Origin of the sequence: Achromobacter pestifer (genome assembly GCF_902859625.1) — a bacterium.
Classification (GTDB): domain Bacteria; phylum Pseudomonadota; class Gammaproteobacteria; order Burkholderiales; family Burkholderiaceae_B; genus Achromobacter; species Achromobacter pestifer.
In genome coordinates this window covers 1-113,096 of sequence record NZ_CADIJX010000004.1, presented here as the reverse complement: position 1 = coordinate 113,096, position 113,096 = coordinate 1, and the positions used below count along the sequence as shown (strand labels likewise).

General features: G+C 64.6%; 109 protein-coding genes, 1 tRNA gene and 1 riboswitch (1 of these 111 running past the window's edge). Of the genes, 73 read left to right on the top strand and 37 right to left on the bottom strand.

Features of this window, described 5'->3' with window-relative positions; genetic code table 11:
- Positions 1–877, bottom strand: partial view of a LysR substrate-binding domain-containing protein gene (locus HV753_RS16365; protein WP_175175567.1) — the 5' portion only. It extends 56 nt beyond the left edge of the window; the window shows 877 of its 933 coding nt (coding positions 1–877); it begins with the start codon at positions 875–877; its stop codon lies beyond the left edge, outside the window.
- 200 nt (positions 878–1,077) lie between these two features.
- On the opposite strand from HV753_RS16365, the gene HV753_RS16360 reads away from it, so the two are divergent.
- Complete coding sequence (locus HV753_RS16360) at positions 1,078–1,707, top strand: 2-hydroxychromene-2-carboxylate isomerase (protein WP_175175566.1); 630 nt, start codon at positions 1,078–1,080, stop codon at positions 1,705–1,707.
- A 50-nt stretch (positions 1,708–1,757) separates the two neighbouring features.
- The gene (locus HV753_RS16355; RefSeq protein WP_175175565.1) at positions 1,758–1,928 is read left to right on the top strand and encodes a hypothetical protein; all 171 of its coding nucleotides are present in this window, start codon (positions 1,758–1,760) and stop codon (positions 1,926–1,928) included.
- Here the strand turns inward: HV753_RS16355 and HV753_RS16350 are convergent.
- Both HV753_RS16350 and adh read right to left on the bottom strand, forming a co-directional pair.
- Positions 1,915–2,292, bottom strand: a complete 378-nt coding sequence (locus HV753_RS16350; RefSeq protein ID WP_175175564.1) for a DUF779 domain-containing protein — start codon at positions 2,290–2,292, stop codon at positions 1,915–1,917. The genes HV753_RS16355 and HV753_RS16350 overlap by 14 nt on opposite strands.
- A 65-nt stretch (positions 2,293–2,357) precedes the next feature.
- Positions 2,358–3,887 (bottom strand): aldehyde dehydrogenase, encoded by a 1,530-nt coding sequence (gene adh / locus HV753_RS16345; protein ID WP_175175563.1) that lies wholly within the window; start codon positions 3,885–3,887, stop codon positions 2,358–2,360.
- A gap of 207 nt (positions 3,888–4,094) precedes the next feature.
- On the opposite strand from adh, the gene HV753_RS16340 reads away from it, so the two are divergent.
- Entirely contained in the window at positions 4,095–5,984 is a 1,890-nt protein-coding gene (locus tag HV753_RS16340; RefSeq protein ID WP_175175562.1) for a sigma-54-dependent Fis family transcriptional regulator, read from the top strand.
- Between the two features lie 28 nt (positions 5,985–6,012).
- Here HV753_RS16340 and trpC read toward each other — a convergent pair whose 3' ends face one another.
- The 6 genes from trpC to rpe form a co-directional block, all read right to left on the bottom strand.
- Positions 6,013–6,801, bottom strand: coding sequence for an indole-3-glycerol phosphate synthase TrpC (gene trpC, locus HV753_RS16335; RefSeq protein ID WP_175175561.1), 789 nt, complete (start codon positions 6,799–6,801; stop codon positions 6,013–6,015).
- Positions 6,798–7,829, bottom strand: coding sequence for an anthranilate phosphoribosyltransferase (gene trpD / locus HV753_RS16330; protein ID WP_175175560.1), 1,032 nt, complete (start codon positions 7,827–7,829; stop codon positions 6,798–6,800). The genes trpC and trpD overlap by 4 nt, the downstream gene beginning before the upstream one ends.
- 12 nt (positions 7,830–7,841) lie before the next feature.
- On the bottom strand, positions 7,842–8,408 hold the full coding sequence (locus tag HV753_RS16325; RefSeq protein WP_175175559.1) for an aminodeoxychorismate/anthranilate synthase component II: 567 nt from the start codon (positions 8,406–8,408) through the stop codon (positions 7,842–7,844).
- 44 nt (positions 8,409–8,452) lie between these two features.
- Positions 8,453–9,973: an anthranilate synthase component I gene (gene trpE / locus HV753_RS16320; RefSeq protein WP_175175558.1), complete on the bottom strand. Its 1,521-nt coding sequence runs from the start codon at positions 9,971–9,973 to the stop codon at positions 8,453–8,455.
- Between the two features lie 273 nt (positions 9,974–10,246).
- A complete protein-coding gene (locus HV753_RS16315) occupies positions 10,247–10,954 on the bottom strand; it encodes a phosphoglycolate phosphatase (RefSeq protein ID WP_175175557.1) in 708 nt (235 codons plus the stop codon).
- 16 nt (positions 10,955–10,970) lie between these two features.
- Positions 10,971–11,699, bottom strand: coding sequence for a ribulose-phosphate 3-epimerase (rpe, locus tag HV753_RS16310; protein ID WP_175175556.1), 729 nt, complete (start codon positions 11,697–11,699; stop codon positions 10,971–10,973).
- A gap of 126 nt (positions 11,700–11,825) precedes the next feature.
- Between rpe and apaG the strand changes: the two genes are divergently transcribed.
- The 5 genes from apaG to HV753_RS16285 all read left to right on the top strand — a co-directional run bounded on the left by apaG (position 11,826) and on the right by HV753_RS16285 (position 16,665).
- Positions 11,826–12,200: a Co2+/Mg2+ efflux protein ApaG gene (gene apaG, locus HV753_RS16305; protein ID WP_175175555.1), complete on the top strand. Its 375-nt coding sequence runs from the start codon at positions 11,826–11,828 to the stop codon at positions 12,198–12,200.
- Between the two features lie 34 nt (positions 12,201–12,234).
- Complete coding sequence (mltA, locus tag HV753_RS16300) at positions 12,235–13,539, top strand: murein transglycosylase A (protein WP_175175554.1); 1,305 nt, start codon at positions 12,235–12,237, stop codon at positions 13,537–13,539.
- A complete protein-coding gene (locus HV753_RS16295; RefSeq protein WP_175175553.1) occupies positions 13,536–14,705 on the top strand; it encodes a UbiH/UbiF family hydroxylase in 1,170 nt (389 codons plus the stop codon). Before mltA ends, HV753_RS16295 begins: the two co-directional genes overlap by 4 nt.
- 137 nt (positions 14,706–14,842) lie before the next feature.
- Entirely contained in the window at positions 14,843–15,643 is an 801-nt protein-coding gene (locus HV753_RS16290; RefSeq protein WP_175175552.1) for a DsbC family protein, read from the top strand.
- Between the two features lie 65 nt (positions 15,644–15,708).
- Complete coding sequence (locus HV753_RS16285) at positions 15,709–16,665, top strand: D-2-hydroxyacid dehydrogenase family protein (RefSeq protein ID WP_175175551.1); 957 nt, start codon at positions 15,709–15,711, stop codon at positions 16,663–16,665.
- 375 nt (positions 16,666–17,040) lie between these two features.
- Here the strand turns inward: HV753_RS16285 and ttcA are convergent, their stop codons facing one another.
- A complete protein-coding gene (gene ttcA / locus HV753_RS16280; RefSeq protein WP_175175550.1) occupies positions 17,041–18,009 on the bottom strand; it encodes a tRNA 2-thiocytidine(32) synthetase TtcA in 969 nt (322 codons plus the stop codon).
- A 2-nt stretch (positions 18,010–18,011) separates the two neighbouring features.
- Positions 18,012–18,371, bottom strand: a complete 360-nt coding sequence (gene folB, locus HV753_RS16275) for a dihydroneopterin aldolase (protein ID WP_175175549.1) — start codon at positions 18,369–18,371, stop codon at positions 18,012–18,014.
- 124 nt (positions 18,372–18,495) lie between these two features.
- On the opposite strand from folB, the gene HV753_RS16270 reads away from it, so the two are divergent.
- The 3 genes from HV753_RS16270 (at position 18,496) to HV753_RS16260 (ending at position 20,517) form a co-directional block, all read left to right on the top strand.
- Positions 18,496–19,398 (top strand): NAD(P)/FAD-dependent oxidoreductase, encoded by a 903-nt coding sequence (locus HV753_RS16270; RefSeq protein WP_175175548.1) that lies wholly within the window; start codon positions 18,496–18,498, stop codon positions 19,396–19,398.
- Between the two features lie 235 nt (positions 19,399–19,633).
- Positions 19,634–20,020 (top strand): hypothetical protein, encoded by a 387-nt coding sequence (locus HV753_RS16265; RefSeq protein ID WP_175175547.1) that lies wholly within the window; start codon positions 19,634–19,636, stop codon positions 20,018–20,020.
- Complete coding sequence (locus tag HV753_RS16260) at positions 20,017–20,517, top strand: helix-turn-helix transcriptional regulator (protein WP_175175546.1); 501 nt, start codon at positions 20,017–20,019, stop codon at positions 20,515–20,517. The genes HV753_RS16265 and HV753_RS16260 overlap by 4 nt, the downstream gene beginning before the upstream one ends.
- Positions 20,518–20,532: 15 nt before the next feature.
- Here the strand turns inward: HV753_RS16260 and pcaD are convergent, their stop codons facing one another.
- Complete coding sequence (gene pcaD / locus HV753_RS16255; RefSeq protein WP_175175545.1) at positions 20,533–21,330, bottom strand: 3-oxoadipate enol-lactonase; 798 nt, start codon at positions 21,328–21,330, stop codon at positions 20,533–20,535.
- Between the two features lie 99 nt (positions 21,331–21,429).
- Between pcaD and HV753_RS16250 the strand changes: the two genes are divergently transcribed.
- From HV753_RS16250 to HV753_RS16170, 17 genes are all read left to right on the top strand, one after another.
- Entirely contained in the window at positions 21,430–22,332 is a 903-nt protein-coding gene (locus HV753_RS16250; protein WP_175175544.1) for a LysR family transcriptional regulator, read from the top strand.
- 90 nt (positions 22,333–22,422) lie between these two features.
- Complete coding sequence (locus HV753_RS16245; protein ID WP_175175543.1) at positions 22,423–24,648, top strand: TonB-dependent siderophore receptor; 2,226 nt, start codon at positions 22,423–22,425, stop codon at positions 24,646–24,648.
- A gap of 20 nt (positions 24,649–24,668) precedes the next feature.
- On the top strand, positions 24,669–25,220 hold the full coding sequence (locus tag HV753_RS16240; RefSeq protein WP_175175542.1) for a hypothetical protein: 552 nt from the start codon (positions 24,669–24,671) through the stop codon (positions 25,218–25,220).
- 360 nt (positions 25,221–25,580) lie between these two features.
- On the top strand, positions 25,581–26,774 hold the full coding sequence (urtA, locus tag HV753_RS16235) for an urea ABC transporter substrate-binding protein (protein WP_175175541.1): 1,194 nt from the start codon (positions 25,581–25,583) through the stop codon (positions 26,772–26,774).
- A 37-nt stretch (positions 26,775–26,811) separates the two neighbouring features.
- Positions 26,812–27,714, top strand: a complete 903-nt coding sequence (gene urtB / locus HV753_RS16230; protein WP_217481479.1) for an urea ABC transporter permease subunit UrtB — start codon at positions 26,812–26,814, stop codon at positions 27,712–27,714.
- Between the two features lie 4 nt (positions 27,715–27,718).
- The gene (gene urtC / locus HV753_RS16225; RefSeq protein WP_175175540.1) at positions 27,719–28,765 is read left to right on the top strand and encodes an urea ABC transporter permease subunit UrtC; all 1,047 of its coding nucleotides are present in this window, start codon (positions 27,719–27,721) and stop codon (positions 28,763–28,765) included.
- Positions 28,766–28,809: 44 nt separating this feature from the next.
- Positions 28,810–29,565, top strand: coding sequence for an urea ABC transporter ATP-binding protein UrtD (gene urtD / locus HV753_RS16220; protein WP_175176180.1), 756 nt, complete (start codon positions 28,810–28,812; stop codon positions 29,563–29,565).
- A 13-nt stretch (positions 29,566–29,578) separates the two neighbouring features.
- Positions 29,579–30,268, top strand: coding sequence for an urea ABC transporter ATP-binding subunit UrtE (gene urtE / locus HV753_RS16215; protein WP_175175539.1), 690 nt, complete (start codon positions 29,579–29,581; stop codon positions 30,266–30,268).
- A gap of 25 nt (positions 30,269–30,293) precedes the next feature.
- Complete coding sequence (locus tag HV753_RS16210) at positions 30,294–31,331, top strand: aliphatic amidase (RefSeq protein ID WP_175175538.1); 1,038 nt, start codon at positions 30,294–30,296, stop codon at positions 31,329–31,331.
- Between the two features lie 56 nt (positions 31,332–31,387).
- A complete protein-coding gene (locus tag HV753_RS16205) occupies positions 31,388–32,227 on the top strand; it encodes a CbbQ/NirQ/NorQ/GpvN family protein (RefSeq protein ID WP_175175537.1) in 840 nt (279 codons plus the stop codon).
- Positions 32,224–33,873: a nitric oxide reductase activation protein NorD gene (locus HV753_RS16200; RefSeq protein WP_175175536.1), complete on the top strand. Its 1,650-nt coding sequence runs from the start codon at positions 32,224–32,226 to the stop codon at positions 33,871–33,873. The genes HV753_RS16205 and HV753_RS16200 overlap by 4 nt, the downstream gene beginning before the upstream one ends.
- 95 nt (positions 33,874–33,968) lie before the next feature.
- Positions 33,969–35,123: a transporter substrate-binding domain-containing protein gene (locus HV753_RS16195; protein ID WP_175175535.1), complete on the top strand. Its 1,155-nt coding sequence runs from the start codon at positions 33,969–33,971 to the stop codon at positions 35,121–35,123.
- Positions 35,124–35,125: 2 nt separating this feature from the next.
- Positions 35,126–35,752: an ANTAR domain-containing response regulator gene (locus HV753_RS16190; protein ID WP_175175534.1), complete on the top strand. Its 627-nt coding sequence runs from the start codon at positions 35,126–35,128 to the stop codon at positions 35,750–35,752.
- 140 nt (positions 35,753–35,892) lie between these two features.
- Positions 35,893–36,861 (top strand): Bug family tripartite tricarboxylate transporter substrate binding protein, encoded by a 969-nt coding sequence (locus tag HV753_RS16185; protein ID WP_175175533.1) that lies wholly within the window; start codon positions 35,893–35,895, stop codon positions 36,859–36,861.
- A complete protein-coding gene (locus tag HV753_RS16180; protein ID WP_175175532.1) occupies positions 36,862–37,527 on the top strand; it encodes a 3-oxoacid CoA-transferase subunit A in 666 nt (221 codons plus the stop codon).
- A 1-nt stretch (position 37,528) separates the two neighbouring features.
- Positions 37,529–38,227 (top strand): 3-oxoacid CoA-transferase subunit B, encoded by a 699-nt coding sequence (locus HV753_RS16175; RefSeq protein ID WP_175175531.1) that lies wholly within the window; start codon positions 37,529–37,531, stop codon positions 38,225–38,227.
- A gap of 36 nt (positions 38,228–38,263) precedes the next feature.
- A complete protein-coding gene (locus HV753_RS16170) occupies positions 38,264–39,223 on the top strand; it encodes a Bug family tripartite tricarboxylate transporter substrate binding protein (RefSeq protein WP_175175530.1) in 960 nt (319 codons plus the stop codon).
- 48 nt (positions 39,224–39,271) lie between these two features.
- On the opposite strand, the gene HV753_RS16165 is transcribed toward HV753_RS16170, so the two are convergent.
- Positions 39,272–41,047, bottom strand: a complete 1,776-nt coding sequence (locus tag HV753_RS16165; protein ID WP_175175529.1) for a M61 family metallopeptidase — start codon at positions 41,045–41,047, stop codon at positions 39,272–39,274.
- A 28-nt stretch (positions 41,048–41,075) separates the two neighbouring features.
- On the opposite strand from HV753_RS16165, the gene HV753_RS16160 reads away from it, so the two are divergent.
- The 16 genes from HV753_RS16160 to HV753_RS16085 all read left to right on the top strand — a co-directional run bounded on the left by HV753_RS16160 (position 41,076) and on the right by HV753_RS16085 (position 59,369).
- On the top strand, positions 41,076–41,852 hold the full coding sequence (locus tag HV753_RS16160) for an enoyl-CoA hydratase (RefSeq protein WP_175175528.1): 777 nt from the start codon (positions 41,076–41,078) through the stop codon (positions 41,850–41,852).
- Between the two features lie 253 nt (positions 41,853–42,105).
- Complete coding sequence (locus HV753_RS16155) at positions 42,106–43,659, top strand: DUF1254 domain-containing protein (RefSeq protein WP_175175527.1); 1,554 nt, start codon at positions 42,106–42,108, stop codon at positions 43,657–43,659.
- Between the two features lie 576 nt (positions 43,660–44,235).
- Positions 44,236–44,649 (top strand): ATP synthase subunit I, encoded by a 414-nt coding sequence (locus HV753_RS16150; RefSeq protein ID WP_425485906.1) that lies wholly within the window; start codon positions 44,236–44,238, stop codon positions 44,647–44,649.
- An 86-nt stretch (positions 44,650–44,735) separates the two neighbouring features.
- A complete protein-coding gene (atpB, locus tag HV753_RS16145; protein ID WP_175175525.1) occupies positions 44,736–45,617 on the top strand; it encodes a F0F1 ATP synthase subunit A in 882 nt (293 codons plus the stop codon).
- Between the two features lie 118 nt (positions 45,618–45,735).
- The gene (gene atpE / locus HV753_RS16140) at positions 45,736–45,978 is read left to right on the top strand and encodes a F0F1 ATP synthase subunit C (protein ID WP_003815363.1); all 243 of its coding nucleotides are present in this window, start codon (positions 45,736–45,738) and stop codon (positions 45,976–45,978) included.
- 144 nt (positions 45,979–46,122) lie between these two features.
- Positions 46,123–46,593, top strand: coding sequence for a F0F1 ATP synthase subunit B (locus HV753_RS16135; RefSeq protein WP_175175524.1), 471 nt, complete (start codon positions 46,123–46,125; stop codon positions 46,591–46,593).
- Positions 46,594–46,605: 12 nt separating this feature from the next.
- Positions 46,606–47,145: a F0F1 ATP synthase subunit delta gene (locus HV753_RS16130; RefSeq protein WP_175175523.1), complete on the top strand. Its 540-nt coding sequence runs from the start codon at positions 46,606–46,608 to the stop codon at positions 47,143–47,145.
- Positions 47,146–47,173: 28 nt separating this feature from the next.
- Complete coding sequence (gene atpA, locus HV753_RS16125; protein ID WP_175175522.1) at positions 47,174–48,715, top strand: F0F1 ATP synthase subunit alpha; 1,542 nt, start codon at positions 47,174–47,176, stop codon at positions 48,713–48,715.
- A 98-nt stretch (positions 48,716–48,813) separates the two neighbouring features.
- Positions 48,814–49,719, top strand: coding sequence for a F0F1 ATP synthase subunit gamma (gene atpG / locus HV753_RS16120; protein ID WP_175175521.1), 906 nt, complete (start codon positions 48,814–48,816; stop codon positions 49,717–49,719).
- A gap of 42 nt (positions 49,720–49,761) precedes the next feature.
- Positions 49,762–51,165, top strand: coding sequence for a F0F1 ATP synthase subunit beta (atpD, locus tag HV753_RS16115; RefSeq protein WP_175175520.1), 1,404 nt, complete (start codon positions 49,762–49,764; stop codon positions 51,163–51,165).
- 9 nt (positions 51,166–51,174) lie between these two features.
- Positions 51,175–51,600, top strand: coding sequence for a F0F1 ATP synthase subunit epsilon (locus tag HV753_RS16110; protein ID WP_175175519.1), 426 nt, complete (start codon positions 51,175–51,177; stop codon positions 51,598–51,600).
- A 221-nt stretch (positions 51,601–51,821) separates the two neighbouring features.
- Complete coding sequence (locus tag HV753_RS16105) at positions 51,822–52,622, top strand: helix-turn-helix domain-containing protein (protein ID WP_246288296.1); 801 nt, start codon at positions 51,822–51,824, stop codon at positions 52,620–52,622.
- A gap of 192 nt (positions 52,623–52,814) precedes the next feature.
- A complete protein-coding gene (hemE, locus tag HV753_RS16100; protein WP_175175518.1) occupies positions 52,815–53,888 on the top strand; it encodes a uroporphyrinogen decarboxylase in 1,074 nt (357 codons plus the stop codon).
- A 274-nt stretch (positions 53,889–54,162) separates the two neighbouring features.
- Entirely contained in the window at positions 54,163–56,253 is a 2,091-nt protein-coding gene (locus HV753_RS16095; protein WP_175175517.1) for a primosomal protein N', read from the top strand.
- A 206-nt stretch (positions 56,254–56,459) separates the two neighbouring features.
- The gene (locus tag HV753_RS16090; protein WP_175176178.1) at positions 56,460–58,523 is read left to right on the top strand and encodes a UvrD-helicase domain-containing protein; all 2,064 of its coding nucleotides are present in this window, start codon (positions 56,460–56,462) and stop codon (positions 58,521–58,523) included.
- 18 nt (positions 58,524–58,541) lie between these two features.
- A complete protein-coding gene (locus tag HV753_RS16085) occupies positions 58,542–59,369 on the top strand; it encodes an AraC family transcriptional regulator (RefSeq protein ID WP_175175516.1) in 828 nt (275 codons plus the stop codon).
- A gap of 28 nt (positions 59,370–59,397) precedes the next feature.
- Here the strand turns inward: HV753_RS16085 and HV753_RS16080 are convergent, their stop codons facing one another.
- Positions 59,398–60,459: a threonine aldolase family protein gene (locus HV753_RS16080; RefSeq protein ID WP_175175515.1), complete on the bottom strand. Its 1,062-nt coding sequence runs from the start codon at positions 60,457–60,459 to the stop codon at positions 59,398–59,400.
- A 118-nt stretch (positions 60,460–60,577) separates the two neighbouring features.
- On the opposite strand from HV753_RS16080, the gene HV753_RS16075 reads away from it, so the two are divergent.
- Both HV753_RS16075 and HV753_RS16070 read left to right on the top strand, forming a co-directional pair.
- Entirely contained in the window at positions 60,578–61,432 is an 855-nt protein-coding gene (locus tag HV753_RS16075; protein WP_175175514.1) for a class II glutamine amidotransferase, read from the top strand.
- Positions 61,433–61,581: 149 nt separating this feature from the next.
- On the top strand, positions 61,582–62,202 hold the full coding sequence (locus HV753_RS16070; protein ID WP_175175513.1) for a hypothetical protein: 621 nt from the start codon (positions 61,582–61,584) through the stop codon (positions 62,200–62,202).
- 81 nt (positions 62,203–62,283) lie between these two features.
- Here the strand turns inward: HV753_RS16070 and dapD are convergent, their stop codons facing one another.
- From dapD to HV753_RS16025, 9 genes are all read right to left on the bottom strand, one after another.
- On the bottom strand, positions 62,284–63,273 hold the full coding sequence (gene dapD, locus HV753_RS16065; protein WP_175175512.1) for a 2,3,4,5-tetrahydropyridine-2,6-dicarboxylate N-succinyltransferase: 990 nt from the start codon (positions 63,271–63,273) through the stop codon (positions 62,284–62,286).
- Positions 63,274–64,029: 756 nt separating this feature from the next.
- Entirely contained in the window at positions 64,030–65,160 is a 1,131-nt protein-coding gene (locus tag HV753_RS16060; RefSeq protein WP_175175511.1) for a M20 family metallopeptidase, read from the bottom strand.
- 41 nt (positions 65,161–65,201) lie between these two features.
- Entirely contained in the window at positions 65,202–66,107 is a 906-nt protein-coding gene (locus tag HV753_RS16055) for an alpha/beta hydrolase family protein (RefSeq protein WP_175175510.1), read from the bottom strand.
- A complete protein-coding gene (locus HV753_RS16050) occupies positions 66,107–67,117 on the bottom strand; it encodes an ABC transporter ATP-binding protein (RefSeq protein ID WP_175175509.1) in 1,011 nt (336 codons plus the stop codon). Before HV753_RS16050 ends, HV753_RS16055 begins: the two co-directional genes overlap by 1 nt.
- Positions 67,114–68,097, bottom strand: a complete 984-nt coding sequence (locus HV753_RS16045; RefSeq protein ID WP_175175508.1) for an ABC transporter ATP-binding protein — start codon at positions 68,095–68,097, stop codon at positions 67,114–67,116. Before HV753_RS16045 ends, HV753_RS16050 begins: the two co-directional genes overlap by 4 nt.
- Entirely contained in the window at positions 68,094–69,014 is a 921-nt protein-coding gene (locus tag HV753_RS16040; RefSeq protein WP_175175507.1) for an ABC transporter permease, read from the bottom strand. The genes HV753_RS16045 and HV753_RS16040 overlap by 4 nt, the downstream gene beginning before the upstream one ends.
- A 6-nt stretch (positions 69,015–69,020) precedes the next feature.
- Positions 69,021–69,998 (bottom strand): ABC transporter permease, encoded by a 978-nt coding sequence (locus HV753_RS16035; RefSeq protein WP_006227256.1) that lies wholly within the window; start codon positions 69,996–69,998, stop codon positions 69,021–69,023.
- Positions 69,999–70,043: 45 nt separating this feature from the next.
- Positions 70,044–71,681 carry an ABC transporter substrate-binding protein gene (locus tag HV753_RS16030; RefSeq protein WP_175175506.1) on the bottom strand — a complete coding sequence of 546 codons (1,638 nt, stop codon included), beginning with the start codon at positions 71,679–71,681 and terminating at the stop codon, positions 70,044–70,046.
- 88 nt (positions 71,682–71,769) lie between these two features.
- Positions 71,770–72,741, bottom strand: coding sequence for a M14 family metallopeptidase (locus HV753_RS16025; protein ID WP_175175505.1), 972 nt, complete (start codon positions 72,739–72,741; stop codon positions 71,770–71,772).
- Between the two features lie 298 nt (positions 72,742–73,039).
- Here HV753_RS16025 and HV753_RS16020 point away from each other — a divergent pair, with 298 nt between their 5' ends.
- Positions 73,040–73,954, top strand: coding sequence for a LysR family transcriptional regulator (locus tag HV753_RS16020; RefSeq protein WP_175175504.1), 915 nt, complete (start codon positions 73,040–73,042; stop codon positions 73,952–73,954).
- 67 nt (positions 73,955–74,021) lie between these two features.
- On the opposite strand, the gene HV753_RS16015 is transcribed toward HV753_RS16020, so the two are convergent.
- The 3 genes from HV753_RS16015 to HV753_RS16005 form a co-directional block, all read right to left on the bottom strand.
- The gene (locus tag HV753_RS16015; protein ID WP_175175503.1) at positions 74,022–75,635 is read right to left on the bottom strand and encodes an ABC transporter substrate-binding protein; all 1,614 of its coding nucleotides are present in this window, start codon (positions 75,633–75,635) and stop codon (positions 74,022–74,024) included.
- Positions 75,636–76,040: 405 nt separating this feature from the next.
- A complete protein-coding gene (locus HV753_RS16010) occupies positions 76,041–76,274 on the bottom strand; it encodes a hypothetical protein (RefSeq protein WP_175175502.1) in 234 nt (77 codons plus the stop codon).
- 176 nt (positions 76,275–76,450) lie between these two features.
- Positions 76,451–77,311, bottom strand: a complete 861-nt coding sequence (locus HV753_RS16005) for an NAD(P)H-hydrate dehydratase (RefSeq protein WP_175175501.1) — start codon at positions 77,309–77,311, stop codon at positions 76,451–76,453.
- Positions 77,312–77,425: 114 nt separating this feature from the next.
- Here HV753_RS16005 and HV753_RS16000 point away from each other — a divergent pair, with 114 nt between their 5' ends.
- The gene (locus HV753_RS16000) at positions 77,426–78,259 is read left to right on the top strand and encodes an enoyl-CoA hydratase/isomerase family protein (protein WP_175175500.1); all 834 of its coding nucleotides are present in this window, start codon (positions 77,426–77,428) and stop codon (positions 78,257–78,259) included.
- Between the two features lie 373 nt (positions 78,260–78,632).
- On the opposite strand, the gene HV753_RS15995 is transcribed toward HV753_RS16000, so the two are convergent.
- Entirely contained in the window at positions 78,633–79,370 is a 738-nt protein-coding gene (locus HV753_RS15995) for an enoyl-CoA hydratase-related protein (RefSeq protein WP_175175499.1), read from the bottom strand.
- Positions 79,367–80,338, bottom strand: a complete 972-nt coding sequence (locus HV753_RS15990; RefSeq protein WP_175175498.1) for an NAD(P)H-dependent flavin oxidoreductase — start codon at positions 80,336–80,338, stop codon at positions 79,367–79,369. The genes HV753_RS15995 and HV753_RS15990 overlap by 4 nt, the downstream gene beginning before the upstream one ends.
- Before the next feature lie 205 nt (positions 80,339–80,543).
- Here HV753_RS15990 and HV753_RS15985 point away from each other — a divergent pair, with 205 nt between their 5' ends.
- The 4 genes from HV753_RS15985 to HV753_RS15970 all read left to right on the top strand — a co-directional run bounded on the left by HV753_RS15985 (position 80,544) and on the right by HV753_RS15970 (position 85,423).
- Positions 80,544–81,167, top strand: a complete 624-nt coding sequence (locus tag HV753_RS15985; protein ID WP_175175497.1) for a TetR/AcrR family transcriptional regulator — start codon at positions 80,544–80,546, stop codon at positions 81,165–81,167.
- A gap of 61 nt (positions 81,168–81,228) precedes the next feature.
- The gene (locus tag HV753_RS15980) at positions 81,229–82,377 is read left to right on the top strand and encodes an acyl-CoA dehydrogenase family protein (RefSeq protein ID WP_175175496.1); all 1,149 of its coding nucleotides are present in this window, start codon (positions 81,229–81,231) and stop codon (positions 82,375–82,377) included.
- Positions 82,378–82,569: 192 nt separating this feature from the next.
- Positions 82,570–83,799 (top strand): CaiB/BaiF CoA transferase family protein, encoded by a 1,230-nt coding sequence (locus HV753_RS15975; protein ID WP_175175495.1) that lies wholly within the window; start codon positions 82,570–82,572, stop codon positions 83,797–83,799.
- Between the two features lie 100 nt (positions 83,800–83,899).
- Entirely contained in the window at positions 83,900–85,423 is a 1,524-nt protein-coding gene (locus tag HV753_RS15970; protein WP_175175494.1) for a 3-hydroxyacyl-CoA dehydrogenase, read from the top strand.
- Positions 85,424–85,552: 129 nt separating this feature from the next.
- On the opposite strand, the gene HV753_RS15965 is transcribed toward HV753_RS15970, so the two are convergent.
- A complete protein-coding gene (locus tag HV753_RS15965; protein WP_175175493.1) occupies positions 85,553–86,491 on the bottom strand; it encodes a c-type cytochrome in 939 nt (312 codons plus the stop codon).
- A gap of 231 nt (positions 86,492–86,722) precedes the next feature.
- Between HV753_RS15965 and HV753_RS15960 the strand changes: the two genes are divergently transcribed.
- Positions 86,723–86,797, top strand: a tRNA-Arg gene (locus tag HV753_RS15960).
- A gap of 52 nt (positions 86,798–86,849) precedes the next feature.
- Here the strand turns inward: HV753_RS15960 and HV753_RS15955 are convergent.
- A complete protein-coding gene (locus HV753_RS15955; protein ID WP_175175492.1) occupies positions 86,850–87,758 on the bottom strand; it encodes a LysR substrate-binding domain-containing protein in 909 nt (302 codons plus the stop codon).
- Between the two features lie 145 nt (positions 87,759–87,903).
- On the opposite strand from HV753_RS15955, the gene HV753_RS15950 reads away from it, so the two are divergent.
- Together HV753_RS15950 and HV753_RS15945 are read left to right on the top strand one after the other, a co-directional pair.
- Positions 87,904–88,890 carry a Bug family tripartite tricarboxylate transporter substrate binding protein gene (locus HV753_RS15950; RefSeq protein WP_175175491.1) on the top strand — a complete coding sequence of 329 codons (987 nt, stop codon included), beginning with the start codon at positions 87,904–87,906 and terminating at the stop codon, positions 88,888–88,890.
- 27 nt (positions 88,891–88,917) lie between these two features.
- Entirely contained in the window at positions 88,918–90,354 is a 1,437-nt protein-coding gene (locus tag HV753_RS15945) for an amidase family protein (protein ID WP_175175490.1), read from the top strand.
- On the opposite strand, the gene HV753_RS15940 is transcribed toward HV753_RS15945, so the two are convergent.
- Together HV753_RS15940 and HV753_RS15935 are read right to left on the bottom strand one after the other, a co-directional pair.
- Complete coding sequence (locus HV753_RS15940; RefSeq protein ID WP_175175489.1) at positions 90,326–90,925, bottom strand: hypothetical protein; 600 nt, start codon at positions 90,923–90,925, stop codon at positions 90,326–90,328. The genes HV753_RS15945 and HV753_RS15940 overlap by 29 nt on opposite strands.
- Before the next feature lie 119 nt (positions 90,926–91,044).
- Complete coding sequence (locus tag HV753_RS15935) at positions 91,045–91,290, bottom strand: hypothetical protein (protein ID WP_006217094.1); 246 nt, start codon at positions 91,288–91,290, stop codon at positions 91,045–91,047.
- Positions 91,291–91,488: 198 nt separating this feature from the next.
- Between HV753_RS15935 and HV753_RS15930 the strand changes: the two genes are divergently transcribed.
- The 12 genes from HV753_RS15930 (at position 91,489) to HV753_RS15875 (ending at position 103,053) form a co-directional block, all read left to right on the top strand.
- Complete coding sequence (locus tag HV753_RS15930) at positions 91,489–92,613, top strand: cupin domain-containing protein (RefSeq protein WP_175175488.1); 1,125 nt, start codon at positions 91,489–91,491, stop codon at positions 92,611–92,613.
- A gap of 91 nt (positions 92,614–92,704) precedes the next feature.
- Positions 92,705–93,616 carry a fumarylacetoacetate hydrolase family protein gene (locus HV753_RS15925; protein ID WP_175175487.1) on the top strand — a complete coding sequence of 304 codons (912 nt, stop codon included), beginning with the start codon at positions 92,705–92,707 and terminating at the stop codon, positions 93,614–93,616.
- Between the two features lie 46 nt (positions 93,617–93,662).
- Positions 93,663–94,847: an ABC transporter substrate-binding protein gene (locus HV753_RS15920; RefSeq protein ID WP_175175486.1), complete on the top strand. Its 1,185-nt coding sequence runs from the start codon at positions 93,663–93,665 to the stop codon at positions 94,845–94,847.
- Positions 94,844–95,758, top strand: coding sequence for a branched-chain amino acid ABC transporter permease (locus tag HV753_RS15915; RefSeq protein WP_175175485.1), 915 nt, complete (start codon positions 94,844–94,846; stop codon positions 95,756–95,758). The genes HV753_RS15920 and HV753_RS15915 overlap by 4 nt, the downstream gene beginning before the upstream one ends.
- Positions 95,755–96,741 carry a branched-chain amino acid ABC transporter permease gene (locus HV753_RS15910; protein WP_175175484.1) on the top strand — a complete coding sequence of 329 codons (987 nt, stop codon included), beginning with the start codon at positions 95,755–95,757 and terminating at the stop codon, positions 96,739–96,741. The genes HV753_RS15915 and HV753_RS15910 overlap by 4 nt, the downstream gene beginning before the upstream one ends.
- Positions 96,731–97,501, top strand: a complete 771-nt coding sequence (locus tag HV753_RS15905; RefSeq protein WP_175175483.1) for an ABC transporter ATP-binding protein — start codon at positions 96,731–96,733, stop codon at positions 97,499–97,501. The genes HV753_RS15910 and HV753_RS15905 overlap by 11 nt, the downstream gene beginning before the upstream one ends.
- Positions 97,488–98,180 carry an ABC transporter ATP-binding protein gene (locus tag HV753_RS15900; protein WP_175175482.1) on the top strand — a complete coding sequence of 231 codons (693 nt, stop codon included), beginning with the start codon at positions 97,488–97,490 and terminating at the stop codon, positions 98,178–98,180. Before HV753_RS15905 ends, HV753_RS15900 begins: the two co-directional genes overlap by 14 nt.
- A gap of 110 nt (positions 98,181–98,290) precedes the next feature.
- Positions 98,291–99,052, top strand: coding sequence for a GntR family transcriptional regulator (locus HV753_RS15895; protein WP_175176177.1), 762 nt, complete (start codon positions 98,291–98,293; stop codon positions 99,050–99,052).
- A complete protein-coding gene (locus tag HV753_RS15890; protein WP_175175481.1) occupies positions 99,045–99,929 on the top strand; it encodes an alpha/beta hydrolase in 885 nt (294 codons plus the stop codon). Before HV753_RS15895 ends, HV753_RS15890 begins: the two co-directional genes overlap by 8 nt.
- A gap of 46 nt (positions 99,930–99,975) precedes the next feature.
- Positions 99,976–100,890: a LysR family transcriptional regulator gene (locus HV753_RS15885; RefSeq protein WP_175175480.1), complete on the top strand. Its 915-nt coding sequence runs from the start codon at positions 99,976–99,978 to the stop codon at positions 100,888–100,890.
- A gap of 148 nt (positions 100,891–101,038) precedes the next feature.
- Complete coding sequence (locus tag HV753_RS15880; protein ID WP_175175479.1) at positions 101,039–102,031, top strand: Bug family tripartite tricarboxylate transporter substrate binding protein; 993 nt, start codon at positions 101,039–101,041, stop codon at positions 102,029–102,031.
- Between the two features lie 77 nt (positions 102,032–102,108).
- Positions 102,109–103,053, top strand: coding sequence for a M14 family metallopeptidase (locus HV753_RS15875; RefSeq protein ID WP_175175478.1), 945 nt, complete (start codon positions 102,109–102,111; stop codon positions 103,051–103,053).
- Positions 103,054–103,066: 13 nt separating this feature from the next.
- Here HV753_RS15875 and HV753_RS15870 read toward each other — a convergent pair whose 3' ends face one another.
- The 3 genes from HV753_RS15870 to HV753_RS15860 all read right to left on the bottom strand — a co-directional run bounded on the left by HV753_RS15870 (position 103,067) and on the right by HV753_RS15860 (position 106,179).
- Positions 103,067–103,585, bottom strand: a complete 519-nt coding sequence (locus tag HV753_RS15870) for a lipocalin family protein (protein WP_175175477.1) — start codon at positions 103,583–103,585, stop codon at positions 103,067–103,069.
- 81 nt (positions 103,586–103,666) lie between these two features.
- Positions 103,667–105,238 (bottom strand): glutamate--cysteine ligase, encoded by a 1,572-nt coding sequence (gene gshA / locus HV753_RS15865; protein ID WP_175175476.1) that lies wholly within the window; start codon positions 105,236–105,238, stop codon positions 103,667–103,669.
- Positions 105,239–105,270: 32 nt separating this feature from the next.
- The gene (locus tag HV753_RS15860) at positions 105,271–106,179 is read right to left on the bottom strand and encodes an alpha/beta hydrolase (protein ID WP_246288295.1); all 909 of its coding nucleotides are present in this window, start codon (positions 106,177–106,179) and stop codon (positions 105,271–105,273) included.
- A 45-nt stretch (positions 106,180–106,224) separates the two neighbouring features.
- On the opposite strand from HV753_RS15860, the gene HV753_RS15855 reads away from it, so the two are divergent.
- A complete protein-coding gene (locus HV753_RS15855; RefSeq protein ID WP_175175475.1) occupies positions 106,225–106,782 on the top strand; it encodes a hypothetical protein in 558 nt (185 codons plus the stop codon).
- Here the strand turns inward: HV753_RS15855 and HV753_RS31320 are convergent.
- A complete protein-coding gene (locus tag HV753_RS31320) occupies positions 106,772–106,981 on the bottom strand; it encodes a LuxR C-terminal-related transcriptional regulator (RefSeq protein WP_175176176.1) in 210 nt (69 codons plus the stop codon). The two genes, HV753_RS15855 and HV753_RS31320, sit on opposite strands and share 11 nt — an antisense overlap.
- Before the next feature lie 250 nt (positions 106,982–107,231).
- On the opposite strand from HV753_RS31320, the gene HV753_RS15845 reads away from it, so the two are divergent.
- Positions 107,232–108,131: an AEC family transporter gene (locus tag HV753_RS15845; protein WP_175175474.1), complete on the top strand. Its 900-nt coding sequence runs from the start codon at positions 107,232–107,234 to the stop codon at positions 108,129–108,131.
- Between the two features lie 21 nt (positions 108,132–108,152).
- Here HV753_RS15845 and HV753_RS15840 read toward each other — a convergent pair whose 3' ends face one another.
- On the bottom strand, positions 108,153–109,160 hold the full coding sequence (locus tag HV753_RS15840) for an Ldh family oxidoreductase (RefSeq protein ID WP_175175473.1): 1,008 nt from the start codon (positions 109,158–109,160) through the stop codon (positions 108,153–108,155).
- Between the two features lie 123 nt (positions 109,161–109,283).
- Positions 109,284–109,365, top strand: a riboswitch (SAM riboswitch).
- Between HV753_RS15840 and metX the strand changes: the two genes are divergently transcribed.
- The 4 genes from metX to HV753_RS15820 all read left to right on the top strand — a co-directional run bounded on the left by metX (position 109,355) and on the right by HV753_RS15820 (position 113,027).
- Positions 109,355–110,617, top strand: coding sequence for a homoserine O-succinyltransferase MetX (gene metX / locus HV753_RS15835; protein WP_175175472.1), 1,263 nt, complete (start codon positions 109,355–109,357; stop codon positions 110,615–110,617). It overlaps the preceding riboswitch by 11 nt.
- Entirely contained in the window at positions 110,614–111,228 is a 615-nt protein-coding gene (metW, locus tag HV753_RS15830; protein ID WP_175175471.1) for a methionine biosynthesis protein MetW, read from the top strand. Before metX ends, metW begins: the two co-directional genes overlap by 4 nt.
- Before the next feature lie 109 nt (positions 111,229–111,337).
- Positions 111,338–112,591: a muropeptide transporter gene (locus HV753_RS15825; RefSeq protein ID WP_425485905.1), complete on the top strand. Its 1,254-nt coding sequence runs from the start codon at positions 111,338–111,340 to the stop codon at positions 112,589–112,591.
- A 295-nt stretch (positions 112,592–112,886) separates the two neighbouring features.
- Entirely contained in the window at positions 112,887–113,027 is a 141-nt protein-coding gene (locus HV753_RS15820) for a hypothetical protein (RefSeq protein ID WP_175175469.1), read from the top strand.
- The last annotated feature ends 69 nt before the right edge of the window (positions 113,028–113,096 follow it).

The window sequence follows — 113,096 nt, the reverse complement described above, 5'->3', positions numbered from 1 at the left end:
TGAGCCATTGCGCCACCACGTCGGCGTCTGGCGTGCTGCGGCGCGCGTTGCGTACCAGCCAGTAGGCGTGTTCGGTCGCGTGGGCGGCCTGCCCGCCCACCGCTTGCAGCCGGCCGTCTGCCAGCATGGGCGCGATCAGCGCCAGTCGCCCCAGCGCGATGCCGTGGCCCGCCAGGGCGGCAAGCACGATCTGGTCGTACTGGTTGAAGCGCAGCGTGCCTTTCGCGCGCGTCCGACCCAGCCCGCGTGCGTTCAACCAGTCAGACCATTGCAACCAGGGCCGGGTCGGGTCATCGAATTCCAGCAGCACGTGGCGTTGCAGCTCGCGAGCATCCAGTTCGCGCGCCTGGAGCGAGGGATGCGCCACCGGCACGACGGATTCCCCGAACAGCCATGCCGCGCCGTCCGGCACCATGTCGCGCAAACTGTAACGGATGGCGATGTCCACGCTTTCGCGGTCGATATCGATCAGCCGGTTGTCGGCGGCCACGCGCACGTCGATATGCGGATGCGCCGCCTGGAACTCCCCCAGCCTCGGCAGCAGCCACAGCGAAGCCACGCCGATGGTGGTGGTCACGGTGACTGGCGTGCGCCGTTCGGGCGCGCGCAGCTGTTCCGTCAAGTCGCCCAGCTGGCTGAGCCATACGTCGGCCATGCGGAACAGTTGCGCGCCCTCGGAGGTGAACGACACGCTACGGAATCCGCGCACCAGCAGCGGCACGCCCAAATGGGCCTCCAGGGCGCGGATCTGGCGGCTGACGGCCGATTGCGTCACATGCAGATCCTGCGCCGCAAGGGTGATGCTCATGCGGCGGCCCACGGCGACAAAGCCTCTTACGAGATCAAGTGGGGGAAGTTTGGCCAGAGGATATGGCATTCGTGAAACTCATGCGTATCGGACGGAAATGTCGCTTGAGCCATAGTACGCCGACAGCGTTCAATAGCAGGCATGCGATGGGCTCCCATGGCGCGGCCACTGGAGCCTGGCTATGCTGCCCAAGCACGCTTCGGGCGTCTGAATCGCGTGCGCGGATCGCGCTACTTTCCTAGTCTTGCTGGCCACCCGGAGTGCTTGTGATGACCACGTCTTTGTCTGATTCACCCCGCATGCAGATGTGGTTTGATTTCGCCAGCCCATACAGCTATCTGGCCATCGAGCGCATTGACGTCCTGGCGCGGACGGCCGGCGTGCAGGTTGACCTGAACCCCTTCCTGCTGGGCCCGATCTTCCAGGCGCAGGGATGGAACGACACGCCGTTCCGGCTGTTTCCGGGCAAAGGCGCGTACATGATGCGCGATATCGCCCGCCTGGCCGATAAATACGGGCTGGTCTATAACCGGCCGCGCCTGTTCCCGCGCCTGAGCGTGCTGCCTGCCCGCATTGCGCTGCTGGGGCAGGATGAACCGTGGGGCCGTGATTTCTGCCTGGCCGTTTTCCGCGCCAATTTTCAACATGACCTGGACATCCAGGCCGAGGACGTTGTGCATGACCTGTTGACGGGGCTGTCGCTGGATGCGGACGCCCTGATCGCCCAAGGCAAGGCCGAAGCGGCCAAGGAAGCGCTGCGTCGGCAGGTTGACCGCGCGCGTGATCTGGGCGTGTTCGGCGCACCCACGTTTTTCGTGGGCGGCGAAATGTTCTGGGGCAATGACCGCCTGGAGGATGCCCTGGAATGGGCACGCCGCCCCGTGCCCGCCAGCGCCTGAGGCGGGCGGTTCAAGCCAGGCCACACGTTTTATCGTCAACGCGATCAGCCATGAAAAACGCAAGCAGTGCCTATCGCGGTGCGCCCATGCCGGGCGGCCGTTCGTTCACGCAATTCCGCGCCGCCCGCATCCGGCGCGTCTCGTTCCAGTGGAAGCAGACGGGCCAGCCACAGGCCGATCCCGGCCCGGGCAAGGGCGGCGGGCCGTTCAGCCCTTCGTGACCGGAGCCACCTGCGCCCATTCGTCGTCCGAATACAGCCGGGAGCGCAGCAGGAAGCGCTTGCCTTCCGCGCTGTCCAGCGAGAACGCGCCGCCCCGGCCGGGCACGGCATCGATGATCAGTTGCGTGTGCTCCCAGTAGGCGAACTGGTCCTCGCCCATGTAGAAGGGGCAGCCCTCCAGGTCGCCTAGAAACACGTCCGATCCGCCCACCATGAACTCGCCCAGCGCATAGCACATGGGAGAGCTCCCGTCGCAGCATCCGCCTGACTGGTGGAACATCAGCGGGCCATGCTTGGTCCGCAAGAGATCGATCAACTGGCGTGCCTCGTCGGTCGCGACCACGCGCGGCGTGTGCTCTGCCATGGTGTCATTCCTATCCGGAGCGCCAGACCTTGCGGCCTGGCGCACCCCGGGGCACAGGTTGGGAATCAGAAGAAGCCCAGCTTCTTCGGCGAGTAGCTCACCAGCAGGTTCTTCGTTTGCTGATAGTGGTTAAGCATCATCTTGTGGTTCTCACGTCCGATGCCCGACTGCTTGTAGCCGCCGAACGCCGCGTGGGCGGGATAGGCGTGATAGCAGTTGGTCCACACCCGGCCGGCCTTGATGGCGCGGCCCATCCGATAGCACGTGTTCGCATCGCGCGACCACACGCCCGCGCCCAGGCCGTAGAGCGTGTCGTTGGCCAACGCCAGCGCGTCGTCGGTGTCCTTGAACGTCGTCACGGCGACGACCGGCCCGAAGATCTCTTCCTGGAACACACGCATCTTGTTGTGGCCCTTGAAGACCGTGGGCTGCACGTAATAGCCGCCTTCCAGCGCGCCTGGCATCTGCGCGCGCGAACCGCCGGCCAGCACGTCGGCGCCTTCCTGCTTGCCGATGTCCAGATAGGACAGGATCTTCTCCAGCTGTTCGGTGGACGCCTGCGCGCCCAGCATCGTGTCGCCGTCCAGCGGATTGCCCTGCTTGATCTCGGCAACGCGCTTCAACGCGCGCTCCATGAACTTGTCGTAGAGCGATTCCTGGATCAGCGCGCGGCTGGGGCACGTGCACACTTCGCCCTGGTTCAGCGCGAACATGACGAAGCCCTCAACGGCCTTGTCCAGGAAGTCGTCGTCCTGCGAGGCCACGTCGGCGAAGAAGATATTGGGCGATTTGCCGCCCAATTCCAGCGTGACGGGGATGATGTTCTGCGACGCATACTGCATGATCAGGCGGCCGGTGGTGGTTTCACCAGTGAAGGCGATCTTGGCGATGCGCTTGCTGGAGGCCAGCGGCTTGCCCGCTTCCAGACCAAAGCCCGTGACCACGTTCAGCACGCCCGGGGGCAGGATGTCGGCGATCAGTTCCGCCAGCAGCAGGATGCCCAGCGGTGTTTGTTCAGCGGGCTTGAGCACGACGCAATTGCCGGCGGCAAGCGCGGGCGCCAGCTTCCACGCGGCCATCAGGATGGGGAAGTTCCAAGGAATGATCTGGCCCACCACGCCCAGGGGTTCATTGAAGTGATAGGCCACCGTGTCGTTGTCGATTTCGGACAGGCCGCCTTCCTGGCTGCGGATGCACGACGCGAAGTAGCGGAAGTGATCGATCGCCAGCGGGATGTCGGCGGCGCGGGCTTCGCGAATGGGCTTGCCGTTGTCCCAGGTTTCGGCCGTGGCCAGGCGCTCCAGGTTGGCTTCCATCACGTCCGCGATCTGCATCAACATGCGGGCGCGGTCGGCCGCCGGGGTCGCACCCCATTTCGGCGCGGCGCGATGCGCGGCGTCCAAGGCCAGATCGATGTCGCGCTCCTTCGAGCGCGCATTGCGGGTCAGGATCTGGCCGGTCACCGGGGTCACGTTGTCAAAGTACTCGCCGTCAGCCGGTTTCTGCCATTTGCCATCAATGAAATTGTCGTACTGCGTTTTCAGATCCAGACGGGTGCCGTACGAGTCCGGGGTGATGCGGGTAGCGATGTCCATGCTTGTCTCCGATATTGTTGGATAGCGGCAGTCGGCTGCCTATCCCTGATCAAGCAAGGAACGTGCCAGGGTGGGGCTTCCCCGCTGGACAGCCCGGGCCACGCATGCGACAGTAGATTTTCAAGCGTGAAGGGGCAGTTCTATCGTTGCTTTTTGCGACACTGTCGCGGAACAGGTGTCGCAGAACGCCTGTCCTAGGAGGCATGCATGGCCACTCATTCCCGTCAGCACGCGCTGACGCAAGCGCGCCTGCTGTTCAACCAGCAGGGCGCCGTGCCGGGCGGCATCGTCGCCGAGCCCATCCTGCGGTCTTGGCGGCGCTGCGCCGACCTGGGTTTCGACATGCGGGGTGTGCGCCGCGCCGAGCTCATGACGCAGGGCGAACTGCGCGAAGTCCAGCAGCGCAACGAGGCATTGCGCCGCTTGTCCGAACCCGCCATGTCCTATCTACGCAGCCATGCAGGCGGCAGCGGCAATTTGGTGATTCTGTCCGACGCGCAAGGCCTGGTGCTGGATAGCGGCGGCGACACCGGTTTTGCCAGCCGCGCATCGCGCGTGGCGCTGATGCCCGGTGCTCCCTGGGACGAGGCCGCGGCCGGCACCAACGCCATCGGCACCGCGCTGGTGGAAGGCCGGCCCATCGCCGTGCATGGCGCGGAACATTATTTTGAACCCAATCGCATCCTGACCTGCGCGGCCGTGCCCATCACCGATAGCGAGGGCCGCACGCTGGGCGTGCTGGACTTGTCCAGCCAGGCGCGCGATGTCCGGCCAGATGTGTTGGAACTGGTGCGCGCCGCCGTGGACCTGATCGAACATCGCATGTTTGAACAAGCGTACGAGCACGACGCCGTGCTGCGCTTGCACGACGACCGATCGGGCCTGGGCGCACCCGGCGAAGGCCTGCTGGCCTTCCAGGGTGATCTGCTGATCGGCGCGAACCGCCGTGCGTTGCAGGCGCTGGGGGTGGCCGCGACCGCCTTGGGTGTCTACCGATACGCCGATCTGTTCGATGGTGACTTGGACCGCTGTCCGGATGCCGCGGGGCGGGTGCAAGCCCGCAGCGGCGTGAGTTATCACGCCCGGTTGCGTCTGCCGCGCTCGCGTCCGCCGCAACCGGTGGCGCCAGCTTTGCCGCCGGTTCACGCCGCGCGCCCCGCCACCCCCAGCTTCGACGCCGCGACCTTGGGCGCGCTGGCGCGCGCCGTGCATTTGGCGGACGCGGGCGTGTCCATTCTGCTGCAAGGCGAAACGGGCGTGGGCAAGGAAGTGTTCGCGCGGCAACTGCATGCGCGCAGCAAGCGGGCATCGGGGCCCTTCGTGGCGGTGAATTGCGCGGCGCTGCCTGAAAGCCTGATCGAATCCGAGTTGTTCGGCTATGAAGACGGCGCCTTCACTGGCGCGCGCCGGCAAGGCAGCAAAGGCCTGTTGCGCCAGGCGCACGGGGGCGTCCTGTTTCTGGACGAGATCGGCGATATGCCGCTGATGTTGCAATCGCGGCTGCTGCGCGTCTTGCAGACACGTGAAGTGTCGCCGCTGGGCGCGGCACGGCCGGTGTCGGTGGACTTCGCGCTGGTGTGCGCCACGCACCGCGCGTTGGCGCATGAAGGCCCGGACGCGCCGGTGCGTCCCGACCTGTATTTCCGCATCGCCGAATACACCGTCACGCTGGAACCGCTGCGCATGCGCGCGGATCGTCTGGAACTGTTGCAGGCGCTCTGGGCGGCACAAGGCCCGGGGGTGGTGCTGCCACCCCAGATCGAAGCGCGGCTTGCGGCGTATCCGTGGCCAGGGAACTACCGGCAACTGACCGCCGTGTTGCGCACCTTGCATGTGCTGGCTGGGCCGTCGGGCGTGGTCGACGAAGACATGCTGCCCGCGGAACTGTCACCGCCGGCAGAGGCGCACGCTAGCGCAGCCGGCGTGCGGCCCACGGAGGGCAGCGCGGGGGATCTGCAATCGATGGCGGATGCCGCGATTCGCGATGCACTGGCGGCGCACGGCGGCAATGTCAGTCGCGCGGCGCGGGCCCTGGGCGTGCACCGCAGCACCGTTTACCGCCGCGCCGCGACCTTGGGTCTGCCCCGTTCGCGCTAGCGGCGCGAACGGTAGGCAACCGTGGTGCTTAACCGACCAGCCGTGCCAATTCGGCGCCGGGGTCTTTGGCGCGCATGAAGGCTTCGCCCACCAGGAAGGCATTGACCTTGTGGTCGCGCATCAGCTTGACGTCTTCCGGCTTGAGAATGCCGCTTTCGGTCACGACGCGCTTGCCGGCGGGGATGTTGGGCAGCAGATCCAGCGTATTTTGCAGGCTGGTCTCGAAGGTGCGCAGGTTGCGGTTGTTGATGCCCAAGAGCGGCGTCTTCATGGTCAAGGCCACGTCCAGCTCGCGGGCATCATGCACTTCCACCAGCACGTCCATGCCCAGTTCCATCGCCAGCGTTTCGTAGTCGCGCAATTGCGACGGCGAGAGCGCAGCCACGATCAGCAGCACGCAGTCCGCGCCCATCGCGCGGGCGGCGATGATCTGATAGGGATCGATCACGAAATCCTTGCGCAGCACCGGCAGCGAGCAGGCCGCGCGTGCTTGGCGCAGGTGGTCGTGCGAGCCCTGGAAGAACTGCACGTCGGTCAGCACGGACAGGCAGGCCGCGCCGTGCACGGCATAGGTCGAGGCGATCTCGGCGGGGGCGAAGGTCTCGCGCAGCACGCCCTTGGAGGGTGAGGCTTTCTTGATTTCAGCAATGACGCCGGCCTTGCCCTGCGAGATCTTGTCTTCAATGGCTTGGGCGAAGCCACGCACGTCTTGCCGCGCCTGCGCTTCGCGCAGGACTTCGGCTTCGCTGCGCATCTGGCGAGCGGCGGCGATTTCCTCAACCTTGACGGCGAGGATCTTCGCAAGAATATCGTTCATTTCTGGAATTTCCGGGTATATGCGCAGAATTCTTCCAGCTTGGCTCGCGCCGCGCCGGTGGCAATCAGTTCAAATGCTAGCGCTAAGGCTTCGGGAATGGAATCGGCTTTATTGCCGGCATAGATGGCAAGCCCCGCATTCAAGGCGACGATGTCGCGGGCGGCGCCCTCGACATTGTCCAGCGCCTCGATGACAAGTTCGCGCGACTGCTCGCGATTGGACACCTTGATGGACCGGTTGGACATCATGGATAGCCCGTAGTCCTCGGGGTGGATTTCATATTCCCGTATTTGACCATCTTTCAGCTCGCCGACGAGCGTGGCGCCGCCCAGCGAGGCTTCGTCCATGCCGTCCTTGCCATGCACGACCAGCACATGGCGCGATCCCAGGCGCTCCAGCACGCGCACCTGAATGCCGACCAGGTCCGGGTGGAAGACGCCCATCAGCTGGTTGGCGGCACCCGCCGGGTTGGTCAGCGGGCCGAGGATGTTGAAAATGGTGCGCACGGCCAGTTCCTTGCGCACGGCGGCCACGTTCTTCATGGCGCCGTGGTGGGCCGGCGCGAACATGAAGCCGATGCCGGTGGCCTGGATGCACTCGGCCACGTCTTCGGGCGTCAGGACGAGGTTGGCGCCCAGGGCTTCCAGCACGTCGGCGCTGCCGCTGGAGGACGAGGCGCTGCGGTTGCCGTGCTTGGCGATGGGCACGCCGGCTGCCGCCGCCACGAACATGGCGGTGGTCGAAATGTTGAAGGTGTGGCTGCCGTCGCCGCCCGTGCCGCACATGTCCAGCAGGTCCTGCGGATTGGGGGTGACGACGGGGGTGGCGAATTCGCGCATGACCTGCGCTGCGGCGGTGATCTCGCCGATGGTCTCTTTCTTGACGCGCAGGCCCATCAGCAGCGCGCTGGCGATCTGCGGCGACATCTCGCCGCGCATCAGCATGCGCATCAGATGCAGCATTTCGTCGTGGAAAATTTCGCGGTGTTCAATGCAGCGCGTCAGCGCTTCGGTAGGGGAAATCGTCACGATGCGTCCTTCTTAGGCGAGGTTCAGGAAATTGCGCAGCAGGGCGTGGCCGTGTTCGCTGAGCACGGATTCGGGGTGGAACTGTACTCCGTACAGCGGCAGGGTCTTGTGACGGACCCCCATGATGTCGCCGTCCGGGGCGGTTGCCGTCACGGCCAGGCAGTCGGGCAGCGTGGCGGGGTCGATGGTCAGCGAGTTGTAACGGATCACGGTGTACGGGGTGGGCAGGCCGGTGAAGATATCGGTGCCTGTGTGCGAGATCCGCACCGTCTTGCCGTGCATGATCTGCTGCGCGCGGACGATGTCCCCGCCATAGGCCGCGCCAATGGCCTGATGGCCCAGGCACACGCCCAGAATAGGCTTCTTGCCGGCGAAGGCCTGGATCGCGGCTACCGAAATGCCGGCTTCGGCGGGCGAGCAGGGTCCGGGAGACACGCAAATGCGGTCGGGGTTCAGGGTGGTGATCTCTTCCAGCGTGATCTGGTCATTGCGCGCCACGCGCACGTCTTCGCCCAATTCACCGAAGTATTGGACCAGGTTGTAGGTAAAAGAGTCGTAGTTATCGATCATCAACAGCATTTTTTTCTCCGTGCGGGCGGTATTCGGTTCGGGCGGGGCCGGGATCAGATGGGTTCGTCCAGGCCGTGCTGCACCTGTTCGGCGGCGCGCAGCACCGCGCGGGCCTTGGCTTCCGTTTCGGCCCATTCGGCTTCGGGGTTGGAATCGGCCACGATGCCGGCGGCGGCCTGCACATACAGGGTGCCGTCCTTGATGACGCCGGTACGGATGGCAATGGCCACGTCCATTTCACCGCCATAGGACAGATAACCGGCCGCGCCGCCGTAGATACCGCGGCGCACGGGTTCCAGTTCGTCGATGATCTTCATGGCCTCGACCTTGGGGGCGCCCGTCAGCGTGCCCGCCGGGAAGGACGCGCGCAACACGTCCATGCTGCTCATGCCGGGGTTCAGGTTGCCGGTGACGTTGGACACCAGGTGCATCACGTGTGAATAGCGTTCGATGACCATGGTGTCGCTGACCTTCACCGAGCCCACTTCGGCCACGCGGCCCACGTCGTTGCGCGCCAGGTCGATCAGCATCACGTGTTCGGCCACTTCCTTCGGGTCTGCCTTCAGTTCGGCCGCCAGCGCCGCGTCTTCCTCGGGCGTGGCGCCGCGCTTGCGGGTGCCGGCCAGCGGGCGGATGGTGATCTGCGACTTGGGCACGCCGTTGTCCACCACGCGCTCCTGGCGCACCAGGATCTCGGGGGACGCGCCCACGACCTGGAAGTCACCGAAGTTCCAGAAGTACATGTAGGGGGAGGGGTTCAGGGACCGCAGGGCGCGGTAGAGGGAAAGCGGGGAGTCACGGAAGGGCTTGGCGATGACCTGGCCCACCTGCACTTGCATCAGGTCGCCGGCGGCGATGTGTTCCTTGGCGCGGTGCACCGCCGCCAGATAATCTTCTTTCTTGAAGTCGCGCCGTTCCTCGGTCTGCATGCTGGCGTGGCTGTACGGGATTTCCACCGGACGTCGCAGGCGGGCGCGCAGGTCATGCAGGCGCTGGTGCGCGCGGCTATAGGATTCCGGCTGGCTGGGGTCGGCGTAGACCATCAGGTAGATGCGGCCGGCCAGGTTGTCCACAATGACCAATTCGTCCACGTGCATCAGCATCAGGTCAGGCGTGCCGCCTTCCATGCCTGCCGGGAACGGCTTGACGGCGGGCCCCAGGCAGGGCTCGATGTGACGCACCGTGTCGTAACCGAAGTACCCGGCCAGGCCGCCGCAGAAGCGCGGCATGCCCGGGCGCAGGGCGACCTTGAAGCGGCTTTGGTATTGCTCGATGAAGGCCAGCGGGTCGCCTTCATGGGTTTCCACGACCCGGCCGTCGTGCAGCACTTCCGTCAGCGTGCCGCTGGCGCGGATCACGGTGCGGGCCGGCAGGCCGATGAAGGAATAGCGGCCAAAGCGCTCGCCGCCCACCACGGATTCCATCAGGCAGGTCATGCGGCCGGCCTGCGGGCCGGCATGGGCCAGCTTCAGATAAATGCCCAGCGGCGTGTCCAGATCGGCGTAGGTCTCGGCGACCAGCGGGATGCGGTTGTAGCCTTGTGCCGCAAGGGCCTTGAATTCGATTTCGGTCATGTCGGGGTCTCGTCAGCGATTTTCTGTTTGCTTTCAGACCGGGCGCACAACAAAAAAGCCCGGTCCAGGTAACTGGTTCCGGGCTTGGCTCTGTGTTTACACAGCTACGGCACTAGGCGACATATGCGTCCAGGGCCGGGAGGGATCATCGCCACCCGGAAGACAAACGCCACCAGCGCCACGAGGCGCCGAGCATTTGGTTCTGGAGGGAAGCGTTCATTGATCCGGGTTTGATTCTTGAGCGAACTGTTTGTGTTGCTTGTCCAAGGCCGTTCAGGAGGCGGTTTTTGCGGCGTTCTGGTTTTGGTTCCAGAGCGCAACCCACTGGGCGGCGTTAACAAGCGTGTCCACTATACCATCGACATCCAGCTCGCGCACGTCACGTCCTTCGTTGTAACCATAAGGCACAACCAGGACCTGCGTGCCGGCCGTGCGGCCCGCCTGCGCATCATTGATCGAGTCGCCGATGGTCACGGCTTCGGTCACGGCCACGCCCAGCAGCTCGCAGGCGTGCAGCACCTGATCCGGGTCGGGTTTGCGGCGCGCGCAGGTATCGCCGCAGACCACAGCGTCGAAAAACCCCGCCAAGCCGGTGCGCTGCAAGAGCGGCAGCGTGAATTCGGTGGGCTTGTTGGTCACGACGGCCAGCTTCAGGCCCTGATCGCGCATGAGCTTCAGCCCTTCGATGACGCCGGGATAGACCTGGGCGCGTTCGCCATTGACCAGATGGTAGTGGCGATAGAAGGCCTCGCGGGCACGGTCGAATTCAGCGGCCGACGGGTCGGCCGCGTCCAGGCTGCCCGCCAGGCTGCGGCGCACCAGGTTGTCCACGCCCTTGCCGACAAAGGTGGCGACCACATCTTCGCGCAGCGCGGTCATGCCGAGCTCCACGCGCATGGCGTTGGCCGCGAAGGCCAGGTCAGGGATGGAATCCAGCAGGGTGCCGTCAAGGTCCAGCAGCGCAGCGCGAAAAGCGGTCATGTCGGTTTCCTGATCCTTAGATGGCGGTGGTTTCGCCGATGGCGATCTGTTCGCGCATGGCGGTGATGATGCCGGCATAGTCGGGCTTGCCGAAAATGGCGGAACCGGCCACGAAGGTGTCGGCGCCGGCCCGGCGGATCTCGGCGATGTTGTCGATTTTGACGCCGCCGTCCACTTGCAGCACGATTTCCTGGCCGCCGGCCTGCATCCAGGCGTCGATCCTGGCGCGTGCTTCGCGCAGCTTGGTCAGCGTGCCGGGAATGAAGCTCTGGCCCCCGAAGCCCGGGTTCACCGACATGATCAGGACCAGGTCGATCTTGTCCATCACGTAGTCCATGTAGGACAGCGGGGTGGCGGGGTTGAATACCAGGCCGGCCTTACAGCCGTTCTCGCGGATCAAGGACAGCGTGCGGTCCACGTGGCGGCTGGCGTCCGGGTGGAAGCTGATGTAGTTGGCGCCGGCTTGCGCGAACATCGGCACCAGGGCGTCCACCGGTTCAACCATCAGGTGCACGTCAATCGGCACTTCAACGTGGGGGCGAATCGCCGCGCACACCATCGGGCCGATGGTCAGATTGGGGACGTAGTGGTTGTCCATCACGTCCACGTGGATCCAGTCGGCGCCGGCGGCGACAACGTTGCGGACTTCCTCGCCCAGGCGGGCGAAGTCAGCCGACAGGATGCTGGGGGTGATGCGAGTGGAGGCCGTGGAGGTAGACATGATGTTCGGGGTTGGGAAGGGCATAATGTGCCATTATTGCAGTTTGAGGCGCCGTATCGGGAATAACCCTGTCTTGCGGGTCCGAGAACTGCGTCTTTCAAGCGCCCGGCGCCGTTCCGGCCCGCGCGCGCAGCCACACAGGGAAGGACTGTGAAACCTTACGACCTGAGCGTCTCTGTCTCTCCGCGCTTCGTGCCAGAACAGTCCGATCCGGGCGAACAGCAATTCGTGTTTGCCTACACCGTCCGCATCACCAATACCGGCGAACACCCTGTACAGGTGATCAGCCGCCACTGGGTCATCACCGACGGCAACCAGCGCGTGCAGGAAGTGCGCGGGCTGGGCATCGTGGGCCAGCAGCCTCTGCTGGCACCCGGCGAGACCTTTGAATACACCAGCGGCTGTCCCTTGCCCACCCCGGTGGGCACGATGCGCGGCACCTACCACTGCGTCGGCGAAAACGGAATTCCGTTTGAAGTGTCGATCTCCGAATTTGTCCTGGCCATGCCGCGCACCTTGCACTGAATGGCCTGGCCGTTGCCTGTTTTATCCTCTGCTCATGAAGCGCATTCTTAGCTTGTCCGTGCTGTCAGTCCTGCTGGCGGCATGTTCCACGCCCTCGGAAGTCCCCCCTGAGTCCGGCGGACCCGGCACCCCCGGCACGCGCGTCCCCGCAGCGGCCGATGGCCCCTTGGTGGTGCCATCGCTGTCGGCCCTGCCGGACACGCCGCCGCGCACCTTGGCGGGCAAGTTCAAGCCCGGTAACTGGTCCGAAATGCCGGGGTGGTCTTCGGATGACCTGACGCAGTTCTGGCCGCTGTTCCTGCGCAATTGCCGTGGACTGATGCGGCCGACCAGCGGCAATCTGGCTGCGCCCGCGCGCGCCACGCCCCGTGCCTGGCAGCCAGTCTGCGCCGCCGCCGTCGACCCGTCCCGGGCGCCGGCCGCTGGCGACGGTGAGGGCGTGCGCCGCTTCTTGCAGACGTATCTGCAACCGTGGCGCCTGAACGCGGCCGACGGCAAGCCGGCCACCAACACCGTCACCGGTTATTACGAACCCCTGGTGCGTGGATCGCGCCGCCAGGGTGGCAACTACCAATGGCCGCTGTACGCCGTGCCCGCCGACCTGCTGACGATCGACCTGGGGTCGATCTATCCCGATCTGGCCGGCAAACGGGTGCGCGGCAAGCTGGAAGGCAAGCGCGTGGTGCCTTACGACACCCGCGCCGCCATTGAATCGTCCGGCCGCCGCCCTCCGGTGGTGGTGTGGGTGGACGACCCAGTGGACAACTTCTTCCTGCAAGTGCAGGGCTCGGGCCGCGTGCAGCTGACCGACGGCCCGGACACGGGCAAGACCATCCGCGTGGCGTACGCTGACCATAACGGCCAGCCCTACATGTCCATTGGCCGCTGGTTGATTGACCGTGGCGAACTGACCGCCGACCAGGCGTCCATGCAGAACATCCGGGCCTGGGCGCAGCGCAATCCGAAGCGCGTGCAGGAAATGCTGAACGCCAATCCCGCAGTTGTCTTCTTCCGCGAAGAGCCGGTCATCGACCCTGAGCAAGGCCCGAAGGGCGCCTACGCGATCCCGCTGGCGCCCAAGCGCTCGGTGGCCGTGGATGCCACGTTCGTGCCGCTGGGCACGCCGGTGTATCTGGCCACCACGTTCCCGGCATCCGACCGGCCGCTGCAACGGCTGGTGTTTGCCCAGGACACGGGCACCGCCATCCGGGGCGCCGCGCGCGCCGACTTCTATTGGGGTTATGGCGAAGAGGCCGGCCAGCAGGCGGGCCGCATGAAACAGCGGGGCCAGATGTGGGTGCTGTGGCCCAAGCAAGCGGGGGAGCCCTCGGCAAGATGAGCCATCAAATCGTCGTTTGCGGGGCCGGCATCGTCGGCCTGTCCACCGCCCTGGCGCTGGCCCGGCGCGGTCAGCGTGTTGCCGTCCTGGCGCCGCGCACGTCCGTGCCCGCCGCCGATCCCAACCGCTATCACCCGCGCGTCTATGCCATTTCGCCCGCCAGCCAGCGTTTTCTGGCCGAGCTAGGGGTCTGGGATGCCATGCCCGCGTCCCGTTTGATGCCGGTCGAGGCCATGGAGATTCATGGCGACGCCGATGGGCAGGTCAACCTGAACGCCTGGCAGGCGGCGTTGCCGCAACTTGCCTGGATCGTGGAATCCGGCGAAATCGAGCGCGTGCTGATCCAGGCCGTGCGCATGTTCGGCCTTCCCTGGCTGGAAGACCGCTGCACGGGCTACCGGGATGGCGCGATCGACACCGAAAGCGGCGCGCGCATCCAGGCGGAATTGTTCGTGGGCGCTGACGGTGCGGCCTCGCCGCTGCGTACGGCGGCCGGCATGAAACACGACGCCGTCTCCTATGAGGACACGGGTCTTGTCGTGCACCTGGATGCCGAGCACGCACATCACGGAACGGCGATCCAGTGGTTCCGCGACGACGGCGTTCTGGCGCTTCTGCCCTTGCCCGATACCGCGGACGGCCCCCAGGTTTCAATGGTCTGGTCCATGCGCACCGAACCGGCGCAGGCACTGCTGGCGCTATCGCCCGATGCCCAGGCGGCACGGCTGGAAAGCCTGCTGGCCGAAGCGTCGGAAGGCCGTTTGGGTCGGCTGAAGGTCCGCAGCAAGCTGCACGGCTTTCCGCTGACGCTGGAACGCGCCCAGATGGTGGCGCCCGGCATAGCGCTGGCAGGAGACGCCGCGCACCGCCTGCATCCGCTGGCGGGACAAGGGCTGAATCTGGGCCTGGGTGACGTTGAAGCGCTGGCCCGCACGGTGGCCGGCCGCGAATCCTACCGAACGGCGGGCGACATTCGCGTGTTGCACCGCTACCAGCGTGCGCGCGCTGAACCGGTGCTGGCCATGCGGCTTGCCACCGACGGCCTGCACAAGCTGTTTGCTTCCCGCGCCACGCCATTGGTGTGGCTGCGCAACGCGGGGATGCACTGGGTCGACAAGGCGCCGCTGATCAAGCGCCGCCTGATCGCCGGGGCATCGGCCAACTGAGGCGGGGCCGAGCAATCCCCTTGGAACCTTGAGATTGCGTGCGTGTCTGACAAACACGCACGCCGTTCCCAGACCCATCCCCCCGTCCGGATGGGTTACGCTTTCTCCCAAAGAACACGATAAGTACAGGAGTACGAATGACATTCCGCATCTCCGCCACCCTGGCGGCTTGTTTCCTGGCCGGTGGCTTGGGCTTGTCCGCCACGGCGCTGGCACAGGCGCCCGCCAAGGGCGACAAGGCCGTTTCCACGCAATCCGTGGGACAGCCTGGCAAGGGTGAGAAAAGCGTGTCCACCACGGAGATAGACCCGGTTGCGGACGCCGTGAAGGAACGTTTCCAGCAGCGCTTCACCGGCATGGACGTCACAACCGTGCGCCGCACGCCGTATGGCCTGTTCGAGGTGCAACTGGGCATGGACCTGATCTATACGGACGAAAAAGTCACGTGGGTCATGGAAGGACCGTTGATCGACGCCGTGACGCGCCGCGACGTGACCCGCGAGTCGCAGGAAAAGCTCAGCGCCGTCTCGTTCGACCAGCTTCCGCTGGACCTGGCCATCAAGCAGGTCAAGGGCGACGGCTCGCGCAAGGTCGCGATCTTTGAAGACCCCAACTGCGGCTATTGCAAGCAGTTGCGCAAGACCATGGAAGACCTGGATAACGTCACCGTCTACACGTTCATGTACCCGATCCTGTCGCCCGACTCCAAGGTGAAGGTGCGCGACGTCTGGTGCGCCAAGGACAAGGGCAAGGCTTGGGATGACTGGATGGTGCGCGGCAAGAAGCCCGAGACCGCCAACTGCGACGTGCCCGAAGACAAACTGCTGGCCCTGGGCCACAAGTTGATGGTGCGCGGCACGCCCACGCTGTTCTTCGCCGACGGCTCGCGCGTCAGCGGCGCCATCCCGCTGGACCAACTCAAAGCAAGCTTGAACTGACCGGCGCCATGCGCGCCGGCCGGGTGGCTGGCGCAACAGGCGCCATGCCCACCCGGAGACAACACTTGAAAATCGCAATTCTCGACGATTACCACGACGTAGCCCAGCGCTATGCGGACTGGACCTCGCTGGGCGGTGACGCCGAGGTGCAGATCTTCAATAATTTCATTCCCGACGAGCAGGTCGAGCCCACGCTGGAACCCTTCGACGTGATCGTGGCGATGCGTGAACGCACCCCGTTTCCCGCCGAACGCATCCGCGCGCTGCCCAAGCTGCGCCTGCTTGTCACCACCGGCATGCGCAACAACGCCATCGACATGGCGGCCTGCTCCGCGCAGGGCATCGTCGTGTGCGGCGCACCCGGCAGCGTTGACGCCAACACCGCCACCGCCGAATTGGCCTGGGCGCACATCCTGGGGTTGTTCAAGCACTTGCCCGCCGAAGACGCGGCCATGCGCCGTGGCATGTGGCAAACCGCCATGCCCGAGCCGCTGGCCGGCAAGCGGCTGGGCGTGCTGGGCCTGGGCAAGCTGGGCGCCGCGGTGGCCAAGGTAGGCCTGGCGTTCGGCATGGACGTGGTGGCCTGGAGCCCCAACCTGACGGACGAACGCGCCGAGGCCGCTGGCGTCAAGCGCGTGGACAAGCACGAGCTCTTCGCGACGTCCGACGTCGTCAGCCTGCATCTGATCCTGTCCGACCGCAGTCGCCACGTGGTGGACGCCGCCGCGCTGGCCGCGATGAAGCCCACCGCCTATCTGGTGAATACGTCGCGCGCTGGCCTGGTGGACCAGGACGCGCTGATGGACGCGCTGGTGAAGTTCCGCATCGCGGGCGCCGGCCTGGACGTATACCCCGAAGAGCCACTGTCGCCCACCGATACCGTGCGCGACCTGGACAACGTGATCCTGACCCCGCATCTGGGCTATGTCAGCCGCGAGAACTTTGAGGCGTTCTACCAGAACGCGCTAGAAGCCGTGAAGGCGTTCCAGGCAGGCAAACCGATCCGGGTACTGAACGCCTGAGACAGCAGACGCAGCAACCTTCGGCAAGATCGTAGGATGGGTGTAGCGCGAGAGATTGGGGATAAGAACGCCAACGCCCATCGCGCGCAACCCATCAAGCAACGGCAATGCTGTGGCTGAAATCGCCAAGAATTGCGGCGCTGCTTGATGGGTCGTGGTGTGGCTGAACCGATGAAGAATTGAGACGCTGCTTGATGGGTTTTTGTGTGGCTGAAACCCTCAAGAATTGCGGCGCTGCTTGATGGGTTTTGGTGTGGCTGACACCCCCAAGAATTGTGACGCTGCTTGATGGGTTGCGCGCGCTTGAGATCGAGTTTTTGTCTTCAATCTCTCGCGCTACACCCATCCTACGGCGCACGAAGCGTTATCTCGTGTTCACCCTGCCCGGGTGAACACCACTTTCTTTTCCACGATGGCGCCGGGTTCCAGCACGGCTGGCGTGTCGCCACAGGCGTCGTCGCCGTCTTCGTCCGGGTCCACCGCATCGAATGCCGTGTCGCCGTTGGCGTCCGGCACGCCCGTGGGTTTCAGGCCCACGAAGTCGAACAGGTCGCGGTCCATCAGGTGTGACGGCACCACGCGCGACAGGGCGTTGAACACGTTCCACGAACGGCCTGGGTGCTGCTTGTCCCAATCCTTGATCATCCGGCCCACTTCCTTGCGCTTCAGGTTTTCCTGAGAGCCGCAAAGGTTGCACGGAATGATGGGGAACTGTTTCAGCTCGGCGTAGGCGATCAGGTCCGTCTCAGCCACATAGGCCAGCGGGCGGATCACGGTGTGGCGGCCGTCGTCGGACACCAGCTTGGGCGGCATGCCCTTGGCCTTGCCGCCGTAGAACAGGTTCAGGAAGAACGTGGCCAGGATGTCGTCGCGGTGGTGGCCCAACGCGATCTTGGTGGCGCCCAGTTCAGAGGCAACGCGGTACAGGATGCCCCGGCGCAGGCGAGAGCAAAGCGAGCACATCGTCTTGCCTTCTTCCAGCACGCGCGTGACGATGGAATACGTATCCTGCGTCTCGATGTGGAAGGGCACGCCCAGTTCTTTCAGATACTGGGGCAGGATGTGGTCGGGAAAGTCCGGTTGCTTCTGGTCCAGGTTGACGGCGATCAGCTCGAACTTGAACGGCGCGCGCTTTTGCAGCTGGAGCAGGATGTCCAGCATGGCATACGAGTCCTTGCCGCCAGACAGACAGACCATCACGCGGTCGCCTTCACCGATCATGTTGTAGTCGGACAGGGCGCGCGTGGTTTCGCGGGCCAGGCGCTTGGTCAGCTTGTTGCCTTCGTGGCGGGCTTTTTCTTCCGCTTCGGTACGAAAGCGGATAGGGGGAGCAATATCGTTCATGGTCAGCGGTTGATCTGGATTTCCACGCCCACCGCCGCACAGTCGGAAAAGGCCATGGGCTTGCTGATGCGCAGGCGCAACGAGCGGATTTCCTGGAAGTCGGCCAAAAGGCGCGCGGCGACTTGTTCGGACAGGGTTTCGATCAGGTTCACATGTGCCTGCGTGCATTCTTCAACAATGGCCTCGCGCAGCCGGCGATAGTCCAGCACGCTGTGGATATCGTGGTCGTCCACCGAACGCTGGATATCCACGTCGAATTCGGCATCGACGTGCAGGGGCTGGGTGGCGCGGCGCTCGTGCTCGAGGATGCCGATGCGGGCGTCGAGCGCAAGCCCGGAAAGGATGATGCGGCGTGTGGGCATGATGAAAACCTGGGTGGGATAGCCGGAATTGTAAGGCGACAGCGGGTCGGGGGCGGTGCGCTGGCTACAATTCAGCCATGTCAGGGCGTCGCGGACGACGCCGGTGCAGTCAATAAGGGGTGAAATGCAACAGATGCACGATGCGGTCATTGTAGGCGGCGGCCCGGCCGGCGCTTCCTGCGCCCTGTGGCTGGCCCGGCTCGGCCTGTCCCCGGTATTGGTCGAGGCCAGTGCCCGGCTGGGAGGCCTGGGCAATGACAATCCGTTCGCCGATGATTGGATCGCCGTGCTGCCCGGGGTGACGGGGCAGCAGGTGGCGGCCAATATCGAGACCAGCGTGCGCGCGGCTGGCGTCCCGTTGCGCCTGGAAACCCGTGTGACGGGCGTGCTGCCTTGCAAGGGCGGCATTCAGGCCACCCTGACCGGCCTGGACGGCGGCCAGACCCAGGTGCGTGGCCGCACCCTGGTGATTGCTTCGGGCGTGCGCGCCAAAGGCTTGCCGGATCATCCTCCGTCGGCGCAGTGGCCCGGCGTGCTGATTGGCCCGGGATCCCCCATCGTCGCGCAGGATTACTCCGGCCTGTCGGTCGCGGTGCTGGGCGGCGGGGACAATGCGTTCGAGAATTACGTCTATGTGCGCAACCGGGGCGCTCGCGCCGTGCATCTGTACGCCCGCAGCGTCCGCGCCCAACAACAATGGGTGACGCGCGCGGGCCGCGAAGGCGTGCGCATCGGCCCTTATGTGGTGGACCCCGCGCGGCGCAGCGTGGATGGCCAGCAGTACGACCTGATCCTGGTCTTCTATGGCTGGGAGCCGCAAGCTGCTTTCGCCGATGGCTTGCAGCTGGCGCGCGACGAACGTGGCTATATCCGCACGGATTTCGCGACCGCCGAAACCAGCGTGCCCGACATTTACGCCGTGGGCGAGGTGGCGCATCGCATGCATCCCTGCGTCGTCACGTCGATGGCGGACGGGGTGGTGGCGGCCAAGGCGATCCAGCGGCGGTGGGAGCGGGCAGGGGAGTAGGTCGCACGGAGGCCCGCGTCGCAGACGGTCATCGCCTCGACGGGAAAGATGCGGACGGGGCGGATGCGGTCTGGACAGATGCGATCGGGACTGATGCGATCGCGGCAGATGCGATCGCGGCAGATGCGATCGCGGCAGATGCGGTCGCGGCAGAGGCGATCGGGATAGCGCGATCGGGACAGATGCGGCCATTTGGGTAATAATAATTATTCTCAAATAAAGCCCCGTTACGTCCATGCCCTCCCTGCGTGCCGCCGCCGAACACCACCGCATTGACGCGGCTTTGAATCTGCCCGGCGGCTGCGCCGTCCGCGCCGGCGCGTTCCGCCGCAATGCGACGCAATGGCGCGACGAACCCCTGCATCGCGGCCTGAAGGTCATCTTGCTGGATGGCCATGTGCATAGCCGGATCGAAGACCGCAGCCCGCTGCGTTTGCGCGGACCTACGCTGCTGTTGGCATGGAATACCGGACACGCTCAGGGGGCCGATGCCTTCCAGGCCGGCGTGGACCAGCAATACGCCATGGTCAGCCTGCCCGACACCGCGCTGTGGTCCGACCTGGGCGTGGAGCCCGACTTCTTCCAACGATTGATGCCTGACCAACCTGCGGGGGTCCGGTGATCTGGCACGGTGTGGCCGGGCGCGACGCGCGCCGCATCGCGGACCAGGTGCGGGTCTGCGCCTACGACGGTGCGGCCCGCCATCTCTATCTGGCGGCCAAGGGGCTGGAGCTGGCGGCGGTGGCGCTGGCACAAGCGACGCAAAGCGCCACCGGCAATGCCATCTCTCCCACTGTCCAACACGCCGCCCGCGAACTGGACGCGGCGCATGAAGCGCGTCGCCGCCTGCTGGCCGATCTGCGTCAGCCGCCCTCGGCAGGGGAATTGGCGCGCGACCTTGGCCTGCACACGCGCAAGCTGGATCAGGCATTCAAGCGTGCGTTCGGCCTGAGCATGGCGCGCTGCGTGCAAGAGGCGCGATTGACGCATGGCCGCGAATTGATCCTGAACGGCGGCCTGAGCGTCTCCGAGGCCGCCTGGCATGTCGGTTACGCGCCCGCGCATTTCTCGGTGGCGTTTCGCCGCCGCTTCAACGCCAGTCCCAGCGCATTGCGTTGATGCGGCGCGGCCGCGTCATCGCGGCAGCAGGAACCCCAGCACCGCGTCCATGAATTCGTCGGGCCGCTCGATGTTCGACAGGTGTACCGCCGCCAGTTCCACCAACCGGGCGTTCGGCACCGTGGCCGCGATGGCTGCGCCGTGGCTGGCGGCCGTCACGGTGTCGTCCCGGCCGGTGATCACCAGCGTCGGCCGATCGATCAAGGCGATGGTGCGTCGCAAGTCCATGTCCCGCACCGCCGCGAACGCGCCGGCCAGGCCGTGCTTGTCGGTGTTCATCAACATGCTGCGGAACGTGTCGATGACGGGGCCGCCCGCTTGCAGCATGGGGGCGGGGAACCAGTTTCCCAGGAACGTGTTGGCGGTATCCGTCATGTCAGGCGCTTGCAGGGTGACGGCGATGCGTTCGTCCCATTGCGGCGCGGGGCCCAGGTAGGCCGAGGTATTGGCCAGGATCAGGCGGTCGATGTGCTCGGGCGCATGCACCCCCAACCATTGCGCGATGAAGCCGCCCAGCGACAGCCCCAGGACATGCGCGCGTTGAATGTCCAGGCCGTCCATCAGTTCGACGACATCGCGGCCAAGCCGGTCCAGCGAATAGGCGCCCGCCGGCACGCCGGATGCGCCGTGGCCGCGCGTGTCATAGCGCAGCACGCGGAAGTGCCGGGACAGGGCCGGGATCTGGCTGTCCCACATATGCAGCGTGGTGCCGATGGAGTTGGACAGGATCAGCGTGGGCAAGCTGGCGTCGCCGTCCAGACGGTAGGCGATGCGGACGCCATCGCCAGTGGTGAAGAAAGAAAGGGTTTGCATGAAGGATCTGCCTTGTCGGATGGGATGAGGCAAAGCGTAGTTGCGCCGCAATCCGGAAGAAATTACAAAGTCTGCACAGTCATTGTCAGGAAAACAGACATGAGCGACTTCACCCTGCACGACCTGCAATGCTTCGATGCCGTGGCGCGGGCTGGCGGCTTTCAGGCGGCGGCCACGGCGCTGCATCGTTCGCATCCCGCCGTGTTCGCGGCCGTGGCCAAACTGGAACGCCAGCTGGATCTGGTCTTGCTGGACCGCAGCGGCTACCGCGTGCGGTTGACCCCGGCGGGGGAATCCTTCCGCCAGCGCGCGCAAGGCTTGCTGCGCGAACTGGAAGGCTTGCGCACGCACGCCGCGCAATTGGCGATGGGCGAAGAAAGCGACCTGCGCGTGGTGATCGGAGACCTCTGCCCGCGGCCCTGGATGCTGACCGTGCTGAGCCGCTTTTTCGCGCAATGTCCCGGTACCCGGCTGCACCTGCACTTTGAAGCCGTTGGCGGGCCGGCGGAACGGTTGCTGGATGGCGAGGCGGACCTGATCTTGCACCGCGTGGACAAGCGCGATCCGCGCATCGAATGGCTGGATCTGGCCAAGGTGCCCTTCGTTCCCGTGGCGGCGCCGGGATTCCTGCCGGCCTCGCGCGGCCGCGCGATCAGCCTGCGGCAACTGCGCGATGCCACGCAATGCGTCATGCGTGACACGGCACGCCATACCCCGCCGCGCGACTACTTCATGGTGGACGGCGCCCCGCAATGTACGGTGCCCGATCAGGTCATGAAGAAGGACGTCATCCTGCAAGGCATGGGGTGGGGCCACCTTCCGCGTTTCTTGATCGAGGACGAACTGCGCGACGGCCGGCTGGTGTCGATCGCCAGCCGCCATCTGCCCGGCAGTATCGAGGAACTGGTCGCCGCGCGGCGCAGCGACCGCCCGCAAGGCCCCGTCGCCAACCGCCTTTGGCAGGCACTGCAAGAGGCGGCCGCCGAAATACGAAAGCCTTAGTCCAGAAATCGAAAGCCTTTTCGATTGCCCGCGACTCCTCAGTTGAAGATGATTATCAGTCTTATTTGAAGATGATCACCGGAGGGAATTGTGGGTATCAAGACAGGCGGGGGCCGGCCGGCTCGGCGGGGTGGGGCGCGGGCGGGCGGCGCGGTCTGGCTGGGGCGTAGTGCCATGATGTTCGGCCTGGCAGCGGCCGCCGGGGCCCAGACCGCGCCGGACACCACCACGCTGGCGCCGGTGACGGTGCGGGGCGAGGAGGCGGGCGTCACGGAAGGCAGTCAGTCCTACACCGCGCCCAGCGTCACCATCGGCGGCAAGCTGCCGTTGTCCTTGCGTGAGATTCCGCAATCCGTGTCGGTCATCACGCGCCAGCGCATTGAAGACCAGAACATGACGTCGCTGGAAGATGCCATGGCGCAGACCCCCGGCATCACCATCGACCTGGCGGCCACGGCGGCCATTCCGCAGTTCTATTCACGCGGCTTCCAGATCGAATATTTCCAGTACGACGGCGTGCCCATGCAGACGGGCGGCGCATCGTGGGCGCAGCCCGACCTGTTCATGTTCGACCACGTGGAGCTGCTGCGCGGCGCGGCCGGCCTGTTCAACGGCGCAGGCCAGCCGGGCGGCGTGATCAACCTGGTCCGCAAGCGTCCGACACGTGAATTCCAGTTCTCGGGATCAGCCAGCGCCGGTTCCTGGGACAACTATCGTGGCGAAGCGGACTTGTCGTCGCCGTTGAACGCATCGGGTTCGGTGCGGGGCCGCGTTGCCGCTGCCTATGAAGACCGCAAGTATTTCTACGACGTCGCCAATTCGCAGAAGCAGGCCTACTACGGCATCCTGGAAGCTGACCTGACGCCGGATACGTTGCTGACGCTGGGCGGCAGCTATCAGCAGCGCGATTGGCTGCCGTTCATGATGCAGATGCCACGCTATAAGGACGGCGGCGATCTGGGGCTGACGCGCGGCACGTATCTGGGCGCGGACTGGAACCGCTGGGATTTCGAGAACACGCAGATCTTCGCTGAACTGGCGCACAAGTTCTCGTCGGACTGGACGGTCAAGCTGAACGTCAACCAGGCCGAAGAGACCAGCAAGCTGAAGTACGCCTATGTGCGTGGCGCGGTGGATCGCGCAACCGGGCAGGGGCCGCGCTTATACGGCGGCGGCAACCAGTACCGCAACCGGCAACTGGGCATCGACCTGATGGTGACCGGCGCGTTCGATGCGCTGGGCCGGCGCCACGAACTCGTCTTCGGGGGCAACTGGTACGACCGTAGCGCGCGGTCCTACAACGCCTATTCGCTTCCGGGCTTTCCGCCGCGGCCGGTCGACGTCTTCCACTACGACGTCAACGACTATCCCGAGCCAGCCGATCCGCAGTGGGGCAGCCAGAGCGACATCAAGACGCGCCAGTCCGGCGTCTACGCGATGGCGCGTCTGAAAGTGGCGGACCCGCTGACCTTGGTGCTGGGCACGCGCATGAGCTGGTGGCGCACGCAGAGCGAGAACCTGATGAGCGGCGTGACGGATCCGGCCGTCACCGAGCATGGCCGGATGACGCCTTATGCCGGCCTGGTCTACGACATCGACGACCATTGGACCGCCTACGCCAGCTACGCTGACATCTTTCGCGTGCAAAGCGATCTGCGCACTGCGGATGGCGGGTCGCTACCGCCGGTGGTCGGATCCAACTACGAGGCCGGCGTGAAGAGCGAATGGCTGGAAGGCCGCCTGAACACCTCGTTTGCCCTGTTCCGCATCACCGAACGCAATCGCGCGCAAAGCGATCCCAACTATCCGGAAGTGGGCGATTGCTGCTACCAGTCCAGCGGACAGGTGCGCAGCCAGGGCTTCGAGGCGGAAGTCTCCGGCCGGCTGGCGCCCGGTTGGGAAGTGTCAGGCGGCTACACGTTCAACACCACGCGCTACCTGAAGGACGCCGACAACGAAGGCGCCCCGTTCCGTACCTTCACGCCCAAGCACATCTTCCAATTGTGGACGACCTATCAACTGCCCAGTCAGTGGAACCGTTGGAGCGTGGGCGGCGGCGTGAACGTGAAGAGCGGCGTCTATACCGAAAGCGCCGTGCAGGGACCGGTCAGCGGCAGTTCGGTGCGCGTGTCGCAGGGCGGCTACGCCATCTGGAACGCGCGGATCGGCTATCGCGTGAGTGACCACGTGTCGCTGGGACTGAATGTGAACAACCTGTTCGACAAGGTCTATTACCAGCGGCTGGGCAATGCCGACATGGGCAATGCCTATGGCGAACCGCGCAGCGTCATGTTGAACATGCGCGTCAAGTACTGATCCAACCAGGAGAAAAAACGATGAAGATTTCCTTGCAACAGGCGCTACGCGCCGCCGCCTTGGGGACATGGCTGTGCACGGCTCAGTTCGCGCATGCCGCGACGCCCGCGCCCGGCGCTCAGGCGGCCGAGCCCGCTATCGCATCCGCGGCATTATCCGCGGGTGAATATCGTTGGACGATCGACGATGGCAATGGCGAACCGCCCTACACCTTGCGGTTGTATGTGCAGCCGTTGCCCTCGGGTGATTACATGCTGACCGGCAGCCTGCTGCTGGACGATGCCGAACTGGGCGCGCAGGGCTCGGCGCGCGAGCGCGAGGGCAAGCTGGTGCTGGACCTGACGGCCAGCGGCGGCGTGCTGCAAGCGCCGATGGAGGACAGCAAGCGCCGCCTGTATCCGAAAGGCAAAGCGCCCGAGCGCGTGGACTCGGCGGGCTTCGCGACGATGCGTGCGTTGCTGGACCCCGCCACGCTGGGCGGCGTCATGCAGCGCTACCAGACCAACGTCATGACGGGGCACCACGTGCAGGGTCCGATGTATGCGAATAGCGTGATCCGCCGCCTGCCGTGATTGGCGCGCGAATTGGCATTCGATAGGGGAAAATACGCATGGCATAGCGCTTCGCGCTTCTTCAGAATGCATTCCAGACGCAAGATCGTCATCCAATTTTCGCCGACTGCCAGTGTTGCCAGTCAGGCGTAGGGCAAAAAGGCCCGAGCCGGAATTTCCGGCTCGGGCCTTTTTGTTTTCCGTTTGTAAATCGTCTTCTTTTGAATGGCGCATCGGTGCGCCATGGGCGGAGCTTTGCCCAAAGAAACGAGCGCGCAACGGGCGGACGGCTTTCGTCGTGATGTGGCTGCCCAAGGCGGTTGTCCAATCCCGGACAGCCAGGCCGCAGGCTTGCCTTCTGAAACACACAGGAGCGCATCGATGAGCGAATACAACCGCCGCCGCTTTCTGCAGCACAGCGGCTCCATGGTTCTGTTGAGCGCCGCATCGGGGATGGCAGCATTGCCCCGGCAGGTGTTTGCGCAAGATACCGTGAAGCTGGGTTTGCTGCATTCCTTGTCAGGCACCATCGCGATCGCCGAGGCGTCGCTGGTCGACGCCGAGAAACTGGCGATAGAAGAGATCAACGCCGCAGGCGGCGTCATGGGAAAGATGATCGAGCCGGTGGTCGAAGATGGCGCGAGCGAGAACGCCGTGTTCGCCGAAAAAGCCCGCAAGCTATTGGATCGCGACAAGGTCGCTGCCATCGTGGGTTGCTACACCTCGGCGTCGCGCAAGGCGCTGCTGCCGGTGTTGGCGCGCAGCAAGGGCCTGCTGTACTACCCCACGTACTACGAAGGGCAGGAACAGGACGCCCGCGTGTTCTATCCGTCGCAGGAAGCCACCCAGTCGGTGATCGCCGCCGTCGAGTGGATGGCGCGCGAGAAAGGCAAGACGTTTTTCTTGGTCGGCTCCGACTATATCTATCCGCGCACCTGCAACAAGATCGCCAAGCCGGCCATCGCGCGCATGGATGCAAAGGTGGTGGGCGAAGAATATGCGCCGCTGGGGCACACGGAGTTCTCTTCCATCATCAACAAGATCAAGGCCGCCAAGCCCGAGTGCATCTACAGCACGGTGGTGGGCGGTTCCAACGTGGCGTTCTACAAGCAACTGCGCGCGGCCGGCCTGGATGGCACGCGGGTCGTGCTGCTGTCAACGGTGGTGTCCGAGAACGAAATTGAAGGGATAGGCAAGGACAATGCGGCGGGCTATTACGCCTGCATGGGGTATTTCCAGAGCCTGAAGAATCCGGCCAACGAGAAATTCGTCAAAGCGTTCAAAGCGAAGTACGGACAGGACCGCGTCATCGGAGACCCGATGGAGGTGGCCTACAACAGCGTCTACCTGTGGAAGCTGGGCGTGGAGAAGGCCGGGTCGTTTGATCCCGACAAGGTCATCGCGGCATCAGGGGGCCTGACCTTGCAGGCGCCGGAGGGCACCGTGCGCGTGCATGACAAGAATCACCACGTCTGGAAGAAGGTGCGCGTGGGCCGGGCCCGGCCGGATGGGCAATTCGACGTCGTATGGGAATCGGCCGATCTGGTCGAGCCCAACCCCTTCCCGAAGCTCTAACGGACGCAGGCCGGCCGCCGGCGCATGGAACGTGATCATGAATATCGACATCGCGGCAATGCAGGTTTTCAACGGGATCAGCCTGTTCAGCATTCTCTTGCTGATGGCGATCGGTCTGGCCGTCGTGTTCGGTCTGATGGGCGTCATCAACATGGCGCATGGCGAGTTGATGGCCATGGGCGCCTACACGACCTACCTGGTGTCGGTGATGTTCCAGCGCTGGGCGCCCGGGTGGATGGATGTCTATCTGTTCGCAGCCATTCCCCTGGCGTTCCTGGCGACGTTCGCGTTCGGCTATTTGCTTGAGCGCGGCTTCATACGCTGGTTTTACAACCGTCCTCTGGATACCTTGTTGGCCACTTGGGGGCTCAGCCTGATCCTGCAACAGACCTACCGTTCCGTGTTCGGCGCGCAAGAGGTCAGCGTGCCGCTGGCCTCGTGGCTGAGCGGTGCGTGGGAGCCCACGCCCGATCTGCAATTCCCATTGAACCGGATCTTCATCCTGGGCCTGACCTTGCTGGTGGCGGCGGGCGTCTATCTGCTGCTTTACCGCAGCGCCTGGGGCTTGCGGGTGCGGGCCGTTACCCAGAATCGGGCGATGGCGGGCGCCGTCGGCATCAACACCAAGCGGATCGACGCGCTGACGTTCGCGCTGGGATCGGGCCTGGCGGGCATTGCCGGCTGCGTGTTCACCATGATCGGCTCCACCAATCCGGGCACGGGCCAGTTGTATATCGTCGATTCGTTCATCGTCGTGGTCTTTGGCGGGGTGCAGAGCCTGTTGGGCACGGCCTTCTCGGGCCTGGCCATCGCGCAGTCGCAGACCACGCTGGAATACCTGATGAGCGGCTCGATGGCGAAGGTCACCATCCTGGTGCTGGTGATCGTGGTTCTGTACTTCCGCCCGAACGGGCTGTTCGCCACCAAGACGCGGGGATGACGCGATGAAAACACTGCACCGCAAGACAGAGGAGATCGCGATCCTGCTGGTCGCGCTGCTGATCCTGGTTGTGCTGCCGCTGACGCTGGATCCGTTCCGGCTCAACCTGGTCGGGAAATACATGGCGTTCGCCTTCGTGGCGATCGGCATCGTGTTGACCTGGGGCTACAGCGGCGTGCTGAGCCTGGGGCAAGGGATATTCTTTGGGCTGGGTGGCTACATGATGGCCATGTTCCTGAAGCTTGAAGCCTCCGCGCCGGAGCTGCCGGATTTCATGGTTTGGAGCAGCGTGGACAGCTTGCCGGTGTGGTGGCAACCGTTTCACTCCCTGACGTTGACGCTGCTGCTCATCGTGGCGCTGCCGGGCGCTGCCGCTTATTTATTCTCCTTGGCCATCTTCCGAAAGCGGGTCAGCGGGGTGTACTTCGCGATCGTGACGCTGGCCCTGGCGATGACGCTGACGGTATTGATCATCGGCCAGCAAGGCGATACCGGCGGCGCCAATGGCATCACGGATTTCCGTACCTTGCTGGGCTGGGACATCGTGAGCGACGACAGCAAGCTCGTGCTCTATCTGGTGCAGGCCGTGGCGTTGACGGCCGCGATGCTGGCCGCGCTGCTGGTCGTGCGAAGCCGGCTGGGCAAGATCCTGATCGCCATCCGCGACCGCGAGGATCGCGTGCGCTTCTCGGGCTATGACACCGCGCATGTGAAAGCCTGCGTGTTCTGCGTGGCCGCCGTCCTGTCTTCCATTGGCGGCGCCTTCTTCACGTTGCAGGTTGGCCTGATTTCCCCGGGCGCGATCGGCGTGGTGGCGTCCATCGAGATGGTGATCTACGCGGCGGTAGGGGGCCGGCTGTCGATACCGGGCGCGGTCGTGGGCGCCTTGTTGATCGGATTCCTCAAATCCTATCTATCCGAGACCTTCCCCGAAGTGTGGCTCTATTTTCTGGGCGCTATTTTCATCGTGGTGGTCGTTGCGATGCCCAACGGCCTGGCCGGCGTGTTCGGCCAGATCCAGGCGCGTCGCTCGGCCGGGAGCGCGCGATGAGCGCCGCACTGGATATGCAGGAATCCGCCAGCATGGACCTAAGCATGAGCGACGACAGCCCGGGCGCCGGCGCCATCCTCACGGTCGAGGACCTGACCGTGTCGTTCGACGGGTTTCGCGCGGTGGACGGGCTGAGCCTGTCCGTGGCGCAGGACGAGCTGCGCGTCATCATCGGCCCGAACGGCGCGGGCAAGACCACCTTGCTGGACATCATCTGCGGCAAGACGCGGCCGTCTTCGGGCCGGGTGATGTTCCAGGGCCGGGACCTGGTGCGGATGCCTGAGTTCGACATTGTGCGGGCCGGCGTCGGACGCAAGTTCCAGACCCCATCTGTCTACGAGGACCTGACGGTGCTGGAGAACTTCGAGATATCGCTGCCGAATGCGCACGGTGTGATCCGGTCCCTGCGCTTTCGGCGCTCGAGCGACATCCGCGCGCGCATCGAATCCATGGCCGTCCAGGTATTCCTGGGGGACAGGCTGGAGGAGAAGGCGGGCCGTCTGAGCCATGGACAGAAGCAGTGGCTGGAGATCGGCATGCTTCTGATGCAGGACCCACGACTGTTGCTGCTGGACGAGCCCGTCGCCGGCATGAGCCCGCGCGAGCGTGAGCAGACGGCTGAACTCCTGGCGCGCATCGCGCCCGGGAAATCGGTGGTGGTCATCGAGCACGACATGGATTTCGTCAAGCGAATCGCCCATAAGGTCACGGTGCTGCACCAGGGGCGCGTGCTCAGTGAAGGCACGGCGGCCGAAGTGCAGGCGGACCCGCGCGTGGTTGACGTGTATCTGGGCCATTGACAAGGAGGCCAACGTGTTCCGGATCGACAAATTGAATGTGAGTTACGGCGAATCCCACGTGATCCGAGACGTGTGCTTCGAGGTGGCGCCGAAAGAGTCGGTGGCCATCATGGGACGCAACGGCATGGGCAAGACCACCTTGCTCAAAGCGCTGATTGGCATGCTGCCCACCGGGTCCGGCAGCATCCGGCTGGACGGCGCGGACCTGACGGGTCTGGCGAGCTATCAACGTGTGCGCAACGGGCTGGCGTTCGTGCCACAGGGGCGGATGATCTTCCCGTACCTGACCGTCGAGCAAAACATCATGACCGGCGCCGAGCGCAATGGGCTCAAGGCCGTGCCGGAATATCTGTACCGGTTTTTCCCGGTGCTGCGCGAAATGCGCCGGCGCAAGGGCGGCAACCTTTCGGGCGGTCAGCAGCAGCAGTTGGCGATCGCTCGCGCGCTGATCTCCGATCCGCGCGTGCTGATCCTGGACGAGCCAACCGAAGGCATCCAGCCGTCCATCATCAAGGACATCGCGCGGGCGCTGAACGCACTGCGAGAAGAGCGCGGCTTCGCCATCGTCGTGTCAGAGCAGATGCTGGGCTTTGCGCTGGACCTGGCTGACCGCTTTCTGGTGATCGACCGGGGCCGCATTGTGCATGAAGACTGCCGTTCCAATCTGGACCAGGACAAAGTCCGATCTTTCCTGACGGTATGACCGTTAACCAACGAGGAGCATTGCCATGAGACACGGAGACATCTCCAGCAGCAACGATTGCGTGGGCGTGGCCGTCGTGAACTACAAGATGCCGCGGCTGCACACCAAGGCAGAGGTGATGGAGAACGCCCGCAAGATCGCGGAAATGGTGGTCGGCATGAAGCGCGGCCTGCCGGGCATGGACCTGGTGATCTTTCCCGAGTATTCGACGCACGGCATCATGTACGACGCCAAGGAAATGTACGACACCGCCTCAGCCATCCCCGGCGAGGAAACCGCGGTGTTCGCCGAGGCCTGCCGCCGTGCCAATGTGTGGGGCGTGTTTTCGTTGACGGGGGAGCGGCATGAAGAACATCCGAACAAGGCGCCCTACAACACGCTGATTCTGATGAACAACCAGGGCGAGATCGTGCAGAAGTACCGCAAGATCATGCCCTGGGTGCCCATCGAAGGGTGGTACCCCGGCGATTGCACGTATGTGTCGGATGGCCCCAAGGGCATGAAGATCAGCCTGATCATCTGCGACGACGGCAACTACCCAGAGATTTGGCGCGACTGCGCGATGCGCGGGGCCGAGCTGATCATCCGTTGCCAGGGCTACATGTATCCGGCCAAGGATCAACAGGTGATGGTCTCCAAGGCCATGGCCTGGATGAACAACGTCTATGTGGCGGTGGCCAATGCGGCGGGGTTCGACGGCGTGTATTCCTATTTTGGCCACTCCGCCATCATTGGCTTCGATGGCCGCACGCTTGGCGAATGCGGCGAGGAAAGCATGGGCATTCAGTACGCGGAACTATCGACCAGCCTGATCCGCGACGCGCGCAAGAACATGCAGTCGCAGAATCATCTCTTCAAGCTGGTGCATCGTGGCTACACCGGAAAAATAAATTCCGGCGAGGACGCGAACGGCGTCGCGGCATGCCCGTACAACTTCTACGCGAACTGGATCAACGACCCAGAGGGCACGCGCAAGATGGTCGAGTCCTTCACTCGATCCACCGTGGGCACGCCGGAATGCCCGATGGACGGCATTCCCAATGAGCCGCCGCAGCATCGCTAGCCGTCGTACGTCCCGTTCCGTTATTTCCGCCATCTCCCGCAGACCGGCCGCGCTTCATGGCGGCCGGTCCTTTCCATAGGATACGAACCGTGCCGTCTGCCCTCGACACCTACCGGATTGCGCAAGAACCGTTCTACCGCCCGACGGGCCAGGAAACCGCGCTGTACGAGCATGCCTACGCGCATCGGCTGCCGCTGATTCTGAAAGGCCCCACGGGTTGCGGCAAGACGCGGTTCGTGGAATACATGGCCTGGAAGCTCGGCCGCCCCTTGGTCACGCTGGCGTGCAATGAAGACATGACGGCCTCCGATCTGGTGGGCCGCTACCTGCTGGACGCAGACGGCACCGCCTGGCACGATGGTCCACTGACACTCGCCGTGCGTCATGGCGGCATCTGCTATTTGGATGAGATCGTCGAGGCCCGCCAGGACACGACGGTGGTCATCCACCCGCTGACCGACGCGCGCCGCATCCTGCCGCTGGACAAGAAGGGCGAGGTGTTGCAGGCGCATCCGGATTTCCAGCTGGTGGTGTCCTACAACCCGGGCTACCAGAGCAGCGCCAAGGACCTCAAGCCTTCGACACGGCAGCGCTTCGTCGCCCTGGAATTCGACTATCCCGAGGCGGAGCTTGAAGCGGGGATCGTGGCGCACGAGGCGGGCATCGATTTCGCGCTGGCCCAACGGCTCGTACGCATCGCGCATAGTTCCCGTGAGCTCAAGCGCCATGGGTTGGACGAAGGGGCATCGACGCGCATGCTGATCTACGCCGGCATCCTCATCCGCGATGGCGTCAGCCCGGCGGAGAGCTGCGAAATGACCATGACGCGCGCGCTGACCGATGACCCGGACATGGCGGCGGCCTTGCGGGCGCTGATCGACGCGAACCTTGAATGACCATGCGCGCCATCCTGCCCGTGCAGCCGGGCCTGTCGTGGTTGCTGTGCGGACTGTCGGGCCGAGGGATCTCGGTGGAGCCGCTGCTTGAACCGGCGGCGGACGCGCCCGCGCCGCGCCCGGTGTTGACGGCGACGCACTTGTTGATGCCCGATGGCCTGGCAGCGGCGCCGGGCCCGGAGTTGCCGGCGCTGCTCTGCGCCGCGGCGGCGCACGCGGCCGCGCACCTGCGCTATTCGCCGGCCGCGCAACCGGTGCTTAGCCTGAAGCCCATGGGCGTGGCCGTGGTGTCGGCCATCGAGGACGCGCGGGTGGAGCGCCTGCTGGCGGCTGCCCACCCCGGCGTGCGCCGCTGGTTCCGGCCGTTCGTGCCGCCGCCGCCCGATCCGTCCGACCTTGGGTTCACGGCGTTGATCCAACGCATGAGCCGCCTGCTGATGGATCCCGATCTACGCGACGATAACCACTGGGTGAACAAGGCCCGGACGCTGTTCGAGGCGCAGGCCGTGGACCTGTCGGACACGGCGGCGTTTCGTCGGCTGGCGTCGACGCTTGCGAACGATCTGGGTCAGATGCGAGTGCGCTTCAATCCCCATCAGTACGCGGTGCCGGTCCCGTACCGGGACGACAACGCCTATCTATGGGACTACGGCGAACCGATGGAACCGCCCGAGGCGCTTGCGCTGGGCAGCCAGGGCACGGCCCTCGAACCGCGCGAGGCCGCGCCGGGCGCGGAGGGCAGCCCGCCGGAAGCGGCGGCCGACACGGAGTTGGGACGCTACTGCTATCCCGAATGGGACTACAAGCTGGAGCGCAGCCGGCCGGACTGGTGCACCGTGATCGAGACGCAACCGGGCTGGTCGGGCGCAGGGGAGACCGGCGGCCCCCAGCCGCGGCTGGCCTTGTCGCGGTCGCACCGGCTGAACCGCGCGCGGCGGTTGAGGCGCCAGTGGGAAGGTGATGACATCGACCTGAACGCGGCGATTGAAGTGCTGATCGACCGCAGGCTGCGCCTGGCGCCGGACCCGCGTTTCTTCATGCGGCCAGGCCGCCAGGATTGCACAGGCGGCACATTGGTGCTGCTGGACTTGTCGGCGTCCGCCAACGACAGCACGGCCCAGGCCGGGACCACCGTGCTGGACGTGGAGAAGCGGGCCGCCACGCTGTTGGCGCGCGGGGTGCTGCAAGCCGGCGACCGGATCGCGGTGCATGGCTTCTGTTCCGACACGCGGGCCCAGGTGCGCTACTACCGCCTGCTGGATTTCGACGAACCGTTGACGCCTGTCGCGTTGGGCCGGATCGGCGCCGCGCAGGCTCGCTACTCCACGCGCCTGGGCGCGGCGCTGCGCCACGCTGGCGCGTTGGCGTTGCGCGCCCCGGTCGAGCGAAGAGCCATCATCGTCGTCACCGATGGCGAGCCTTCGGACGTGGACGTGCATGACCCGCGCTACCTGGTGGACGACGTGCGCCAGGCGGTGCTGGCGTTGCGCCACTTGGGCTTGCGTGTGCATTGTGTGGCGTTGGATGTTCGCGCGGAGCCGCGGCTAAGGGAGATGTTCGGCTTTCGCGGTTACCAGATCGTAACGAGTCCCGCCGCGCTGGCGTCCGCGCTGGCCCGTGGCTATGCCCGCGCAAGCGCGGGCTGACCCCCAGGAATCCACGTGTTGACGCCGCTTGGCGCTACGCTGAAACTGATGACCTCGACAAAGGACTGACCTCCGCGCCAGCGGGTGTCCCGACCATGGCAAACAAAGATCCTATCCGTGTGGGCGTGTTGTTCTCGGAAACGGGGGCAACCTCCACCATCGGTCGCTCGCAATTGCAGGGCACGCTGCTGGCCATTGACGAGATCAACGAGGCGGGCGGCGTCGACGGCCGCGAAATCGTTCCCGTGCGTTACGACCCCAGGTCCGACCCGGCCACCTATAGCGTACTGGCGGAAAAGCTGATCACGCAGGACCGCGTCAACGTCATTTTCGGTTGCTACATGTCCAGCAGCCGCAAGGCGGTGCTGCCTATTGTCGAGAAATGGAACCGCCTGCTGTTCTACCCGACGCTGTACGAAGGTTTCGAGTTTTCCAACAACATCATCTATACCGGGGCCGCGCCAAACCAGAACAGCGTGCAGCTTGCGGAATTCATGACGGCCAATTTTGGCGCGCGCGTTTATCTGATCGGCTCGGACTATATCTACCCGTATGAATCCAACCGCATCATGGGCGAACTGGTGTTGCAGCGCCAGGACAGCGCCAAGCTGGGCGAACGCTATCTGCCGCTGACCGCGACGGAGCGCGACTACCGCGAGATTCTGGACGACATTCGGAACAAGCGCCCGGACTTCATTTTTTCCACCGTGGTGGGTAACTCCACGGCGTGCCTGTACCGTGCCTACGCGGATGCGGGCTTTGATCCCAAGGTCATGCCCATCGCCAGCCTGACGACCTCAGAAGCCGAGATTTCGCAGATGGAGCCCGAGGTGGCGGCGGGGCACTTCACTTCCGCACCGTATTTTCAATCCATCGATTCCGCCATCAACCGGCGCTGCCTGGAGCGGCTGCGCCGGCGATTCGGCCATGATTGCGTGCCCAACCTTTGCTGGGAGGCGGCGTACTTCCAGATGCATATCTTCGCCAACGCCTTCCGCGACACGGGCACCGACGAGATCGCCGAGATCCTGCCGCATGTGCTGCAAAGTGAATTCCAGGCGCCGCAGGGGCGCGTTCGCATCGATCCCACCAACCACCATACCTGCCTGTATCCACGGGTCGGCAGGGTCAATGGCAAGGGGCAGTTCACGATTGTGCGCGAGGCGACGCGGCCAGTGCATCCCGATCCGTATCTTGTCACGCATTCGCTGGGCGATTGGACGGCGACGCTGAGCGCGCTGGAGAGCTGACGGTGGAGCCGGCAAGCCGCCTGCGCGTCGTGCGCGCGACGCCCTCGCTTCTGAAAGACCTGCGCACGCTGCGCATCGCGGTCTACCATCCCGACGACGTGGACGGCAGGCAGCTGACGCAGCAGTTGCAGCGCATCGGTTGCCAGGTGCAGACTTTCTGGCCACCCGCACCCACGCTGCCGGACGGGCTGGACGTGGTCTTCCTGGCGGTCAGGCCGGATGTGATCGACCTGGGCTTTGAGTGGGCCAAGAGCGAGGATGCGCCCATGGTGATCGCCATCGTCACCTACGAGAACCCAACGATCGTCGAAGCCGTGCTGCGCATTGGCGCCAAGGCGGTGTTGCCGTCTCCGGTACGCTCGTTCGGGCTGCTCTCCACCCTGGTCGTGGCGCGGCAGGTCTATGACGACATCAAGTCGCACGAGCGCCGCCTGCGTAAATTGGAAGGCAAGCTGCTGGGCGCGCGCCGCATCGCGGAGGCCAAGAGCATTCTCATGCGCACACGCAACGTCACCGAAGGGCAGGCTTACGATCTGATCCGGGAACAGGCGATGAACAAGCGCGTCACCACCGAGGAAATCGCCGGCGCCATCGTCAACGCCAACGAAATCCTGTCGCTCGGAAAATGATGCGCCGCGTGGAATGCTGCGGCGCAAACTTAAGCGCAGGCGAACCCGCTCCTCCATATTCCCGAATAGGCATTTGCGGCCGCGGCGCACACACTGCCCCCTCAAACTGATCCGCTCGACGATCAGGTAGGGAGACAAGCATGTTGCACCCGCAGCGCTGGCTGACCGCTGGTGCGTTGGCGTTCTCCATGGCGAACGCCGCGCACGCAGCCTGGCCTGAACGGCCCATCACCCTCATCATCCCGGCATCGCCCGGCGGCACCACCGACATCGCCGCGCGGTTGATCGCGGACAAGTTGGGCGCCAAGCTGGGGCAGCAGGTCATCGTGGAGAACCGCGCGGGCGCGGCCGGCATCATCGGGGCGCAGACCCTGGCGCGCGCCAAGCCCGACGGCTACACCTTGCTGATGGGCAACATCGGCCCCAACGCGATCAACTACGCGCTGTACAAGACGCTGCCCTACAAGCCTGCCGACTTCGCGCCGGTGACGTTGGTGATCTCGGTGCCCAACGTGCTGGTCGTGAACGAGGCGTCGTCCGTCCGTTCGGTGGCCGATCTGCTGGCCCAGGCCAGGCAGGACCCGGCCAAGGTGTCCTTCGGCAGTTCTGGCGCGGGCCAATCGCCGCATCTGTCGGCCGAACTCTTCAAGCAGCGTGCCGGCATCCCCGGCACGCACGTGCCCTACAAGGGGGCCGGGCCCGCCGTCGCCGCGCTGTTGGGTCAGCAGTTCACCTTCATGATCGACAACCTGCCCAGTTCGATGCCGTACATCCAGTCCGGCAAGTTGCGCGCGCTGGCCGTCACCAGTGATCGTCGGCTGGCCGAGCTGCCAGACGTGCCGACCATGGCCGAGGCCGGCGTGAAGGACATGGTGGTGACCGCCTGGTTTGGCCTGGTCGCGCCTGCGGGCACGCCGGAAGAGGTGGTGGGCAAGATCTACGGCGCCACGCGCGACGTCGTGCGCAGTCCTGAAATCAGTGACCGCTTCAAAGCCATGGGCGGGCAGGCCGGCGGCAACACGCCAGCCGAGTTCACGGCGTTCATCGACCAGGAGCGCGCCCGTTGGAAACAGATCGTGGATACGGCCGGACTGGCACAGGAGCAATAAGTGATCGACAAGATACAAGCATCCATGGCCGAGGCCGTGGCGGTCATCCCGGATGGGGCGTCCGTGCTGGTGGGCGGCTTTGGCGAGGCGGGCGTGCCCTACGAATTGCTGCAATGCCTGGCGGAGTCGGGCCGTCGCGACCTGACCATCATTTCCAACAATGCCGGCACGTTTGAGCGTGGCATCGCCGCGTTGCTGATCCGCAAGCAGGTCCGCAAGATCATCTGTTCGCATCCGCGCCCGCCTAATTCCGATGCCTTCGCCCGTGCGTTTCGTGCCGGCGAGGTAGAGCTGGAATGCGTGCCGCAAGGCACGCTGGCCGAACGGCTGCGTGCGGCCGGGGCGGGGCTGGGACCGTTCTACACGCCCACCGGCTACGGCACCGAATTGGCCGAGGGCCGCCGCCAGGAGGTCATCGGCGGCGTGGGATACGTGCTGGAGCATCCGCTGCGGGGCGACTATGCGCTGATCCGCGCGCACCTGGGCGACCGTTGGGGCAATCTGATGTACCGCCACGCCGCGCGCAACTTCAATCCCGTGATGTGCATGGCGGCAGGCCACGCCATCGCGCAGGTCGACGAGGTCGTGCCGCTGGGCACCTTCGTGCCCGAGCAAGTCATGACGCAAGGCATCTTCGTGAAATCCGTGGTGCGGGTGGAGGCCTGACATGCAAGACATCATCGGCTTGACCCGTCCGCAGATCGCGCAACTGCTGGCCAGCGACATCCCCGACGGTTCCATCGTCAACCTGGGCATCGGCATGCCGACGCTGGTGGGCGACTATCTGCCGTCTGACAAGGACATCCTGCTGCACAGTGAAAACGGCATCCTGGGCATGGGGCCCGCCGCCACCGGCGAAGACGTGGACCTGGACCTGATCAACGCCAGCCGCCAGCCCATCACGCTGCTGGGCGGCGCATCCATCACCGAGCACACCGTGTCGTTCGCGATGATGCGGGGCGGCCACCTGGACTACGCCGTGCTGGGCGCGTTCCAGGTGTCCGAAGCCGGCGATCTGGCCAACTGGAAGACCGACGCGGCCGATGCCATTCCGGCCGTGGGCGGTGCGATGGATCTGGCCGTGGGCGCCAAGCAGGTGCTGGTCACGATGGAGCATCGCGGCCGCGACGGCACGCCGAAGGTGCTGCGCCAATGCACCTATCCCCTGACCGGCAAAGGGGTCGTGACGCGCATCTATACCGATCTTGCGGTGATCGACGTCACGCCGCACGGCTTGAGCGTCTACGCCATGACGGCGGGGGTCAGCGCGGGTTTTCTGCGTTCCGTGACCGATGCGCCGCTGCATTTCCTGGCAGCCCCGCGAGTGATCGTGCTGGACCCGGCCGGCGCACCGCGCTACGCCTGACGGTTTGCGCCCGGTGTCGGGCCAAGGAGACCTCTGATGATCCGTTCCCTTCTGATCGCTGCTTCGCTTTGCGCCTTGTCCCTTGGGGTGCAGGCCGCGCCGGTCTATCCCGACAAGCCCATCACGTTGCTGATCCCGTATCCGCCGGGAGGCAGCGCCGACATGCTGGCCCGGCCGCTTGGGGCGGAACTGCAAAAGAAGTGGGGCCAGCCCGTGGTGCTGGAATACAAGCCGGGCGCCGGAGGCGCCATTGCATCCGCGCAGCTGGCGCGCGCCAAGCCCGATGGCTATACCTTGCTGATGGTGTTGGCCGCGCATGCCATCAACCCCAGCCTGTATCCGTCGCTGCCCTACGACACGCGCCGCGACTTCGCGCCGGTATCGTTGGTGGCGACCTTGCCGATGCTGGTGGCGGCGCCGCTGTCCACGCCCGCCAACACCATTCCCGAACTGATCGCCTACGGCAAGAGCCATCCTGGCAAGCTCAGCTTCGCGTCGGCGGGCAACGGCAACACCAGCCACCTGGCCGCCGAGATGTTCAAGAACCAGACGGGCGTGGACATGATGCACGTGCCCTACAAAGGCAGCGGCCCGGCGGTTGTCGCCCTGCTGGGCGGCGAAGTGTCGTTGATGTTCGACAGCATCTCGACGTCGTTGCCGCAAGTGCAGGCGGGCAAGCTGAAAGCCATCGCGGTGACGGGCGAGCGCCGTTCGCCCTTGCTGCCAGACGTGCCGACCGTGGCCGAAAGCGTGCCCGGCTTCGTCGTCAACGGCTGGTACGGGGTGCTGGCGCCGGCGGGCACGCCGCCCGCCGTGGTGGATGCCTTGAGCCGCGGCATTGCCGAAGCGGTGGCGTTGCCGGCGTTGAAGCAGCAATTGGCCGGCTACGGCTACGAAACCGTGGGATCCACGCCGGCCGAGTTCGCCAGCCATATTGACCGCGAACTGGGCGCGTGGAAACAGGCGGTCGAAGTCTCGGGGGCCAAGCTGAACTGAGCAGGGGCTGTGCCGGCCCCCGCTCTTTGCGCATGGCGTCCGGCCACGCTATACCGTCAGCACGCAGTCCAGTGCTTCAGGTGCAGCAAGCTTCACCCGGAACGCGCGCAATTCGTCGCGGCGGAACACATACACCGTCACGCGGTCACCGGGGCGGTACTGCGCCAGCAGCAGGTCCAGGCCGGCAGGGGCATCCACCCGCAAGCCATCCACCGCCACCAGCACATCGCCCGCCGACAGACCGGCCTTGTGGCCCGCGCCGCCTTCCAGCACGGTGGCCAGCGTCAACGAGTCTCCTTGCTTGCGCGTGCGCACGTCCATCGACGGGATGTTGGCCGCCGTCTTCCATTGCAGCGTAATGCCTTCGGCCGCCAGCAGTTCGGCCAGCGGCACATCGGCCGTGCCGTAGGCGTGGCGCGCGATGAAGCGCCGGACATCCACGCCTGTCGCCTCTTGAATCAGCGCGGGCAGGCCGTCTTCCGGCAAGCCCTGGGGCTTGCCTTGATAGAAGTCGCGGCCATAGCGTTCCCACAACAGCCGCATCACATCGTCCAGCGAATGCTTGCTGGCGCTGTCGCGGCGGATCAGCAGGTCCAGGCCCAGCGCCACCAGCGCACCCTTGGTGTAGTAGCTGACCAGCGCGTTGGGCGAGTTCTCGTCCTGCTTGTAATAGCGCGTCCAGGCGTCGAACGAACTTTCCGCCACCGACTGTTTGGCGCGGCCCGGGGTGCGGGCCACGCTGGTGACGGTCTTGGCCAACAGCCGCAGGTAATCGGACTGCGTGATGGCGCCCGAGCGCAGCAGCAACAGATCATCGTAGTAGGACGTGAAGCCTTCAAACACCCACAGCAGGCGCGTCAGGTCGGGCTGTTCCAGGTGGTAGGGGGCGAACGCTTGGGGCTTGATGCGCTTGACGTTCCAGGTGTGGAAGTATTCGTGGCTGACCAGCCCCAGGAACCCCCGGTAGCCTTCGCCCTGGCCTTGCTGGCCCAGTACCGGCAAGTCCTTGCGTGAGGTCATCAGCGCGGTGCTGGCGCGATGCTCCAGGCCGCCATAGCCGTCGCCCGTCACCATGGTCATGAAGACGTAGCGGTCGGAGCTGTCCAGGAAGGGCGCGCGTTTCGTGCGGGGCTCGAAGAATTCGATCTGCGTTTCACAGATCTTCTTCACGTCGCCCGTGATGCGGGCCAGGTCCAGGTTCGGCGTCACGCCGGTGAAGACCAGTTCGTGTTCCGCGCCATGGGCGGTGAACGTCGCCACATGCGGCGTACCCATTTCGACAGGATGGTCGATCAGCGCGTCGTAGTCGGGCGCCAGGTACAGGCCAAAGCCATGACGGCGGGCCGCGCCCTTGTGGCCGCGCGCTTCCGGCAGGCTGGTGTAGACGCCCCAGCCGTCCAGCCCGCGCGGCGGTTCAAGGTCCACCAGGCAGGGCAGGTGATCCTGGCCATGCACGCGCAGGAACACGCTGGTGCCGTTGAAGAAACCGTGGCTTTCGTCCAGATGCGCGCCGCGCACCGACAGGTCCCAGGCATACACCACATATTCCACCCGCAGCGGGCCCTCGCAAGGCGCGGCCTGCCAGGTGTGATTGTCGATTTTGTCGACATTCACGCGCCGCTTGCCCGCGTGCGCTGACAAGGATGCGATCTGGCGCGAGAAATCGCGGATCAGGTAGCTGCCCGGAATCCAGGCCGGAAGCGACAGGCGCTGGCCTTCCGGAGACGGCGTGTCAATGGTTAGGGTTATCCGGTAGCGGTGTCCTGCCGGATCGAACGGCGCAAGGCGGTAAAGTATCGGAAAAGCGGCATCTGATTTTTTCATGCTTCTATCTTATTACTGGAGACATTCAATGAGCGAGTCGTTTGTACTGGTCGAGACCCGGGGCCGCGTCGGCCTGCTGACGCTGAACCGCCCCAAGGCGCTGAATGCGCTGAACGATCAACTGATGGATGAGCTCGGCGCGGCGCTGCTGGCGTTCGAGGCGAATGCCGACGTCGGCTGCGTGGTCATCACCGGTAGCGAGAAGGCCTTTGCCGCGGGCGCGGACATCGGTGCGATGAAAGACTGGTCGTACATGGATGTGTACGGCAGCGAATACATCACCCGCAACTGGGAAACGCTCAAGCGCATCAAGAAGCCCGTGATCGCCGCGGTGGCCGGCTATGCGCTGGGTGGCGGATGCGAACTGGCCATGATGTGCGACATCATCATCGCCGCCGATACCGCCAAGTTCGGCCAGCCGGAAATCAAGCTGGGCGTGATCCCGGGCGCAGGCGGCACGCAGCGCCTGCCGCGCGCGGTGGGCAAGGCCAAGGCCATGGACATGGCGCTGACCGCCCGCATGATGGGCGCCGAAGAAGCCGAGCGCGCCGGGCTGGTCTCGCGCGTGGTCGCGGCCGACAAGCTGATGGAAGAAGCCCTGGACGCCGCCACCGTCATCGCATCCATGTCGCTGCCGTCGGTCATGATGGCCAAGGAATGCGTGAACCGCGCGTTTGAAGGCTCGTTGAACGAAGGCCTGCTGTTCGAGCGCCGCGTGTTCCATTCGCTGTTTGCCACCGAAGACCAAAAGGAAGGCATGGCGGCTTTCACCGAAAAGCGCAAACCGGACTTTAAACACCGTTAAGGCTTGTTACGTCCGCGCGGCGGGCGCGGGCAAGCCGGATTGATCAGCGCGCCCCACTCGGGGCGCGCTTTTTCATGGGCGCACGGTTCAATTTCGCCGTTGCGCCTTGAAACGTCTAGGCAGCACCTTGTTGCAGACTTCTTCCCTATGCTGGTTGAGCGTCATCAAGAGGTGCCGCGCCAGAATGGCTTGCCCACCCTGGCAAGTCCCGCGCGGCGGCTCGCTTGCAAACAAAATCAAGAAGGAGCCTTGCATGCGTACATTTATCGCCAATCGCCGGTGGTCCACTGCGGTCCTTGCGGGCGCGCTGAGCGTCTGCTTCGTGACCGCCGCCCAGGCTCAATCCCCGCGTTCGACATTGCGCCTGGTGTCTGAAACGCCCTATCCCGCCACGACGTCCGCGCCGCAGATGAGCGAGCAGGAATTGCGCGACACGGCCATCGACGCCTACGTCTACGCCTACCCCATGGTGCTGATGGAGTTGGCTCGCCGCAAGGCCACCGCCGTGCAAAACCCGCTGGACGGCAAGGCTCCCGTGAACCAGTTCGGCCACAAGGCCGCCTTCCCGGATCCGCGCGCGGCGGATACGCCGTGGCCCAGCGCCGACGCGCTTTACTCCAGTTTGTGGTTCGACGTGTCGCAGGCGCCGCTGATCGTGAACCTGCCGGACACGGGCGGACGCTATTCGGTGCTGTCCGCGCTGGATATGTGGAGCGACGTGTTCGCCTCGCGCGGCACCCGCACCAATGGCAATGGCGCGCAGTCCTTCGCCATCGTCGGCCCCAATTGGCAGGGCAGCGTGCCTGCGGGCATCGACGTGATCCGCAGCCCGACTTCAAGCGGCTGGCTGATCGGCTGGATCCAGACCGGCGGCCCGCAGGACTATGCCGCGGTCAACCAGATCCAGGCCGCGATGACCGCCGTGCCGCTGATCGCGCAGACCGCATCCACGCCCGTCCGTGGCAGCAGCCGCTACACGGGCAGCGCCTATCCCCAGACAGGCGCGGGTGTGGGCTCGGCGCCGATCGGCAGCGACTTGCCGTTGCCCACGCCGGTCAACCTGCCCGAGGGCACGCCCGCGGAACAGGCGGCCAGCATGGACGCGGCGTCGTTCTTCGCGCTGTTCTTTGATGTGTTGCGCAACAACCCGCCGCATGCCAATGACTCGCCGATCCTGGATCGGATGCGCCGTATCGGTCTGGACAACCGCCAGCCGTTTTCGTACGGACGCCTGAGCCCGACCGTGCAGCAGGCGCTGGCCGACGCGCAGCCGCTGGCTGGCCGCCGCATCGCCGACGGTGTGTCGCGACTGGGTACGCCGATCAATGGGTGGAACACGGTCCTGTCCGGCATTGGCACATACGGCACGGACTATGCGCGCCGCGCGGCCATCGCTTACGCGGGCCTGGGGGCGCCAACCCCGGAAGACGTGCTGTACCCCGTGACGGTGGCGGATTCAAAGGGCCGCCAGTTGAATTCCAACGAGGACTACGTGCTGCACTTCGACAAGGGCCAGTTGCCGCCGGCAAACGCATTCTGGTCGCTGCATGTCTATAACGACAAGCACGGCTTTCCGGACAATCCCGCCAACCGCTACGCGCTGCGCAGCACGGATGGGCTGAAGTACAACGCGGATGGTTCGCTGGACATCTACATTCAGCGCCGGGATCCTGGCGAAAAGAAGCGCGCCAACTGGATCAGCACGCCGGCCGCTGATGCCCCGTTCCTGTTGAGCATGCGCCTGTACTGGCCGCAAGACACGGCGCTGGACGGTTTGTGGGCGCCGCCGCCGGTCAAGGAAGATTAAGCAAAAGCCGTTTGCACCGTCAGTCGGAACAAAGTGGCCCCGATGCCGGGGCCACTTTTTTTCCTTGGAGAACCGACAGTTGCGCAAGCCTTGCGCAACTGTCTTGGAGATCGTGCTCGCGTCCCTATTTTTGGTACGATCCGGCCGTTGTTTGCACCTTACAAACCGCCGAAAGTTCATTTGCTTGGGCAAAAAGAATCACGCTATACTCTGCGGGTTTGACGCTTGCGGGATAAGAACACGTGGCGGCTGGTAAGCGGTGGACGGGCGCAGTCTGAAGAATCAAGGGTAGGAACGCTAAGCGAAGGCTTAACGGTGGAGGGCTTAAGGCGGAGGGCTCAACGGCGAAAGCTGGACAAGCCATTACCAAAAGCGGCTGCTGAAAGCAGTACCCCAGACAGGCTGAACCCAGACACTAGCGCGTACGGAAAGCGGTGCCTTTGCCCTATGTAGGGCCAAAGCATCAGGTTTCAAGTGCGGGCACGCCGGTTCTGATAGGGGCAAGAAGTACAGCGGGGAAGTTTGATGCAGAACTCGATGCAAAACGCGCAGCAGGGTTTGTTGGACCAGGATGGCGTGGATCAAGTTCTGGTTCTCAGCGACGCGGATCGCGCGGCGTTGAATGCTCAAGCTAGCCGCGGGCTCCTGTTGGCATTGGTGGCGCAAGGCGCCATGGGGCTCGCAGCAGCAGTAATTGCGGGGGTTGTAGGAGGGGCGGCGGCAGGTTGGTCGGCGCTGGCGGGGGCGGGAGCGTATTTCATACCCAATGCGTTGTTCGCATTGCGCCTGGTTGTCAGCGTTCGGGCCGGTCGGGCCAATCCCTTTACCTTTCTCTCTGGTGAGTTGATCAAGTTGTTCGCAACGGCATTGCTGTTGTGGCTGCTTTCGCATGTGGCGCAGGACAGTCTGGTTTGGCCCGCCGCGTTGCTTGGTCTGATACTCACATTGAAGGGCTACCTCCTGCTCTTGATGTTCCGCAAGTTGTCTTAGCGCCGAGTAGTAAGTAGCGGCAAACGTGATCGTGGAATCGTCCGGCTCGCAAGGGTCCGGGCTTACAGCAAAAGGGTAGGATTCAAATGGCTGCTGCCAGCGACGTGTCGCCTCAGTCCGCGTATATTCAGCATCACTTGGTGCACCTGAACAATACCGGTGAGAAACAGAGCGCAATTGCTCAGTTCGACATCATCAATTACGACTCGTTGTTCTGGTCCGGCCTGATGGGTCTGATCGTCATCTTCTTCCTGTGGCGCGCTGCTCGCCGCGCCACCAGTGGCGTGCCGACCCGCTTCCAGGCTTTTGTGGAAATGATCGTCGACATGGTCGACGACCAGGCCAAGGGCATCGTCCACAACGCCAAGAGCCGTCTTTTCATCGCCCCGCTGGCGCTCACCGTGTTCCTCTGGATCATCCTGATGAACGCGCTGGACTTGCTGCCGGTTGACCTGTTGCCCTCCATCTGGCGCCTGACCGGCCTGGGTGCGCAACACGGCGATCCTCTCTATTACCACCGCATTCTGCCGACCGCCGACCTGAACGTGCCGATGGGCATGTCGCTGGGCGTGCTGCTCCTGATGTTCTACTACGGCATCAAGATCAAGCACCCGGGCGGCTTCGTCAAAGAACTGTTCACCGCGCCGTTCCATGCACATGGCTTTGCCGCCGTCGTGCTGGCTCCGTTCAACCTGCTGCTGAACCTGATCGAATACGCCGCCAAGTCCGTATCGCTGGGCATGCGGTTGTTCGGCAACATGTTTGCCGGCGAACTGATTTTCATGCTGATCGCCCTCCTGGGCGGCGCCTGGACCGGCTTCAACGGTGCCAGCATCGGCTTGGGAATCGGCCATATCCTGGCCGGCTCCATCTGGGCGATCTTCCACATCCTGATCGTTCTGTTGCAGGCCTTCATCTTCATGATGCTGACGCTGGTGTATCTCGGCCAGGCACACGAAGGCCACTGATCCCCCGAATTTCTTGCGCTGGCCACCCGGCCAGCGTGGGATAGCAAGATTATCTTGCATTGAGCTGTACCCCTTATTTTTCAATTTTTGACTTCAGATTTCTAACCAAGGAGTTGTCATGACCAACGTCGCTTTCGTTGCCCTCGCTTGCGGTCTCATCATCGGTTTGGGTGCTATCGGCGCTTGCATCGGCATCGCACTGATGGGCGGCAAGTATCTGGAAGCTTCGGCTCGTCAGCCTGAGCTGATGAATGCTCTGCAAACGAAGATGTTCCTGCTGGCTGGCCTGATCGACGCGGCATTCCTGATCGGCGTGGGTATTGCCATGCTGTTCGCCTTCGCCAACCCGTTCGTCGGATAAGGCAGCGCCCGCCGGCGAATAGGCGGGTCATGACGCTGGCGGCGATGTGGGTGCAAGTCCCATCGCCGGTCGGCAAAGTATCGAGTGCTCCGTGACTCCCCTTTCCGGGTGCGGTCGGAGCCGCAAGGTGTTAAAGGAACGACCGTGAATCTGAACGCGACGATCATTTTCCAGATGCTCGTGTTCTTCGTTCTGGGCTGGTTCACGATGAAATTCGTGTGGCCTCCTCTGACGAAGGCGATGGACGAGCGCCGCCAAAAAATCGCCGACGGCCTAGCCGCCGCCGAGAAGGGCAAAGCCGACTTGGCTCAAGCCCAGGCGCGTGTCAGTCTGATCGAGGCTTCTGCCAAGTCCGAAAACCACGCCCGCATCATCGAGGCCGAAAAGCAAGCCGCCTCCCTGATCGAGCAGGCCCGCCGTGAAGCGGAAGCCGAACGCGCCCGTATCGTGGCGCAGGCAGCTCAAGATGCCGCGCAGGAAGTCCAGCGCGCTCGTGACTCGCTGCGCGACGACGTTGCCGCGTTGGCAGTCAAGGGTGCTGAACAGATCCTCAAGCGCGAGGTTGACGCCCGCGCCCACGCTGAGCTGCTGACCCAGCTTCGCGCGCAGCTTTAATCCGGGACCGTCATGGCTGAACTTTCCACTGTTGCCCGGCCCTACGCTGAAGCGCTCTTCAGCGCAGCGCGCGACGACAAAGCCGGCTTGCCGGTGTGGGCCGACCTGGTCAGCGAACTGGCACAGGTCGCCTCCAACCCCGACGTGCGCGAGGCCATGGCCGACCCGCGTCTGGGTGACAAGCAGCGCGTTGAGCTGTTTTCCGGCCTGATCAAGGCCGAACTGCCGCAGGCCGCCCGCAATTTCATCGAGCTGCTGGTTGAAAACGACCGGCTGCTGCTGCTGCCCGACATCGCCACGCAATTCGTGGTGCTGCGGAATCGTCACGAGGGCACGGCGCAGGCGGAAATCACCAGCGCGTTCGAACTGAGCGATGACCAGGTCAAAGAACTGGTTGCCGCCCTCGAACAAAAATTCGGCCTCAAGCTCAAGCCCAACGTCACCGTCGACAAGTCGTTGATCGGCGGCGTGCGCGTGGCTGTCGGTGACCAGGTGCTCGATACTTCCGTACAAGCCCAATTGGTCCGCATGCGCGATCAGCTCGCCGCTTAAGGCAACTAACAGGATTCCAGGAGTCAATATGCAACTCAATCCCTCCGAGATCAGCGAACTGCTCAAGAGCCGCATCGAGGGCCTGGGCGCTTCGGCTGATGTCCGTACTCAGGGCACCGTCGTGTCCGTGACCGACGGTATTACCCGCATCCACGGCTTGTCCGATGTGATGCAGGGCGAAATGCTCGAATTTCCCAACAACGTTTTCGGTCTGGCGCTCAACCTTGAGCGTGATTCCGTCGGCGCCGTTATCCTCGGCGACTACACCGGCATCTCCGAAGGCGACCAGGTCAAGACGACCGGCCGCATTCTGGAAGTTCCGGTTGGTCCGGAACTGAAAGGCCGCGTGGTCAACACGCTGGGCGAGCCGATCGACGGCAAGGGCCCGGTCAATGCCAAGGCCACCGACATCATCGAAAAAGTGGCGCCTGGCGTTATTGCCCGCCGCTCGGTGTCGCAGCCGCTGCAAACCGGCGTCAAGGCTATCGACTCGATGGTTCCGATTGGCCGCGGCCAGCGCGAACTGATCATTGGCGACCGCCAGACCGGCAAGACCGCCGTCGCCGTCGACACGATCATCAGCCAGAAGGGCAAGGGCGTCACCTGCGTGTACGTCGCTATCGGCCAGAAGGCTTCCACGATCAACAACGTGGTCCGCAAGCTGGAAGAGCACGGCGCGATGGAATACACCATCGTCGTGGCCGCTTCGGCTTCCGACTCGGCCGCCATGCAATACCTGGCCGCCTACGCCGGTTGCACGATGGGCGAATACTTCCGCGATCGCGGCGAAGACGCTCTGATCGTTTATGACGATCTGACCAAGCAAGCTTGGGCCTATCGCCAAGTGTCGCTGCTGCTGCGCCGTCCGCCGGGCCGTGAAGCCTACCCGGGCGACGTGTTCTACCTGCACTCGCGTCTGCTGGAACGTGCTGCCCGCGTGAACGAAGACTACGTCGAAAAGTTCACCGATGGCGCCGTCAAGGGCAAGACCGGTTCGCTGACCGCACTGCCGATCATCGAAACCCAGGCAGGCGACGTGTCCGCCTTCGTTCCGACCAACGTGATCTCGATCACCGACGGCCAGATCTTCCTGGAAACCGACCTGTTCAACGCCGGTGTCCGCCCCGCAATCAACGCCGGTATCTCGGTGTCGCGTGTGGGTGGCGCTGCTCAGACCAAGGTCGTGAAGAAGCTGTCCGGCGGTATCCGTACCGACTTGGCGCAGTACCGTGAATTGGCCGCCTTCGCGCAGTTTGCTTCCGACCTGGACGACGCAACCCGTCGCCAGCTGGAACGCGGCAAGCGCGTGGTCGAACTGCTCAAGCAGCCGCAATACCAGCCGCTGCAAGTGTGGGAATTGGCCGTCACGCTGTACACGGTCAACAACGGCTACCTGGATGACGTGGACGTGGCCCAAGTGCTGTCGTTCGAGAAGTCGCTGAAGGATCAACTGAAGGCCAAGCATGCGGCCATGATCCAGCGCATCGAAGACACCAAGGAACTGTCCAAGGACGACGAAGCCGAACTGGCGACCGCCGTCCAGGAATTCAAGAAGCACGGTGCTTTTTAAGAAAGTGATGGGTTAGGCGTCTGCGACGCCTCACCCATCCTTACCGGATGGTTGAGGCGTGAGCGGAACCCATCGGCCAGTCTTCACAGGAAAGCGCAATGCCCGGAATTAAGGAAATCCGAACCAAGATCAAGAGCGTGCAAAACACGCGCAAGATCACCAAGGCGATGGAAATGGTCGCCGCATCCAAAATGCGCAAGGCGCAGGAGCGGATGCGTGCTGGTCGTCCGTACGCCACCAAGGTGCGCGAGATTGCTGCGCACCTGATGCAGGCCAACCCCGAGTACAGCCACCCGTACCTGGTCGAACGCGAAGTCAAGGCGGTCGGCGTGGTCATGGTGACGACTGACAAGGGTTTGTGCGGCGGCTTGAACACCAACATCACTCGCGTGGTGCTGGGCAAGCTGAAAGAGTTCGAGAAAAACGGCGTTGCCGTGCAAGCGACCGCTTTCGGCAATAAGGGCGTGGGTGTGCTGACCCGTATCGGCGCCAATCTGGTTTCCCAGGATGTGCAACTGGGCGACAAGCCGCAACTGGACCGCCTGCTGGGCGCGATCAAGGTGCAGCTGGACGCTTACCTGGAAGGCCGTATCGATGCGCTGTACGTGGCGTCGACCCGCTTCGTCAATACGATGAAGCAGGAGCCGTTGTTCCTGCGTCTGCTGCCTCTGGCCAGTGGTTTGGAAGATCCGTACCAAACGGGTGCTGATAGCCTGGCCAAGACGTCGGAAGTGAAGTCGGACTACAGCTGGGATTACATCTACGAACCCGACGCCCGTAGCGTGATCGACGATCTGCTCCAGCGTTACGTTGAAGGCCTGCTGTATCAAGCCGTGGCCGAGAACATGGCTTCGGAGCAGTCGGCCCGGATGGTCGCCATGAAGGCGGCGTCGGACAACGCCAAGAAGGTCATCGGAGAGCTGCAACTGGTCTACAACAAGACCCGTCAGGCCGCGATCACCAAAGAAATTTCGGAAATCGTAGGGGGCGCTGCCGCCGTTTAAGGCAGGCAGCTCCCGTCTAAAGCTATCAAGCAAGGAATCGACATGAGCAACGGAACCATCGTTCAGTGCATCGGCGCCGTGGTGGATATTCAGTTCCCCCGCGATCACATGCCCAAGATCTATGAAGCGCTTACTCTGGCTGACGACGAGTCTTCCTCGTTCGCCGAAAAGGGTCTGACGCTGGAAGTGCAGCAACAGTTGGGCGACGGCGTGGTGCGTACCATTGCGCTGGGCTCCAGCGACGGCCTGCGCCGCGGCATGAAGGTGAACGGCACGGGCGCCCCGATCTCGGTGCCGGTCGGCACCGGCACGCTGGGCCGCATCATGGACGTGCTGGGTCGTCCCATCGACGAAGCCGGCCCGATCCAACACGAAGAAAAGCGTGGCATTCACCAGAACGCTCCCCGTTTCGACGAACTGTCGCCGTCGGTGGAACTGCTGGAAACCGGCATCAAGGTGATTGACTTGGTGTGCCCGTTCGCCAAGGGCGGCAAGGTCGGCCTGTTCGGCGGCGCCGGCGTGGGCAAGACCGTCAACATGATGGAACTGATCAACAACATCGCCAAGCAGCACAGCGGCTTGTCGGTGTTCGCCGGTGTGGGTGAGCGTACCCGCGAAGGCAACGACTTCTACCACGAAATGGAAGAGTCGAACGTTCTGGACAAGGTTGCGATGGTGTTCGGTCAGATGAACGAACCCCCGGGCAACCGTCTGCGCGTGGCACTGACCGGCCTGACGATGGCCGAGAAGTTCCGTGACGAAGGCCGTGACATCCTGTTCTTCGTGGACAACATCTACCGCTACACGTTGGCCGGTACGGAAGTGTCCGCACTGCTGGGCCGTATGCCTTCGGCCGTGGGCTACCAGCCCACGCTGGCGGAAGAAATGGGCAAGCTGCAAGAGCGCATCACGTCGACCAAGACGGGCTCGATCACCTCGATCCAGGCCGTGTACGTCCCTGCGGATGACTTGACCGACCCGTCGCCTGCCACGACCTTCCAGCATTTGGACTCGACCGTCGTGCTGTCGCGTGACATCGCTTCGCTGGGTATCTACCCGGCCGTGGATCCGCTGGATTCGTCCAGCCGCCAGCTCGACCCGCAAGTCGTTGGCGAAGAGCACTACGCCGTTGCGCGTGGCGTGCAGCAAACGCTGCAACGCTACAAGGAACTGCGCGACATCATCGCGATTCTGGGCATGGACGAACTGTCGCCTGACGACAAGCAAGCCGTGGCCCGTGCGCGTAAGATCCAGCGCTTCCTGTCGCAGCCGTTCCACGTTGCTGAAGTGTTCACCGGCTCGCCCGGCAAGTACGTTCCGCTGGCCGAAACCATCCGTGGTTTCAAGATGATCGTGAACGGCGAATGCGATTCGCTGCCGGAACAGGCCTTCTACATGGTCGGTTCGATCGACGAGGCCTTCGAGAAGGCCAAGAAACTGCAATAAGGAACCGATATGGCTACCCTGCATGTGGATGTCGTTAGCGCAGAGGAAGCGATCTTCTCCGGTGAGGCGAAGTTCGTGGTGCTGCCTGGCGAAGCGGGTGAACTGGGCATTCTGCCCGGCCACACCCCGCTGATTTCGCGCATACGCCCCGGGACGGTCAAGATCGTTCGTGCCGACCAAGGCGAGGAAAACATCTTCGTCGCCGGGGGCATTCTGGAAGTGCAGCCGGGCAGCGTGACGGTTCTGGCCGACACGGCTATCCGTGCCGCCGATCTGGACGAAGCTCGTGCCGTGGAAGCGCGCCAAAAGGCCGAACAGGCCCTGGCAAACGCCAAGGACAAGGCTGACATCGCTGTTGTCGAAGCGGAACTCGCCATGCTGGCTGCACAAGCCATCGCGGCGCGCAAGCTGCGCCAAGGCGGTCGTTCGCACTAAGCGGCAAAGCAGTGTCCCGGGGTTCGCCCCGGACAAGAAAAAAGCGGCCATTGGCCGCTTTTTTCATGCCTGCGCGTTATCCGCCGGCCTGCCGGTGCGCGGCGCACGGGGGTGACCGCAATGCGTTCACTACGAATGGCGGCTCCGGTATCTCGACAGTAGCCTTCAACTTTGCCTACAGAGCCAAAGGGGGAAGCGTGCGAGAAGTCATGGATTGCGGGGTGTTGCTCGCCCCTGGCCACGAAGGCGCCATGCGCGATTGGGTCGCGCGGGACCAACCTCGCCTGTCGCGTGTTCGGCTGCATCTGGTGCCGTTGCCGGTGATGGGAGCGCGTCCCGACGAACCTTTCGAGGCGCAACGGGATGCGCGGCTTGCCGCGCCTGATGTTCGGGCGCTGGCAAGGTTGGCCGTCGTGCTCAAGCGCTTTGACCACTGCATCCTGCCCGTCGCTCCACCGTCACTGGCGTGGGCGCGCACGGCGCTGCAAGAAGCCCATGCCACGCTGGCCACGCCCGTGCTGCTGCTCATTCACGACATGAAGGCGCCCGCCATTGAAGACCTGCTGAATCTGGGCGCGGCGGATTTCATGTCGCCGCCTTGCTGTCTGGAAAGCCTGCGGGTGCGTTTGAAACGCCTGACCAGGCACACGTCCTGGCGCCGGGCGCCCGGGCTGCTGCGAGAACCGGGCGTGGCTTATCTGTCCCCGGAGGTTCCAGCAGATGCTGTGGAGCAGGCCGGCCAACGGCCTCGCGTGGCGAGGCACGTCGTCGAGCAGGCCTTGTCGGGCCTGCGCCACCGAAACGATAGGGGTTCCCAAGAGGCGTTCGGGTTGGCCAAGGCGCGGATAGTGGATGGCTTCGAGTCCGAGTACATCCGTCAGGCCTTGTCGCGCCATGGCGGCAACGTGGCGCAAGCAGCGCGGGCATCCAGCAAGCACCGGCGTGCGTTCTGGGCGCTGATGCGCAAACACGGCATCAGTGCGGCCCCATATCGCAGGCTGAGCGATGACTCGCAACGCTAGGCGCAGCGCCGGCTTGCCTGGTCGCTTGCGCGACGACGCACCAGGCATTTCAGGTGTATCGGCGATATCCGCCTGGTTGAATCGGTGCAAAAAGGGACGCGCCTTGCGCCTTGGCAAGAGGTGGATACCTCGCCCGCGCCCCTTGTCAGCTTAGGGAAGTAAAATCAGGGCTTCCGATCATCGAGGATAGTCGTGTCTGCTTCCAGTTTGAAGAACGATGTGTTCTTGCGCTCGCTGTTGCGCGAGCCCGTGCCCTATACCCCGATCTGGCTGATGCGCCAGGCGGGTCGTTACCTGCCCGAGTACCGCGCCACGCGCGCTCGCGCGGGTTCTTTCATGGGCTTGGCTCAGAATCCGGACTACGCGATGGAAGTCACATTGCAGCCGCTGGAACGTTTTGACCTGGACGCGGCCATCCTGTTCTCGGACATTCTGACGGTGCCGCACGCGATGGGCCTGGGTCTGGACTTCGCCGAAGGCGAGGGTCCCCGCTTTGCCCGGCCGGTGCGTACCGAAGAAGACGTGGCGCGCTTGGCCGTGCCGGACATGGACAAGCTGCGCTATGTGTTTGACGCGGTTAGCGTCATTCGCCGCGAGCTGGACGGCAAGGTGCCGTTGATCGGCTTCGCCGGCAGCCCCTTCACCATCGCGTGCTACATGGTTGAAGGGCAGGGCAGCGACGACTACCGCCTGATCAAGACGATGCTGTATTCGCGTCCTGATTTGCTGCACCGCATTCTGGAAATCAACGCGGAAGCCACGCTGCAATACCTGAACGCGCAGATCGCCGCGGGCGCGCAAGCCGTCATGCTGTTCGACAGCTGGGGCGGCGTGCTGGCCGATGGCCTGTTCCAGCAATTTTCACTGGCGTATACGAAGAAGGTCGTGGCGGGACTGACCCGTGAACACGAAGGCCGGCGCGTTCCGGTCATTGTCTTCACGAAGGGCGGCGGCCAGTGGCTGGAGCAGATCGCGGCTTGCGGTTGCGATGCCGTGGGTTTGGACTGGACGGTGGATCTGGCCGCGGCCCGCCGCCGCACCGGCGACTCGGTGGCTTTCCAGGGCAACCTGGATCCGATGGCGCTGTTTGGCGGCGCGTCCGCCATCCGCGCGGAAGCGCGCCGCGTCATGGACGCCTTCGGCCCGGTGGGCAAGGGCGGCCACGTGTTCAATCTGGGACACGGTATTTCGCGCTTCACGCCGCCGGAAGCCGTAGCGGAATTGGTCGACGAAGTCCACCAACACAGCCGCTCGCTGAGGGGGTAAGTGAGTGAACGCTTCGGCCCGAAGGGCCGAAGTTTGGGGACCCCGACAAGCACTTGTGCACAGCAAGATTTTGTTTGGGGAAAACCCTTTAGAAGCTAGTTTACAATCTTGGAAGCTTATATAAGCTTTTGTTTTAAAAGACAAAAACCAAGTTTTCCACCGGATTGCAACAGTGTCCGCAATCTACGCCTATTCCAAATCTTGACGTTGCCCCAGCCTTTTCCCCAAAGTTATCCACAGGGCCGTTCTTGCGCCATGCCCCGTCCAAGCCTCCATGTCTGACCCGCTGCCGATGACGACTGGGGCGGCCGTCTGCTGGGTGCGCGTGGCGCTGGACGTGCCCTTGCCTGGCCCTTTCGATTACCGCAGCGACGCGCCGGTTCCGGTGGGATTGCGGGTGATCGTGCCGTTCGGACGGCGCAAGATGATTGGCGTGGTGGTGGAGAATCCGGCCGAACCCTCATTCGACCCCAAGCAGATCCGTCCCATCGAACAGGTGCTGGACGACTTGCCGCCCTTCGATGAAGACTGGCTGCGTCTGGCCCGTTTTGCCGCGGACTATTATCAGCGGCCCCTGGGCGAGGTGATGTTGCCGACCTTGCCCCCGCCGTTGCGTAAACCGACCGCGTATCAGGGCAAGCGGTCGGCGGGCGGGCCGGTGGCGCGGCTGGACAATCGCAAGCGCAAGACGGCGCGCGCACCGGCCAAGGCCGACCAGCCACCGGAATTGAACGAGGCGCAATGCGCGGCCGTGGACGCCATCGGCGCATTGACGAGCTTCAAGCCCGTGCTGCTGCATGGCGTCACCGGTAGCGGCAAGACCGAGGTGTATCTACGTGCGGCGGAAAAGGTGCTGGCCCAGGGGCGCCAAGTGCTGCTGATGGTGCCCGAAATCAATCTGACGCCGCAGTTGGAAGGCGCGCTGCGTGCGCGCCTGGAGGCAGTGGTGGGCGCTGATGGCCTGGCGGTCATGCATAGCGGTTTGTCCGATGGGGAACGCTTGCAGTCCTGGGCCCGCGCGCAGCGTGGGGACGCCCGCATGCTGTTGGGCACGCGCATGTCGATCTTCGCGCCCTTGAGCAAGCTTGGCCTGATCGTGGTGGACGAAGAGCACGATGCGTCCTACAAGCAGCAGGACGGCCTGCGTTATTCGGCGCGCGACCTTGCCGTCTGGCGAGCCCATGACCTGAACATTCCCGTGGTGCTGGGCTCGGCCACGCCATCGCTGGAAACCTGGCAACACGCCGAGCGCGGCCGTTATTTGCGCCTGACGCTGCCGGGGCGTGCGCGCTCCAGCACGCTGCCTTCCATGCGCCTGGTGGACACGCGCCGCTTGCAGATGAAGCACGGCATGTCGCCGCAATTGCTGGAGGCCATTGGCCAACGGCTGGAACGCAAAGAACAATCGCTGATTTTCCTGAACCGGCGCGGGTACTCGCCGGTACTGCATTGCCAGTCGTGCGCATGGGTCAGCAATTGTCCGCGTTGCACGGCCTTCACCGTGCTGCATCGTACCGATGGCCGCGGCCATCGCCTGCAATGCCACCATTGCGGCTATCAGGCGCCAGTGCCGCACGCCTGCCCGGAGTGCGGCGACCAGGATCTGGCGCCCATGGGCCGGGGCACGCAGCGTATAGAGGAACATCTGGCCGAGCTGTTTCCGGGCGCGCGCATCTTGCGCATCGACGCTGACAGCACGCGCAAGAAGGGCAGCGCCGAGGCGCTGTTCGCGTCGGTGCATGCGGGCGAGGTCGATATCCTGGTCGGCACGCAGATGGTGGCCAAGGGCCATGATTTTGCGCGACTGGGGCTGGTGGGCGTGCTGAATTCCGATTCCATGCTGTTCGCGCACGACTTCCGTGCGCCGGAACGCCTGTTTGCGCAACTGATGCAGGTGGCGGGTCGCGCGGGACGTCACCAGGGCAACGGCGAGGTGCTGGTTCAGACCGGCTACCCTGAACAACCGGTGTATCAGGCGCTGCTGCGCCACGATTACGCGGGCTTTGCGCGGCACGCGCTGCACGAGCGCGAAAGCACCGGCTTGCCGCCTTTCGTCTACCAGGCGCTGCTGACAGCCGAGGCGCGCGAGCTGAAGGTGGCGCAGGCCTTCCTGGAGCGCGCGCGAGTGCTGCCCGAAGGTGAATGGGCGGCGGACTTCCCGGGCCTGGACGCCATCATGCTGTATGACCCGGTGCCGCTGCGTGTGGTGCGGGTGGCCAATATCGAGCGTGCGCAGTTGCTGGTCGAGAGCAGCAGCCGGCCGGCCTTGCAGGCGTTCCTGGCCTCGTGGTCGCATCATTTGCCATATATCGCCAACGAGGCGCGCGTGCGCTGGCAGCTGGAAGTCGATCCGCTGGAAATCTGACCCTCGGTGTCTACCGATGCGTCATCGATCCGATTGTTCTATGATCTTCTTCCTCTATCGCGCTGGCGCGGCAGGCCCGCTGTGGCGGCTGCGCCCGTCCCCATTTTTTCGCGTATTACCGGCCCGCTGACGGGCGGCCGCGGGTCCCGTGCCCGGCGGCCGCACCCGCATTGCGGCGATCGCGATGCATGACGATCCCACTCAAAATGTCCGCAAGCGAATCCATTGGTCAAGGCATGAACCCCGCTCAGAAAGAGGCGGTGCTCTACCTGGACGGTCCTTGCCTGGTGTTGGCCGGCGCGGGTAGCGGCAAGACGCGCGTGATCACGCAGAAGATCGCTTACCTGTTGCGCGAATGCGGCTACATGGGCCGCAACGTCGTGGCGTTGACCTTCACCAATAAAGCCGCGCGCGAGATGGACGAGCGCGTGAAAACCTTGGTGGACCGCAAGCTGTCCAAAGGCCTGATCATCAGCACGTTCCACTCGCTGGGCGTGAAGATGCTGCGCGAAGAGGCGCGCAATGCAGGCCTGAAGCCCACGTTTTCGATCCTGGATGCCGATGACGCCATGTCCATCATCCAGGAACTGCTGGCCACGACCGACAAGGCTCGCCTGCGCCACGTGCAGGGCATCATCTCGCTATGGAAGAACGCGCTGCTGGAGCCGGACGATGCGGCAAGCCAGGCCATCACGCCGGGCGACGTGGAAGCCGCCAACATCTACCGCAGCTACGCGGCCACGCTGGCTGCCTACCAGGCGGTGGATTTCGACGATTTGATCCGCATCCCCGCGTTGCTGCTGGCCAGCAATGAGGAAGTGCGCACGCGCTGGCAGAACCGGGTGCGCTACCTGTTGGTGGACGAATACCAGGACACCAACGTGTGCCAGTATCGACTGGTGCAGTTGCTGACGGGCTCGCGCGCCATGTTCACGGCGGTGGGCGACGACGACCAGGCGATCTACGCCTGGCGCGGCGCCACGATTGAAAATCTGGCCAAGCTGACGACCGACTACCCCAACATCAAGTTGATCAAGCTGGAGCAGAACTATCGCTCCGTGCAGCGCATTCTGGCTGCCGCCAACCAGGTCATCGAAAAGAATCCCAAGCTGTTTGAGAAGAAGCTGTGGTCGGACCTCGGGGTGGGCGAACCGATCCTGGTGTCGGCGATGGATGGCGAAGAGCAGGAAGCGGAATCCATCGCCATGAAGGTGTCGGCCTCGCGCTTCGAGCGCCAGGCGCAGTGGAAGGATTTTGCCATCCTGTACCGCAGCAACCATCAGTCGCGCATTCTGGAGCAGGCGCTGCGCAACCTGAAGATTCCATACACGATCTCGGGCGGGCAGAGCTTTTTCGACAAGACCGAAGTGCGCGACGTGCTGTCGTATCTGCGCTTGTTGGCCAACGACGACGACGACCCCGCCTTCATTCGCGCCGCCACCACGCCCAAGCGCGGTATCGGCCAGGCGACCTTGCAGGTGCTGGGCCAGTATGCGGCCGCGCGCGAAATCTCGCTGCTGGCGGCCGTGGCCGAAACCGGCCTGGAAAGCCAGCTGGCGCCGCGCCAGCTGGACCCGCTGCGCACCTTTGCCGAGTTCATCCGCCGCATGCAATGGCGTGCCGGGCGTGGCGCGGCCTCGGGCAAGGATGCGGCACCCGCCGAACCCGCGGGCGTCATCCTGGACGACCTGGTGGAAGCGATTCAATACGAACGCCATCTGTTTGAATTGTTCGAGGAGCGTCCCGCGCAGACACGGTGGCAGAACGTGCTGGAATTGACGGGCTGGCTCAAGCGCAAGGCCGAAGAAGACAATATGACGCTCTTCGACCTGGTGCAGCACGTGGCGCTGGTCACCATGTTGGAGCGCGGCGAAGAAGACGAGCCCGATGCCGTCAAGATGTCGACCTTGCATGCCTCCAAGGGGCTGGAGTATCCGCACGTATATCTGGCGGGCGTGGAAGAGGGGCTGCTGCCGCACTTGGGCAAGGACGACGAAGTCGGCGACCCGGCGCGCGCGGCCGAGAACCTGGCCACGCGCATCCAGGAAGAGCGCCGGCTGATGTATGTGGGCATCACGCGCGCACAACGCAGCCTGAACCTGAGCTGGTGCAAGCGCCGCCGCCGCGCCCGCGAGGATCTCGTGCGGGAACCCTCGCGCTTCATCGAAGAGATGGGCCTGGGTGATGTGCGGGTGCAGGAAGACGAAGCGACTGCCGCCATGAATCCCAAGGAGCGCATGGCGATGTTGAAGGCGCTGTTGAAGAAGTAACGCGCGGGGGCCGATGCCATGAAAGACGACGTCCAATATCGCCCGGTGCCTGGCACCCCGGGGCTGGTGCTGGGCCAGGCGCGGTTCAGCGAATTCCAATTCGACCGTCATTACCATGTGGACTATCACATCGGCCTGGTGACGCAGGGCGTGCAGCGCCAGCGATTTCGGGGCAAGAGCATCCTGCTGGGCCCTGGAGGCGTCGCCCTGATGCCGCCCGGCGAGATCCATGACGGTGCAGGCGTCGATGACTATGGCGCGTCCTACACGCTGAAGACGTTTCGTCTGTCGGCCGAGCTGATGCGGGGGTTTCTTGAAGAGGTGTCGGGGGCTGCGGCCGACGAGCGCTTCTTCGGCACCCTGGTGGAAGATGCCGCGCTGGCTGCCCGTTTCATGGCGTTGCATAGCGTGTGGATGTCAGGCGGGCCGGATGAGCCGCTGGCGCAGGAGTCGCAGTCGCTGGCACTGATGGGCGCCTTGTTCTCGCGCACGGGCGCCGTGCAGCCTGAAATCATCAAGGGCGGCCTGTCTGCGCTGCATCTGGGTGCCGTGCGCGACTATTGCCAGGCGCACCTGTGCGAGAAGATCGCCCTGGATGACCTGGCCCGCCTGTGCGGCTTGAGCCGCTTTCAGTTCTTGCGGCGTTTCACGCATTCCGCTGGCCTGACGCCCCATGCGTGGCTGGTGCGTTTGCGCTTGGAGCGCGCCTGCGCGTCGCTGGCTACCGCGCGGGTGTCGGTGGCCCAGGTGGCGGCGGATGTGGGGTTCTATGACCAGAGCCACTTCAACCGCGCCTTCCGCATGGCCTACGGCGCACCGCCTTCGGCGTACCAGCCCGCGGCATAGGCCGCCGGCTGGCACGGCAGGATGGACGTTAAGAGACCCGGGCGCGCAACGCCGCCAGGAAGTGGTCCACGTCCTGCTCTTGCGTCGCGAACGACGTCACCAGGCGCACGACGCCAGGGCCCCAGCGGTCGTGATAGAAGCGGAAGCCGTCGGCCAGCAGGCCTTCGATGGCCTGGGCAGGCAATTGGCAGAACAGGATGTTGGCGTCGACCGTGCCTTGCAATGTCACGCCCGGCAGCCCTTGCATGCCGGCGGCTAGCCGGGCGGCCATGGCGTTGGCCTGGCGGGCGTTGCGCAGCCACAGATTGTTGTCCAGATAGGCTTCCAGTTGCGCCGACAGCAACCGCATCTTCGAGAACAGATGGCCGCCGCGCTTGCGTCGGAATTCCAGTTCGCGGGCCCGTGCCGGATTGAACAGCACGATGGCTTCGGCGCCCAGTACGCCGTTCTTGGTGGCGCCGAACGACAGGATCTCAACTCCGGCCTTCCATGTCATTTCCGCCGGTGTGCAATCCAGGCTGACCAGCGCATTGGCAAAGCGCGCGCCGTCCATGTGCAGCGGCAGGCCGGCGTCGCGGCAGATGCCGCCGATGACGTTGATTTCATCCAGCGTGTAGACGGCGCCGGTCTCGGTGGCCTGGGTGATGCTGACGCAGGAGGGTTGGACGGAATGGACGTCACCCACTTTGCGGCGGGCCTCGACGGCAAGTTCCACGGGATCGATCTTGGCGGCGTCACCGCCCAGCAGCTTCAAGCGCGCGCCATGCGTGTAGAACTCCGGGGCGCCGCATTCGTCATTGGCGATGTGGGCCTGTGTGTGACACAGCACGGCTCCCCAGGGCGGGGTCAATGCGGCCAGGCTGATCGAATTGGCGGCAGTGCCGGTGGGCACCAGCAGCACATCCACGTCGTGTTCAAAAATGTCGGCCAGCTTGCGCTGCACGCGCAACGAGCCGTCGTCGGCGCCATAGGCCGGGGCTTGGCCGGCGCCGGCGCGCATCAGGGCCTCAAACACTTCCGGGCTGGCGCCCGCGATGTTGTCGCTGGAAAAACCCTGTTGCAGGGCGGGGACGGATAAGGGCGTGGTCACGGGGCAGGTTCCGGCAGGTACTGGGAAAAGGCCACTATGCCGGGGAGCGGGCATGCACGCTTGTAGAAAATTGCGGGCTGCTCCTACACTGGGCAGGACTGTCTTGAAGGAGCGCGTCATGTGTCGTTGGCTGGCTTACACCGGTAGTCCCTTGCAGATGGAGAGCGTGCTGTTCAAGGCGAAGCACTCCCTGATCGACCAGAGCCTGCATGCGCGCCTGGGCGCCACCACGACCAACGGCGACGGCTTTGGCCTGGGCTGGTATGGCCGTCCCGCGAATGGCCGCCCGGCTGAACCACCGTTCCGTTACCGCAGCGTGCATCCCGCGTGGAACGACCGCAATCTGCGCGAGGCGGCGCGCGCGATCCATGCGCCCTTGTTCGTGGCGCACATCCGCGCGGCCACCGATACGCCCGCGCAGGAAACCAACTGCCATCCGTTTCGCCACGGGCAATGGCTGTTCGTGCACAACGGCGTGATTCGCGACTATCCCCTGTTGCGCCGTGATCTGATGCTGATGATCGCGCCGGCATATTTCGGTTCGCTGGAAGGGTCCACGGATTCCGAGGTGATGTTCTTGCTGGCCCTGACGTTTGGTCTGGAGGAAGACCCGATACCGGCGTTGGCCCGCATGGTGGGGGCGGTGGAGGAAACGGGGCGGCGTCACGGCGTGACGCATCCCATCAACATGACGGTCTGCGCGCTGGATGGTGAACGCCTGATCGCCGTGCGCTATTCCAGTGAGGCCGATTCGCGCACGTTGTTTCACAACACCTGCGTGCGGCATCTGCGCGAGCTTTATCCCGAAGATCCGCAAATTGCCGCGTTGGACGAGGACGCCTTTCTGCTGTTGTCGGAGCCGCTGACCGAGATGCCAGGTGCCTGGGAAGAGGTGCCGGAGGCCACGGCGATCATCGCAGCGCGTGGCGATGTCATGCACTATCCTTTCGCGCCGATTCCGCCGGGCGCATGACGGGCCGATGAAAAAGCGGCCGGATAGGCCGGAAAGCCCCATAAATTAGGGTCATCAAGCACGTATTGCCCATATAGGGGAGAATGCGTGTCGCATGACTTTGCGACGTCCTGGGCCGCGAAAGCACCCCAACTCAATAAGGAAGTTGCATGACTAATAGCCAAACCCCGCAGGCCTCTGACGCATTGGCGGTGTTTACGCACAGGGGGAGCGCCCCGGAACGCTTTGAATTGCATGACAAGGGCGTGGTTAGCCAGCAAGGCGACACCCGCAGTTACGCCGCATTCGCGGACATCCAGGATCTTTGCCTGTTCGCCTCCGGTTCGGACGCGGAGGCAGACCGGGTCAACAGCTTTGCCTATCGCACCGAAGCGGCGCAGGACTGGACCGTGGTGTCCAGCGGCGTCAGTGAATTCAGCAAGTTCATGGATGCGTTCCGTTCGCGCTATGTCGAACAGCGCCTGCCGGTGCTGGAAGCCATGATTGCCGATGGCGCGCGCGTTCCGTTCCGCTATATCAAGGCGGGCGATTTCCCCGCTCTGGAAACGCAGGAACTGGCTTTGTCTGCCGAAGGCCTGCACATCGGTGGCGACACCTGGCCGTATGAATCGCTCAAGCGCATCGACCTGAACGACTGGACTGAAACGATCACGCTGCAAAACGACAGCGGCAAGACGGTGTTCTCGTGCCTGGCCACGCGCATTCTCAGCTCGGATCTGTTGGTAAACCTGGTATACGACCAGTTGGGGCAGGCGGCGGAATACGCCTGATCGGGGCATGGTCCCCAGCGGCGCTGAGTGCGCTGGCTGTTCCCAGATGAAAAAGGGCCGCTGTCAGCGGCCCTTTTCCATTCAGTGCCCCGCGTGCAGCGCGGGGTTCAAGGTGCCCCAGGCAGCGGTGCGCACAATCGTTTCGACCGCTCCGGTCTGCGAATTGCGGCGGAACAGCAGGCCATGCTGGCCGGCCAGCGCCGCGGCCTTCACCACCGCGCCTTCCGGGGTCAGCACGCGCGTGCCGGCGGTGACGTAGCAGCCAGCCTCCACCACGCAGTCGTCCCCCAGCGAAATGCCGATGCCGGAGTTGGCGCCCAGCAGGCAGCGCTTGCCGATGGAGACGACCTGCTTGCCGCCGCCGGACATGGTGCCCATGATGGACGCGCCGCCGCCGCCGCCGATGTCGCTGCCGTCGTCGACGATGACGCCCGCGCTGATGCGGCCTTCGACCATCGATGCGCCCAGCGTGCCGGCGTTGAAATTGCAGAACCCTTCATGCAGCACGGTGGTGCCAGGCGATAGGTGCGCGCCCAGGCGCACGCGCGCGGTATCGGCGATGCGGACACCGCTGGGCACGACGTAGTCGGTCATGCGCGGGATCTTGTCGATGCCACGGATTTCCAGGGTCTGGCCGGTGGCGCGCAGTTGCCAACGCAGGGCGTCGACCTGATCCACCGCGCAGGGGCCGACGGACGTCCACGCGACGTTGGCCAGCACGCCGAACAAGCCGTCCAAGTTGGCGTCGTGGGGGCGGATGAGGCGGTGGCTGAGCAGATGCAGCCGCAGATAGGCGTCGTGCGCGTCGGCAGGCGGCTCGGCTAGCGAGGGGATCGCGGTGCGGACGGCGACGATGTCGACTTTGCGGCGGGTGTCCCGGATGAGGGCCGTGGGAACGTGCTCGCCAAGCGCGGCGCGTGCCTCTTCAGGCGTCAGATGCCGGGTGCCGCCGGCAGGGGTGTAATCGGCCAGCGACGGACGCGGATACCAGGTATCAAGAATGGTGCCGTCGGCGGCAAGAGTGGCAAGGCCGTAGGCGATGGCGCTTTGAAGTGCGGGTGCGGCGGACATGGCAGGGGTTCTGGACTGGGATTGGGGGGATTCTAGGCGATTGTGGGGGCGGGGCGGGGGATCTGCGTGGGGGCTTCGTTTGGGGGGCTTTAGATCTTTGTGGGATCTGGGTCGGGTCTTCGTGGGGGGGGGCTTTAGATCTTTGTGGGATCTGGGTCGGGTCTTCGTCGGGGGGCTTTAGCTCTTCGTGGGACGCTCGTCGCCGGGGTCGGGTGGGTGGCGCGCGCCCACGATTGCGGTCCGGAGCGTTCGCTCCGGACTGCCCTCTCGTCATCTTCGTTGCGGCCTACGGCCGCTGCCTTCAGATTCCCTCGGGCGCATCAAGGTTGCGCGCCACCCACCCGACCCCGGCGACGAGCTGCGCCGTCTTGGTTCGCGCGCTGCTAGGTTCCCGATTACTGACGAGATTTGCGTTGCCCGCCTCATGCGTCCGCGCGGGCGGCCGCATTCGGCATACGCACTGTCGAGGCGTCGGAGCAGTGATCGCTTGCGCGCCGGTGAAGAGCAGTTTGCCAATGATCCCCGCAGTCACGGGGTGGGGTGGAGCGACGGGCGGCGCGCGGCAGATAGCTGTGTGCGTAGCCAGACCTGCGCGCGCGCCACCCGTCTAATAGGAAGACTGTCGATGCGATCCGGCTGATCGTGAGTCGTAGGATGGGTGGAGCGCGGCAAATCGGGCATGAGGACGCGGCGTCCATCGCGCGTAACCCATTATGGTGACGGGCGTCTAAAAAACCACCACCGCCACAAAAGAACTCAAACCAATTCCCGAAGCAACAATTCCCAGAACTTCAACCGCTGCTCCAGCGTCGACACCAGAATATATTCATTCAACGTATGCGCCCCGTCTCCGTCGGCGCCAAGACCGTCCAACGTCGGAATGCCCATCGCCGACGTGAAGTTCGCGTCGCTGCCGCCGCCGGTCATCGGCGCGTCTTCCAGCAGGAATCCTGCTCGATCCGCATAGCCTTGCACCAGCGCCAGCAGGGCGGCGGCGGCATCGGTCTTCACCATCGGCGGACGGTTCAGTTCGACGTTGATATCCAGTTCCACATCCGGACCCACGGCGCACAATTCGCGCATGCGGCGCAGCACGTCTTCGGCGGCACCCATGTCGGGTACGCGGAAGTCCACCACGCAACGGCACAGTGCCGGGACGGTGTTGGTGACCGTGCCGCCGGCGATCGTGCCGACGCTGACCGTGATGCCACGGTCGTAGTCGGTCATCGCTTCCAGCGCCAGTACCTGATGCGCCATTTCACGGATCGCGCTGCGGCCTTTCTCGTGCTGCATGCCGGCGTGCGCCGGGCGGCCCTTCACGTTCAGGTTCAGCATGCCCGTGCCCTTGCGGGCCGTCACGCATTTGCCGCCGTTGGGGCGGGCGGGTTCGCAGACCAGCGCGTACTTGGCGTTGGCGGCGAAGCGTTCGATATGCACGCGCGAAGCGTGGCTGCCGGTTTCCTCGTCGGGCACCACCAGGAAGTCCACAGGCAACTGCGTCGCGCCCGGGCGGGCCACGCCAGCCAGCGCCGTCAGCGCCAGGTAGATACCGGCCTTCATGTCATAGCTGCCGGGACCGTAGAGGCGGTCGCCGTCGATGCGCACCGGGTTCTCCAGCAAGGTGCCGACCGGATGCACCGTGTCCATGTGCGCCAGGATCAGGATGCCGGGGCGGGTGTCGCCGGGCGCGCGGTTGGTGGCATACAGCAACGGGCCCGTGGTGGGGCCCAGCGACGACAGTTCCACCGTCAGGCCGGCGGCCGCGGCGTAGTCGGCGATGATGCGGGCCATTGCTGCGATGCCGTCGGGAAAGTTAGACGGCGATTCGCATTGCAGCCAGCCTTGAATGCCGGCGACGATCTGTTCAGTGCTTTGAGTATTGGACATGGCGGTATCGGTGTTCAGCAGCGGAGAAATGGGGATGGCGATCAAGCGACTTGCTGGCCGGCCAGACGGGCCAGCTCGGCGTCGTCGGGCATCTTGCCGTCAAACCACAGGCTGGCGCAGACGGCCGACATGGCGCGGCCATCGTGGCCGATGCCAGGCACCACTTGCAGCGTCCAACCGAACGGCACGCCACGGCGTTCGGCTTCTTTGCGGCCGAACTCGAAGTAGTTCTGCGCGCGTGCGAAGCGGTGCGGCCCCTGGCGCATGGCGGCAGGTTCGGACGGCAAGTTGGGGTCGTCCGTGGCGATGTCTTGATCGCCCGCCAGGATGGTCATGGGGTAGGCCAGCAGCTTGACCAGGTGCTCTTCGGTCATGCCCACGCCGTCCATGCCTTCGGGGTAGGGCAGGTCAAACGTGGGCAGCGTGTACCAGCCCGGATTTCCGGCGGTGACTGCCTTGAACGGCGCATGCGATTGGCTGCTCATCAGGCGGTGCACGAACTGGCCGCCGGCCGAATGGCCGAACAGATAGACGTTCTTGCCGTCGGTGATTTCACCGTCGATCATGTCCTTGATGACATTGCCGACCAGCGCGTAGGTCCAGCCATCGATGTGGCGCGGATTGCCGCCAGCCGAGAACACGCGGCCGTTGTTGTAGCTTTCGACGCCGGGCCAGATTTCGTTGGAGAAGGTCAGCGCCACGATCAGCAGCTTGTGCTTGTCGGCGGCTTCTACCCAGAAGTCGCGGTATTCATCGCCGTTGCGCAGCACGCCGTGCTGCACGATGACCACCGGACGGTCGGGGGTGTAGCCGTAGGGGCGGTATGTTTGCAGTTTGAACGGACGATCCGAATTTCGGTCTTCGTCGATGTACTGAATGGTGTTGCGGCCCGCATGGCCCATTTCGATGGCGATGCGGTCCACGTTGGACATGTCGGAGGGTTTCATCAGGCGCTCGCTTCGTTCAGGTGACAGGCCGACCAATGGCCTGCCGAGATTTCTTTCAGGACCGGCGCCTGCTCGCGGCATCGTGGCATGGCGTGGGGGCAACGGGGATTGAAGGTGCAGCCCGAGGGCGGGTTCAGCGGCGACGGGATCTCACCCTTGATCGGCGTGAACTTGCGGCCACGGCGGGCCACGTCCGGCACTTCGGCCATCAAGGCCTGGGTGTAGGGGTGATTGGCACGTGCGAAGATCTCGGCCGACGTGGAAATTTCCACGATCTTGCCCAGATACATGATCGCCACGCGATCCGAGATGTGCTTGACCACGCCCAGATCGTGGCTGATGAACAGGTAGGTGAAGCCGTGCTGTTCGCGCAAGTCCATGAACAGGTTGATGACCTGCGCCTGGATCGACACGTCCAGCGCGGCCACCGGTTCGTCGCAGACCAGGAACTTCGGCGCCACCATCAGCGCGCGGGCAATGCCGATGCGCTGGCGCTGGCCGCCCGAGATCTGGTGCGGGAAACGGTCACGGTATTCGGCGTCCAGGCCCACTTCCTTCAGCGCCTGGTCGATGCGGCCGGGAATCTCGGCCGGCGGGGCCAGCTTGTGCACCTTGAGCGATTCGCCCAGGATCTGTCGCAGGCGCTGGCGCGGGTTCAGCGAGGCCTGCGGATCCTGGAAGATCATCTGCACGCCCAGCGTGTAGGCCAGCTTTTCCGCGCCGCGCAGGCGCACGGCGTCCTGGCCTTGGTACAGCAGTTCGCCTTCGGTCTGGCGGTGCAGGCCGGCCACGACGCGGCCCAGCGTGGACTTGCCGCAGCCGGACTCGCCCACCAGCCCGACCACTTCGCCGCGCTTGATGGACAGGTCGACGCCATTGACGGCGTATACCGTGCGGCGGTCGATGGGGCGGCCGCCCAGGGCCAGGATGCGTTGGGCCAGGTCAGGACGTTGCTCGAAGCGCTTGTGGACGTTCTTGAGTTCGATGACGGGGGTATCGGCTTGGCTCATGCTTCTCGTGCCTCGCGGGCGATCGGCACGTAACAGCGGTAGCTGCGCGAACCTTCAGTGGTGACGGAGGGGGCTTGTTCGGTGCAGCGCGTGACCGCCTTGGCGCAGCGCGGACGGAACGCACAGCCCGACGGACGGCCGGCCAGGCTGGGCGCCATGCCGTTGATCTGGTGCAGACGCGCGCCGGGTTGCGTGGCGCCAGGCATCGAATCCAGCAGGCCCTTGGTGTAAGGGTGCCGCGGCGACTCCAGCACTTGTTCGACCGGGCCGCTTTCAACGATGCGGCCGGCATACATCACGGCCACGCGGTCGGCCAGTTCGGCCACGACGCCCAGATCGTGGGTGATCCAGATCAGCGCCGTGTTGTGCTCGCGGCAGATCTCTTGCATGCGGTAGAGGATCTGGCCCTGGATGGTGACGTCCAGCGCGGTGGTGGGCTCGTCGCAGATGATCAGGTCGGGCTTGTTCAGCATGGCGATCGCGATCGCCACGCGCTGACGCATGCCGCCCGAGAATTCGTGCGGATAGCTTTTCAGGCGCGTTTCGGGCGAGGGAATGCCCACCATGGCCAGCGCCTCGCGGCAGCGTTCCTCCGCTTCGGCGCGCGGCACGTTTTCGTGCGTCAGGATGGCTTCCATCATCTGTTCGCCGATGCGCAGCACCGGGTTCAGCGTCATCAACGGATCCTGGAAGATCATGGCGATGCGGTTGCCGCGCAACTGCCGCATCTGCTCTTCCGTGAGCTTGCGCAGGTCGTTGCCCTTGAACTTCACTTCGCCGTCCACGACTTCCCCGGGCGGGTCGATCAGACCCAGCAGCGAGAAGCCCGTGACGGACTTGCCGGAACCCGATTCGCCGACCAGGCCGACGATTTCGCCGCGGCGCACCGTCAGGTCGACGCCGTCGACCGCCAGGTACGCGCCGGCTTCAGTATGGAATGCGGTGCGCAGGCCGCGCACCTCAAGAAGAATTTCGCTCATGCTCGTCGCGGATCTAGGCTTTCACGCAGGCGGTCACCCACGATATTGATGGAAAGGATCAGCAGCAGCAGGGCAATGCCTGGGAACAGGCTGATCCAGTAGTCGCCCGACAACAGGTATTGGAAGCCGTTGGAGATCAACAGGCCCAGCGACGGTTCGGTGATCGGCACGCCGACGCCCAGGAACGACAGGGTGGCTTCCAGCGCGATGGCGGTGGCGATCTGGATGGTGGCGAACACCATCACCGGACCCAGGCAGTTGGGCAGCAGGTGATAAACCATGATGCGCCAGGCCGGATAGCCCAGATTGGCGGCGGCTTCCACATATTCCTTGCGGCGCTCTTGCAGGGCACGGCTGCGCATGATGCGGGCGTAGTGGCCCCATTGCACCAGCACCAGCGCCAGGATCACCTTGTCCACCCCGCGCCCCAGCACCACCAGCAGCACCAGCGCCACCAGGATGGTCGGAAAGCCCAGGATGAAGTCGACAATGCGCATCAGCACGGTATCGACCAGGCCGCCGACATAGGCGGCGATCAGGCCGACCGCGCCGCCGACGGCGGTGGCCAGCACGACGGCGGACAGGCCCACCATCAGGCTGATTCGCAGGCCATACAGAATGGCGCTGAGCATGTCGCGGCCCTGGTCATCGGTGCCGAGCCAGGCGATGCTGCCGTCCATCAGCGCCTGGCGTGGCGCCAGACGGCCGTCCATCAGCGACAGATTGGCCAGGTCATACGGGTTTTGCGGCGCGAAGTACGGCGCGAAGAGCACCAGCACGACCAGGACGGCCAGCGCGATCGCGGAGCCGCGCACCGTGGGGCGCGCGCGCAGTTTCTTCAGGATGGAGGCGCGCTGCGGCGTCTCAGCCAGGGGCTGGACGGTGCGGGTGCGGCCGGGATTGGGGGAGTTAGCCATGGCGGATTATTGAGCGGGGGTCACGAGCTGCACACGCGGGTCGAGCGCGGCGTACAGGATGTCCACAACCAGGTTGATGACCACGAAGATCAGGGTGACCAGCATCACGTACGCGACCACCACGGGGCGGTCCAGCTGGTAGACGCTATCGATCAGCAGCTTGCCCATGCCGGGCCACGCGAACACGGTCTCGGTGATGGTGGAGTAGGCGATCAGGCTGCCGAATTCCATGCCGATCACCGTGACGACCGGGATCAGGATGTTGCGCAGGATGTGGCGGCGCACGATGCGGCCGGGCTTGACGCCCTTGGCACGCGCGAACTTCACGTAGTCCTGGCTGCGGGCCTCGACGACGCCGGAGGCGGTCAGGCGCAGCACCAGCGCGATATTGGCCAGCGCCAGATTGATGGCCGGCATGATCAGGTGCGACCAGCCGTCGGCGGTCAGGATGGACAGCCGCACGCCCAGCACCGTGACCGTGTCGCCGCGCCCGGTGGCGGGCAGCCAGCCCAGCCAGACGGCGAACAGCAGGATCAGCATCATGCCTTGCCAGAAGTTCGGCAGCGAAAACCCCAGCACGGACGACGCCATGATGCCGCGGCCCAGGTAGTCGTCGCGGTACAGGCCGGCAACCAGCCCCAGCGGGATGCCGACCACACAGGTCAGCATGATGGCCACGAAGACAAGCTCGAACGTGGCGGGAATGCGTTGCACGATCAGTTCGACCGCGGGGATGCCGTGCACGAAGGACGTGCCCAGATCGCCGTGCAGTGCGCGCCACAGGAACCCCGTGTATTGCTGCCACACGGGCAAATCCAGGCCCAGGCGGGCGATCATCGCCTCGCGGGCGGCCTGGCTGGCTTCGGGGCTGACCAGCAGTTCGATCGGGTCGCCCACGGCATACACCGCGAAGAAGACCACGACCGAAACGGCCAGCAGCACGAACAGACTCTGTATCAGTCTGCGTAGGATGAACAAGGCCACGTGATGATTTCCTTGGTGGGCTCAGGGTTTGCGGGCGCCGCGTGCTTACTTGGCGGGCTTGGCCGACATGGCCAGGGTGTATTGATCGGCCCGGCCTTCGTAGACCAGTCCCTTCTTGAACGCCCAGATGCTGCTTTCAAAGTGCAGGGGAATGTTGGGCAGGTCGGCCAGTGCAAGGGTCAGGGACTGTTGCAGCAGCTTTTCCCGCTCGGCCGGGTCCACGGTCACCAGCGCGCGCTTGAACACGCTGTCGAACTCGGGATTGTCGTAACCGCCGTAGTTGCTGGTGCCCAGGCCATGCTCTTTGTCGAACCGGGTAACCCAGTATTGTAGGAAAGACGAGGCCTCGCCGGTTTCCGACGACCAGCCGCCCATCGCGAAGCTGAATTCACGCTTGGCACGCTTGGGGAAATACACCGAGCGCGTCATGGCATCGACGGTGGTCTTGATGCCCACGCGCGACAGGTATTGGGCAACGGCCTGTGAGATCTGGGCGTCGTTGATGTAGCGGTCGTTGGTGGACGAGATGGTCAGTTCAAAGCCGTTGGGGTAGCCGGCTTCGGCCAGCAGCTTCTTGGCGCCCTCCGGGTCGTACTTCAGTTCAGGCGGATGGCGCAGGGTGCCGAACATGCCGTCGGGCAGGAACTGGTTGGCGGGCGTGGCGGCCCCATCCATGACACGCGCGGCGATGGTCTTGCGGTCGATGGCCATGGAAATGGCTCGACGCACGCGCACATCCTGCAAGGGGTTCTTGCCGTCGGCGGCCTTGACCGTCGGGCTGGGGCTGCGCGCCACGTCAAACTGGAAATACACCACGCGCACGGACGGCGTGATCACGTAGCCGTAGCCCGGCGTTTCCGAAATGCGCTTCACGTCGCGCGCGGCGGGGTTTTCGATCAGATCGAAGTCGCCGGCCAGGAGGCCCGTCAGGCGCGGGCCCGCAGCGGGCACCGGCACCATCTTGACGGCCTGCCAGGCCGGCTTGTCGCCCCAGTAGCCCTCATTGCGGGTCAGTTCAATGCCCGTGCCCTTCACGTAGCTCTTCAGCGTGTAGGGACCGGTGCCGATCACATCGCGGCCGCCGTTGAAGTCGGCGACCGTGGGCCAGGGGCCCGTCACGCCGCACTTGTTCTTCAGGTCGAAGGTGATGGGGCCATGTTCGACGATGCCGCTCCACAGCATGGCGGTGCGGGTCAGGTCGTTGGGCAGCAGCGGGTAGGGTTTGTGCGTCTTGATGACCAGCGTGTTGCCGTCGCGCGCCTGCACGTCGGCGAACTTCTGGATGATGGCGGGATACGAGCCGCCGATCGACTGTTCGTTGTTCATCACGCGGCAAAATGTGAAGATCACATCCTGCGCCGTGAAAGGCTGGCCGTTCGAGAACTTGACGCCTTCGCGCAGCGTGAATTCCCAGGTGTGGTCGTCAACCGCTTTCCAGGCCGTCGCCAGTCGCGGAATCAGGTCCATCTTGGCGTCCTGCCCCACCAGGGTCTCGAACATGTGCGAGGTCATCGCATCGTTCGGCGTGGCTTGGTGATAGTGCGGGTCCATCGACGTCGGTTCGGACGACAGGCCGATCGTCAGGGTGGACGGCTTGGACTGGGCCTGGACCTGCATCGCCGCCGTACAGGCGGCAAGCGTACAGGCGAGCAATGCGCTGCGAGTGAATACCTGGGCTGACATGTCTTTCCCTAATTGTTATGGGTAGTGCCGGTAGTGCTGAAAGGCGCCTCTTTGGCGGGCGCTGCTTTGTGTTGAGTCAGGCGTTGGATCAGGCGATAGGCTGCGCCAGACGGACCACCGTCACGCCGGGCCGCAGGTTCGCGGTGGACGGCATGATCAGCACGCAGTTGTCGTAGGGCGTCGTGACGGGTTCGCCTTCGGACCAACCGATGACGGTGCCGGCGGTGGCCAGCGTTTCCAGGCCCTTCCAGGGCTCGGCGAAACGGAAATCTGCGCTTTTGGCGGCGATGGCGTGCGTCACGCGCAGTGCGCGCTGCACCGGAGCGCCGGGTGCGAACCAGTCGCCCGGAATGTCTTCGGCGTCGACCGTGCCGGCTGCCACCAGGAAACGCGCCATCTGGTCGATGGCCACGCCACGCGCTTCGGGTGCGCCATGGAAGCCGCATTCGATCAGCAGGGAACGGGTGCCGTTGTCACCCGCTTCGCCGAACCGGCCATAGTCACGCATGCGCACGCCTGCGGCATGGCCGGCGTCGGCGATGAGGGTGGCGGGGTTGCCCAGTGCCAGCGCCAGCTCGATATTGCGCGCTTCCATGCCGGTCAATTGCAGCGGCACGTCGGAATTGCTCATCGAATGGAAGTCCAGCAGCCAGTCGGCCTGCGCTATCCACGGGCGGATCTCGGCGGCGCGGCGGCGCTCCTGGCTGATCGGCACGGCCAGTTTGTCGTCGCTCCAGACGCGGTTCATGTCTTCGTCCACAAAGCGCGCGGGGGCGTAATTGTGGGCGTCGAAGCGGTCAAAGGCGGCCAGGTTGCAGAACGCCAGGGTCAGCGAGCCACGGCGAGGGCGCAGCCCCGCCGCCAGCGCTTCCTTCAGCGCCCAGGCGCCGCACAGTTCGTTGCCATGGATCAGCGCGCTCAGCATGACGTGCTTGCCCGGCATGTCGGAGTCAAAGTGCCAGACGCCGGGCGTATCCGTATTGCCCAAGCGTTCGGCGGACAAATCCGGACAGGCAAGGAGAAAGGGACGCGGTTGGGGCGCGGAAGCGGGCGTGGGCATGGGGACTCCGATGAAGCGTGTGGATTGTATAGGGGATGGGGCTTCGGGGGCGGCGGCTAGGCGCCGATATCGACAGGCGGCACGGCGCGGCGGTTGGGCGCCGCGCGCGGGCGGCTGGAGACGGCTGCTGACACAGATTTTCCCTTGATTCACGGCGCGTCGTGTGCGCGCCTGTCTGACTGCTTCAGCGAATTCTAGGAGCTCGGAAGCTTTCTCTACAATTAGCATATTTATCCGAAGCCTTGCTGAAAAGGCAAAGCTTTGTCCAAGGGCTGTCATTGGCCGCGAGGGGTTGAACATGCACGGCATCGCCTTGAAGTACTTTCTGGAGGTGGCCCAGGCGGGCAGCCTGAGCGGCGCCTCGGAGCGGCTGCACGTGGCGGTGTCGGCCATCAGCCGGCAGATCGCCAAGCTGGAGGAAGAAGCAGGGGCGCCGCTGTTCGAGCGCGCCGCCCGGGGCATGATCCTGAGCGATGCAGGGCGGTTGCTGCTGGTGCACGCCCGGCGCACCATGCTTGAAGCCGATTCGGTATTGCAGGAAATCGCCGCCGTGAAAGGAGTCGCCCGCAATGAGATCCGGGTGGCCGCCGTCGAAGGCGTGGCGCGTATTTTCGTGCCGTCGGTGATGGCGCGCTTCCGCCAGGACTGGCCCAATGTCCGCTTCGACCTGTTCGTGGGGTCGCCTGCGGAGGTGAGCCGTCGCGTGGCCGAAGGCAATGTGGAACTGGGGATGGCGTTCATCGCCGAGCCCATCAGCGGGGTCAGCGCCCGCTATTCGCGCCGGGCGCCGGTGCATGCGGTGATGGCGGCCGATCACCCCTTGGCTGGCCGACGCAACGTCAGCTTGCAGGACTTGAGCCAGTATCCCCTTGCCCTGACCGGGCCTGGCACCACGACCCGGCAGCTTTTCGACATGGGCTGCACGCTGGAGTCGGTGCAGTTGGAACCCGTGCTGACGTGCAATGACTCGTCGCCCCTGCATGGCTTTGTGTTTGGTTCCGACGCCATCATGCTCAGCGGCTATATCTCGGTGGCCTGGAGCCTGCGCCGCGACGAATTGGTGGCGGTGCCGATTTCCAATACGGAACTACAGTCGCGCACCTTGCAGATCCAGGTCATGCCGGGCCGGGTGCTGCCGCCCAAGGCGGAGGCATTCATCGCGCTGCTCTCCCGGGAGCTGGACCTGGCGCTGGGCGCGGGGCCGGTGGGGTAGGGCTTGCGCCCGAGACGAAAAAAACGGCTGCGAGAACGCAGCCGTTTTTCTGTTCAGGCGGACCTGATTACTTCTTTTCCGGCGTAACCGAGGTGGCCAGCGTGTACTGGTCGCGGCGGCCTTCGTACGTGATGCCCTTGCGGAAGGCCCAGATGCTGCTTTCAAAGTGCAGCGGGATCAGCGGCACGTTGTCCAGGGCGATCTGGGTGGATTCCTGCAACAGCTTTTCGCGCTTGGGCGCATCCACCGTCACGATGGCTTGCTTGTACACCTTGTCGAAATCAGCATTGCTGAAGCCGCCGTAGTTGCTGGTGCCCAGGCTGTTGGGCGAATCCAGGGACGCAACCCACAGCTGGAACAGCGCCGAGGCTTCACCCGTTTCCGCCGGCCAGCCGCCCATCGAGAAGCTGAACTCACGCTTGGCGCGCTTGGGGAAGTAGATCGAAGCCGTCATGGCGTCCACGTTGGTCTTGATGCCGACGCGGGCCAGGTACTGGGCCACGGCCTGGGCCACCTGGCCGTCGTTGACGTAACGGTCGTTGGTGGACGACAGCGTCATTTCAAAGCCGTTTGGGTAGCCCGCTTCGGCCAGCAGCTTCTTGGCGCCTTCCGGGTCGTACTTGATTTCCGGAGCCTTGGGCAGCGCGCCGAACATGCCGTCGGGCATGTACTGGTAGGCCGGGGTGGCCATGCCGTCCATGATGCGGGCGGTGATCGTCTTGCGGTCGATGGCCATGGAAATGGCCTTGCGCACACGCAGATCTTGCAGCGGATTCTTGCCGTCGGTGGTCTTGACGAACGGGCTCGGGTTGCGGCCCACGTCCGGCTGGAAGAACACCAGGCGGGTGGACGGAGTGGCTACGAAACCGAACTTCGGGTTGTCCTTCAGGCGCGGCAGGTCACGGGCGGCCGGGTTTTCGATCATGTCGAAATCGCCGGACAAGAGGCCGGTCAGGCGCGGGCCGGCGGACGGCACCGGCACGAACTTCACTTCCTTCCAGTACGGCTTGTCGCCCCAGTAATTGTCATTGCGGACCAGCTCGATGCCGGTGCCCTTGACGTAGGACTTCAGGGTGAACGGGCCGGTGCCGATGGCATCCTTGCCGTTGTTGAAGTCGGCAACGGTAGGCCAGGCGCCCGTCACGCCGCAACCCTTCTTCGGGTCGAACGTCAGCTTGCCGTGTTCGACGATGCCGTTCCAGATGATCGGCAGCGAACGGGCCATTTCGGCCGGCATCAGCGGGAAAGGCTCGGCGGTCTTGATGATGACGGTGTGCGCATCCGGCGTTTGCACGTCGGTGATGCGCTTGGTCATGTCCATGTAGGACTGCGACACGTTGGTTTCGTTGTTCAGCGTGCGGCAGATCGTGAACAGCACGTCTTCCGACGAGAAAGGCTTGCCGTTCGAGAACTTGACGTCGTCGCGCAGCTTGAATTCCCAGGTCAGGTCGTCCAGGTTTTTCCAGGACGTGGCCAGGGCCGGTATCAGTTTCATGTCGGCGCTACGGCCCACTAGCGAACTGTAGACGTGCGCAGAGAAAGCATCGTTCTGCGTCATCTTGTGATAGTGGGGGTCTGCCGAAGTGGGTTCGGCCGACAGGCCGATCTTCAGCGTCTGGGCTTGGGCGGCAGCCAAGGGAATGGCGGCGGCCAAAAGGGCCAGGGTGGTGCGCAACTTCATGGTGACAACTCCGGATGGATAACGAACCGGATCGTGCTTGCGCAAAAAACCACCGGGGCCGGAGGCGGACAGCGGGTGTCGGCAGAGGGCTTACGGTGTTTTGGCGCCAGGCACGACGGCAAGGGGCCGATTATCGGTAGGGGCTTCGCGCGCTGTCAATGAAGAACGGCGAATCAGGCGCTAGGGAAAACGCCGAGAGGAGGGGGTGGCAGAGATGCCAGGGAGGGCGTCGCGGGGGCTCCCAACAGCTTGAATGGGAGCCGGCGCGGCGCGATGGCGCCGGTGAGGGGCGGGCGCCGAAGGTCCGCTGCAACGGGGCTTGGACCGGCCAAGCGAGCGTTGCGGCGGCAGCGCGCCGGGCGGAATCGCGGGAGATCGTCGCGATTCAGTCCAGCGCAGCTGTACTTACCACTGCGAGCCGGAGAAACGCGAGCTGGCGGCGCGGGCCTTGTTCATCGATTCGTTCACTTCGTCGATGAAAGCAAAGACGCCAGCAACAGCGGCGATCACGGCTTGGCCAGCCTTCTTCAGGTTGGTCAGCGGATGGGAATTCGGTTGGTTTTCGAGGGCGCCGCGAAGCAGGTCGCGCTCCAGCGCGTCGGTCAGGCGGGCAGTGCTATTCAAGGTCAGTTGGCTCATGGTCTTCTCCAGTCCGTTTCGTCTTGGGGTAAACCATTATAGGGATAACCCTAAAATAAAAGCAACGGTCTTTTTAGGGAAAACCCTAGTATGTTGTAAAAATGTTTATTCCACAGGGACTTAGCGCCTTTTTCACCCTGTGGCATGCCTTCTTAGTGCTCTATTTAGTGCCCTTTCTAGTGTCCGTTTCGCAGGGCGCGGGCGGCATCCGCCAGCTCCCCCGCCGTCAGGCCGATCGGGCCGATGCCTTGCGCCACCAGTGCATCGGCGGCGGCGCCGTGCAGCCAGACGGCGCCGGCGACCGCGTGGTCCCAGGGCAGCTTCTGGGCGATCAGCGAGCCCAGCATGCCCGCTAATACGTCCCCCGTTCCGGCGGTGGCCAGCCCGGGGTTGCCGCTGGTATTCACGCGCCAGTCGCCGTCGGGGTCGCAGACGACCGTGCCCGCGCCCTTCAGCACGACCCAGGCCCGAAAGCGTTGCGCCAGTTTGCGCGCCGCGCCAGGCCGGTCGGCCTGCACGTCGGCCGTGCCAATGCCAAGTAGCCGCCCGGCTTCGGCCGGGTGCGGGGTCAGTACGACGGGGCCAGGGCCCCAGTTGGGCTGGATGTCGCCTCGGGCCAGCAGATTCAGGCCATCGGCATCCAGGACCAATGGGGCTTCGTGGCGCAGCACGAACAATTCGGACAGCGCATTGGCCGCCAGCGCGCCCGTGCCGATGCCGCATCCAGCGACCCAGGCGGTGACGCCCCAGTCTTCGTCCAGTAACGACCGGATGTCGCGCAGCATCAGTTCCGGTTGCAGCGGGTCGCAAGCCAGCGGCGCGGCCTCTTGGGCGAAGCCGACCAGCACCTTGCCAGCACCGATTTTCAGGGCGGCCCGCGCCGCCAGCAGCGCGGCGCCCGTCATGCCTGGGCCGCCACCCACCACGCCAACGGTGCCGAAACTGCCTTTATGTGTATCCACGCCACGGGGGGCGAACAGGGCGGGCAGGCTGGCGCGGTCGATCGGGGCGCCGGCGGACGGGGCGGGGGTGTTCATTGGCTGAGGCTCCTTCTGGCTGTCGATGGGTGGACACCGATGTATCCACTATAGTGCGCAAAAACGCGCCGGCCTCAGGCCCGCCCCACTGGTCAAGACACCGCGGAGAAGACAATGACTGATATCACGTTGCAACACTATTCGGCCTACGAATCCCTGAAGCTGCGCCGGCATCCCGGCGGCGTGCTGGAACTGATCATGGGCGCCAAGGGCGGCCAGCCGGGGAAACTGTCCACGGCGGATGACCGCATGCACCGCGAGCTGGCCGACATCTGGCGCGACATCGATACCGATCCCGACACCCGGGTGGTGGTGATCCGTGGCGAAGGCAAGGGCTTTTCGGGCGGTGGCGACCTGGATCTGGTGCAGCAGATGGCGGATGACTTCGACGTACGCACCCGCGTCTGGCGGGAAGCCCGCGACCTGGTCTACAACATCATCAACTGCAACAAACCCATCGTGTCGGCCATGCACGGCGCGGCCGTGGGCGCGGGACTGGTGGCCGGGTTGCTGGCCGATATCTCGATCGCCGCGCGCGATGCGCGGATCATCGACGGCCACACCCGCCTGGGCGTGACGGCGGGCGATCACGCAGCCATCGTCTGGCCGCTTCTGTGCGGCATGGCGAAGGCCAAGTACTACCTGATGCTGTGTGAAACCGTGACGGGCGAGGAAGCCGAACGCATCGGCCTGGTGTCGCTGTGCGTGGACGAAGCCGAACTGATCACCCGCGCGTTCGAGGTGGCCAACAAGCTGGCTGCGGGCTCGCAGACCGCCATCCGCTGGACCAAGTATTCGTTGAATAACTGGTTGCGCATGGCTGGCCCCAGCTTCGATACGTCGCTGGCGCTGGAATTCATGGGTTTTGGCGGGCCGGATGTGAAGGAAGGGATTCAATCCCTGCGCGAACGTCGTGCACCTAATTTCCGGCCGGATTCGCCGTTTTAAGGTGATTTCTCGGCCAGAGTCGTCTTTTTGATGTGATGGGTTGCGCGCGTTTGGATTCGGCGTGCTTGGCGTCGAGCCTCTCGCGCTACACCCATCCTACGAACCGTCCCGTCCCGTCCCGTCCCGTCCCGTCCCGAACCGTACCGAACCGTATCGTAGGATGGGTGTAGCGCGGCACATACGCTGCCAAGCACGACATTACCGAACGCGCGCAACCCATCTCGCCACGCCGCAACGCAACTCGCCACGCCGCAACTCATCTCGCCACGCGCGCAACGCATCTCGCCACGCGCGCAACTCACCTCGCTACGCCGGAACCCATCGCGCCACGCCGCAACTCATCTCACCACCCCGCAACCCCTCTCACCACCCACTACTTCTTAAAGAACTTCGCAAACGCCGCCTGCGCCTCTTCCGTCTGCAATCGGGCGCGGAACTGTTGGGCTTCGTAGTCCAGCGTTTCCTGGATGGCTTGGCGGTCGGCGCGTTTCATCATGGCTTTGGTCAGGCGCAGCGCAACCGGCGGCTGGCGCACCAGATCCGCGGCGGTCGCTTGCGCGGCCGCCAACGCTTCGCCCTTGGGCGTCACCGAGGTGGCCAGGCCAGCCTCGTGCGCGTCGCGGGCCGAGAACGCCTTGCCCTGCATCAGCCACTCGGCCGCGCGGCGTCCGGCCAGTCGGGGCATCAGCAGGCTGGACGCGCCCTCCGGGCACAGACCCAGCGCCACGAACGGCATGCGCAGGGTGGCGCCTTCGCCAATATGAACAAAGTCGCAATGTTGCAACAGGGTCACGCCGATGCCGATGGCATAACCCTCGACGGCGGCGATCACCGGCACATCCGCCATGGTCAACGCCCGCAGGAACGTCAGGCCGGCGCTGTCGCCCGCGCCCCGTTCCGCCTGGAAGTCGCGCAGATCGTTGCCGGCGGTGAAGTGCTCGCCCGCGCCGGTCAGGATGACGGCCGACACTGACAAATCGGCCGACGCCAGCGAGACGTGTTCGGTCAGCGCGGCGTAGGTGGCGGTGTCCAGCGCGTTGCGGCGGTCCTGGCGGTCGATGGTCAGAGTCAGGACGGCGCCCTGGCGCGCGACGTTCAGCCCCGCGCTCATGCGTACGTCCTGCTGGCCAGCTGCGCGCGGGCTTCGTCGTATTCGCGGCGCAGGGTCTCGACGATCTTGCGGGTCGGTTCAACGCTGCCGATGCCACCCACGCCCTGACCCGCGCCCCAGATGTCCTTCCACGGCTTGACCCGGGACGAACCAAAGTTGGACGCGCCGCTGTCGGGCAGCGGCAGGTTGGCCGGGTCCAGCCCAGCAGCCGTGATGCTGGCTTTCAGATAGTTGCCGGGAATGCCGGTGAAGAACGGCGTGTACAGGATATCGGAGGCGCTGGCGTCGACGATGGCGGACTTGTAGCCTTCGCTGGCGTTGGCTTCTTCGCTGGCGATGAAGCGCGTGCCCATATAGGCGAAGTCCGCGCCCATGGCTTGCGCGGCCAGCACGTGTGCGCCGGAAGTGATGGCGCCCGACAGGATCAAGGGGCCGTCATAGAAGCGGCGCACTTCGGACACCAGGGCGAAGGGGCTCAGCGTGCCGGCATGGCCGCCCGCGCCCGCGCACACCAGGATCAGGCCGTCGACGCCCGCTTCCAGCGCCTTTTCCGCATGGCGGATCGTGGTGACGTCGTGGAATACCTTGCCGCCCCAATCGTGCACGCCCTTGACCAGGTCTCCGGGCGCGCGCAGGCTGGTGATGATCAGCGGCACGCGGTGGCTGGCGCACACGGCCAGGTCTTGTTCCAGGCGGTCGTTGGACTGGTGGATGATCTGGTTCACGGCGAACGGCGCCACGGCCGCGCCCGGATTGGCTTCGCGGTACGAGGCCAGGCCGGCCTGCACTTCGTCCAGCCAGTCGGTCAACAGGCTTTGCGGACGCGCGTTCAGCGCGGGGAACGAGCCCACGATGCCGCTGGTGCACTGGGCAACCACCAGCGTCGGGTTAGAGACGATGAACATGGGGGCGCTGATGACCGGCAGGGACATCTGGCCATACAAATCTGTCACGAGAGAGTGGGGCATAGCGTCGTCGCGTTGTGTTCAGGGTCAGTCCATGCGGGGCCGTCTGCGAACAGGCTTGAGTCCCCGAGGCGGATGTGCCTATAATTACCTACCGACCGTCCGGTAATTAATTAATCTTTATTTAACGGCATGCGCCGAACCGCTGTCAATGGAGGGCTGCCCGCCCCGTTGCCGGCCCCCGGCGCAGCCTCTTGCAAAGGCTGTCATGGCGACTTCCGTTCCTCCCGCCCAAAAGCGCGCTCGCGCCGGCCGGCCGCCCACGCTGGTGGCCCCGCGCGAGCGCATCCTGGAAGAGGCCGCCAAGCTGTTCGCCCAAAGCGGCTATGACGGCAGCTCCGTGTCGGATCTGGCCGCGGCCATCGGGGTGTCCAAGGCGGCCATCTATCACTACTACACCACCAAGCAGGACATCTACGACGCCATCATCCTGGGCGTGCTGAGCGGACTGACCCAGAACGTGGGCCAGGATGTCGACCGCGCCGAGGGCGCCACTGCCCAACTCCGCGCGTTCATGGTGGGTCACGCCCGCTACTTTGAGCAGCACCACGCCGAATTCGTGACGATGCTGATCGGCTATTCCGGCATGGCGCTGCCCGAACGCGAAGACGCCGCCCGTCTGCGCGATGGCTACGAGAAGCGGCTGCGCAGCCTGATCGCCCAGGGCGTGGCTGAAGGCGCGTTCCGCTCGCTGGACGTGGCCGCCACCGGCCGCGCCGTGCTGTCCATGCTGAACTGGATGGTGCGTTGGTACAAGCCGGGGCAGGGCGACAGCGCTGAAACCATCGCCGCCGGCTACTTCGATTTATTGGTTGGCGGCATGCGCGCCTGACCGCGCCGCCGCTGGAATTTGCATCGCATCCCTGCATTGCCTCTCTTGTGAGACTCCCATCATGGCCCTGGACACCGAAACCCTGACTCTGTTGCTGGACGCCGTGCGCCGCTTTGTGCACGAACGCCTGATCCCTGCTGAAGACGAACTGGCCTCAAGCGGCCAGGTCCCGCCCGACATCGTCAACGAGATGCGCGAATTGGGTCTGTTCGGCTTGTCGATCGCGCCGGAATTCGGCGGCTTGGGCCTGACGATGGAAGAGGAGGTGCGGGTAGTGTTTGAACTGGGGCAGACGTCGCCCGCGTTCCGTTCACTGGCCGGCACCAATATCGGCATCGGTTCCCAGGCCATCGTGTTGGCCGGCACGGATGACCAGCGCACCCGCTATCTGCCCAAACTGGCCAGCGGCGAACTGATCGGTTCGTTCGCGCTGACCGAGCCCGACGCCGGTTCCGATGCGATGGCCCTGCGCCTGTCCGCCGAACGCGACGGTGACAGCTATGTATTGAACGGCACCAAGCGCTACATCACGAACGCGCCGATCGCCGGCCTGTTTTCGGTGATGGCGCGCACGGCGCCCGAACGCCGCGCCAATTCGATCTCGTGCTTCCTGGTCGAGGCCGGCACCCCTGGCCTGAGCATCGGCAAACCCGACAAGAAAATGGGCCAGGCCGGCGCGTTGACCAGCGACGTGGTGTTCGACAACTGCCGCGTGCCCGTCAGTGCGTTGCTGGGTGGCGAAGAAGGCAACGGCTTCCGCACGTCGATGCGCGTGCTGGACAAGGGGCGCCTGCATATTTCAGCGCTGTGCGTGGGCATTGCCGACCGCCTGTTGGCCGACGCCGTCAAGTACGCCCTGGAACGCAAGCAATTCGGCCAGCCCATCGCCGAGTTCCAGCTGATCCAGGGCATGATCGCCGACAGCCAGGCTGAGCTTTACGCCGCCCGTTGCATGGTGCTGGACGCCGCCCGCATGCGCGACCGGGGCGAGAACACCACCATGCAAGCGGCTTGCGCGAAGCTGTTCTCGACCGAAATGGTGGGCCGCGTCGCCGACCGCGCCGTGCAGATCCATGGCGGCGCGGGTTACATGTCGGAATATGCCGTGGAACGCTTCTATCGCGACGTGCGACTGTTCCGCATCTTTGAAGGTACGTCGCAGATCCAGCAACTGGTGATCGCCCGCGAAACGATCAAGGCCCATTCCTGATCCGTGGGCGGCCCGGCGCGTCCAAGAGGCTAATATCCAGCTTGACGAATGGTGATCCGGGCGCGACCCTAGCGGGCTGCGTCCAGGCATGACGCGCCAGCGGCCCGCGCCGCCGGCATGACGGATTCCAGTCTGGCTTGCGCCGGCCGCCAGCCAGGCGTTTTCATTTCTCATCTAGCGAAAAGAACTCTGATGTCGCAACGTCCCGCTCCCCTTACCGGCATACGTGTGCTGGACCTGACCCGCGTATTGGCGGGCCCCTGGTGCACCCAGAACCTTGCCGACCTTGGCGCCGAAGTCATCAAGATCGAACGCCCCGGCGCGGGCGACGATACGCGCGCCTGGGGGCCTCCGTACCTGAAGGACGAAGCGGGCAACGACACCACCGAAGCCGCCTATTACCTGTCCGCCAACCGCAACAAGCTGTCGGTCGCGCTGGACATCGCTTCGCCGCGCGGCGCCGAACTGGTCCGTGAACTGGCCCTGCAAAGCGACATCCTGGTTGAGAACTTCAAGGTAGGCGGGCTGAAGAAATATGGCCTGGACTATGAAAGCCTGAAGGCCATCAACCCGCGCCTGATCTATTGTTCGATCACTGGCTTCGGCCAGACCGGCCCGTACGCCAGCCGCCCCGGCTACGACTTCATGATCCAGGGCATGGGCGGGCTGATGAGCATCACCGGCGAACGCGATGACCTGCCTGGCGGCGGGCCGCAAAAGGCGGGCGTGGCAGTGGCCGATCTGATGACCGGCATGTATTCCACGGTGGGCATCCTGGCCGCACTGCTGGAACGCGCCAATAGCGGCTTGGGGCAGCACATCGACATGGCCCTGCTGGACTGCCAGGTCACGATGCTGGCCAACCAGAATCTGAATTTCATGACCTCGGGCGTGGCGCCCAAGCGCGCGGGTAACGCGCACCAGAATCTGGTGCCCTACCAAGTGTTCGCGGCCGCTGACGGCCACTTGATCGTGGCGGTCGGCAACGACAGCCAATTCCGCAACTACTGCGGCGCGATCGGCCTGTCCGAGTTGTCGGCCGACCCGCGCTTCTCCACCAACCCGCAGCGCGTGAAGAACCGCGCGGAACTGGTGCCGCTGCTGGCCGAGCGCATGGCAACCGGCGCGCGCGACCATTGGCTGGCCGTGCTGGAAGGCGTGGGCGTGCCAGCGGGTCCGATCAACACGCTGGACCAGGTTTACGAAGACCCGCATGTGCTGGCGCGCGGCATGAAGCGCGAGCTGCCGCACCCGGCGGCAGGCAAGGTGCCGATGGCGTCCAGCCCGCTGAAATTCTCGGACAGCCCGGTCGAGTACCGTCGTCCGCCGCCCATGCTGGGCGAACACACCGCACAGGTCCTGGCAGAAAAGCTGGGGCTGTCCGCCGAAGACATCCAGGCGCTGGCTCAGAGCCAGCCTTGAGCGAAGACGGAGCGGTCTTGCGACGGCTCCGTTTTCCTTTGCGCACGCCACGTCGCGGCGCACGCGATCCATTCCAATAAATGCAGGCAGGAGAGAGTTGATGACAGAGATTCAAACCATCGGCGTCGTGGGCGCCGGGGCCATGGGGCGCGGCATTGCGCAGATTGCGGCGCAAGCCGGCCTGCGCGTGCGCTTGTACGACACCAGCGCCGACGCGGTTGCCGCGGCGCGCGAATCGTTGCGCCAGACCTGGGAAAAGCTGGCCCAGAAGGGCAAGCTCACCACCGCTGACGCGCACGCTGCGCTGGAGCGCGTGGAGTCCGCCACGGCGCTGACCGACATGTCGGCGTGCCAACTGGTGGTGGAAGCCATCGTTGAACGTCTGGACGTCAAGCGTGATCTCTTCGCCGCCCTGGAAGGCGTGGTCTCGGAAGACTGCATCCTGGCGTCGAACACGTCGTCCTTGTCCATCACCGCCATCGCCGCTGCCTGCAAGCACCCGCGTCGCGTGGTGGGCTACCACTTCTTCAACCCGGTGGCGTTGATGAAGGTAGTGGAAGTGATCGACGGCCTGCGCAGCGCGCCCGAAGTGGGCGACGCGCTGGCGGTGCTGGCCCGCCGCATGGGCCACACGCCCGTGCGCGCCAAGGACATGCCGGGCTTCATCGTCAACCATGCCGGCCGTGGCATGAATACCGAAGGCCTGCGCGTGGCGCAGGAGGCCGTGGCCACCTTCGCGCAAGTGGATGCCGTCATGCGCGAGCAGGCGGGCTTTCGCATGGGTCCGTTTGAATTGCTGGACCTGACCGCGCTGGACGTGTCGCACCCGGTGATGGAATCCATCTACCGCCAGTTCTTCGACGAGCCGCGCTTCCGCCCGTCGCCGATCACCACCGTGCGTCTGGCAGGCGGCCTGATTGGCCGCAAGGCGGGCGAAGGCTTCTACGTCTACGCCGACGGCCAGAAGCAGGTGCCCGCCGAACCGCCCGTGCCCGCGCTGCCGGAAGGCCTGAAAGTGTGGGTCAGCCCCAAGCACGCCGAAGGCTACGCGCGTGCGTCGGCACTGGTTGAAAAACTGGGCGCGACGCTGGTCACGGGCGCCACGCCTGATGCCGATGCGCTGATCATCGTCACCCCGTTTGGCGATGACGTGTCCACGTCGGTGTCCGCCCAGGGCTTGAACGCCGGCCGCACCGTGGGTCTGGACACGCTGTATGCGTTCGACGGCGCCAAGCGCCGCACCGTCATGGTGTCGCCGGCGACGGAAGGAAAATGGCGCGATGCCGCCCATGCGCTGCTGGCCGCCGATGGCGTGCCGGTGACGGTGATCGAGGATTCGCCGGGCTTCATCGCTCAGCGCATCGTCGCCATGATCGTCAACATTGCCAGCGATATCGCGCAGCAGCAGATCGCCACGCCGGAAGACATCGACCAGGCCGTGACGCTGGGCCTGGGCTATCCAGTGGGTCCGCTGGCGTTGGGCGACAAGCTGGGCGCCGACCGCATCCTGGAAATCTTGAAGAGCATGCAGCGCGTGACGGGCGACCCCCGCTATCGCCCCAGCCTGTGGCTGCAACGCCGCGTGCAACTGGGCTTGTCCCTGTTGAAGTCGTCGGCCGAATAGGCCTGCGGATTTTTCTGCGGCAATGAAAAAGCCCCTTGAGCGATCAAGGGGCTTTTGCTTTTGCTGTTGATGGGTTACGCGCGGTGGGCGGCTGCGCCTTGGCGCAGGTCGTCTCGCGCTTCACCCATCCTACTTGGCGGCGTCGACCATGTATTGCACGGCGGCGCGGATGTCGTCTTCCGAGGCGTTGGCCGCGCCACCCTTCGGGGGCATCGGCGGCTTGCCTTGCATGGCGACCTTCACCATCGCGTCCATGCCGGTCTTGATGTACGGATCCCACGCGGCCTTGTCGCCGAACTTGGGCGCGTTGGCTACGCCGGTGGCGTGGCAGGCGAAGCAAACGCTCTTGTAGAGCTTTTCGCCGGCCGGGTTGACGGCGGCGGCAGCCACTTGCGGAGCGGCAGCAGCGGGGGCAGCAGCAGCAGGGGCAGCAGCAGTAGCAGCGGCGGCAGCCGGTGCAGCGGCAACGGCCGGTGCGGCCGCAGGTGCCGAGGCTGCCGCGACCGGAGCCGCAGCGGCAGGCGCCGCATCCGCTTCCTTCTTCGCGCCTTCCTCGGCGGGGGCCGCAGGCTCGGGCAGCGAGGCACCGGACTTGTTGGCCATGTAGACGACAGCGCGGGCGACTTCATAGTCGGACAGCGTGGGGTTGCCGCCCTTGGCGGGCATGCCGCCCTTGCCGTGCAGGGCCACGTTCAGCATGGTGTCGTAGCCCGACTTGATGAACGGCGCCCAGGCCGCGTTGTCGCCCATCTTGGGTGCGCCGGCAATACCGGCGGTATGACAGGCGGTACAGACAGCGGCAAACACCTGTTCGCCCGTCTTGAAGACCTTGGGCGCGTTGGCATCGACAAGCGCGAATCCCGCGACGGGAGCAATGCGTTTGGTGACGGCTTCCTCAGACAAGGTATCCGAGCCGGCCCCGACCTTGGTGCCGGAGACCACCATGTTCACCAATAGGATGATGATGGCGATCGGGATCACGAAAGATAGAACGATCGTGACGACCAGTTGCTTGGGGGTCTTGATGGGGGAGGAGTGCTCTTCTATGTGTTCCTGCTCGTTGCTCATGACCAAATCCTGCTAACGGGTGGGGCGCCTAGCGGCGGCAACAGAAAATCAGTAACTGCACAAATCGGCGGACAAGTGACGCATCCGCCTGCAAGCAAACGCTGGATTATATAACGGTGTCATGGACGAGCGTCCAATGCATCTGCCGGGGTTTTCGATGAGATTGATGGAAGATTTGATCCACTTCATGCAGGCTGTCGAAAACTAGGTACAATGTCGCCTCCTTGCGCTGCGCCCGTAGTTCAATGGATAGAATGAGAGTTTCCGAAGCTCTTGATACAGGTTCGATTCCTGTCGGGCGCACCATCAGATCAAGGGGTTACGCAACAAGCGTGACTGTCGCGCAATGCTTGCGTGATCAAAACTCCCCCGCACTTGCCATACGCTGCCTGAATAGATCGGCCATGGTCACTGCTGCGAGCGACAACGGCGTTCCTCGAAGCGTCATGATGCCGATGCTTGCGACTGGCATGGGAACCTCCACTTGAATCCGCGTTGCTTCGTCGCCATAAGGTTTGACGTTGAGCATGCCGGATGGACAAATGATCAGTGCGTCGCTTCGGGTCATCAGATTCCACATGACGCCGAACGTATCGCAGTCGATGACATGTTCGGGCTCTTGCAAGCCTTCCGCGCGCAGGCCTTGCAGAAAGGCCTCGGTGTGGCTGCCTCCCGATACGTTGAGCAGCCATTCGCAACCGCGGATGTCTTCCCAGCGCGTGGCTCGCTCCATCGGGTGGCCGTGCCGGCAGGCGATCATGAATTCAAGTGGCCGCAACGGTTCGAAGTCGAATTCAAACTCGCTGTCGGCCCTGCCCGTCATGCGAGAGGCCAGCGCGAAATCCAGCATTCCATTGCGCAGCGCGGGCTGGACCGCAGCCAGCAGACCTTCCGAGACTTTGACACGGGCGGCGGGCATGCTGCGCCTGAAATCACTCAAGACGGCGGGCAACACGCTCAGCATCACCATGGGGGTCACGCCCACGGCCACTCGCGCCTGGGCGCCGCCAAGCAGTTGACGGATGTCTTGGCGCGCAAGGGTGAGCTGGGCTTGGGCCAGCCGCGCGCGCACCGTCAACCGTTCGCCACATTCGGTGATCGCGATTCCTCTTGAGCTTCGCGTGAGCAGCGGCGCGTCGAGCTCGGCCTCCAATTCCTTGATGGCCTTCGTCACCGCAGCCTGGCTCAGGTGAAGGCTGCGCGCCGCCGACCTGATGCTGCGAAGCTCGGCCACTTTCAACCATGCCCGAAGATGATGGTCCTTCACATGCGCCTCGAGAGTGACAACTATTGGTCGTCACCATAACAAAAATATAGCCTTACTTGCAGCGCTAGAGCTCTCTAAGCTTCACGACGACAAGACTCAATTCAATCCAACGTCTAGTCCGTGTTGCTCTTCAGGAGAACGTCCCATGCTGATTTTTCCGAGTCGTGCCCGCCGGGCCATTTCGCTGTGCTTGGGGTTGCTGGCCATTGCGGGCGGCAGCGCGGCCCGGGCCGAATGGCCTGAACGGTCGATCAAACTTATCGTGCCGTATGTTGCTGGCTCCGGCCCCGATGTGGTCTTGCGTCCGATCGCCGAAGCCGTCGGGCGTGAACTGGGCCAGCCGGTGGTCGTTGATAACCGCGGGGGCGCGGGAGGCATCGTCGGCACTCAGCTATTAGCCACGTCGCCACCGGACGGCTACACGATCGGCTTCGGCAACCTGGTGACGCTGGCGATCAACAAGAGCATGTATCCGAAGCTGGCGTATGACCCGCAGCGCAGTCTCTCGCCCGTCAGCCTTGCCATCAGCAACGCCCTGGTTCTCATTGCCCGCAATGATTTCCCGGCAAGCAATGTTCAGGAATTGATCGACTACGCCAGGAAGCATCCAGGCAAGGTCAGCGTCGGTTCGCTCGGCGTGGGATCCAGCGCCCATCTGGCCGGTGAAATGCTCAAGAGCGAAACGGGCACTTCCATGCTGCACGTGCCTTACAAGAGCGGGCAGCAGGCGGTCGTTGACATCGCCGGCGGGCAACTCGATGTCATGATCGACAACGTGGCTGGCGTCTTGCCCTTCATCCGTTCGGGCCAGGTCAAGGTGTTGGGTGCAACCAGCCTGAAGCGCGTCCCCGTCCTGCCCGACGTACCGACGGTGGATGAATCCGGTTTGAAGGGGTTTGAAGTGGTGTCGTGGGGCGGGATCGTCGTGCCTGCCGGCACGCCCAGGCCGATCATCGACAAACTCAACGCCGCCGTGGCGAAAGCCCTGGAGGACCCGGCGGTCCTCCAGCTCAACGCGACGCTCTCCGTTGACGCGACGCCATCCACGCCCGAGCAATTCGCGGCCCTCATTGCGACCGAGATTCCGCGCTGGGGGGCGATGGTGAAGCGTTCCGGCGCATCGGCCGACTGAGCACGACCATAGAAATTCGGAGCCATCATGATGAACGAACTCTGGCGCTGGAGCGCCGTCGAACTTGCCCACGCCATCCGGACGGGGGAAGTATCAAGCCGGGAAGCCGTGCAAAGCTGCCTGGATCGCGCGGATCAGGTCAACGCCACCTTCAATCCGCTGACCGAGATCTACGCCGATCAGGCGATCAAGGCGGCTGACGCCGCCGACGCCGCCGTTCGTGGCAAGCAGGAACTCGGAATGCTTCATGGCGTGCCGGTGACGATCAAGGCCAACGCCGATCTGGCCGGGTCGGCGACCACCAACGGCGTGGTTGCGTATCGGGACGCCATCGCGAAGGAGAATAATCCGGCGGTCGACAATTGGATAAATGCCGGCGCGGTGGTCATCGGCCGCACGAACGTTCCCGCCTTCTCCTGGCGCTGGTTTACCGACAACGATCTGCATGGACGTACCGTCAATCCGTTCGACGCCGCGCGCACGCCCGGGGGTTCCAGCGGCGGTGCTGCCGTTGCTGCGGCCTTGGGCATTGGCGCCTTGGCGCATGGCAGCGACCAGGGCGGTTCGATCCGCTACCCGGCCTATGCATGCGGCGTGGCGGGGCTGAGACCTTCGCAGGGCCGTGTGCCGGGATACAACGCAAGTCAGAGGTCTGAGCGCGCGGTGGCTTCCCAGATGGCGGCAACCCAAGGCCCCTTGGCGCGGACCATCGCTGACTTGCGATTGGGGCTGGCCGCGATGTCCCCCGGTGATTCCCGTGATCCATGGTGGGTGCCGGCGCCGCTTGATTTGCGGCGTCCCGGCGACAGCCGCCGCGTTGCGCTGTTTGGCGGGACGCCGGCATTCAGGCCCGATCCTGCCGTGTCGGAGGCGTTGCGGCGATCGGCTGCGTGGCTGGAGGATGCCGGATACATCGTTGAAGAAGCGGCGCCGCCCAGATTCGACGAGGCCGTCGACCTATGGCTCAACGTGCTGATGAATGAAGCGTCCGGATCCATGCAGCGTGAGATCGAAACGGTCGGCGATCGGGCGATTCAGCGTGCATATCAAAGCATGCTGACGCACACGTCGATCCTGGACAAGGAAGGCTTCATCAAGGCGATGGCAATGCGTACGACGATACTGCGGGAGTGGGGCGCGTTCTTCGATCGTTATCCCGTTCTGCTGATGCCGGTGTCGCTGGAACGCCCGTTCCCGATCGATCTGGATCAGCAAGGCGACGACATCATAGGAAGAATGATCCGCGCCCAGAGCCCGTTGATCTCAACCGCCATTCTTGGCCTCCCAGGCCTGTCGGTTCCAGTCGGGTTGTCGGATGGCGTGCCGATGGGCGTCCAGCTGGCGGCGGGCCGGTTCAGGGAAGACCTGTGCCTTGCCGCAGGCGAGGCCATCGAGGCGCGCGCGTCGTGGTCTGTCCTGGAGCAGCTACCCGCGGCTATAGCTCGGCCAGCTGCTTGGAATTGAAGGCCCACTGATGGGTGGCGTCGCTGGTGCACTGAACGACCGTCTTGGTGTGCCGCTTGGGGCCGATGTCCTCAAGCTTCAATTCCCCGGAGCATACCGGGCAGTCTCCGCCGATCTTCGTGACGAAGACGCGCCCCGTCTTATCGGCTTCGACGTTGATCAGATGCGGCAGCCGCACGAATCGGTGTCGCATCAGGCCAATCCCCAGAATGAGGGCGAGCGTGCTGGGCATGCCTAGCACGCACCACCAGGCGGCAGCCGACCCGAAGAACAGTTCGGCAAGACTGGCCGCCAGGCCCACCGCGCCGAACAAGGCGAGCCAACGTACTTTGAGGGATCGGTCGCCAAGCGCGATGGGGAGGGTGAATGAACGTCCGAGTTCGGGCCGTTCCCAGCCACCCTCTTTGGATAGCGGCTTTCGGCCCCCCGACGCAATCGGATCCTGAGCGGCGTTGAAATCGCCGCCTGGCGGAGTCGTCTTTGGGCTTGCCAGACCCGACAAGGTCTTTTGGCATTCACTGCAAAGACGATCGCGGCCGCGATGCGCGGCCCCGCAAGTTTCGCAATACACGTGTGCGTCCTCGGGCATCAATACAAGAGACCCAAAGGATACAACTGGCGGGCAACCCCCATAGCCCCAAGGCGGGTTGGCGCGGCCCGTTCCTGTTCGGGGCGGGCCGCGCCGCGCGGTCAGTCGTCCAGCGACGGCACCGTGCCGATCTGGGTCAGGATGCGAGGCGATTCCATGTCGCCGGTTTCCTTGTCGATCCAGACTTCATACGCGGCAACCCCCGCGAATTTTGAAGCCATGGAGTTTGCGATCCGGATGGCTCCGAACTCACTGCTGGCCGGACGGATTTCACCTGGCGCGACACCATTGGCGGCGGCGCGATAGGGAACGACGATGTACTGAACAAGATGAGCGGCTTCGGACACAGGATTCTCCTGGACGACTGTTTTTCGGGCGAGCGAAATGTATCACGTCGCACTGTGTTTTTGTACAGTATTTTTTGACGCCGCACCAACTAATTCTTCTTCGACGGGAAAACCCCTAGCGCGCAGTGATTGCCCGATTTCAGCGCCGCCTCTATTATTTTCGAAAATCTTCTGATTTTTATAAAAAGAGGGCAAGGGATGGAATCGAACCGGTATGACGCCTACCGCGAAGACACCGCAGGCCGCGCCAATGTAGCCGACTCGCCGGAGCGCATCGCCTACTACCAGGAGCTGGCACGCCTGGAGACGGGCGCGTTGTGGACGGTGGCGAACAAGATCGAGCCCTGGGCGCCGCGGTCGGCGTCGGTGCCCGTCGTGTGGCGCTATCAGGACTTGCGCGGCCATGTGCTCAGGTCGGCCGAACTGGTGTCGCCCGAAGAAGCGGGCCGGCGAGTCATCTATCTGAATAATCCCGGCCGGCGCGACGTGGCCGCCGCCGTGGGCTGGCTGTATTCCGGGTTGCAGGTGATGCAGCCCGGGGAACTGGCCTCGGCCCACAAGCATTCGCACTCGGCGCTGCGGTTCATCATGGAAGGCCGGGGTGCCTACACCGTGGTGGACGGTCACAAGATGACGCTGGGCGCGAATGATTTTGTGTTGACGCCCAACGGCACCTGGCACGAGCACGGCGTGGCCGAGGACGGCACCACCTGCATCTGGCAGGACGGCCTGGACATTCCGCTGGTCAACGCGCTGGAGGCCGGTTTCTATGCCGTGCATCCCGATTTGAACCAGACCGTGACCTATCCGGTGGATGACACCAGCGCCGCCTGGGGCGGCGTGGCGTTGCGGCCGCAGGTGTCCGGCTGGACGAAGCCCTATTCGCCGTTGTTCAAGTACGAATGGGAACCCACCTACGAAGCACTGCGCCGCTATGCGCGCACCACGGCCGGCAGCCCTTATGACGGCATCCTGCTGGAATACGTGAATCCGGCAACCGGCGGCTCGGTGATGCCCACCATTGGCGCAAGCATGCAGCTGCTGCGGCCCGGGGAACACACCAAAGCCCACCGCCATACCGGCAGCTTCATCTATCAGGTGGCCAAGGGCAGCGGCTTTTCCATCATCGACGGCAAACGCTATGACTGGACCGAACGCGACATCTTCTGCGTGCCGTCCTGGGCCATTCACGAACACGTCAACCTGTCGTCCAACGACGATGCCTGCCTGTTCTGTTTCAACGACCTGCCCGTGATGCGGTCGCTGGCGCTCTACCGCGAAGAAGCGGTCAAGGAAAACGACGGCCATCAAGTGCTGATCTAGCGTCGTCTCGATTCCCTTATTGAATTTTCATCCGCCGTGCGGGCTTGTCCCGCACGCCTGGCTCAACTCGTTCTGAATCTATGGAGTTCCTATGCGCTTGGTAACGTTTCGCGCTCATCCCACCGCCGCCGCACGTCTTGGCGCGCTGGCCGAGGGCTATGTGGTGGACCTGGCCCTGCTGGGCCGCGCTGGCGGCGTGGACCTGCCCGATGACATGCTGGCGTTCATTGATCTTGGGCCTGTTGCCGTCGCGCAGGCCAGCCGGTTGATGGAGTCGTATCGGGGCGCCTGGCCCGTGGGCACGGCGCTGCCGCAGGAAAACGTGAAGCTGTTGGCGCCGATCCCCCGGCCGCGCAAGAACATCTTCGGCATCGGCCTGAACTACGTGGAACACGTGGCGGAGTCCAGCCGCACGCTGGATACATCGGCCGACCTGCCCAAGCAGCCCGTGATCTTTTCCAAGCCGCCCACCACCGTCATCGGCCCGGGCGACGCCATCGAGCACAACGCCAAGATCACGCAGCAGCTGGACTGGGAAGTGGAGCTGGCGGTGATCATGGGCCGGCGGGCCTCGCGGGTGGCCGAGGCCGATGCGCTGTCCTATGTGTTCGGCTACAGCGTCATGCTGGACATGAGCGCGCGCGACTGCCGCCGCGCCGGCCAGTGGATCTATTCCAAGGGCCAGGACACCTACGCGCCGTTCGGTCCTTGCATCGTCACGGCCGACGAGATTCCCGATCCGCAAGTGTTGGATCTGTGGTTGACGGTCAACGGCGAGAAGAAGCAAGGCTCCAACACGCGGCACATGCTGTTCAAGGTGCCGTTCCTGATTTCCGACATCAGCGCGGGCATCACGCTGGAGCCGGGCGACATCATCGCCACCGGCACGCCGGAAGGCGTGGGCGCGGGCCGCAAGCCGCAGGAATGGCTGTGGCCGGGCGATGTGGTGGTGGCCTGCGTGGAAGGCATCGGCACATTGCGCCATCCGGTGGTGGCGGTTTAGCAAGCGCCCGCCGCCGGGCGGGCAGCGCAGTCTCCAAGGGGAAAACATGATCAAGAAAATGAAACTGAGCGGCGCGGCCGCCGCCGCACTGGGCGCGGTCTTCGCAATGGGCGCGGCGCAGGCGGCGGAACCGGTCAAGATTGGATTCATCGCCACCTTGTCCACGCCGGCGGGCTACATCGGCGAAGACGAGCGCGATGCGTTCAACCTGGCCATCAAACAAGGCGGCGGCGCGCTCGGTGGCGTGCCGGTGCAACTCGTCATCGAGGACGATGGCTTGAAGCCCGCCAACGCCAAGCAGGCGGCTGACCGTTTGCTGCAATCAGGCGTGAAGCTCTACACCGGCGTGAACTTCTCGAACGTGCTGGCGGCGGTCGTGCCCAGCGTGGTGAAGGCGGGCGCGTTCTACGTCAGCCTGAATCCCGGCCCGTCGAACTTCGCGGGTGAAAAGTGCGACCCCAACTACTTCGTCGCGTCATACCAGAACGATGCCTTCCACACGGCGGGCGGCGTGGCGGCCAATGAGCTGGGCTACAAGCGCGTGGTGCTGCTGGCGCCCAACTATCAGGCGGGACGCGACGCGATCGAAGGCTTCAAGCGCACCTACAAGGGCGAGGTGGTGGCCGAGATCTATACCAAGCTGGACCAGTCGGATTTTTCGGTGGAGCTTGCGCGTTTGCGTTCGTTGGCGCCCGAGGCCATCTATCAGTTCCATCCGGGCGGGACAGGCATCAACTTCGTCAAGCAATACGCAGCGGCGGGGTTGAACAAGACCATTCCGATGCTGATGCCCAGTTTCTCGATGGATGCCCGGATGATCCAGGCCACCGGCGATGCGTCGGCGGGGTCGTACACCACCGGCATCTGGTCGCAGGACTTTGACAACGCACAATCCAAGGCCTTCGTGAAAGCGTTCAAGGAAGCCTATGGCCGCGTGCCGACCGATTACGCGATGCAGGCGTATGACACGGCGCAATTGATCGGCGTGGGCCTGAAGGCCACGGGCGGCGATCTGTCGAAGGCGGCGGAATTCCGCGCGGCGCTGCGCAAGCCCGAGTTCACGTCCTTGCGCGGCAAGTTCAGCATGAACACCAACCAGCATCCCATTCAGGACCTGTACCTGATGCGCATCGAGAAAGACAGCGATGGCGGCCTGTCGCCGCACCTGGTCCGCAAGCTGGTGTCCGATGACAAGGACGCCTACGCTCAATTCTGCAAGATGCCATCATGACGCTTCTGTTTGAACAGCTGCTCAACGGCTTGCAGTTCGGCGCCATGCTTTTCATGCTGGCGGCCGGACTGACATTGATCTTCGGGATCATGGGCGTCGTGAACCTGACGCATGGCTCCTTCTACATGGTGGGGGCATACTGCGCGGCATACGCCATCGGCAACACGGGCTCGTTCCTGGCCGGCGTGGTCGCGGCGCTGCTGGGCGCGGGCTTGTACGGGGTGTCCGTTGAAGTCCTGGTGATCCGAAAGCTGTACAAGCGCGACCACCTGTACCAGGTGCTGGCGACGTTCGGCTTGCTGCTGTTCTCGAATGAAGCGGTCAGCCTGATCTTCGGCCGCCGTCCGCCGCTGGTCAGCATCCCCACGTTTCTGGAAGGCGCAGTGACGTTGGCTCCCGGCTTCCAATACCCCTTGATCCGCCTGTCGTTCATCGCCATCGGTGCGTTGGTGGCGGTGGGGCTGTGGTGGCTGGTCAACCGCACGCGCATCGGCATGCTGATCCGCGCAGGCGCCGATGACCGCGAAATGGTGGATGCGCTGGGCGTCGACATCAGAAAGCTCTACACGCTGGTGTTCGGCCTGGGCGCGCTGCTGTGCGGCTTGGCGGGCGTGATGGCCGCGCCGCTGCTGGCGGTGGAAATCGGCATGGGCGAACGCATTCTGATCACGACCTTCGTGGTCATCGTGATCGGCGGGGTGGGATCGGTGCGCGGCGCGCTCGCGGGCGCCTTGCTGGTGGGCATGGTGGACAGCATGGGGCGTGCCTTTTTGCCGCAGTTGCTGTCCACGGTGTTTTCGCCCGCCACGGCGGACCCGCTGGCGGCGGGCCTGGCGTCGGCCAGTATCTATGTGCTGATGGCGATCGTGTTGATCGCCAAGCCGGGCGGCTTGTTTCCGGCGCGAGGATGATGATGGCAAAGACACTTTCGAATCGCGCGCGCTGGGGGCTGGGCGGCCTGGCGGTGTTGATCCTGCTGCCGGCCGCGGCCGTGGCGTCGGGATCCCCGTTCCTGATCGGCGTGGTGACGCGCTTCTTGATTTACGGGCTGGCGGCCGTGAGCCTGGACCTGGTGATCGGCTACGGCGCCATGGTCAGCTTCGGCCACGCCATGTTCTTCGGGCTGGGCGGTTACGCGGTGGGCATCATTGCCTTCCATACGTCAGAAGCCGGGCCGATCTTCGGATGGGCAGGCAGCAATGCGGCGCTGGTGGTGTGGCCGATCGCGCTGGCCGTGTGCGCGCTGGCCGGCTGGATCTTCGGATATCTGGCGCTGCGCACGCGAGGCGTGCAGTTCATCATGATCACCCTGGCGTTCGGCCAGATGGTGTATTTCGTGTTGGTGTCCTTGCAGTTCTACGGCGGCGACGACGGACTGATGATTCCGCAACGCAACGTGCTGCCCGGCATTAATCTGGAAAGCCCCATGGTGTTCTATTACGTGTGCCTGGCGGTGTTGACGGCGTGGACGCTGTTCTGCATCCGCGTCACCAATTCACGCTTCGGCATGGTGTTGCAAGCGTTGCGCCAAAGCGAACGGCGCGCGGTGAACCTGGGGGTTGCGCCCACGCCGTACCGGCTAAGCGCCTTTGTGCTGTCGGCCGTGGGCACGGGCCTGGCGGGCGTGCTGTGGGCCAACTACGCGGGGCTGGTCACGCCCGACATGGCGGCCTGGACCAAATCCGGCGAGCTGATGGCCATTGTGATCCTGGGCGGCGTGGGAACCTTGCTGGGGCCGATTGCGGGCGCCGCGGTCTTCCTGGGCCTGGAGCAGATGCTGTCGTCGCTGACCGAGCATTGGCTGTTGTACATGGGGCCGATCCTGGTGCTGGTGGTGTTGTGGGGGCAGAAAGGCCTGTTCGGAAAACTGCTGGAGACGCGCCATGCCGACTGACGCCAGCGCAAGCCTGTTGCGCCTGACGCAACTGCGCAAGGCCTTTGACGCGGTGGTGGCCACCAACGGCGTGGACCTGGATGTGCGGGCGGGTGAAATCCACGCCATTATCGGCCCCAATGGCGCCGGCAAGTCCACGCTGATCGCGCAGATATGCGGCGAGATCCGGCCGGATTCGGGCACCATCCATCTGGACGGCCGGGACGTGACACCGCTGCGCGCGTTTGAACGTGCGCGGCTGGGTTTGGGCCGGTCGTTCCAGATCACCGAGCTTTGCCACGAATACACCGCGCTGGAAAACGTGATCTTGTCGCGCATGCTCAAGAACGGGCGCGCGTTTCAGGCATGGTCCAATCCGCGCCATGACGCCACCTTGAAGGCCGAGGCCATGCAGTGGCTGACGCACGTGGGGCTTGCGGATCGTCGCCACGTGCGGTCGGCTGATCTGGCGCATGGCGAAAAGCGGCAGTTGGAATTGGCCGTGGCATTGGCGCGTTCGCCCAGGCTGTTGCTGCTTGACGAGCCGATGGCCGGCATGGGGCCCGAGGAATCGGCGCGCATGACCCGGCTGCTGCAAGGGATGAAAGGCAATTACGGCATCTTGCTGGTCGAACACGACATGGACGCCGTCTTTGCCTTGGCCGACCGCATCAGCGTGCTGGTGTACGGCCGCGTGGTATTTAGCGGAGCGCCCGACGAGGTGCGGCGCCATCCCGAGGTGCGCGCAGCCTATCTGGGAGAAGAACATGTTGAAGGTTGACGGACTGACGGGCGGCTACGGATCCAGCAAAGTGCTGTTCGGCATGTCGTTCGAGGCCAGCGAAGGCGAAGTGATTTCGTTGATCGGCCGCAACGGCATGGGCAAGACCACCACCGTCAAGACCCTGATGGGCATGCTGCCTGCCACCGGCGGCACGGTGCAGTTCCGGGGCCAGACGCTGGGCCGATCCGCCCCGAGCACCGTGGCGCGCTTGGGCGTGGGGCTGGTGCCGGAAGGGCGGCGCGTGTTTGGTTCGCTGACCGTGCAGGAGAACCTGGTGGCGACGTCGCGGGCCGCGTCGGGTGGATGGGATTTGGAGCGCGTTTACGCGCTGTTTCCGCGCTTGAAGGAACGTCGCGGCCAGTCCTCGCGCACGCTGTCCGGCGGAGAGCAGCAAATGCTGGTGGTGGGCCGCGCGCTGATGACCAATCCCAAGCTGCTGATTCTGGACGAGGCCACCGAAGGGCTGGCGCCGTTGATCCGGCAGGAGATCTGGCGCTGCCTGCGTGCCTTGAAGGGCGAGGGCCAGACCATTCTGGTCATTGACAAGAACCTGCCGGAAATGGCGACGCTGGTGGACCGTCACTACATCGTGGACAAGGGTCAGGTGGCGTGGTCGGGCAAGCCGGCCGAGTTGTCCCAGCAGCCCGAATTGGCGCAACGGTATTTGGGGATATGAAGCGGCCGCGGAAACCGGCCCGGAAACGGGCATGCCCGCGGCCACGCGCGGGTAGAATGACCCGCCTGCACGCGGGCCGGCGGGCAAGCCGCTGACATCTGGAGAGTATGTTGAAGCCAAGGATCAAAGCTTCCCGCCAGGACGAATCCGGAGCGGACGGGAACGCCGAAGTAGAGGAAATCACGCTGTCCGAGCAGGTCTACCGCCTGCTTCGGCGGGACATCATGAGCGGCGTCTTCGCGCCGGGCCAGTCGTTGCGGCTGGAATTGCTGAGACAGCGTTACGGCAGCAGCTTTTCCCCCATCCGCGAGGCGCTCAACCGCCTGCGCAGCGAACGCATGGTCATCAACACCACGTCGCGCGGTTTCAGCATCGCGCCTTTGTCGGTCGAGGAAATGTGGGATGCCTGTGAAACCCGCATCCTGATCGATTGCGATGCGTTGCGCCGATCGTTGGCCAACGCCGACGACGCCTGGGAAGCGCGGCTGGTCGGCGCCTATCATGCCCTGACGCTGGCCGCGCAGCGCGCGGGCGATGCTCAGTCGCCGTCCGAAGAGCTTGAAGAACTGCTTGAGGCGCGTCATCTGGATTTCCATCATGCGCTGATCGGTGCGTGCCGGTCGCACTGGCTGTTGGACCTTTCCACGCAGCTCTACGCACAAACCGAGCGCTATCGCCGTCCGGCGCGCGCCGGCGCCACGGCCTACGGGCCGGAACGCAACGTCGATGACGAGCATCGCCACCTGCTGGACGCCGCGATCTCGCGCGACGTCGAAGGTTCGGTCGCGATGCTGGCGGCGCATTACCGCAAGACCGCGCAGTTCATTGAACGGATCATTTCACAGCCCGACCCGCAGGCCCGCCATGCATAACGCTGATATCGACCTCTTCTTCTCCTCCATTGCCGAACGCGACGTCCAATACAACGCGCGGGAATCGGTGCCCGACTTTGATGCCTGCGTGCGGCGCTATGCCGAGTCGTCGGCCCGGGTGCGGACGCGCCGGCCCGGCGTGCTGGACCTGCGCTACGGCATGGGCCAGGACGAACGGCTGGACCTGTTCCTGCCCGCGGCCTCGCACGCGCCGGCTCCGCTTTTCGTGTTCATCCACGGCGGCTACTGGCGCGCGCAGAGAAAGGAAGACGCGCCGGTGATGGCCGAGGCATTCAACGCCGCAGGCGCCGCCGTGGCCACCCTGGAGTACACGCTGGTGCCCGAAGCGACCCTGGGCGAAGTGGTGCGCGAAGTGCGTTCCGCCGTGGCGTGGCTGTACCAGAACGTGGCGGCCTATGGGGTGGACCCTGACCGCATTTACGTGGGTGGCAGTTCGGCGGGTGGCCATCTGGCGGGGATGCTGGTCGCGCCGGGCTGGCCGGCCCGGTACGGCGTGCCGGAAGATGTGATCAAGGGCACCCTGGCGCTGAGCGGGCTGTTCGATTTGCGGCCGCTGTGCGACATCCTGCCGAATACCTGGTTGCGGTTGACGCCCGAGCAGGCGGCGCATCAAAGCCCGATCTTCAATCTGCCCGAACACGCGGGTCCGATGCTGCTGGCCGTGGGAGGGCTGGAGACACAGGGTTTCAAGAACCAGACGACGGCGTTTGAGGCCGCCTGGAACGCGGCGGGCCTGGCGTCCACGCGCATCCCCACGCCGCATTGCAACCACTTTGACCTGGTCAACGAACTTGAAGATCCGGCCAGCGATCTGACCCGCGCCACGCTGGCGATGATGGGGGTGGCGGCCCGCTGATCGGCCGCCTGCCGGACGGTCGGCCGATGGCGTAAGCTTGCGCCTCATGGCCGACCTGAAACTCCTTGAAGACCTGATCGCGCTGGCGCGTACCGGCAGCTTCGTGCGCGCGGCCGAGCTGCGCCACGTGACGCATCCTGCCTTCGGGCGGCGCATTCGTGCGTTGGAAGCCTGGGCCGGAGCGCCGTTGGTTGAACGCCAGCACCTGCCGGTCACGTTGACGCCAGAGGGCGAAGCGCTGCTGAAGACGGCCACGCAGGTGGTCGAGCAGATGGGGCTGGTGCGCCATCGCATCCGCAGTTCGGGCGCGGGCGGCGAATCGGTGCTGCGCATTGCCACCGGCCGCAGCCTGGCCCGCACGCTGGTCGCGGACTGGATCGCCCGCCTGCGGCACCGCACGCCCAAGGTGCTGACTGAAGGCACGCAGGTGGAGTTGTCCACCGGCAAGGCGCAGGATCTGGTGGTGCGGCTGGAACAAGGCAAGGTGGACCTGCTGTGCTGTTACGAGCACCCGGCCCTGTCCGTGCCGCTTAGCCCGGCGCGCTATCGCTACATGACCTTGGCAACCGACAAGCTGGTGCCGGTCAGCCAGGTCGACGCGCGTGGCCGCGCCCGCTATGCCTTGCAAGACGGCGGCACGCCCGTGCCATTGATTACCTATACCGGTGGCCTGGCGATGGAACGCATCGTCGGCGACCGCCTGGAAACCACGCCCTATGCGTTGACGCCGTTCGTGCGCAGCGATTCCCTGGATGCGGCGCATGGCGCCGTGGCCAAGGGCGTGGGCGTGGCGTGGCTGCCGTGGTCCATGGTGGCGGCCGACTGCCGCCGGGGCGCGCTGACCGCGTTGGGCGGACGCAGCGAAGAGATCGCTTTCGAGGTGCGCCTGTACCGCCCGCGCGCCCGGCTGACGGATCTGGCGGAAGCCGCCTGGGAAGCGACCGCCAACCGCAAGGCCTGATTGGCCGAAGGCGCCCGCGGGAAGCAGAATAAGCACGAAGATGTGCCGTTTCAGCACGGCATGCACATGGACTGCGCCCGAAAATAGGGCGCTAAACCTCAAACGAGACGGCACCGCCGTCCATCCCCAGCACCCCAAGGAAGAAAACATGAAGTCCAATCTGCATCCGCTGCGTGCAGCGCTTGTTGCGTTCTGTGCCGCCTCCGCCCTGGTTGCCGCACCCACCGTCAGCGCCGCTGATTATCCGGCTCGCAGCGTGTCGTTGATCGTCGGCTACCCGGCTGGTGGCAGTCTGGATCTGACCGCCCGCCTGCTGGGCGAAGAACTGGGCAAACGCCTGGGCCAGACCGTGATCGTGGAAAACGTCGGTGGCGCGGGTGGCACGATCGGCGCCCAGCGCGTGGCGCGTGCGACGCCCGATGGCTATACGATTTTCCTGGGCTCCACCAATGAAATGGTGATTGCCCGCATGATCAACACGGCGGTGAAGTACGACAGCGCGAAGGATTTCACGGCCCTGGGGCTGGTGGCGTCGCAGCCGATGCTGCTGGCCGCCAGCAAGAACTCGGGCGTGAAGACCGCTGCCGACTATCTGAAGAAGCTGCGCGGCGCCGAACCGGGCACCTTCAACTACGGATCATCCGGCGTGGGCACCACGCTGCACCTGGCGGGCGAAATGATCAACCAGGCCACCAGCACCCGCGCCGAACACGTGCCGTACCGTGGCGTGTCGCCGCTGGTCACGGACCTGATGAGCGGTCAGCTGGACTACGGCATGCTGGTGCTGTCCTCGGGGCTGCCGCAAGTGCGCAGCGGAAACATCGTGGCGCTGGGCCTGACCGAGAACAAGCGGTCGCCGGCAGCGCCCGAGATCGCGCCGCTGGCCGCGACGCCGGGCTTCGAGTCCGTTGACATCAACTTGTGGTTCGCGCTGTACGGCCCTGCCGGCTTGCCCGAACCGGTTGTCGCCAAGCTGCGCACTGTGCTGGATGAAACGCTGAAGTCCGAGCCGTTCCGCGCCAAGATGCAGGAAGCGGGTGGCGAAGTGGCCAAGCCGGGTATCGATCTGGTGGCCTATCAGGCTGAAGAAACGAAGAAGTACGGCGCGCTGGTCAAGGCGGCGAAGATCGAAGCGCAGTAATACGCGCACCAGCAACACGCACCTGCAACAAGTACCAGCACCACGCACCTGCACTCACCAGAAAAGCGGACATCATCATGGAATTCAAGCTTCCCGTTCCCGACCTGAGCGCCGAACGCGCCGGCAATACCGATACGCCGGGCGTCTGGCATTTTGATTCAGGCGTGCCGGGCCGGGCGCTGATGGTGTCCGCGTTGGTGCATGGCAACGAACTCTGCGGCGCCTGGGCGTTGAAGGATCTGCTGGCGGCTGGCATCAAACCGCGCCGGGGCAGCCTGACGCTGGCGTTCTGCAACCTGGACGCTTTTGACCGGTTCGACCACGCCAACCATGATGCATCGCGCTTCGTTGCTGAAGACATGAACCGTGTCTGGAGCGCCGAGCGTTTGGATAACCCCACCACGCCGGATCGCCAGCGTGGCGCCGCGTTGCGTCCTTGGGTGCGTCGCGCGGATTGGCTGCTGGACCTGCATTCCATGCACGAGCCGGGTGCCCCCTTGCTGCTGACGGGCGTGTTGCCGCGCAATATCGCACTGGCACGCCGCCTGAAGGCGCCGCAGCACGTGATCGTGGACGCCGGCCACAAGGACGGCGTGCGCATGCGCGATTTCGAGCAGTTCGGCGACCCCGCCCGCGAAGAGGCGTGCGCTTTGCTGATTGAATGCGGCTTCCACGGGGAACTGGCCTCGCGCGATGTGGCGCGCGACATGGTGGCGCGCATGCTGATCGAGTCGGGCGTGGTGGATGCGTCGGATGTGCCGGCCGACTGGTTGTTGCCTGACCCCTTGGCGCAGCGCGTGCTGGAAGTGACGGACGCGGTGGTCGCGCCGTCCATGGATCTGCGGTTCTCAGAGCCGTGGACGGGATTGGAAACGCTGGAGCAGGCGGGGTCTGTGATCGGTTGGGCCGATGGCCAGGCGATCGTGACCCCCTATGACCACTGCACGCTGATCATGCCGTCGTTGCGCCAGTTGAAGCCCGGCGTGACGGTGGTGCGGCTGGCGCGCGACTACGCAGGCTGACCGCCTGCCGCGGTCATTTCTGCGGCGTGTAGCGCAGTTCGTCCAATTGATAGCCTTGCGCGGTGGCGGCAGCCAGCGCGCGGTCCAGTTCTTCCTTGGGCAACTGCGGCGAACGCGACAGAATCCACAGATATTTGCGATCTGGGGTACCCACGACGGACCAGCGGTACTCAGGGTCCAGGCCGATTACCCAGTAATCGCCCTTGAAGGGCTTGGCGAACGAGACTTCAAGCTTGGCGTTGTTGCTGCCTTCAACGACCGTGGCGGTGCCGGATGCAGAATCGATCGTGCCGTCCTTGGTGCGGCAACGGTTGTTCACGCCCACGGTGCCATCGGCATGCGCGGTGTATTCGGCGGTGGTGTCCCCCACGCAGTCGCGCTGGAAGAACATGGGGAAATTCGCGATTTCGTACCACATGCCAGCATAGCGTTTCAGGTCCACCGACGGGACGGTCTGCATGGGCGGCGCGGCATGGACGATTCCCGACATGCTGGCTGCCATGGCCAACAGGAATGTTGCGGTGCGGCGCATGGGAATAACCTCCTAGGTGACAGACGGAGCCCGCGCCGCCTGACTGGCAGGCGGCGCGGACCCAAACCCTAACGATACGCCTTATTTGGGCGGGGCTTTCAGCGCCGCTTGATAGCGGGCAACGTAGGTGGCGAAATCCACCGTGTCCGACTGTTCAATGCGTTGCTGTTCCTGCGTGGATTGTGCCGCCGCCTGCAAATAAGCCGCAGCCAGGTCCGAGGGCAGGGCTTGCGCACGCAAGGTTTCGGCGTGCTTGCGGCTTTGGTCCAGCGAATAGTCGTGGAACGACAGGCCGCTGCTCTTCAACGACGCCAGCAGGCGGGCCGATGGCGTGGTGTCAGGCTGGTCCAGCTTGGTGCGCTGCGCGGCCAGCGCCTCAGCGTAGGCATTGCCGCCCAAGGCAGAGTCGAACAACGCGGCGTAGGGCGCGATCTGGTCCAGCAGTTCATGCCCCCATTGCGTCAGCGCCACGGACTGGCCATCGCGGTCCAGCGTCAGGCCAGGCTTGCGGCCTTCCTTGACGACGGTCGAGAAGTTGTCGGCGCTGCGCTGACAGTAGCCGTTGGCAGGGAAGAACGGGCTGTCCGATGCCGCGCAGAACAGCAGGAAGGCGTCCACGAAGCGGCTCGTGCTGGCATCGATGCCCACGGGCGAATCCGGGTCGATATCCAGGCAGCGCACTTCCACATACTGCACGCCGCGTTCCGCCAGCGCCGTGATGGGGCGTTCGCAGCGGCCGGTGGCACGCTTGGGGCGGATGCTGGAGTAGTACTCGTTTTCGATCTGTAGGACGTTGGTGTTCAGCTGAATCCATTCGCCGTCGCGATGCGTGCCGATTTTTTGGTAATCGGGCCAGGGCTGCGTCACGGCGTCGTACAGACGGCCCAGGAAGGTGTCCAGGTCGTTGTAGCAAAGCTTGAGCTGCGACTGCGCCTTGTTCTGGTAACCCAGGTCGCTCATGCGCAGGCTGGTGGCGTGGGGCAGGTACAGCGTGTGGTCGCCCAGGCGATGCAGCGGATGTTCGCGGCCACGCAGGAAGTCGGCGGCCAGCGCGGGCGCCGCGCCGAACAGGTACATCAGCAACCAGGAATAGCGCGTGAAGTTTCGGATCAGTCCGATATAGCCGCGCGAACGACGATCTTGCGTCGAACCCGGCTGCGTATCGAGCACGGACCAGAGGTCTTCGGCCAACGAGAAGTTGTAGTGCACGCCGGCGATGCATTGCATCGTCTTGCCATAGCGTTCCGCCAAGCCACGGCGGTACACGTGCTTGAGCATGCCGGTATTGGATTTGCCATACCAGGCAATGGGGATATCCGCCTCGGAGGGCAGCGTGGCGGGCATGGACTGATTCCAGATCAGTTCATGGTCCAGCACGCTGTAGACGTGGCGATGGGTGTTGGTCAATTCGGCCAGCAGCGCGTCCACGTCCGTATGCGTGCCGGTGATCAATTCAAGCAGCGATTCGGAATAATCGGTGGTGACGTGTTCGTTGGTCAGCGCCGAACCCAGGCCGGCGGGGTGGGGCGTGCGGGACAGAATGCCCTGCTCGTCCACGCGCAGGCCTTCTTTCTCGATGCCTCGCAGCGTCTGGGTCAGCAGCGAGCGGTTGGCCTCTAGGCGGGAGAGGCGGTTGGCGGCGGTATCAGTCACGGATTCTTCTCGTTGGGGTCTGTCGCCGGATTTTACGGGGTGCCGGCCTCCTGTGCCGAGGGAGCCAGTACTGGGCGCAGGGACAATGCCTGAGCCGTACGCGCCAGCCACTCGTCCAGATCAGCATAAACCGGATCTGAAATGGGGGCCGTTTCATTGAAAATCTCGTGCCAGGCGGTGTCGTACCAGCGCAGCGTCAGCAATTCGGCGGGCGCCCGCTGGGCGAACTGGCGGCTGCCCTCGGCGGCGACGATGGAGTCGTCGCCCGCCACCATCAGCAGGGTCCGGCAGGGCAGCAGCCCGGCCTCGCGCAGGGCGTCCTGACCGCCTTCGTCCACGAAGCGGGCCAACCGGCCCGTCATGCGTCGCCGCACCAGCGGGTCGGAGCGGTAGGCTTTCACGACGGCCCGGTCATGCGAAATCCGGGCGGTGGCCAAGCCGTGCGGCATGCGGACGTCGGGCGCATGCAGGGACATCCAGGTCAGGGTGCGACGCACCCACTGTGGCACGTGCACCACAAAAGGCGGCGAACTGAGCACCAGGGCGTCCAGTTCGACCATGCGGCGGAGGGCGATTCGCACGGCCACCAGTGCGCCCAGGCTGTGGGCCAACAGGATGGGCGGGCGGCCCTGGGCCTGGGTCCAGGCGCGCAGCCGGTCCACGGCGTCCGTGACCAGGTCTTCCTGGTGGCTCAGCGTGGCGGCCGGGCCGCCCGAGCGGCCGTGGCCACGATGGTCGTGCGCGCCCACGGTCCAGCCGCGCGCCGTCAGCCAGCGGGCCAGGCGGTCATAGCGCCCGGCATGTTCGCTCAGTCCGTGCAGCAGATAGACGCTGGGGGTGCCCGGGCCGGTGATCGGCGGGGGCACATTTGGGGCGGCGGGCCACACATAATTGGCCAAAGGGGTGCCGTCGGGCGCGGGGGTCATGGAAATCGGCGACAATTTCTGGATTCCTTGAAATGGATAGACCGTCCAGGTCCTCGGGTAATGACGATTTCATCGCTGTTTCGTTTCATGTTCAAGAAAGCCGGCCTCTTTGTGGGGTTGGCGCTGGTGCTGGCTGCCTGCTCGCCCCGTTACAACTGGCGGGAAGTCGATGTGGCGGACGGCCACGTGCGCGCTGCGTTCCCCGACCGGGTCATGACGGACACCCGCGACCTGCGTCTGGATGCCCACACTTTGCGTTTTACCCTGGCTACCGCCACCGTGGGAGAAGCCGTGTTTGCCATCGGATCCGCCCCCCTGCCGCCGGAGATCGTGGCGGACCCGGTGGCCAAGCAGGCGCTGGGCATGGCCTTGATGCACTCGCTGTACGCCAACATGCAAGCCCCGCCGCCCACGGAATGGCCGGCCTACGGGCAGGATATCGAGGTGCGAGGCAAGGCCATGGGCAAGCCAGGGTGGTTGCAGGCCAAGGTCTGGGTGACCGATACCATGCTGATCGAGGCGGTGGCAGCCGGCACCGAAGAAAGCCTGCCGGCGGAGCGTGCCCGTGAATTCTTGCGATCAGTGGTGATCAATCCGGCCAAACCCATCAAGCCGTGACGGCATCCAGCAGCCCTTGGCGCAGCGCCGCGACGACCGCGGCCCGGCGGCCCCGCACACCGAGCTTGGCGCAGGCGTTGTGCAGATGGAAATTAACGGTGCTTTCGCTGACGCCCAGGATGCGGGCGGTTTCCCAGCTGGTCTTGCCGGCGGCTGACCAATACAGGCACGCGGCCTGGCGGTCGGACAGCGCTTTCACGACGGGTGGCGCGGAAAGCGAGGTCAGCGGCGAGATCGGCGGATGCTGGGCGGATAGGGGCTGGGACGGTACCTGCAAGGACGCCTGCAACGATGGGCGGTACGCGGACAAGCGGCGGATGGCGGTCATGGTGGCGAGGGGCGGGATGCCCTGTAGTTGACGTGTTGCCCCATGCTGCGGTCCTTGCCGCCAGCGGGCAAGCATTGATGCCGCGGCGCATCGATCTCTTTATCTCTGACGGAATAGTCGTATGTTGGCCATCGCCCAGTTTTACCTGTCAGCCATTGTGCTGATGCTGCCTTTGCTGACCTGCGTGGGCATCGGGGTGTTCTGGGGAAAGCGCGATATTCCGTTTGGCGGCACGTTCATCACCACCCTGGTGACGTCGGTGACGACGCCAGCCTTGGTGTTCCACACGTTCGTCACGACTCACCTGGATGACCGCGCGCTGGCCGATGTGGCCGTGGCCACGCTGTTGGCGTTGTTGTTGTGCGCGGTGGTTGGCGCGTTGCTGTTGAAGGTGTGGAAGCTGCCGGTGCGCACGTTGCTGCCCACGGCATTCCTGCCCAATGCCGGCAACCTGGGCCTGCCGATTTCGCAGCTGGCGTTTGGCGACGCCGGCCTGTCGGTGGCGGTGGCGTTCTTCGCGGTGAATTCCTTTGTCATGCACACGATCGCCGTGCGGCTGTTGCCGGGAGTGAATACCAAGGGCAGCTGGAAAAGCCCGATCCTGCTGGCGTCGGTCGTGGCGGTGGCGCTGCGCATGCTGCACATCCCCGTGCCGGACTGGCTGATCGAGACCGCCCGCATGCTGGGCGCCGTGACGGTGCCGCTGATGCTGCTGAGCCTGGGCCACGCGCTGGCGCTGATCCCGTCCAACGGCTTGCGCGACGGCGCCAAGGTGGGGGCGATCCGGCTGGGGGTGGGCCTGGCCGCCGGGCTGGTGGTGGTGTGGGCGCTGGACCTGGAGCCTGTCCTGGCGGGCGCGCTGACCTTGCAGATGGCGATGCCATGCGCCGTGGTCAGCTACATGTACGCCAAGCGCTACACCCCGTTGGGCGACACCGCGGCCGGCGCGGTGCTGGTGTCCACGGTGGTGTTCCTGCTGCTGGCGCCCTTGATGCTGTGGTTCACGCACCACGGGGCATAGCCGCCGGGGCGCATTGCGGTGTCAGGCCACGCCCGCCATCGCCCGCAACTGGGCCATGAGCGAATCGGGTATGTCCACGCCGTGCTTGAGGGCCGCGTCGCGCAGTTTGCGGCGGCGGTCGCCGGGCAGGCGCACGCCTTCGTCTTCCAGCATGGCGTCCACCAGCGTTTCGACGCGCTCAAGATAGGTGTCGTTGCCGGCCAGCGCGCCGGGGTCGATCGCCATGAAGGCTTGCCCCAGCCGGGCGGGGCCGCCTGCGTCGACAAAGAACGATTCCGTCTCGAAACCGAAGTGCGCGCCGGTCAGCGCGCAGGCCAGCAGTTCCACGATCAGCGCCAGCATGGCGCCTTTGACGCCGCCCGCGGGCAGCATGCTGCCGGCCAGGCCGGCCTTGGGGTCCGTGGTGGGCTGGCCGTCCGCGTCCAGCGCCCAGCCCAGCGGAATGGGCTGGTTGTCGCGCGCGGCGATCATCAGCTTGCCGCGCGCCACTTGCGACAGCGACAGGTCGATCACCAGGCGCGCGCCGTTGCGGCGGGGAAAGACCGCGGCGATGGGGTTGGTGCCGAACAGGGGGCGTTTGCCGCCCCAGGCGGGCATGGCGGCCGGCGAATTGCTGAGCGCCAGCGCCACCAGACCGGAATCGGCCAAGGCTTCCAGGTGGTAGCCCGCTTCGCCAAAGTGGTGGCTGTTGGCCACGCCGATGAAGGCGATGCCGTGTTCGCGGGCCCGCGTGGCGGCTTGTTCCACGGCCAGGGCGCAGGCGGGGAAGGCCAGGCCTGAGCCCGCGTCGATCAGTGCCGCGCCGCCGCGTTCATGCACGATGCGTGGCACGGCCGAACCGATGGCGCGGCCGGCCCGCAGGTGGCCGGCGTAGAACGGCACGCGCGACAGACCGTGGGAACTGATGCCCTGGCTTTCGGCGAAGACCAGCGCGCGGGCGGTGCTGTCGGCCATTGCCGGGTTGGCGCCAGCGGCGGCCAGGCCGGCCGCCGCCAGGTGCTGAAGTTCGTCCAGATAGATGTGAGCCATATCCTTCCTGTCAGGGGCGCGCGCCGCGATCGGTTGGGGGCGCCGCCGGTATTGGCTATTGTCCCACCAGCGTGCGGGCAATGGCTGCGCCCGCAAGCAGTGCTAGAATTCTTTTCGCACTATCCATATTTCGGCGCCGATTTGCCTGATCCGCTTGCGGGCGCCTTCCAATAAATCCAGCTAAAGAGGTCCGTATGACCACTCCTGCCCAACATTTGGCCGGTGATTCGGCCAGCGGGTTCGTTCCCGCCACCGTCACGACTTCCGACACCGTTGATCCCGGTACCGTCGGCCTGGTCGCACCTACTTTCATCCGTTTCGATGAGCCGCTGCCTTTGCTCAGCGGCCAGTCGCTGGCGGCCTACGAACTGGCCGTGGAAACCTACGGCACGCTCAACGCCCAGCGCACCAACGCGGTCCTGATCTGCCATGCGCTCAATGCGTCGCACCACGTGGCGGGGCAGGCGGCCGACAACCCCAGCGACGTCGGCTGGTGGGACAACATGGTCGGCCCCGGCAAGCCGGTGGACACCAATATCTTCTTCGTGATCGGCGTGAACAACCTGGGCTCCTGCTTTGGTTCGACAGGGCCGGCCAGCATCAATCCGGCCACCGGCAAGCCCTGGGGTGCCGCGTTTCCAGTGCTGACGGTGGAAGACTGGGTGCGTGCGCAAGCCCGTGTGGCTGACCATTTCGGCATCGAACGCTTTGCGGCGGTGATGGGCGGATCGTTGGGCGGCATGCAGGCGCTCAGCTGGGCCATCACCTTGCCCGACCGTGTGGCCAACTGCGTGGTGATCGCCAGCACGCCGCGCCTGTCGGCGCAGAATATCGGCTTCAATGAGGTCGCGCGCCGCGCCATCATCACCGATCCGGATTTCCACGGCGGCGACTACTACGCGCAGGACACGGTGCCACGCCGTGGCCTGTCGGTGGCGCGCATGATCGGCCACATCACCTACCTGTCGGACGACGACATGGCCGAGAAATTCGGCCGCGCGCAACGCGCGCCCGCCGAAAACGGCGCCTATCACTACGGCTACGACGTCGAATTCGAGGTGGAGTCGTACCTGCGCTACCAGGGCGAAAAGTTCACCCGCTATTTCGACGCCAACACCTATCTGCTGATCACGCGCGCGCTGGACTATTTTGATCCGGCCCGCACGACCGGCGGTGACCTGGCGCGCGCGCTGGCACCGGCCAAGTCCGATTTCCTGCTGGTGTCGTTTTCAACCGATTGGCGTTTTCCGCCCGAGCGGTCACGCGAAATCGTGCGGGCGCTGTTGAAGAATGCCAGCCCCGTGACCTACGCTGAAATCGACGCGCCGCATGGCCACGACGCCTTCCTGCTGGAAGACGCGCGCTACCATGCCGTGGTTCGCGGCTATTACGAACGCATCGCGCGCGAGCTTGGGCTTGGCGGCGCGGCCGCCCCGACCGAAGGACGCTCCGAATGACTCCTGTGACCCCTCGCTATGCCCATAGCGCGCTGCGGCCCGACTTGGCGCGCATTGCCGGATGGATCGAACCCGGCAGCCGCGTCCTGGACCTGGGCTGCGGCGACGGCGCACTGCTGGCGCACCTGCGCGACCACCGCCAGGTGCGGGGCGCGGGCGTGGAGCTGGACGATACCTGCGTGATCGCCTGCGTGCGTCGCGGGGTCGAGGTGATCCAGCAGAACCTGGAAGACGGGCTGGCGCTGTTCGACGATAAGCAGTTCGACACCGTGGTGCTGTCCCAGACCCTGCAATCCATGCACCGCACCGAGCACATCCTGCGCGAGATGGCGCGGGTGGCGCGCTATGGCATCGTGTCCTTTCCCAATTTCGGCTATTGGCCACACGGCTGGGCCATCTTGCGCGGCCGCATGCCGGTGACGGGGCAGATGCCCTACCAGTGGTACAACACGCCGAACATCCACCTGTGCACCCTGCGCGACTTTGAACAGTTGGCCGGTGAAGTGGACGTGCGCATCCTGGAACGCGCGACCTTCAACGAAGGTCATGAGGTGAAGTTGTTCCCCAGCTGGCGTAGCACGCTGGCGGTGTACCGCTTCGAGTCGCCCTGACATTCCGACACCGATCGTCCTGACGGCGCGGGCGAACAAGCCCTAAAATGCCGCAAGCCCCCCGGCGCAACGCCTATTGCGCCGTGCCGGCGTGTTCCAGGAGACCGTCATCACCGCTGTATCCAACGTCTACACCAGCCCCCGCGTGGCCCCTTTGCTGGTCCTGGGCTTTGCCAGTGGACTGCCGTTGGCGCTGACCAGTGGAACCTTGCAAGCCTGGGCGACGGTGGAAGGCGTGCCGTTGCAGGAAATCGGCTTCCTGACCCTGGTGGGCACTGCCTACACCCTGAAATTCCTTTGGGCGCCATTCGTTGACCGCTATGTGCCGCCTTTGCTGGGCCGTCGTCGTGGCTGGATGCTGGTGACGCAACTGCTGCTGGCGTTCACCATCATGGCGATGGGCATGCTGTCGCCGTCAACGGCGCTTCAGTCGCTGGCCTTGCTTGCCGTGCTGGTGGCCTTTCTGTCTGCCACGCAGGACATCGCGTTCGACGCCTATTGCACGGATGTGCTGCGCAAAGAGGAGCGTGGCGCTGGCGCCGCCATCAAGGTGATGGGCTACCGGCTTGCCATGATCGCGTCGGGCGGCCTGGCGCTGATCCTGGCGGACCAGTGGATCGGTTGGGGCTACACCTATGTCCTGATGGGCGGCTTGATGTTGCTGTGCTCGGTGGCCACATTGCTGGCGCCCGAACCCGAACACGTCGCCCGTGCGCCGCGCAATCTGCGCGAGGCGGTGGGCGAACCGCTGCACGAATTCTTCACCCGGCGCGGCGCGCTGGCCATCCTGCTGCTGATCGTGCTGTACAAGCTGGGCGACGCCTTTGCGGGCGCCTTGTCCACGACCTTCCTGATTCGAGGCGCGGGCTTCACGCCCACGGAAGTCGGCACGGTGAACAAGGTGCTGGGACTGGCGGCCACCATCGTGGGGGCGCTGGCGGGCGGAACGCTGATGTCACGCTGGGGGCTGTATCGGTCGTTGATGGCGTTCGGCCTGCTGCAAGCCGTCTCCAACCTGGCGTACTGGCTGATCGCCGTCAGTCCGAAGAACCTGTGGCTGATGGCAACCGGCGTCGGCATCGAGAATCTGTGCGGCGGCCTGGGCACGGCTTCTTTCGTGGGGCTGTTGATGGCGCTATGCCGCCAACGGTTTTCAGCCACGCAGTTCGCGCTGCTGTCGGCGCTGTCGGCGGTGGGCCGGACATATCTGGCCGGACCCCTTACGCCACCGTTGGTGGGCCAATTTGGCTGGCCCGGGTTCTTCCTGCTGACCGTCGTGATCGCGCTGCCCGGCCTGGTGCTGCTGAAGATCCTGCGCGGCACGATCGAGACGATGGAAAAGGAAGGCGACCGGCCAGGCTGAAAGCGCGAATGGGGCGAAACGTTTGAATTGCGCCAACCGCATTAAACGTTTCAACCGTAGGATGGGTGAAGCGCGCAGGACCCGATGCAAGAAAATTGCCGGAAAACGCGCGCAACCCATCGTGCACCGCGTGCACCCGAAAGGCGCCCGCGCTGCTTGATGGGTTGCGCGCGTTAGATGCCGGTGTTCTTGTTTCCGGTTTCTCGCGCTACACCCATCCTACGGTTCGCCGATCAATCGGACGATCAGTAGGTCGCTGGGCAGGGATTCCCGCAGCCACCGCACCCACCGTAGGATGGGTGAAGCGCGCAAGACCCGATGCAAGGAAATTGGTGGCGAACGCGCGCAACCCATCGTGCTGCGTGTGCAACCCATCGTGCTGCGCGCACACCCCATCGTGCTGCGCGTGCACCCGAAAGACGCCCGCGCTGCTTGATGGGTTGCGCGCGTTATATGCCGGTGTTCTTGTTTCCGGCTTCTCGCGCTACACCCATCCTACGATTCG

What these genes read in the sequence shown, in the direction of transcription:
- HV753_RS16360 (WP_175175566.1), top strand. Translation starts at nt 1,078, where the DNA reads ATGACCACGTCTTTGTCTGATTCACCCCGCATGCAGATGTGGTTTGAT.
- HV753_RS16355 (WP_175175565.1), top strand. Translation starts at nt 1,758, where the DNA reads ATGAAAAACGCAAGCAGTGCCTATCGCGGTGCGCCCATGCCGGGCGGC.
- HV753_RS16350 (WP_175175564.1), bottom strand. Translation starts at nt 2,292, where the DNA reads ATGGCAGAGCACACGCCGCGCGTGGTCGCGACCGACGAGGCACGCCAG.
- adh (WP_175175563.1), bottom strand. Translation starts at nt 3,887, where the DNA reads ATGGACATCGCTACCCGCATCACCCCGGACTCGTACGGCACCCGTCTG.
- HV753_RS16340 (WP_175175562.1), top strand. Translation starts at nt 4,095, where the DNA reads ATGGCCACTCATTCCCGTCAGCACGCGCTGACGCAAGCGCGCCTGCTG.
- trpC (WP_175175561.1), bottom strand. Translation starts at nt 6,801, where the DNA reads ATGAACGATATTCTTGCGAAGATCCTCGCCGTCAAGGTTGAGGAAATC.
- HV753_RS16325 (WP_175175559.1), bottom strand. Translation starts at nt 8,408, where the DNA reads ATGCTGTTGATGATCGATAACTACGACTCTTTTACCTACAACCTGGTC.
- trpE (WP_175175558.1), bottom strand. Translation starts at nt 9,973, where the DNA reads ATGACCGAAATCGAATTCAAGGCCCTTGCGGCACAAGGCTACAACCGC.
- HV753_RS16315 (WP_175175557.1), bottom strand. Translation starts at nt 10,954, where the DNA reads ATGACCGCTTTTCGCGCTGCGCTGCTGGACCTTGACGGCACCCTGCTG.
- rpe (WP_175175556.1), bottom strand. Translation starts at nt 11,699, where the DNA reads ATGCCCTTCCCAACCCCGAACATCATGTCTACCTCCACGGCCTCCACT.
- mltA (WP_175175554.1), top strand. Translation starts at nt 12,235, where the DNA reads ATGAAGCGCATTCTTAGCTTGTCCGTGCTGTCAGTCCTGCTGGCGGCA.
- HV753_RS16295 (WP_175175553.1), top strand. Translation starts at nt 13,536, where the DNA reads ATGAGCCATCAAATCGTCGTTTGCGGGGCCGGCATCGTCGGCCTGTCC.
- HV753_RS16290 (WP_175175552.1), top strand. Translation starts at nt 14,843, where the DNA reads ATGACATTCCGCATCTCCGCCACCCTGGCGGCTTGTTTCCTGGCCGGT.
- ttcA (WP_175175550.1), bottom strand. Translation starts at nt 18,009, where the DNA reads ATGAACGATATTGCTCCCCCTATCCGCTTTCGTACCGAAGCGGAAGAA.
- folB (WP_175175549.1), bottom strand. Translation starts at nt 18,371, where the DNA reads ATGCCCACACGCCGCATCATCCTTTCCGGGCTTGCGCTCGACGCCCGC.
- HV753_RS16270 (WP_175175548.1), top strand. Translation starts at nt 18,496, where the DNA reads ATGCAACAGATGCACGATGCGGTCATTGTAGGCGGCGGCCCGGCCGGC.
- HV753_RS16265 (WP_175175547.1), top strand. Translation starts at nt 19,634, where the DNA reads ATGCCCTCCCTGCGTGCCGCCGCCGAACACCACCGCATTGACGCGGCT.
- pcaD (WP_175175545.1), bottom strand. Translation starts at nt 21,330, where the DNA reads ATGCAAACCCTTTCTTTCTTCACCACTGGCGATGGCGTCCGCATCGCC.
- HV753_RS16250 (WP_175175544.1), top strand. Translation starts at nt 21,430, where the DNA reads ATGAGCGACTTCACCCTGCACGACCTGCAATGCTTCGATGCCGTGGCG.
- HV753_RS16240 (WP_175175542.1), top strand. Translation starts at nt 24,669, where the DNA reads ATGAAGATTTCCTTGCAACAGGCGCTACGCGCCGCCGCCTTGGGGACA.
- urtA (WP_175175541.1), top strand. Translation starts at nt 25,581, where the DNA reads ATGAGCGAATACAACCGCCGCCGCTTTCTGCAGCACAGCGGCTCCATG.
- urtB (WP_217481479.1), top strand. Translation starts at nt 26,812, where the DNA reads ATGAATATCGACATCGCGGCAATGCAGGTTTTCAACGGGATCAGCCTG.
- urtC (WP_175175540.1), top strand. Translation starts at nt 27,719, where the DNA reads ATGAAAACACTGCACCGCAAGACAGAGGAGATCGCGATCCTGCTGGTC.
- urtD (WP_175176180.1), top strand. Translation starts at nt 28,810, where the DNA reads ATGAGCGACGACAGCCCGGGCGCCGGCGCCATCCTCACGGTCGAGGAC.
- HV753_RS16210 (WP_175175538.1), top strand. Translation starts at nt 30,294, where the DNA reads ATGAGACACGGAGACATCTCCAGCAGCAACGATTGCGTGGGCGTGGCC.
- HV753_RS16205 (WP_175175537.1), top strand. Translation starts at nt 31,388, where the DNA reads ATGGCGGCCGGTCCTTTCCATAGGATACGAACCGTGCCGTCTGCCCTC.
- HV753_RS16200 (WP_175175536.1), top strand. Translation starts at nt 32,224, where the DNA reads ATGACCATGCGCGCCATCCTGCCCGTGCAGCCGGGCCTGTCGTGGTTG.
- HV753_RS16195 (WP_175175535.1), top strand. Translation starts at nt 33,969, where the DNA reads ATGGCAAACAAAGATCCTATCCGTGTGGGCGTGTTGTTCTCGGAAACG.
- HV753_RS16185 (WP_175175533.1), top strand. Translation starts at nt 35,893, where the DNA reads ATGTTGCACCCGCAGCGCTGGCTGACCGCTGGTGCGTTGGCGTTCTCC.
- HV753_RS16175 (WP_175175531.1), top strand. Translation starts at nt 37,529, where the DNA reads ATGCAAGACATCATCGGCTTGACCCGTCCGCAGATCGCGCAACTGCTG.
- HV753_RS16170 (WP_175175530.1), top strand. Translation starts at nt 38,264, where the DNA reads ATGATCCGTTCCCTTCTGATCGCTGCTTCGCTTTGCGCCTTGTCCCTT.
- HV753_RS16165 (WP_175175529.1), bottom strand. Translation starts at nt 41,047, where the DNA reads ATGAAAAAATCAGATGCCGCTTTTCCGATACTTTACCGCCTTGCGCCG.
- HV753_RS16160 (WP_175175528.1), top strand. Translation starts at nt 41,076, where the DNA reads ATGAGCGAGTCGTTTGTACTGGTCGAGACCCGGGGCCGCGTCGGCCTG.
- HV753_RS16155 (WP_175175527.1), top strand. Translation starts at nt 42,106, where the DNA reads ATGCGTACATTTATCGCCAATCGCCGGTGGTCCACTGCGGTCCTTGCG.
- atpB (WP_175175525.1), top strand. Translation starts at nt 44,736, where the DNA reads ATGGCTGCTGCCAGCGACGTGTCGCCTCAGTCCGCGTATATTCAGCAT.
- atpE (WP_003815363.1), top strand. Translation starts at nt 45,736, where the DNA reads ATGACCAACGTCGCTTTCGTTGCCCTCGCTTGCGGTCTCATCATCGGT.
- HV753_RS16130 (WP_175175523.1), top strand. Translation starts at nt 46,606, where the DNA reads ATGGCTGAACTTTCCACTGTTGCCCGGCCCTACGCTGAAGCGCTCTTC.
- atpA (WP_175175522.1), top strand. Translation starts at nt 47,174, where the DNA reads ATGCAACTCAATCCCTCCGAGATCAGCGAACTGCTCAAGAGCCGCATC.
- atpG (WP_175175521.1), top strand. Translation starts at nt 48,814, where the DNA reads ATGCCCGGAATTAAGGAAATCCGAACCAAGATCAAGAGCGTGCAAAAC.
- atpD (WP_175175520.1), top strand. Translation starts at nt 49,762, where the DNA reads ATGAGCAACGGAACCATCGTTCAGTGCATCGGCGCCGTGGTGGATATT.
- HV753_RS16110 (WP_175175519.1), top strand. Translation starts at nt 51,175, where the DNA reads ATGGCTACCCTGCATGTGGATGTCGTTAGCGCAGAGGAAGCGATCTTC.
- HV753_RS16095 (WP_175175517.1), top strand. Translation starts at nt 54,163, where the DNA reads ATGTCTGACCCGCTGCCGATGACGACTGGGGCGGCCGTCTGCTGGGTG.
- HV753_RS16090 (WP_175176178.1), top strand. Translation starts at nt 56,460, where the DNA reads ATGTCCGCAAGCGAATCCATTGGTCAAGGCATGAACCCCGCTCAGAAA.
- HV753_RS16085 (WP_175175516.1), top strand. Translation starts at nt 58,542, where the DNA reads ATGAAAGACGACGTCCAATATCGCCCGGTGCCTGGCACCCCGGGGCTG.
- HV753_RS16075 (WP_175175514.1), top strand. Translation starts at nt 60,578, where the DNA reads ATGTGTCGTTGGCTGGCTTACACCGGTAGTCCCTTGCAGATGGAGAGC.
- HV753_RS16070 (WP_175175513.1), top strand. Translation starts at nt 61,582, where the DNA reads ATGACTAATAGCCAAACCCCGCAGGCCTCTGACGCATTGGCGGTGTTT.
- dapD (WP_175175512.1), bottom strand. Translation starts at nt 63,273, where the DNA reads ATGTCCGCCGCACCCGCACTTCAAAGCGCCATCGCCTACGGCCTTGCC.
- HV753_RS16060 (WP_175175511.1), bottom strand. Translation starts at nt 65,160, where the DNA reads ATGTCCAATACTCAAAGCACTGAACAGATCGTCGCCGGCATTCAAGGC.
- HV753_RS16055 (WP_175175510.1), bottom strand. Translation starts at nt 66,107, where the DNA reads ATGAAACCCTCCGACATGTCCAACGTGGACCGCATCGCCATCGAAATG.
- HV753_RS16050 (WP_175175509.1), bottom strand. Translation starts at nt 67,117, where the DNA reads ATGAGCCAAGCCGATACCCCCGTCATCGAACTCAAGAACGTCCACAAG.
- HV753_RS16045 (WP_175175508.1), bottom strand. Translation starts at nt 68,097, where the DNA reads ATGAGCGAAATTCTTCTTGAGGTGCGCGGCCTGCGCACCGCATTCCAT.
- HV753_RS16040 (WP_175175507.1), bottom strand. Translation starts at nt 69,014, where the DNA reads ATGGCTAACTCCCCCAATCCCGGCCGCACCCGCACCGTCCAGCCCCTG.
- HV753_RS16030 (WP_175175506.1), bottom strand. Translation starts at nt 71,681, where the DNA reads ATGTCAGCCCAGGTATTCACTCGCAGCGCATTGCTCGCCTGTACGCTT.
- HV753_RS16025 (WP_175175505.1), bottom strand. Translation starts at nt 72,741, where the DNA reads ATGCCCACGCCCGCTTCCGCGCCCCAACCGCGTCCCTTTCTCCTTGCC.
- HV753_RS16020 (WP_175175504.1), top strand. Translation starts at nt 73,040, where the DNA reads ATGCACGGCATCGCCTTGAAGTACTTTCTGGAGGTGGCCCAGGCGGGC.
- HV753_RS16015 (WP_175175503.1), bottom strand. Translation starts at nt 75,635, where the DNA reads ATGAAGTTGCGCACCACCCTGGCCCTTTTGGCCGCCGCCATTCCCTTG.
- HV753_RS16010 (WP_175175502.1), bottom strand. Translation starts at nt 76,274, where the DNA reads ATGAGCCAACTGACCTTGAATAGCACTGCCCGCCTGACCGACGCGCTG.
- HV753_RS16005 (WP_175175501.1), bottom strand. Translation starts at nt 77,311, where the DNA reads ATGAACACCCCCGCCCCGTCCGCCGGCGCCCCGATCGACCGCGCCAGC.
- HV753_RS16000 (WP_175175500.1), top strand. Translation starts at nt 77,426, where the DNA reads ATGACTGATATCACGTTGCAACACTATTCGGCCTACGAATCCCTGAAG.
- HV753_RS15995 (WP_175175499.1), bottom strand. Translation starts at nt 79,370, where the DNA reads ATGAGCGCGGGGCTGAACGTCGCGCGCCAGGGCGCCGTCCTGACTCTG.
- HV753_RS15990 (WP_175175498.1), bottom strand. Translation starts at nt 80,338, where the DNA reads ATGCCCCACTCTCTCGTGACAGATTTGTATGGCCAGATGTCCCTGCCG.
- HV753_RS15985 (WP_175175497.1), top strand. Translation starts at nt 80,544, where the DNA reads ATGGCGACTTCCGTTCCTCCCGCCCAAAAGCGCGCTCGCGCCGGCCGG.
- HV753_RS15980 (WP_175175496.1), top strand. Translation starts at nt 81,229, where the DNA reads ATGGCCCTGGACACCGAAACCCTGACTCTGTTGCTGGACGCCGTGCGC.
- HV753_RS15975 (WP_175175495.1), top strand. Translation starts at nt 82,570, where the DNA reads ATGTCGCAACGTCCCGCTCCCCTTACCGGCATACGTGTGCTGGACCTG.
- HV753_RS15970 (WP_175175494.1), top strand. Translation starts at nt 83,900, where the DNA reads ATGACAGAGATTCAAACCATCGGCGTCGTGGGCGCCGGGGCCATGGGG.
- HV753_RS15965 (WP_175175493.1), bottom strand. Translation starts at nt 86,491, where the DNA reads ATGAGCAACGAGCAGGAACACATAGAAGAGCACTCCTCCCCCATCAAG.
- HV753_RS15950 (WP_175175491.1), top strand. Translation starts at nt 87,904, where the DNA reads ATGCTGATTTTTCCGAGTCGTGCCCGCCGGGCCATTTCGCTGTGCTTG.
- HV753_RS15945 (WP_175175490.1), top strand. Translation starts at nt 88,918, where the DNA reads ATGATGAACGAACTCTGGCGCTGGAGCGCCGTCGAACTTGCCCACGCC.
- HV753_RS15930 (WP_175175488.1), top strand. Translation starts at nt 91,489, where the DNA reads ATGGAATCGAACCGGTATGACGCCTACCGCGAAGACACCGCAGGCCGC.
- HV753_RS15925 (WP_175175487.1), top strand. Translation starts at nt 92,705, where the DNA reads ATGCGCTTGGTAACGTTTCGCGCTCATCCCACCGCCGCCGCACGTCTT.
- HV753_RS15920 (WP_175175486.1), top strand. Translation starts at nt 93,663, where the DNA reads ATGATCAAGAAAATGAAACTGAGCGGCGCGGCCGCCGCCGCACTGGGC.
- HV753_RS15915 (WP_175175485.1), top strand. Translation starts at nt 94,844, where the DNA reads ATGACGCTTCTGTTTGAACAGCTGCTCAACGGCTTGCAGTTCGGCGCC.
- HV753_RS15910 (WP_175175484.1), top strand. Translation starts at nt 95,755, where the DNA reads ATGATGATGGCAAAGACACTTTCGAATCGCGCGCGCTGGGGGCTGGGC.
- HV753_RS15905 (WP_175175483.1), top strand. Translation starts at nt 96,731, where the DNA reads ATGCCGACTGACGCCAGCGCAAGCCTGTTGCGCCTGACGCAACTGCGC.
- HV753_RS15900 (WP_175175482.1), top strand. Translation starts at nt 97,488, where the DNA reads ATGTTGAAGGTTGACGGACTGACGGGCGGCTACGGATCCAGCAAAGTG.
- HV753_RS15890 (WP_175175481.1), top strand. Translation starts at nt 99,045, where the DNA reads ATGCATAACGCTGATATCGACCTCTTCTTCTCCTCCATTGCCGAACGC.
- HV753_RS15885 (WP_175175480.1), top strand. Translation starts at nt 99,976, where the DNA reads ATGGCCGACCTGAAACTCCTTGAAGACCTGATCGCGCTGGCGCGTACC.
- HV753_RS15880 (WP_175175479.1), top strand. Translation starts at nt 101,039, where the DNA reads ATGAAGTCCAATCTGCATCCGCTGCGTGCAGCGCTTGTTGCGTTCTGT.
- HV753_RS15875 (WP_175175478.1), top strand. Translation starts at nt 102,109, where the DNA reads ATGGAATTCAAGCTTCCCGTTCCCGACCTGAGCGCCGAACGCGCCGGC.
- HV753_RS15870 (WP_175175477.1), bottom strand. Translation starts at nt 103,585, where the DNA reads ATGCGCCGCACCGCAACATTCCTGTTGGCCATGGCAGCCAGCATGTCG.
- HV753_RS15855 (WP_175175475.1), top strand. Translation starts at nt 106,225, where the DNA reads ATGACGATTTCATCGCTGTTTCGTTTCATGTTCAAGAAAGCCGGCCTC.
- HV753_RS15845 (WP_175175474.1), top strand. Translation starts at nt 107,232, where the DNA reads ATGTTGGCCATCGCCCAGTTTTACCTGTCAGCCATTGTGCTGATGCTG.
- HV753_RS15840 (WP_175175473.1), bottom strand. Translation starts at nt 109,160, where the DNA reads ATGGCTCACATCTATCTGGACGAACTTCAGCACCTGGCGGCGGCCGGC.
- metX (WP_175175472.1), top strand. Translation starts at nt 109,355, where the DNA reads ATGACCACTCCTGCCCAACATTTGGCCGGTGATTCGGCCAGCGGGTTC.
- metW (WP_175175471.1), top strand. Translation starts at nt 110,614, where the DNA reads ATGACTCCTGTGACCCCTCGCTATGCCCATAGCGCGCTGCGGCCCGAC.
- HV753_RS15820 (WP_175175469.1), top strand. Translation starts at nt 112,887, where the DNA reads ATGGGTGAAGCGCGCAAGACCCGATGCAAGGAAATTGGTGGCGAACGC.